The organism is Microvirga sp. CF3016 (assembly GCF_036314085.1).
Taxonomy (GTDB): Bacteria; Pseudomonadota; Alphaproteobacteria; order Rhizobiales; family Beijerinckiaceae; genus Microvirga.
Window position 1 is genome coordinate 271,223 of the sequence record NZ_JAYGGM010000001.1, and the last position, 113,537, is coordinate 384,759.

101 protein-coding genes and 1 other RNA gene (2 of these 102 running past the window's edge) are annotated in these 113,537 nt (G+C 63.7%); 65 read left to right on the plus strand and 37 right to left on the minus strand.

The window, feature by feature from the left end; all coding sequences use genetic code 11:
* A protein-coding gene (locus tag VB672_RS01460; protein WP_329782386.1) for an adenylate/guanylate cyclase domain-containing protein crosses the window boundary here: on the plus strand, positions 1 to 90 show its 3' portion. It extends 1,182 nt beyond the left edge of the window; 90 of the gene's 1,272 nt are visible here — the last part of the coding sequence; its start codon lies off the left edge, out of view; the stop codon is at positions 88 to 90.
* A 43-nt stretch (positions 91 to 133) separates the two neighbouring features.
* Here the strand turns inward: VB672_RS01460 and VB672_RS01465 are convergent, their stop codons facing one another.
* The 9 genes from VB672_RS01465 to VB672_RS01505 all read right to left on the minus strand — a co-directional run bounded on the left by VB672_RS01465 (position 134) and on the right by VB672_RS01505 (position 8,974).
* Positions 134 to 1,159 (minus strand): S1C family serine protease, encoded by a 1,026-nt coding sequence (locus tag VB672_RS01465; RefSeq protein ID WP_329782387.1) that lies wholly within the window; start codon positions 1,157 to 1,159, stop codon positions 134 to 136.
* Between the two features lie 68 nt (positions 1,160 to 1,227).
* Positions 1,228 to 1,719, minus strand: coding sequence for a helix-turn-helix transcriptional regulator (locus VB672_RS01470; protein WP_329782388.1), 492 nt, complete (start codon positions 1,717 to 1,719; stop codon positions 1,228 to 1,230).
* A gap of 84 nt (positions 1,720 to 1,803) precedes the next feature.
* Entirely contained in the window at positions 1,804 to 2,724 is a 921-nt protein-coding gene (locus VB672_RS01475) for a S1C family serine protease (RefSeq protein ID WP_329782389.1), read from the minus strand.
* A gap of 128 nt (positions 2,725 to 2,852) precedes the next feature.
* Positions 2,853 to 4,556, minus strand: a complete 1,704-nt coding sequence (locus VB672_RS01480) for an ABC transporter substrate-binding protein (protein ID WP_329782566.1) — start codon at positions 4,554 to 4,556, stop codon at positions 2,853 to 2,855.
* Positions 4,557 to 4,708: 152 nt separating this feature from the next.
* Entirely contained in the window at positions 4,709 to 4,990 is a 282-nt protein-coding gene (locus VB672_RS01485; RefSeq protein WP_329782390.1) for a DUF2160 domain-containing protein, read from the minus strand.
* 10 nt (positions 4,991 to 5,000) lie between these two features.
* Positions 5,001 to 5,777, minus strand: coding sequence for a carbohydrate ABC transporter permease (locus tag VB672_RS01490; RefSeq protein WP_329782567.1), 777 nt, complete (start codon positions 5,775 to 5,777; stop codon positions 5,001 to 5,003).
* A gap of 104 nt (positions 5,778 to 5,881) precedes the next feature.
* Positions 5,882 to 6,778: a carbohydrate ABC transporter permease gene (locus VB672_RS01495; RefSeq protein WP_329782391.1), complete on the minus strand. Its 897-nt coding sequence runs from the start codon at positions 6,776 to 6,778 to the stop codon at positions 5,882 to 5,884.
* Entirely contained in the window at positions 6,775 to 7,875 is a 1,101-nt protein-coding gene (locus VB672_RS01500; RefSeq protein ID WP_329782392.1) for an ABC transporter ATP-binding protein, read from the minus strand. Before VB672_RS01500 ends, VB672_RS01495 begins: the two co-directional genes overlap by 4 nt.
* 10 nt (positions 7,876 to 7,885) lie before the next feature.
* Positions 7,886 to 8,974: an ABC transporter ATP-binding protein gene (locus tag VB672_RS01505; RefSeq protein WP_329782393.1), complete on the minus strand. Its 1,089-nt coding sequence runs from the start codon at positions 8,972 to 8,974 to the stop codon at positions 7,886 to 7,888.
* A 412-nt stretch (positions 8,975 to 9,386) separates the two neighbouring features.
* Here VB672_RS01505 and VB672_RS01510 point away from each other — a divergent pair, with 412 nt between their 5' ends.
* Together VB672_RS01510 and VB672_RS01515 are read left to right on the plus strand one after the other, a co-directional pair.
* Positions 9,387 to 10,175, plus strand: a complete 789-nt coding sequence (locus VB672_RS01510) for an SDR family NAD(P)-dependent oxidoreductase (RefSeq protein WP_329782394.1) — start codon at positions 9,387 to 9,389, stop codon at positions 10,173 to 10,175.
* Positions 10,176 to 10,283: 108 nt separating this feature from the next.
* Entirely contained in the window at positions 10,284 to 11,672 is a 1,389-nt protein-coding gene (locus VB672_RS01515) for an FAD-binding oxidoreductase (RefSeq protein WP_329782395.1), read from the plus strand.
* A gap of 5 nt (positions 11,673 to 11,677) precedes the next feature.
* On the opposite strand, the gene VB672_RS01520 is transcribed toward VB672_RS01515, so the two are convergent.
* The gene (locus tag VB672_RS01520) at positions 11,678 to 12,250 is read right to left on the minus strand and encodes a peroxidase-related enzyme (RefSeq protein ID WP_329782396.1); all 573 of its coding nucleotides are present in this window, start codon (positions 12,248 to 12,250) and stop codon (positions 11,678 to 11,680) included.
* A gap of 125 nt (positions 12,251 to 12,375) precedes the next feature.
* Between VB672_RS01520 and VB672_RS01525 the strand changes: the two genes are divergently transcribed.
* The gene (locus VB672_RS01525) at positions 12,376 to 13,176 is read left to right on the plus strand and encodes an enoyl-CoA hydratase (protein WP_329782397.1); all 801 of its coding nucleotides are present in this window, start codon (positions 12,376 to 12,378) and stop codon (positions 13,174 to 13,176) included.
* Between the two features lie 11 nt (positions 13,177 to 13,187).
* Here the strand turns inward: VB672_RS01525 and VB672_RS01530 are convergent, their stop codons facing one another.
* From VB672_RS01530 to VB672_RS01540, 3 genes are all read right to left on the minus strand, one after another.
* Positions 13,188 to 14,828 (minus strand): acyl-CoA synthetase, encoded by a 1,641-nt coding sequence (locus VB672_RS01530; RefSeq protein WP_329782398.1) that lies wholly within the window; start codon positions 14,826 to 14,828, stop codon positions 13,188 to 13,190.
* An 88-nt stretch (positions 14,829 to 14,916) separates the two neighbouring features.
* Positions 14,917 to 15,582, minus strand: coding sequence for a bifunctional 4-hydroxy-2-oxoglutarate aldolase/2-dehydro-3-deoxy-phosphogluconate aldolase (gene eda / locus VB672_RS01535; protein ID WP_329782399.1), 666 nt, complete (start codon positions 15,580 to 15,582; stop codon positions 14,917 to 14,919).
* A 30-nt stretch (positions 15,583 to 15,612) separates the two neighbouring features.
* Positions 15,613 to 16,479, minus strand: a complete 867-nt coding sequence (locus VB672_RS01540; protein WP_329782400.1) for a sugar kinase — start codon at positions 16,477 to 16,479, stop codon at positions 15,613 to 15,615.
* Positions 16,480 to 16,913: 434 nt separating this feature from the next.
* On the opposite strand from VB672_RS01540, the gene VB672_RS01545 reads away from it, so the two are divergent.
* Together VB672_RS01545 and VB672_RS01550 are read left to right on the plus strand one after the other, a co-directional pair.
* On the plus strand, positions 16,914 to 17,384 hold the full coding sequence (locus VB672_RS01545) for an HU family DNA-binding protein (RefSeq protein ID WP_442931884.1): 471 nt from the start codon (positions 16,914 to 16,916) through the stop codon (positions 17,382 to 17,384).
* Positions 17,385 to 17,580: 196 nt separating this feature from the next.
* Positions 17,581 to 18,330 (plus strand): extensin-like domain-containing protein, encoded by a 750-nt coding sequence (locus VB672_RS01550; protein ID WP_329782401.1) that lies wholly within the window; start codon positions 17,581 to 17,583, stop codon positions 18,328 to 18,330.
* 40 nt (positions 18,331 to 18,370) lie between these two features.
* Here VB672_RS01550 and VB672_RS01555 read toward each other — a convergent pair whose 3' ends face one another.
* Positions 18,371 to 18,610, minus strand: a complete 240-nt coding sequence (locus VB672_RS01555) for a hypothetical protein (protein ID WP_262268130.1) — start codon at positions 18,608 to 18,610, stop codon at positions 18,371 to 18,373.
* A gap of 283 nt (positions 18,611 to 18,893) precedes the next feature.
* Here VB672_RS01555 and VB672_RS01560 point away from each other — a divergent pair, with 283 nt between their 5' ends.
* The gene (locus VB672_RS01560) at positions 18,894 to 19,706 is read left to right on the plus strand and encodes a DUF1194 domain-containing protein (protein ID WP_329782402.1); all 813 of its coding nucleotides are present in this window, start codon (positions 18,894 to 18,896) and stop codon (positions 19,704 to 19,706) included.
* 74 nt (positions 19,707 to 19,780) lie between these two features.
* On the opposite strand, the gene VB672_RS01565 is transcribed toward VB672_RS01560, so the two are convergent.
* Positions 19,781 to 20,989, minus strand: a complete 1,209-nt coding sequence (locus VB672_RS01565; RefSeq protein ID WP_442931896.1) for an extracellular catalytic domain type 1 short-chain-length polyhydroxyalkanoate depolymerase — start codon at positions 20,987 to 20,989, stop codon at positions 19,781 to 19,783.
* A 227-nt stretch (positions 20,990 to 21,216) separates the two neighbouring features.
* Here VB672_RS01565 and VB672_RS01570 point away from each other — a divergent pair, with 227 nt between their 5' ends.
* Genes VB672_RS01570 through VB672_RS01580 form a run of 3 tightly spaced genes read left to right on the plus strand, consistent with a single transcriptional unit; the run spans position 21,217 to position 22,248 of the window.
* Complete coding sequence (locus VB672_RS01570) at positions 21,217 to 21,453, plus strand: hypothetical protein (RefSeq protein ID WP_329782404.1); 237 nt, start codon at positions 21,217 to 21,219, stop codon at positions 21,451 to 21,453.
* A gap of 2 nt (positions 21,454 to 21,455) precedes the next feature.
* Complete coding sequence (locus tag VB672_RS01575) at positions 21,456 to 21,752, plus strand: hypothetical protein (RefSeq protein ID WP_329782405.1); 297 nt, start codon at positions 21,456 to 21,458, stop codon at positions 21,750 to 21,752.
* A 4-nt stretch (positions 21,753 to 21,756) separates the two neighbouring features.
* Positions 21,757 to 22,248, plus strand: a complete 492-nt coding sequence (locus VB672_RS01580; RefSeq protein WP_329782406.1) for a phage holin family protein — start codon at positions 21,757 to 21,759, stop codon at positions 22,246 to 22,248.
* Positions 22,249 to 22,320: 72 nt separating this feature from the next.
* Here VB672_RS01580 and VB672_RS01585 read toward each other — a convergent pair whose 3' ends face one another.
* Both VB672_RS01585 and VB672_RS01590 read right to left on the minus strand, forming a co-directional pair.
* Positions 22,321 to 24,141, minus strand: a complete 1,821-nt coding sequence (locus tag VB672_RS01585) for a DEAD/DEAH box helicase (protein WP_329782407.1) — start codon at positions 24,139 to 24,141, stop codon at positions 22,321 to 22,323.
* Positions 24,142 to 24,195: 54 nt separating this feature from the next.
* Complete coding sequence (locus VB672_RS01590; protein ID WP_329782408.1) at positions 24,196 to 24,513, minus strand: hypothetical protein; 318 nt, start codon at positions 24,511 to 24,513, stop codon at positions 24,196 to 24,198.
* Between the two features lie 159 nt (positions 24,514 to 24,672).
* On the opposite strand from VB672_RS01590, the gene VB672_RS01595 reads away from it, so the two are divergent.
* From VB672_RS01595 to VB672_RS01670, 16 genes are all read left to right on the plus strand, one after another.
* Complete coding sequence (locus VB672_RS01595) at positions 24,673 to 25,548, plus strand: hypothetical protein (protein WP_329782409.1); 876 nt, start codon at positions 24,673 to 24,675, stop codon at positions 25,546 to 25,548.
* Between the two features lie 77 nt (positions 25,549 to 25,625).
* The gene (locus VB672_RS01600; protein ID WP_329782410.1) at positions 25,626 to 26,870 is read left to right on the plus strand and encodes an extracellular solute-binding protein; all 1,245 of its coding nucleotides are present in this window, start codon (positions 25,626 to 25,628) and stop codon (positions 26,868 to 26,870) included.
* A gap of 62 nt (positions 26,871 to 26,932) precedes the next feature.
* On the plus strand, positions 26,933 to 27,865 hold the full coding sequence (locus tag VB672_RS01605; RefSeq protein ID WP_329782411.1) for a carbohydrate ABC transporter permease: 933 nt from the start codon (positions 26,933 to 26,935) through the stop codon (positions 27,863 to 27,865).
* Positions 27,862 to 28,716 carry a carbohydrate ABC transporter permease gene (locus VB672_RS01610; protein ID WP_329782412.1) on the plus strand — a complete coding sequence of 285 codons (855 nt, stop codon included), beginning with the start codon at positions 27,862 to 27,864 and terminating at the stop codon, positions 28,714 to 28,716. The genes VB672_RS01605 and VB672_RS01610 overlap by 4 nt, the downstream gene beginning before the upstream one ends.
* 9 nt (positions 28,717 to 28,725) lie before the next feature.
* The gene (locus VB672_RS01615; protein ID WP_329782413.1) at positions 28,726 to 29,397 is read left to right on the plus strand and encodes an N-acetylmannosamine-6-phosphate 2-epimerase; all 672 of its coding nucleotides are present in this window, start codon (positions 28,726 to 28,728) and stop codon (positions 29,395 to 29,397) included.
* 80 nt (positions 29,398 to 29,477) lie between these two features.
* Positions 29,478 to 30,446, plus strand: a complete 969-nt coding sequence (gene msrP / locus VB672_RS01620) for a protein-methionine-sulfoxide reductase catalytic subunit MsrP (protein WP_329782414.1) — start codon at positions 29,478 to 29,480, stop codon at positions 30,444 to 30,446.
* A complete protein-coding gene (msrQ, locus tag VB672_RS01625) occupies positions 30,446 to 31,090 on the plus strand; it encodes a protein-methionine-sulfoxide reductase heme-binding subunit MsrQ (protein ID WP_329782415.1) in 645 nt (214 codons plus the stop codon). The genes msrP and msrQ overlap by 1 nt, the downstream gene beginning before the upstream one ends.
* Positions 31,091 to 31,153: 63 nt before the next feature.
* Positions 31,154 to 31,954, plus strand: coding sequence for a molybdate ABC transporter substrate-binding protein (gene modA, locus VB672_RS01630; RefSeq protein ID WP_442931885.1), 801 nt, complete (start codon positions 31,154 to 31,156; stop codon positions 31,952 to 31,954).
* Positions 31,951 to 32,649 carry a molybdate ABC transporter permease subunit gene (modB, locus tag VB672_RS01635; RefSeq protein ID WP_329782416.1) on the plus strand — a complete coding sequence of 233 codons (699 nt, stop codon included), beginning with the start codon at positions 31,951 to 31,953 and terminating at the stop codon, positions 32,647 to 32,649. Before modA ends, modB begins: the two co-directional genes overlap by 4 nt.
* Positions 32,646 to 33,752: a molybdenum ABC transporter ATP-binding protein gene (gene modC / locus VB672_RS01640; protein WP_329782417.1), complete on the plus strand. Its 1,107-nt coding sequence runs from the start codon at positions 32,646 to 32,648 to the stop codon at positions 33,750 to 33,752. Before modB ends, modC begins: the two co-directional genes overlap by 4 nt.
* Positions 33,753 to 33,837: 85 nt before the next feature.
* Complete coding sequence (locus tag VB672_RS01645) at positions 33,838 to 35,103, plus strand: aminopeptidase (RefSeq protein ID WP_329782418.1); 1,266 nt, start codon at positions 33,838 to 33,840, stop codon at positions 35,101 to 35,103.
* Between the two features lie 169 nt (positions 35,104 to 35,272).
* On the plus strand, positions 35,273 to 37,153 hold the full coding sequence (locus VB672_RS01650; RefSeq protein ID WP_329782419.1) for an ABC transporter ATP-binding protein: 1,881 nt from the start codon (positions 35,273 to 35,275) through the stop codon (positions 37,151 to 37,153).
* A 29-nt stretch (positions 37,154 to 37,182) separates the two neighbouring features.
* Positions 37,183 to 38,709 carry an ABC transporter substrate-binding protein gene (locus VB672_RS01655; protein WP_329782420.1) on the plus strand — a complete coding sequence of 509 codons (1,527 nt, stop codon included), beginning with the start codon at positions 37,183 to 37,185 and terminating at the stop codon, positions 38,707 to 38,709.
* A 106-nt stretch (positions 38,710 to 38,815) separates the two neighbouring features.
* Complete coding sequence (locus VB672_RS01660) at positions 38,816 to 39,736, plus strand: ABC transporter permease (protein WP_329782421.1); 921 nt, start codon at positions 38,816 to 38,818, stop codon at positions 39,734 to 39,736.
* A gap of 5 nt (positions 39,737 to 39,741) precedes the next feature.
* Positions 39,742 to 40,599 carry an ABC transporter permease gene (locus VB672_RS01665; protein ID WP_329782422.1) on the plus strand — a complete coding sequence of 286 codons (858 nt, stop codon included), beginning with the start codon at positions 39,742 to 39,744 and terminating at the stop codon, positions 40,597 to 40,599.
* Positions 40,596 to 42,344, plus strand: coding sequence for a M14 family zinc carboxypeptidase (locus VB672_RS01670; protein WP_329782423.1), 1,749 nt, complete (start codon positions 40,596 to 40,598; stop codon positions 42,342 to 42,344). Before VB672_RS01665 ends, VB672_RS01670 begins: the two co-directional genes overlap by 4 nt.
* Here VB672_RS01670 and VB672_RS01675 read toward each other — a convergent pair.
* Complete coding sequence (locus VB672_RS01675; RefSeq protein ID WP_329782424.1) at positions 42,314 to 42,547, minus strand: hypothetical protein; 234 nt, start codon at positions 42,545 to 42,547, stop codon at positions 42,314 to 42,316. The genes VB672_RS01670 and VB672_RS01675 overlap by 31 nt on opposite strands.
* On the opposite strand from VB672_RS01675, the gene VB672_RS01680 reads away from it, so the two are divergent.
* From VB672_RS01680 to metH, 6 genes are all read left to right on the plus strand, one after another.
* The gene (locus VB672_RS01680) at positions 42,546 to 43,889 is read left to right on the plus strand and encodes an erythromycin esterase family protein (protein ID WP_329782425.1); all 1,344 of its coding nucleotides are present in this window, start codon (positions 42,546 to 42,548) and stop codon (positions 43,887 to 43,889) included. The two genes, VB672_RS01675 and VB672_RS01680, sit on opposite strands and share 2 nt — an antisense overlap.
* Positions 43,890 to 44,017: 128 nt before the next feature.
* A complete protein-coding gene (gene ettA, locus VB672_RS01685) occupies positions 44,018 to 45,670 on the plus strand; it encodes an energy-dependent translational throttle protein EttA (protein ID WP_329782426.1) in 1,653 nt (550 codons plus the stop codon).
* A gap of 161 nt (positions 45,671 to 45,831) precedes the next feature.
* Positions 45,832 to 47,310, plus strand: coding sequence for an AMP nucleosidase (locus tag VB672_RS01690; protein ID WP_329782427.1), 1,479 nt, complete (start codon positions 45,832 to 45,834; stop codon positions 47,308 to 47,310).
* Between the two features lie 1,252 nt (positions 47,311 to 48,562).
* Positions 48,563 to 49,576 (plus strand): ArsR/SmtB family transcription factor, encoded by a 1,014-nt coding sequence (locus VB672_RS01695; protein WP_329782428.1) that lies wholly within the window; start codon positions 48,563 to 48,565, stop codon positions 49,574 to 49,576.
* Positions 49,576 to 50,481 (plus strand): methylenetetrahydrofolate reductase [NAD(P)H], encoded by a 906-nt coding sequence (gene metF / locus VB672_RS01700; protein ID WP_329782429.1) that lies wholly within the window; start codon positions 49,576 to 49,578, stop codon positions 50,479 to 50,481. The genes VB672_RS01695 and metF overlap by 1 nt, the downstream gene beginning before the upstream one ends.
* Before the next feature lie 101 nt (positions 50,482 to 50,582).
* Complete coding sequence (metH, locus tag VB672_RS01705) at positions 50,583 to 54,338, plus strand: methionine synthase (protein ID WP_329782430.1); 3,756 nt, start codon at positions 50,583 to 50,585, stop codon at positions 54,336 to 54,338.
* 10 nt (positions 54,339 to 54,348) lie between these two features.
* Here the strand turns inward: metH and VB672_RS01710 are convergent, their stop codons facing one another.
* From VB672_RS01710 to VB672_RS01720, 3 genes are read right to left on the minus strand one after another with little or no spacing between them, the layout of a single operon-like run.
* Entirely contained in the window at positions 54,349 to 55,581 is a 1,233-nt protein-coding gene (locus VB672_RS01710) for an ABC transporter permease (RefSeq protein ID WP_329782431.1), read from the minus strand.
* Positions 55,578 to 56,300, minus strand: coding sequence for an ABC transporter ATP-binding protein (locus VB672_RS01715; RefSeq protein ID WP_329782432.1), 723 nt, complete (start codon positions 56,298 to 56,300; stop codon positions 55,578 to 55,580). Before VB672_RS01715 ends, VB672_RS01710 begins: the two co-directional genes overlap by 4 nt.
* A gap of 10 nt (positions 56,301 to 56,310) precedes the next feature.
* Entirely contained in the window at positions 56,311 to 57,750 is a 1,440-nt protein-coding gene (locus VB672_RS01720; protein ID WP_329782433.1) for an efflux RND transporter periplasmic adaptor subunit, read from the minus strand.
* 321 nt (positions 57,751 to 58,071) lie between these two features.
* Between VB672_RS01720 and VB672_RS01725 the strand changes: the two genes are divergently transcribed.
* Entirely contained in the window at positions 58,072 to 58,269 is a 198-nt protein-coding gene (locus tag VB672_RS01725; RefSeq protein ID WP_329782434.1) for a hypothetical protein, read from the plus strand.
* Between the two features lie 5 nt (positions 58,270 to 58,274).
* Here VB672_RS01725 and VB672_RS01730 read toward each other — a convergent pair whose 3' ends face one another.
* From VB672_RS01730 to VB672_RS01745, 4 genes are all read right to left on the minus strand, one after another.
* Positions 58,275 to 58,961: a hypothetical protein gene (locus VB672_RS01730; protein ID WP_329782435.1), complete on the minus strand. Its 687-nt coding sequence runs from the start codon at positions 58,959 to 58,961 to the stop codon at positions 58,275 to 58,277.
* A gap of 244 nt (positions 58,962 to 59,205) precedes the next feature.
* On the minus strand, positions 59,206 to 59,973 hold the full coding sequence (locus VB672_RS01735; protein WP_329782436.1) for an N-acetylmuramoyl-L-alanine amidase: 768 nt from the start codon (positions 59,971 to 59,973) through the stop codon (positions 59,206 to 59,208).
* A gap of 4 nt (positions 59,974 to 59,977) precedes the next feature.
* Positions 59,978 to 60,703: a TerB family tellurite resistance protein gene (locus tag VB672_RS01740; RefSeq protein WP_329782437.1), complete on the minus strand. Its 726-nt coding sequence runs from the start codon at positions 60,701 to 60,703 to the stop codon at positions 59,978 to 59,980.
* An 87-nt stretch (positions 60,704 to 60,790) separates the two neighbouring features.
* Positions 60,791 to 61,069 (minus strand): glycine zipper domain-containing protein, encoded by a 279-nt coding sequence (locus VB672_RS01745; protein ID WP_213561655.1) that lies wholly within the window; start codon positions 61,067 to 61,069, stop codon positions 60,791 to 60,793.
* A gap of 352 nt (positions 61,070 to 61,421) precedes the next feature.
* On the opposite strand from VB672_RS01745, the gene VB672_RS01750 reads away from it, so the two are divergent.
* The 21 genes from VB672_RS01750 to recN all read left to right on the plus strand — a co-directional run bounded on the left by VB672_RS01750 (position 61,422) and on the right by recN (position 86,071).
* On the plus strand, positions 61,422 to 62,162 hold the full coding sequence (locus tag VB672_RS01750) for a lytic transglycosylase domain-containing protein (RefSeq protein ID WP_329782438.1): 741 nt from the start codon (positions 61,422 to 61,424) through the stop codon (positions 62,160 to 62,162).
* A gap of 115 nt (positions 62,163 to 62,277) precedes the next feature.
* Positions 62,278 to 62,657, plus strand: an RNA gene (gene rnpB, locus VB672_RS01755) — RNase P RNA component class A.
* 311 nt (positions 62,658 to 62,968) lie between these two features.
* Entirely contained in the window at positions 62,969 to 63,466 is a 498-nt protein-coding gene (gene mraZ / locus VB672_RS01760; protein WP_329782439.1) for a division/cell wall cluster transcriptional repressor MraZ, read from the plus strand.
* The gene (gene rsmH, locus VB672_RS01765) at positions 63,463 to 64,512 is read left to right on the plus strand and encodes a 16S rRNA (cytosine(1402)-N(4))-methyltransferase RsmH (protein WP_329782440.1); all 1,050 of its coding nucleotides are present in this window, start codon (positions 63,463 to 63,465) and stop codon (positions 64,510 to 64,512) included. The genes mraZ and rsmH overlap by 4 nt, the downstream gene beginning before the upstream one ends.
* Positions 64,509 to 64,904: a cell division protein FtsL gene (ftsL, locus tag VB672_RS01770; RefSeq protein WP_329782441.1), complete on the plus strand. Its 396-nt coding sequence runs from the start codon at positions 64,509 to 64,511 to the stop codon at positions 64,902 to 64,904. The genes rsmH and ftsL overlap by 4 nt, the downstream gene beginning before the upstream one ends.
* A gap of 71 nt (positions 64,905 to 64,975) precedes the next feature.
* The gene (locus VB672_RS01775) at positions 64,976 to 66,790 is read left to right on the plus strand and encodes a peptidoglycan D,D-transpeptidase FtsI family protein (protein WP_442931886.1); all 1,815 of its coding nucleotides are present in this window, start codon (positions 64,976 to 64,978) and stop codon (positions 66,788 to 66,790) included.
* An 11-nt stretch (positions 66,791 to 66,801) separates the two neighbouring features.
* A complete protein-coding gene (locus tag VB672_RS01780) occupies positions 66,802 to 68,256 on the plus strand; it encodes a UDP-N-acetylmuramoyl-L-alanyl-D-glutamate--2,6-diaminopimelate ligase (protein WP_442931897.1) in 1,455 nt (484 codons plus the stop codon).
* Positions 68,253 to 69,686: a UDP-N-acetylmuramoylalanyl-D-glutamyl-2,6-diaminopimelate--D-alanyl-D-alanine ligase gene (locus tag VB672_RS01785; protein WP_329782443.1), complete on the plus strand. Its 1,434-nt coding sequence runs from the start codon at positions 68,253 to 68,255 to the stop codon at positions 69,684 to 69,686. Before VB672_RS01780 ends, VB672_RS01785 begins: the two co-directional genes overlap by 4 nt.
* A gap of 3 nt (positions 69,687 to 69,689) precedes the next feature.
* The gene (gene mraY / locus VB672_RS01790; protein ID WP_329782444.1) at positions 69,690 to 70,775 is read left to right on the plus strand and encodes a phospho-N-acetylmuramoyl-pentapeptide-transferase; all 1,086 of its coding nucleotides are present in this window, start codon (positions 69,690 to 69,692) and stop codon (positions 70,773 to 70,775) included.
* Positions 70,776 to 70,780: 5 nt separating this feature from the next.
* A complete protein-coding gene (murD, locus tag VB672_RS01795; RefSeq protein WP_329782445.1) occupies positions 70,781 to 72,172 on the plus strand; it encodes a UDP-N-acetylmuramoyl-L-alanine--D-glutamate ligase in 1,392 nt (463 codons plus the stop codon).
* A gap of 2 nt (positions 72,173 to 72,174) precedes the next feature.
* Positions 72,175 to 73,320: an FtsW/RodA/SpoVE family cell cycle protein gene (locus VB672_RS01800; protein WP_329782446.1), complete on the plus strand. Its 1,146-nt coding sequence runs from the start codon at positions 72,175 to 72,177 to the stop codon at positions 73,318 to 73,320.
* Entirely contained in the window at positions 73,317 to 74,435 is a 1,119-nt protein-coding gene (murG, locus tag VB672_RS01805; RefSeq protein ID WP_329782447.1) for an undecaprenyldiphospho-muramoylpentapeptide beta-N-acetylglucosaminyltransferase, read from the plus strand. The genes VB672_RS01800 and murG overlap by 4 nt, the downstream gene beginning before the upstream one ends.
* On the plus strand, positions 74,432 to 75,847 hold the full coding sequence (gene murC / locus VB672_RS01810; RefSeq protein WP_329782448.1) for a UDP-N-acetylmuramate--L-alanine ligase: 1,416 nt from the start codon (positions 74,432 to 74,434) through the stop codon (positions 75,845 to 75,847). Before murG ends, murC begins: the two co-directional genes overlap by 4 nt.
* Positions 75,847 to 76,800 carry a UDP-N-acetylmuramate dehydrogenase gene (murB, locus tag VB672_RS01815; protein WP_442931887.1) on the plus strand — a complete coding sequence of 318 codons (954 nt, stop codon included), beginning with the start codon at positions 75,847 to 75,849 and terminating at the stop codon, positions 76,798 to 76,800. The genes murC and murB overlap by 1 nt, the downstream gene beginning before the upstream one ends.
* 134 nt (positions 76,801 to 76,934) lie before the next feature.
* On the plus strand, positions 76,935 to 77,858 hold the full coding sequence (locus VB672_RS01820) for a D-alanine--D-alanine ligase (RefSeq protein WP_329782450.1): 924 nt from the start codon (positions 76,935 to 76,937) through the stop codon (positions 77,856 to 77,858).
* Positions 77,825 to 78,814 carry a cell division protein FtsQ/DivIB gene (locus VB672_RS01825; protein ID WP_329782451.1) on the plus strand — a complete coding sequence of 330 codons (990 nt, stop codon included), beginning with the start codon at positions 77,825 to 77,827 and terminating at the stop codon, positions 78,812 to 78,814. Before VB672_RS01820 ends, VB672_RS01825 begins: the two co-directional genes overlap by 34 nt.
* A complete protein-coding gene (gene ftsA, locus VB672_RS01830) occupies positions 78,811 to 80,133 on the plus strand; it encodes a cell division protein FtsA (RefSeq protein ID WP_329782452.1) in 1,323 nt (440 codons plus the stop codon). The genes VB672_RS01825 and ftsA overlap by 4 nt, the downstream gene beginning before the upstream one ends.
* A gap of 106 nt (positions 80,134 to 80,239) precedes the next feature.
* A complete protein-coding gene (gene ftsZ / locus VB672_RS01835) occupies positions 80,240 to 81,943 on the plus strand; it encodes a cell division protein FtsZ (RefSeq protein ID WP_329782453.1) in 1,704 nt (567 codons plus the stop codon).
* Between the two features lie 292 nt (positions 81,944 to 82,235).
* Positions 82,236 to 83,180: a UDP-3-O-acyl-N-acetylglucosamine deacetylase gene (gene lpxC / locus VB672_RS01840; protein WP_329782454.1), complete on the plus strand. Its 945-nt coding sequence runs from the start codon at positions 82,236 to 82,238 to the stop codon at positions 83,178 to 83,180.
* A 305-nt stretch (positions 83,181 to 83,485) separates the two neighbouring features.
* A complete protein-coding gene (locus VB672_RS01845) occupies positions 83,486 to 84,382 on the plus strand; it encodes an outer membrane protein assembly factor BamD (protein WP_329782455.1) in 897 nt (298 codons plus the stop codon).
* Positions 84,383 to 84,394: 12 nt separating this feature from the next.
* Positions 84,395 to 86,071 carry a DNA repair protein RecN gene (gene recN / locus VB672_RS01850; protein WP_329782456.1) on the plus strand — a complete coding sequence of 559 codons (1,677 nt, stop codon included), beginning with the start codon at positions 84,395 to 84,397 and terminating at the stop codon, positions 86,069 to 86,071.
* Between the two features lie 246 nt (positions 86,072 to 86,317).
* Here recN and VB672_RS01855 read toward each other — a convergent pair whose 3' ends face one another.
* The 4 genes from VB672_RS01855 to VB672_RS01870 all read right to left on the minus strand — a co-directional run bounded on the left by VB672_RS01855 (position 86,318) and on the right by VB672_RS01870 (position 88,949).
* Complete coding sequence (locus VB672_RS01855; protein ID WP_329782457.1) at positions 86,318 to 87,022, minus strand: DUF899 family protein; 705 nt, start codon at positions 87,020 to 87,022, stop codon at positions 86,318 to 86,320.
* A 51-nt stretch (positions 87,023 to 87,073) separates the two neighbouring features.
* Positions 87,074 to 87,727: a glutathione S-transferase family protein gene (locus VB672_RS01860; RefSeq protein WP_329782458.1), complete on the minus strand. Its 654-nt coding sequence runs from the start codon at positions 87,725 to 87,727 to the stop codon at positions 87,074 to 87,076.
* A gap of 17 nt (positions 87,728 to 87,744) precedes the next feature.
* A complete protein-coding gene (locus tag VB672_RS01865; protein WP_329782459.1) occupies positions 87,745 to 88,521 on the minus strand; it encodes a VOC family protein in 777 nt (258 codons plus the stop codon).
* Between the two features lie 74 nt (positions 88,522 to 88,595).
* Complete coding sequence (locus VB672_RS01870; protein ID WP_329782460.1) at positions 88,596 to 88,949, minus strand: DUF1428 domain-containing protein; 354 nt, start codon at positions 88,947 to 88,949, stop codon at positions 88,596 to 88,598.
* Positions 88,950 to 89,048: 99 nt separating this feature from the next.
* Here VB672_RS01870 and VB672_RS01875 point away from each other — a divergent pair, with 99 nt between their 5' ends.
* From VB672_RS01875 to VB672_RS01895, 5 genes are all read left to right on the plus strand, one after another.
* Positions 89,049 to 89,519: a MarR family winged helix-turn-helix transcriptional regulator gene (locus VB672_RS01875; protein ID WP_329782461.1), complete on the plus strand. Its 471-nt coding sequence runs from the start codon at positions 89,049 to 89,051 to the stop codon at positions 89,517 to 89,519.
* Positions 89,520 to 90,358: 839 nt separating this feature from the next.
* Positions 90,359 to 92,518, plus strand: coding sequence for an NAD-dependent DNA ligase LigA (gene ligA / locus VB672_RS01880; RefSeq protein ID WP_329782462.1), 2,160 nt, complete (start codon positions 90,359 to 90,361; stop codon positions 92,516 to 92,518).
* A gap of 46 nt (positions 92,519 to 92,564) precedes the next feature.
* Entirely contained in the window at positions 92,565 to 93,431 is an 867-nt protein-coding gene (locus VB672_RS01885) for a helix-turn-helix transcriptional regulator (protein WP_329782463.1), read from the plus strand.
* 66 nt (positions 93,432 to 93,497) lie between these two features.
* Complete coding sequence (locus tag VB672_RS01890) at positions 93,498 to 94,208, plus strand: AzlC family ABC transporter permease (RefSeq protein WP_329782464.1); 711 nt, start codon at positions 93,498 to 93,500, stop codon at positions 94,206 to 94,208.
* Positions 94,205 to 94,504 carry an AzlD family protein gene (locus VB672_RS01895; protein ID WP_329782465.1) on the plus strand — a complete coding sequence of 100 codons (300 nt, stop codon included), beginning with the start codon at positions 94,205 to 94,207 and terminating at the stop codon, positions 94,502 to 94,504. Before VB672_RS01890 ends, VB672_RS01895 begins: the two co-directional genes overlap by 4 nt.
* A 49-nt stretch (positions 94,505 to 94,553) precedes the next feature.
* Here VB672_RS01895 and VB672_RS01900 read toward each other — a convergent pair whose 3' ends face one another.
* A complete protein-coding gene (locus VB672_RS01900; protein WP_329782466.1) occupies positions 94,554 to 96,374 on the minus strand; it encodes an aminopeptidase P family protein in 1,821 nt (606 codons plus the stop codon).
* Positions 96,375 to 96,699: 325 nt separating this feature from the next.
* Between VB672_RS01900 and VB672_RS01905 the strand changes: the two genes are divergently transcribed.
* Complete coding sequence (locus tag VB672_RS01905) at positions 96,700 to 96,924, plus strand: hypothetical protein (RefSeq protein WP_329782467.1); 225 nt, start codon at positions 96,700 to 96,702, stop codon at positions 96,922 to 96,924.
* 108 nt (positions 96,925 to 97,032) lie between these two features.
* Here the strand turns inward: VB672_RS01905 and VB672_RS01910 are convergent, their stop codons facing one another.
* Positions 97,033 to 97,983: a 50S ribosomal protein L11 methyltransferase gene (locus VB672_RS01910; RefSeq protein ID WP_329782468.1), complete on the minus strand. Its 951-nt coding sequence runs from the start codon at positions 97,981 to 97,983 to the stop codon at positions 97,033 to 97,035.
* A gap of 156 nt (positions 97,984 to 98,139) precedes the next feature.
* On the opposite strand from VB672_RS01910, the gene VB672_RS01915 reads away from it, so the two are divergent.
* A complete protein-coding gene (locus VB672_RS01915) occupies positions 98,140 to 99,015 on the plus strand; it encodes an SDR family NAD(P)-dependent oxidoreductase (protein WP_329782469.1) in 876 nt (291 codons plus the stop codon).
* Between the two features lie 116 nt (positions 99,016 to 99,131).
* On the opposite strand, the gene VB672_RS01920 is transcribed toward VB672_RS01915, so the two are convergent.
* Entirely contained in the window at positions 99,132 to 100,406 is a 1,275-nt protein-coding gene (locus VB672_RS01920; protein WP_329782470.1) for a cyclopropane-fatty-acyl-phospholipid synthase family protein, read from the minus strand.
* A 203-nt stretch (positions 100,407 to 100,609) separates the two neighbouring features.
* Between VB672_RS01920 and VB672_RS01925 the strand changes: the two genes are divergently transcribed.
* Positions 100,610 to 101,491: a manganese catalase family protein gene (locus tag VB672_RS01925; protein WP_329782471.1), complete on the plus strand. Its 882-nt coding sequence runs from the start codon at positions 100,610 to 100,612 to the stop codon at positions 101,489 to 101,491.
* A 126-nt stretch (positions 101,492 to 101,617) separates the two neighbouring features.
* Here the strand turns inward: VB672_RS01925 and VB672_RS01930 are convergent, their stop codons facing one another.
* Together VB672_RS01930 and VB672_RS01935 are read right to left on the minus strand one after the other, a co-directional pair.
* Positions 101,618 to 103,984: an ATP-dependent helicase gene (locus tag VB672_RS01930; RefSeq protein ID WP_329782472.1), complete on the minus strand. Its 2,367-nt coding sequence runs from the start codon at positions 103,982 to 103,984 to the stop codon at positions 101,618 to 101,620.
* Positions 103,985 to 104,410: 426 nt separating this feature from the next.
* Entirely contained in the window at positions 104,411 to 104,953 is a 543-nt protein-coding gene (locus VB672_RS01935; RefSeq protein ID WP_329782473.1) for a thioesterase family protein, read from the minus strand.
* Positions 104,954 to 105,136: 183 nt separating this feature from the next.
* Between VB672_RS01935 and VB672_RS01940 the strand changes: the two genes are divergently transcribed.
* The 3 genes from VB672_RS01940 to VB672_RS01950 all read left to right on the plus strand — a co-directional run bounded on the left by VB672_RS01940 (position 105,137) and on the right by VB672_RS01950 (position 111,548).
* A complete protein-coding gene (locus VB672_RS01940) occupies positions 105,137 to 106,552 on the plus strand; it encodes an FAD-binding oxidoreductase (RefSeq protein ID WP_329782474.1) in 1,416 nt (471 codons plus the stop codon).
* A 99-nt stretch (positions 106,553 to 106,651) separates the two neighbouring features.
* Positions 106,652 to 110,224, plus strand: a complete 3,573-nt coding sequence (locus VB672_RS01945; RefSeq protein ID WP_329782475.1) for an AsmA family protein — start codon at positions 106,652 to 106,654, stop codon at positions 110,222 to 110,224.
* Between the two features lie 262 nt (positions 110,225 to 110,486).
* Positions 110,487 to 111,548 (plus strand): M10 family metallopeptidase C-terminal domain-containing protein, encoded by a 1,062-nt coding sequence (locus tag VB672_RS01950; protein WP_329782476.1) that lies wholly within the window; start codon positions 110,487 to 110,489, stop codon positions 111,546 to 111,548.
* 247 nt (positions 111,549 to 111,795) lie between these two features.
* Here VB672_RS01950 and VB672_RS01955 read toward each other — a convergent pair whose 3' ends face one another.
* The 3 genes in view from VB672_RS01955 to fumC are tightly spaced (at most 14 nt apart) and all read right to left on the minus strand, a layout consistent with a single transcriptional unit that may run on beyond the window.
* Positions 111,796 to 112,047 (minus strand): ribbon-helix-helix domain-containing protein, encoded by a 252-nt coding sequence (locus VB672_RS01955; protein ID WP_329782477.1) that lies wholly within the window; start codon positions 112,045 to 112,047, stop codon positions 111,796 to 111,798.
* Positions 112,048 to 112,236 (minus strand): DUF4169 family protein, encoded by a 189-nt coding sequence (locus VB672_RS01960; protein WP_329782478.1) that lies wholly within the window; start codon positions 112,234 to 112,236, stop codon positions 112,048 to 112,050.
* A gap of 14 nt (positions 112,237 to 112,250) precedes the next feature.
* Positions 112,251 to 113,537, minus strand: partial view of a class II fumarate hydratase gene (fumC, locus tag VB672_RS01965; protein WP_329782479.1) — the 3' portion only. 108 nt of this gene lie beyond the right edge of the window; the window shows 1,287 of its 1,395 coding nt (coding positions 109-1,395); its start codon lies off the right edge, out of view — the gene reads right to left on this strand; it ends in the stop codon at positions 112,251 to 112,253.

The following is a 113,537-nucleotide window of genomic DNA, read 5'->3' on the forward strand; positions in this document are numbered from 1 at the left end:
CCGCAGGAGCTGTTCACGCTCGATCCTTCAGGAATGGAGGAGGAGAACATCGACAGGCAGTCGAATGGTGAGACGAGATCTCATTGTTGAGACCTCGCACCATCAACCTCGACCGAGATTTCGCGCTCTGATCTCATTCGGCATGAGCGGTTCTCGTCTTACGCTCGACCGGCATGATCGTCGCGGTGCGCATCTCGCCATTCTTGAGAATCTTTAGCTCGACGAAGCGCCCGATCCACTCGCCGTTCAGCAGTCGCACAAGATCGTCAACGCCGCCCACTGGCTCGCCGTCGAGGGATAGGATGACGTCGCCCTGTTCAAGCTGCGCGTGATCCGCAGGACTGCCCGGTTCCACGGCCGCGATCACCACGCCGAATGTCCCGTTCAGGCCGGCGGCATAGCTGATTCGCCGCGGCAGGGGCACCGTCTGTCCCGCGATGCCGATCGAGGCCCGACGGACGCGCCCGTGACGAATCAGTTCCGACACGACGAAGCTCGCCGTATTGCTCGCGACGGCAAAGCAGATGCCCTGCGCGCCCATAATGACAGCGGTATTGATACCGATCACTTGGCCGGAAGTTGCGACCAATGGGCCGCCGGAGTTACCCGGGTTCAGGGCCGCATCCGTCTGGATCACATCGTCGATGAGCCGTCCCGACCTTGCCCTCAGGCTCCGCCCGAGAGCGGAAACCACACCCGCCGTGACGGTCGACTCGAATCCGAGCGGATTGCCAATGGCGATCGCGATCTGTCCGCGTTTCAGCCGCTTGGAATCGCCCAAAGTCGCGAAGGGAAGACGGTCGCCGCTGGCGCGCAGCAGGGCGAGGTCGGTGTCCGGATCGTCGCCGATCACCCGCGCCTCGATGGTGTGGCCGTCGGAGCCGGTAAGCTTTGCATCCCGTGCGCCCTGCATCACATGGCTGTTGGTGAGCAGGAGCCCGTCGGGCGAGATGATGACGCCGGATCCCATTCCGGCCGTACGACCCGAAACCTGCGGCTCGACCCGCACCACCGCAGAGCCGATGCGGTCCACGACGCCTGACACGGCATGGGAGTAGGAATCGAGCAGAGAATCGTTATCGGGAACAGCGGTGGGTCGCTGCGTGGGAGATGCAGAATTGTCGATATTGAGGAGAAAGGTTGGAGTGCGATCGAGCATGGAGCCCTCCAGAGATAACGCTATTTCACATCATGTAGTGATGGGTAATCCAGGAACCAAGAGCCACGTCACAGCAGGATAAGCCCGAGTCGGACGGCCTGTGCGACCGCATCCGTTCGTCCGGTGGCATCCAGTTTCGCCGCGATAGAGGCGACGTGGAATTTCGCGGTATGAAATGAGATCCCGAGCCGGCGCGCGATGAGCTTGTTCGAGGCACCTTCCGCGAGAAGGCGCAGAACTTCGAGCTCGCGCGCGGTGAGCATATTGTCTCGTGGCAGTTCGGATGAATCGGGCGAAGCGGGATCCCGGTCGGTTCCGCCAGCGCTGCGCGGCATGATAATAAAGCCTCGGATAACCGCCTCCATAGCCAGCAGAAGATCCGAGGCGGCGACATCGTGAGGAAGGATCCCGCTTGCTCCGGTCTTGAGTGCCTCGGGTCCGTTCAAGCCATCGCTCAAGATGATCGTTGGCGTTTTCCGGGAAAAGGGTGTGTGATCCGTGATCACGATATCGGGATTGTCCGGGTGCAGGGTATCGCTGCCAGCCTCTTTGGCCAGCATCGTGGCGATGCGGTCGAGCAGGCTCGCATCGCCGATGTGAAGAGCTACCTTGCGCAAGGTCTCAACCCAATCAGAACCCGTTTGCTATTGAGGTTTGGGGCGCTCCCAAATCTCAACGGCAAGAGTCATATGCTCACCCGCCCTTAGGATTCCTAGATCCACGGCTTGGCCCACGCTCTCCGGCCCAAGCAACCTGTAGACATAGCGCACCGAGGGAACGGCGTCGGCGTTCCAGCGGACGAGGATGTCGCCCTGGCGAATGTCGGCCTTCTGTCCCGGACCGTCCTGATCCACGCTGATCACAATCAAACCGCGTGGCTCCGCAAGTCCTGCCGCATCGGCTGCGGCCCTGTCGATGCGGACTGGCTGGAGACCAAGTCCCAAATAGCCGCGGGCGACACGGCCCTTCTCAAGGAGTTGTGGAGCCACTCGCTCGATGGTGTCCGATGGGATGACGAGAACGCGACCCCGGGGGCCCAGCACCGTCATACCCATGATTCGCCCGTTCGTATCGAGGGCGACGCCACCTTCCGACTGGAAATCGAGCCGGACATCCAGATGAATCCTGCGGTCAATCACGCCACCGCGCAAGCTCCTCCAGGGACCTGATGCAAGGGCCACGATGCCCAAGGCAGCGGTCAGACCCTCCAAATGCCGCCCTGCGGTAAAAACGAGATGGCCTGCGCGGAGGCTATCCGACGGACTGAACTCAAAGTCGGCCAGAGGCTGCTCCTCGATGCGGAGGAGGGCAATGTCCGTGCTCGGATCGCGGCCGACGAGACTGGCAGAGACTTGGCTCCCATCGGGGCGCGTGACCGTTACGTCTTCATCTGCCTCCACAGCCTCCTCCGCCGTGACGATGAGGCCGGGGCGCCAGAGAAAGCCGCTTGACGTTCCGCGCCTGCGGCCATGGATCGTCACGAGCCGTGGCGCGACTCCATCGAGGAGATCGGCACCAAGGTTCGAGACCGTCTCAAGAGAAAATCCGGCAGATGGATCTGGCATGACAAACCTCTTCGGTCATCGTCCAGGCGATTCTGCTGATAAACGTCCTTTGTCGATACTGACCGGGCGGCTAGGTGGCGCGCCGCCTCACATGAAAAGCCCCGCCTTGCGGGCGGGGCTAGGTTTCGTCAGCTGCGCTTCGGCGGAGAAGCGGGCCAGCTCTTGATGAGCGTGTCATAATCCACCGTCTCGCCCTTCGGCTTCTCGTTCGCCAGCTTGCGCTGGGGCGCGATCGTGCCGGCGGCTTCCGCCTTCTTGAACCATTCCTCGGCGGAGGTCTTGGGGTTCAGCTTCGGTCCGCACTCGCCCTGCACATTGGCGCGCTCGAGACGTCCGAGCACCTCGTCCTGGGCATTGGCCAGAGAAGTCATGGCTTCCTGCGGCGTCTTGGCGCCGGAGGCCGCATCACCGATGTTCTGCCACCAGAGCTGCGCGAGCTTCGGATAATCCGGCACGTTGTTGCCGGTCGGGGTCCATTGAACGCGGGCGGGCGAGCGGTAGAACTCGACGAGGCCGCCGAGCTTCGGCGCGCGATCCGTCATCGACTGATGCCAAATGTCGCTCTCGCGGATGAAAGTGAGGCCCACATGGCTCTTCTTTAGCGAGACCGTCTTGGAGGTGACGAACTGCGCATAGAGCCAAGCCGCTTTGCGGCGATCGACAGGCGTGGATTTCAGCAATGTCCACGAACCCGCGTCCTGATAGCCGAGTTTCATGCCGTCTTTCCAGTACGAGCCGTGGGGCGAGGGCGCCATGCGCCATTTCGGCGTGCCATCGGCATTCACCACGGGGAGTCCGGGCTTCACCATGTCGGCAGTGAAGGCCGTGTACCAGAAGATCTGCTGAGCGATATTGCCCTGCGCCGGCACCGGTCCGGACTCGGAGAAGTTCATGCCCTGTGCCTGAGGCGGAGCGTATTTTTTCATCCAGTCGAGATATTTGGTGATGGCGTAGACGGCCGCCGGACCGTTGGTGTCGCCGCCGCGTTCGACGGAGGAGCCGACCGGACGGCAGCCTTCCATTCGGATACCCCATTCGTCGACTGGCAGGCCGTTCGGGATACCCTTGTCGCCGTTGCCGGCCATGGAGAGCCAAGCGTCGGTGAAGCGCCATCCCAACGACGGATCCTTGCGGCCGTAATCCATGTGGCCGTAGACCTTGACGCCGTCGACTTCCTTCACGTCGTTGGTAAAGAACTCGGCGATGTCCTCATAGGCCGACCAGTTCACCGGCACGCCGAGATCGTAGCCGTACTTGGCCTTGAACTTTTCCTTGAGATCCGGGCGCTGGAACCAATCGTAGCGGAACCAGTACACGTTGGCGAATTGCTGGTCCGGCAGCTGGTACATCTTGCCGTCCGGCGCCGTGGTGAAGGACTTGCCGATGAAGTCGTTGATGTCGAGAGTCGGCGAGGTCACGTCCTTGCCTTCCCCCGCCATCCAGTCGTCCAGCGCTACGGCCTGCTTGTAGCGGAAATGGGTGCCGATGAGGTCGGAATCGTTGACCCAGGCATCGTAGATGTTGCGTCCCGATTGCATCTGCGTCTGGATCTTCTCCACCACGTCGCCTTCCTGGATCAGGTCGTGGGTGAGCTTAATGCCTGTGATTTCGGAGAAGGCCTTCGCAAGCGTCCGAGCCTCGTATTCATGGGTCGTGATGGTTTCGGAGACCACGTTGATCTCCTGGCCCACGAAAGGTTTGGCCGCGTTTACGAACCATTCCATCTCCTTCAACTGCTCGTCCTTGGAGAGGGTGGAGGGCTGAAATTCGCTGTCGATCCAGCGACGGGCTTCTTCCATCCCTGCGAGAGCAGCGCTCGTACCGAGCGCCATGGCGAGTACGCTTGTCGAGATGAACAGTTTCAAGTGCCGGTGAGATTGGGTGAGTTTCATTCGTTCCTCCCAGTTTATGCCCTGCCGGCTTATGCGCTGGTCTTGTTCTCTCCGGTCCGGGCAAACCGGAGAACTTTCTTGAGCCGCTCCCACTAGACGTAGCGAAACACGGCAGCTGCGTAGAGCAAGGAAAGGCCGGAAGCCCACCACATGTCCGGGCCGATGAAGCCCAGCCAGGCGAGGTGGATGAAGGCCGCACCAAGAAGCGAGATGAAGAGACGGTCGCCGCGCGTCGTCGGGATGCGCAGCACTCCGACCCGTTCCGTTTCGGGACGGTAGACCGCGAGCAACGTCATGATCAGCAGCACGCTCGCGATTCCGGCAAAGAACAATCCCGTCTGCCATGTCCAGGCCATCCATGCTAGATCAGGCATGCGCGCCTCCTTAGACTCGGCCCAGGGCGAAGCCCTTGGCGATGTAGTTGCGGACGAACCAGATCACGAGCGCGCCTGGCACGATGGTGAGCACGCCGGCGGCGGCGAGCAGGCCCCAATCCATGCCGGCAGCGGAGATGGTGCGCGTCATGGTGGCGGCGATCGGCTTGGTGTTGACTGAGGTCAGCGTGCGCGCCAGGAGCAACTCGACCCAGGAGAACATGAAACAGAAGAAGGCAGCGACGCCGATGCCGGAGGCGATCAGGGGCATGAAGATCTTTACGAAGAAACGGGGAAACGAATAGCCGTCGATGGCGGCGGTTTCGTCGATCTCCCGCGGTACGCCGGACATAAAGCCTTCCAAGATCCACACCGCCAGCGGCACGTTGAAGAGGCAGTGCGCTAGGGCGACTGCCCATGGTGTGTCGAAGAGGCCGATGGCCGAGTAAAGGTTGAAGAATGGCAGGGCGAAGACCGCCGGCGGAGCCATGCGGTTGGTGAGCAGCCAAAAGAACAGGTGTTTGTCGCCGAGAAACTTGTAACGGGAGAAGGCATAGGCTGCCGGAAGCGCAAAGGATATCGACAGCACCGTGTTGATGATCACGTAGGTCAGAGAGTTGATGTAGCCGGAATACCAGCTCTGGTCGGTGAAGATCCTGATGTAGTTGTCGAAAGTGATCTCCCGCGGCCAGAGCGTGAGCCCGGACGTGATCTCCATGTTCGTCTTCAGGCTCATGTTGAGGAGCCAGTAGATCGGCAGCATCAGGAACAGGAGGTAGAGCGCCATGACCACTACGCGCCCACTCACCCGAGGGCCCGACAGGGCGCGGTTTGCAGCCAGGGGTGCTGCAATGGGCTTAGTCTCGGATGCGCCGACTGCGATCGTTCCAGTCATGCTTCGACCCTCTCGCGCTCGGCATCCACGTTGATCATGACAGTATAAAAGACCCAGCAGATGGCAAGGATGATCAGGTTGTAGACCAGCGACATGGCGGCGGCCTTGCCGAGATCGAACTGGCCGAGTGCCAGCTTCACCAGATCGATCGACAGGAAAGTGGTGGCGTTGCCGGGGCCGCCGCCGGTGATCACGAAAGGTTCGGTATAGATCATGAAGGAATCCATGAAGCGCAGGAGCACGGCGATCAGCAGCACGCGCCTCATCTTCGGAAGCTGGATTGTGCGAAAGATTGCCCAGCGCGAGGCACCGTCGATGCGAGCGGCCTGATAATACGCATCTGGGATCGATTTCAGACCCGCATAGCAGAGGAGGGCCACGAGACTCGTCCAATGCCACACATCCATGACGATGAGCGTCACCCAGGCGTCGATGGAATCGTTCGTGTAATTGTAGTCGATGCCTAAGTGATTGACGATCCATCCGAGCAGGCCGATGTCGCTGCGGGCGAAGACCTGCCAGATCGTGCCGACCACGTTCCATGGAATAAGAAGCGGTAGCGCCATCAGGACGAGACAGAGTGCGACGGTCCAGCCCTCGCGCGGCATGGAGAGTGCTACGGCGATGCCGAGCGGAACCTCGATCAGGAGGATAATGGCCGAGAAGAGGAGAGTACGCCAAAGGGCGTCGAAGAAGCGCCCGCCGAGCTCGGTCGACGGATCGAGCAGTTCCTGGAACCAGCCGATCCCGTTCCAGAAGAACTGGTTATTGCCGAACGTGTCCTGGACCGAGTAGTTCACCACGGTCATGAGCGGCAGGACGGCCGAGAAGGCCACGATAGCGAAAACCGGCAGAACGAAGAACCAAGCCCTGTTGTTGACAGTCTTCGTCATGCCCCGTGCCCTCCGATCGGCTCGCCCGAGACGAGATGCCCGTTCGCATAAATATGGATGTGGCGTGGATCGAGCGTGAGCGCAGCCTCGCTTCCTTCGATGGAGATGCCCTCCGGAACACTGACGGCGAGAGGGCGTCCGCTCATCTCGACCCGGGCGATGCGGGCTCGGCCGATATCGTCAATGCGCCGGATCTGGACCGGCAGTCCCGTTCCGTTCGTTTGAAGCCGCGCGAATTCCGGCCGGATCCCGAGCTCGACCCGCTCCCCGTCCGACAAGGTGCGATAGATCCGCTGCAGGGCAATGGCCTGATTGCCAATCAAGGCGGTGGCGCCTTCCACCTTGCAGGGCAGGATGTTCATGCCCGGTGAGCCGATAAAATGTCCGACAAAGGTGTGCGCCGGACGCTCGAACAACTCGTCGGGAGTCCCCGTCTGCACCACGGCGCCATCGTGCATGACCACAACCTTGTCGGCGAAGGTGAGCGCCTCGGTCTGGTCGTGTGTGACGTAGATCATAGTGATGTCGAGCGCGCGGTGAATCTCCTTGAGGGTGGAGCGCAGCTGCCATTTCAGGTGCGGGTCGATCACGGTGAGCGGCTCGTCAAACAGGATCGCTGCCACATCAGGGCGCACCAAGCCGCGACCAAGGGAGATTTTCTGCTTCATGTCTGCCGTAAGGTTGCTGGCCTTGCGGTCGAGCACACGGGTGAGGTCGAGAAGCTGTGCGATCTCCTCAACTCGTTGGGCCGTCCTGTCGCGCGGCACATGCCGGTTCTTGAGCGGGAACGCCAGATTCTCCCGCACGCTCATCGTGTCGTAGACCACCGGGAATTGGAACACCTGGGCGATGTTGCGCGCCTCTGTCGGCAAATCTGTTACATCGAGATCGTTGAACAGGACGCGGCCGCGGGTAGGGCGGACCAAGCCGGAGATGATGTTGAGCAGGGTAGTTTTGCCGCATCCCGAGGGACCTAGCAGTGCATAGGCACCGCCCTGGCTCCACACATGGTTGATCTCCTTGAGCGCATAATCCTCCGCTGTTCGGGGATCGGGCTTGTAGGCATGGGCGAGATGGTCGAGGGTGATGCGGGCCATCCTTCTCTCCTCATGCGGCCCTTTGGGCAGGATCGGTGGCGGCGAGACGGCCTGCTTCATCGAACAGGAACAGGTGCCGGGGATCGATATAGGCCGTGACGGCTGATTTTGGCTCGAGTCGCCGCACCCCTGGGACCAGCGCCACGAGGCGGTGCTCGCTTGCATCGAGATGAACGTAACTCTCCGATCCTGTGATTTCGGAGACGGACACGACGGCCGAAATCGCGATCTCGCCCGCTCCCGGTGGTTCGAGGTTGAGGTGGTGGGCCCGGAAGCCTACGGTGTAATTACCATCTGGAACGGCCGCGAGAGGACCGGTCGCAGGAATTTCTCCGCCCGTGCTCAAAGTCGCGCTGCCGCCAGCTTTGCGAGCCATAAGGACGTTGAGGGGCGGGTCGGAAAAAACGCGGGCCGTAGTCAGATCATGGGGATGGCGATAGACCTGCGGCGTCGGCCCGAACTGGGTTACCCGGCCTTCGAACAAGGTCGCGGTGTTGCCGCCGAGGAGTAGAGCCTCTGACGGCTCCGTTGTCGCATAGACGAAGACCGCGCCCGAAGCTGCGAAGACCCGCGGCAGTTCCTCGCGCAATTCCTCGCGCAGCTTGTAATCGAGATTGGCCAATGGCTCGTCGAGCAGGACGAGATCCGCGCGCTTAACCAAGGCCCGCGCGATTGCGGTGCGCTGCTGCTGACCTCCAGAGAGATTCAGCGGCTTGCGGTCGAGATAAGGCTCAAGCTTCAGAAGCTTGGCAGCCTCGCGTACACGTGTTTCGATCTCGTTCTTCGGCAGACCGGACACACGCAGAGGTGAGGCGATGTTCTCGTAGACATTGAGCGAGGGATAGTTGATGAACTGTTGGTAGACCATAGCCACGCTGCGGCGCTGCACGGGCCAGCCCGTCACATCCTGGCCTTCAACGAGAACCCTGCCACTAGTCGGCGCATCGAGCCCGGCCATCAGCCGCATGAGCGTGGTCTTGCCGGCCAGCGTTGCCCCAAGCAGAACATTGAGGGAGCTGCGCTGCAGGGTCAGACGGACGTCGTCGATATGGACCGCTGCTCCGATCTTCTTCGAGACGCCTTCGAGAACGAGAGTCATCAGCACTTCCCTCAGCGTCGCGCAGGATCGGCGGCAGAAACAGGATACGTTGTGATGATCGTGGTGCCAGGTTTCGCCACGTTTCGAGCCGCGCCGTGCCCATATGCGCTACCACCCACCGCGACGCCGAACGTCGCCGATTCTTGCGGACCCAAGAGCGCTTCTCCCGGCTGCAGATCCATGGGGACCTGAGCTTTCTTATGTCGTTATAGTGAAGGTATATTGCCCCCAATGCGAAAGCAACTGCCTGGCATCGGCGCGAACTGGTCTTCGACTGGACTGAAACTGTGTGGCGCAGCTGGCCTCAGCACATTTTTGAACTGAAGTGCTCGTCGCGAGTTCAAGCACCACGGCCGGCTTCGCTTCACTTCACGGTGACCGGTTCTTTCCTTCGTACCGGCTGGAGAATGCCATGCCTGACATTGCTAAGACTCTTGCTATCGTGACCGGCGCTTCCACGGGCATCGGGTATGAACTTGCCAAACTCTGTGCTCAAAACGGCTACGATCTGCTAATCGCCGCCGATCAAGCAGCAATTCATGATGCGGCCAGGGATTTCCAAGCTCTTGGCGTGGAGGTCGAGGCCATCGAGGCCGACCTTGCCACGCTCGAGGGCGTGGACAAGCTCTATGCTGCGGTCAAGGGCAGGCCTGTCGGTGCGCTTCTGGCCAATGCCGGACACGGGTTGGGTCACGCTTTCCTGGATCAGGACTTTACGCAAGTGCGCCATGTGATCGACACCAACATCACCGGTACGCTCTATCTGATCCAGAAGGTCGGGCGCGACATGCGGGCCAGGAACGAAGGGCGCATCCTTATCACCGGGTCGATCGCCGGCTTCATGCCCGGCACCTTCCAGGCAGTCTATAATGGGACCAAGGCTTTCATCGACTCCTTCTCCTTCGCGCTTCGCAACGAATTGAAGGATACCGATGTGACGGTGACCTGCCTGATGCCCGGCGCCACCGAGACCGAGTTCTTCGAGCGCGCCGGCATGGAGGATACGCAAGTGGGCCAAGACAAGAAGGATGATCCCGCCTTCGTGGCGAAGGTCGGTTTTGACGCCATGATGAATGGCGAAGGTGACGTCGTGAGCGGCTGGAAGAATAAGCTCACGACGATCCTTGCCAATGTGACGCCAGCCGGCATGCTCGCTGAACAGCACCGCAAGATGGCCGAGCCCGGATCTGGCAAGCGCTGAGCGCAACCTTACTGCATTTCCTTGCGAGATCTCCCTTGCGAATGCCACGTTGACGATTGCTCCCTGATCGGTCAGGAGCGGTGGCTGAAACCGCGAGGGAATTTGCCGATGACCAAGCCGACGGATCTGCTGCAGCGCCTGACGGGCCTACTCGGTCCTTCGGCGGTGATCACCGAAGGCTCCGACCTCGAGCCTTATGCCGTCGACTGGCGCAAGCTCTTTCCGGGCCGGCCGGCTTGTGTCGTCCGCCCGGCTTCGACCGAGCAGGTGGCCCAGATCGCGCAGATCTGCCGCGAGGCGGACGCTGCCATTGTCCCGCAGGGCGGCAATACGGGACTGGCCGGCGGAGCGGTGCCGGATGTGTCCGGCACGCAGGTAGTCTTGTCCCTCAACCGCATGACGGCCATCCGTGATGTCGATCCAGTCGGCCTGACGATCGAGGCGGAGGCCGGGTGCATTCTCAAAGTGGCGCAGGATGCGGCGGCCGCCGCCGGGCGCCTGCTGCCGATCAGCCTCGCGGCCGAGGGCTCGGCGACCATCGGCGGAGTGGTTGCGGCCAATGCAGGTGGTGTGAACGTCCTGCGCTATGGGATGACCCGCAGCCTTGTGCTCGGCCTGGAAGTGGTTCTGCCGGACGGGACCATCGCCAATGGGCTGCGGAGGCTGCGCAAGGACAATGCGGGCTACGATTGGAAGCAGCTCTTCATCGGCAGCGAGGGCACGCTCGGGATCGTCACGGCCGCGGTCCTGAGGCTTCTGCCGCGGCCTAAACACTCGGTGACCGCCTTGCTCTCCGTGGCCGACCCGGCGGCAGCCCTGCGGCTTCTCGAACTGGCCCAGGATGAACTGGGTGATCAGATCTCGGCCTTTGAGCTGATCTCCGCCACTTCCATGAAGCTCGTCGCCCAGCATGCCGGCCTGAAGGCCCCCATCGCCGAGGGTGATTGGTTTGTGCTGATCGAGGCAGCCTCCAGCCTGGCCGGCCTGCGCGAGGCGGCCGAGGCGATGCTGGGCACGGCTTTTGAGCAGGAAACTGCGCTCGACGGTGTCATCGCCGAATCGGGCGCCCAGGCGGCCCAGCTCTGGGCCCTGCGAGAGCATGTGACGGAATCAGAGGCGCGGGAAGGCAAAAGCGTCAAGCATGACGTCTCCGTGCCGTTGACCGAGGTTCCGCGCTTCCTTATCGAGGCGGGGAAGGCGCTCGCCGCCGGCGCTCCGGGCACGCGCGTGAACGCCTTCGGGCATCTCGGGGATGGCAACATCCACTACAATGTGCTCGTCGAAGCGAGCCATGATGCAACGCTTGTGAACCGTATCGTGCATGACGTGGTGGCGACGTTCGGCGGCAGCATCTCGGCGGAGCACGGTATCGGTCAATACCGGGTCGGCGAGCTGGCCCGCTACCGTGCCCCAACCGAGATGGAACTCGCCCGTACCCTCAAGCGCGCGCTCGATCCCGACAACAGGCTCAATCCGGGCAAGGTGCTCCTGGCTTGAGGGCCTCAGCCGCGACCGAGCGTATAAAACTCGTCGTTCGGCCGCATGCTGGTGACGTTGGCAAGTCGGTTGGACATGGCAAAGAACGCCGCAATCGCTGCGATGTCCCATACGTCCTCGTCCGTAAAGCCGTGGGCGCCTAATGCGGCGATGTCCGCATCGCCGACGGAATAGGCCTCGAGTGCCACTTTCATGGCAAAGTCGAGCATCGCCTTCTGCCGGGGCGTGATGTCGGCCTTGCGATAGTTGACCGCAACCTGATCAGCGATCAGCGGGTTCTTGGCCCGGATCCGCAGGATGGCTCCGTGGGCAATGACGCAATACTGGCATTGGTTGGCGTTGCTCGTGGCCACCACGATCATCTCGCGCTCGGCTTTGGTGAGATTGCCGGGCTTGTCCATTAGGGCATCGTGGTAGGCGAAAAAGGCACGGAACTCGTCCGGGCGGCGAGCCAGGACCAGAAACACGTTCGGAACGAAGCCCGACTTCTCCTGAACCGCAAGGATGCGCGTTCGGATATCCTCGGGCAAGTCGGATATCTCGGGCACGGGAAAGCGGCTGATGGGCGGCTTGCTCACGAGGCACCTCTTCTTGTGGGACTCTAGAAGGGATGGCGTTCCTTAAAGGTCTTATTGCCAGATCAAGCTTATTCGGGTTGGATCCGGCAAACAATGTGGCTGGAAAGACCCGGAGGAGAATGCCCATGAGTGCCCAGCAGGCCGTTTCCGGTGAAGAGATACTGCTGCGCGCGGATCGGGATGGGGTGGTGACGCTCACCCTCAACCGCCCGGCTCAGTTCAATGCCCTATCCGAGGAGATGCTGACGGCACTGCAGGGCGCGTTGGACGATCTGACGGACGACGAGGAGGTTCGCTGCGTTGTCCTCGCCGCCTCGGGGAGGGCGTTCTGCGCAGGGCATGATCTCAAGCAGATGCGGGCCAATCCGCGTCAGGAGTATTATGAGGCGCTGTTCGCACAATGCAGCCAGGTCATGCAGGCGATCGTCAACCTGCCCGTTCCAGTGATCGCCCGAGTCCATGGCATGGCTACGGCCGCAGGGTGCCAGCTCGTCGCGTCCTGTGATCTGGCCGTTGCCGCCGAGAGCGCGACCTTCGCGGTGTCAGGCATCAATGTGGGGCTGTTCTGCTCCACGCCCGCCGTGGCGCTCTCCCGGAATATCTCTCCCAAGCGTGCCTTTGATATGTTAGTGACGGGACGTTTCATTTCATCTGCCGAAGCCCTGTCTTTTGGGCTCGTCAACCGGGTGGCGCCGGATGCGGAGCTTGACCGATCCGTCGCCGCGCTGACAGCCGATATCTGCGCAAAGAGCCCGGTGGCGATCCGCATGGGCAAGGCCATGTTCGGTCGGCAGCGCTCGATGGGCCTGGAGGAGGCATATGCCTTCGCCGGCGATGTCATGGCCTGCAACATGATGGCGGAGGATGCCGCCGAGGGCATCGATGCCTTCATCGAGAAGCGCAAGCCCGTGTGGAAAGGGCGATAATCGTCCTTTCCTCAGCCCGCTGCCTTGTAGGCCCTGGCCATTTCGCGCAACTGGAACTTCTGGATCTTGCCAGTGGAGGTTTTCGGAAGCTCAGTAAAGATGACAGTACGCGGGCATTTGTAGGACGCGAGCTGCTGCCGGCACCAGGCAATGATGTCCTCCGCCGGGACTGATTGATCGGGCTTCAGCTCGACGAACGCGCAGGGCGTTTCGCCCCATTTCTCGTCCGGCATCGCTACGACGGCCGCCGCCTGGATGGCTGGATGCTTATAGAGAGCATCCTCCACTTCGATGGAGGAAATGTTTTCGCCGCCGGATATGATGATGTCCTTGGAGCGATCCTTCAGCTGCACGTAGCCGTCCGGATATTTCACCCCAAGATCGCCGGAATGGAACCAGCCGCCCTCGAAGGCCTTGGCTGTGCCGGACGGATTCTTGAGATAACCCTTCATGACCACGTTGCCGCGGAACATGACCTCGCCGAGAGTCTGACCATCGGCCGGAACCGGTTCCAAGGTTTCCGGATCGAGCACGTCGAGCGCCTCCAGCACCGGATAGCGCACGCCCTGCCGAGCCTTCTTCGCCGCGTAACCGCCCGGATCGAGCGCATCCCATTCCTCGTGCCATTCATTGACCACGGCCGGACCATAGACCTCCGTGAGGCCGTAGAGATGCGTCACGTCGAAGCCAGCGGCCTTCATGGCTGCGAGCACTGCTTCCGGCGGCGGAGCGGCGGCCGTCATGAATTTGACCGTTTGGGGCAGGGGGCGCTTTTCGGCAGGTGGCGCATTGAGCAGGGTCGACATGACGATGGGCGCGCCGCAGAGATGCGTGACCTTGAGATCGGCAAGCGCGTCGTACATGGGCTTTGCCCGTACGGCACGCAGGCAAACATGGGTGCCCGCCACGATGGAGAGCGACCAGGGAAAGCACCAGCCGTTGCAGTGGAACATGGGGAGCGTCCAGAGATAGACCGGATGCTGTCCCATGCCGGCGGTCAGGATGTTGCCCATGGCGAGCAGATAGGCGCCGCGATGGTGATAGACCACGCCCTTCGGATCCCCGGTGGTGCCCGAGGTGTAGTTCAGGGTGATCGCATCCCATTCATCGTCCGGGGGGCTCCAGGCAAAGTTGGGATCGCCGGAGGCCAGGAATTCTTCATATTCCATGGATCCCAGGCGCTCGCCGGCACCCGTGAATTCCGGATCGTCGTAGTCGATGACGAGAGGCCTGGCGGAAGTCAGTTCGAGGGCCGTCCTGATGGTGGCCGAGAACTCCCGGTCGGTGATCAGCACCTTGGCTTCGCTATGCTCCAGGGAAAAGGCGATGATCTTGGCATCGAGGCGGGTGTTCAGCGTGTTGAGCACCGCGCCGGCCATGGGCACGCCATAATGGCATTCGAGCATGGCCGGCGTGTTGGGGAGCATGACCGAAACCGTGTCGCCGCGCCCGATGCCCCGCTGGGCGAGAGCGGAGGCGAGACGCCGGGACCGGGCATAAAAGTCGCGATAGCTGCGGTTCATGGCGCCGTGGACGAGCGCCAGGCGGTCGGGGTGGACATTGGCGGCCCGCTCCAGAAAGGACAGGGGCGTCAGCGGCTGAAAATTCGCCGGGTTCTTGTCGAGGTTCGTGTCGTAGATCGTCGAAGTCACTGTCTTTCCCTCCCCGGGCGATGAGTATCGCCAGGGGCAGCGGAGCTGACAACCCTACGAAATGTCAGCGGCCGGGTCGCCGACGCGATCAGTCCTTGACCGACATGACGGCGCGCTGCGCCTTCGCGGTGATCTCGCCCCAGGCCTGGGCACGGATGTCGGAAGTCGAGCACACCCACGATCCGCCGACGGCCACGACGTTCGACAGGGCGAGCCAATCACGGGCGTTCTTCTCGTCGATGCCGCCCGTCGGGCAAAAACGCGCCTGCGGGAATGGACCCGCGAGAGCCTTCAATGTCGGAATGCCGCCGGCTGCAACGGCTGGGAAGAATTTGACGGTCGGGAAGCCGTGGACGAGCGCCGCCATAAGTTCGGACGCAGTGGTAATGCCGGGAATGAACGGCATTTCGCTTCGGCTTGCGGCGTCGAGCAGATCGGGCGTTGCGCCGGGGCTCAGGGCATAGCGAGCGCCGAGCGACTGGGCGCGCTCCAGATCCTTTGGCGTTAGGACGGTCCCAATGCCGACGATGGCCTCGGGTACGTCCCGGATGATGGCCTCTGCGGATTCGACAGCGGCAGGCGTACGCAGGGTAATCTCCAGCAGCCGCAGACCGCCTGCAACGAGAGCCCGCGCGAGGGGAACCGCATCCTCCACACGGTCCAGAGTGATGACCGGAACGATAGGTCCGGCGCGGAGGATGTCCGCCAGCTTCTTGTTGCGGGTGCCGGCGAGATCCTTCTGATCTTGAGTCATGGGAGGAACTCCTTGGATGGTGATGGTCGATTACGGCATTGCGTCTCGCGGAATGATCGCGCCGCGATAACGCACGACCTGACCGGCGAGGCGATGCCCTGCGGCTGCGGCGGATTGGGGATCCTCACCGGACAGACGCGCATGGAGATAGGCCGCCGCGAAGCTGTCGCCTGCTGCAGTGGTGTCAACCACATCGTCCGCAGGCTTGCCCGGGACGACGATGTCCGCCCCTTGCGAAAGGACTCGGCATGTCAGGTCCGGGTGTTTGAGAACGATCTCGGCCCGGCCGGAACAGCCCAAGAGCTCCTCGACACCGCTCTTGCCGAACAGGAGGTCGAGGTCCTCCGTTGAGGCGAGGATGATATCGGCACAGGCGAAAGCCCGACCGAAGGCAGTCCGCGCGATTCCCGGATCGGGCCAGCCCCGCGGGCGGAAATTCGTGTCGAAAGCCACGCGCCGGCCCTTGGACCGCGCATCGTGGAGAACGTCGAACAGGCGGTCGCGTCCGTTATCGCCGTAGAGGGATAGAGAGATGCCCGAGAGATAGACCATATCGTAGGTGCCGATGGTTTTGATAATGCTCTCGGCCTCCGGCGCCTGGAACAGCAGGCGTGCGGCAGCGGTCTCTCGCCAGTAGGAGAAACGGCGTTCGCCCTTGGGATCCGTCTGGATGATGTAGAGCCCAGGGAGGCGTCCGGGCAGGCGCAGCACCTGTTGTGTCCCAACGCCTTCCTCGTTCCAAGCCGCAATCAGCTCATCGCTCCAGCTGTCGTCTCCGAGCGCGGTGATGTAATCGGTCCGAGTTCCAAGGCGGGCCAGATAAACGGCGGTATTGAATGTATCGCCGCCATAGCCGCGGGATAGCCGGTGGTCGGCCTCCTCCCGAAGCTCGATCATGCATTCTCCGATGCAGGCGACCCTTGTCATGCTTTCACCCTGGCGCTTCCCGAATATGGTGAGCTCAAGCTCTTTGTCGATCCAATAACGGCAATACTGCGATTTTGCGACAGGGAAAGTGACATTGGGTCATGCACGATCATTAGGTCCCTCAGCGTCGAAGGCCTTCGTGCCAGCATGGGATGATTCACGAAAAAGGGCCTTGCCAGCGGATTTTCTTTAAACTCTAGCTGCTTCACGCACCCCTCAGGAGATGGATACAGGGCGCGGATCAGGGGCGCTCGCAGCCAGCATTCGGGCCTTCTTCAACGAGAAATCGACAAGTAACCCTTACTATTGTGCGGAAATCTAGCTTTGCCATCTTTAATTCGCGGCTGAAAGCGTTATTGAGAATCTGCTGTCTTATGCATTCACCATCTACAAAGGAGTTTCTGATGGCCAAGACTGCAACCAAAGTTTCCAAGAAGGCCCCGGCCAAGAAGGCTGCGGCGCCCAAGGCTGCAGCAAAGGCATCGTCGAAGGCCGCCAAGGCGCCTGCAAAGGCTGCCGGCAAGGCTGCTGCGCCCAAGGCTTCGACGAAGAAAACGTCTGTGAAGAAGGTTGCGAAGGCTTCCTCCTCGGCGTCGTCGCCGATCCTGACGCTGCGCAACATCGCGGAGAAGCTCTCCGAGCTGCACGAGCTTCCCAAGCGCCAGGCCAACGAGATGTTGACCCAGGTCGTCGACATGATCGCCAAGAGCCTGAAGAAGGGCGACAAGATCCGCCTGACCGGTCTCGGCATCCTGCAGGTGCGCAAGCGCGCTGCCCGCATGGGCCGCAATCCTCAGACCGGCGAGCCGGTGAAGATCAAGGCATCCAAGAAGATCGCTTTCCGCGCTGCCAAGGACCTGAAGGAAGCCATCTGATTGTCCGGCCCATGCAGGCAGCGCTCGCGCTCCGCTTGAGCGAACAATTGTTCAAGACAAAGAGCAAGGCGGAGAACCCGCCTTGCTCTTTTTATTGGAGAATCGAATTTCCTTGCTGAGGCGAAGTCCTCCACGCCCGAGGCTGTTCCGCTCGTCCGCAATTGGCATGGGGGCAAACGAGCCCTAGAACAGGATTGTGCAGACCGATCAGCCCCAACAGCCGCGCCGCTCCAGGATCATCCCGGTCATCCTCGGGCGACTGGCTCTTTCGCTTCTGCTGGGTTTTGGGGTCTTGGCCGGCCTGATCTGGGGCGAGCTCGTTGCCATTCCCAACCGACTCAACCCGTTCACGCCTTTGCGCATCGCAGACGACATCAGCTGGCTGACCCGAATCAAGCTTTCCCGTCTCGAGCGCGACGGCGCGCAATGCCGTGCCGTTCTGGCTGATTCGTCCATCGTGCACAGATCCGTGCCGGACCGTCGCACGGAGCAGGGGTGCGGCCTGTCCGACGCGGTTGAAGTGTCGCGATCGTCGGTCGGCTTGAGCCGAGAGTTCACGGCGACCTGCTCACTCACGGTGGCATGGGCGCTGTTCGAGACGCACGTCCTGCGTCCGGCGGCCCGCCAACATTTCGGGCAGGATGTGGTACGGGTCCTGCATTTCGGCACGTATGCCTGCCGCAATGTCAATCATCGTGCGCAGGGCCGTCGCAGCGAGCACGCGACGGCAAATGCGATCGATATCGCAGACTTCGTCCTTGCGGATGGGAAGCACATCACAGTGAAGAGCGATTGGGCCGAGGGCAACGGTCGCCGGTCGGCTTTCCTGCGCACGCTCAGGAATGGAGCGTGCAATTTCTTTGATGTCGTGCTCAGCCCCGACTACAACGAGGCTCACCATGATCATTTCCATTTCGACATGGGCTCCTACCGGGCATGCCGGTGAGAGTGCCGTTCGATCCGGGTGGTTCGAGTGGAAACGAAGATCAGTTGAAGGCGTAGCTTGGAGACTCGCCCATCTCGGCGGCCCTGGCGGCAAGAAGCAGCGCTTGGCCGAGTTCCCGAGCATGCTCTGGTGTCATGGCGATGGGCATTTGGCGGCGGATGCCGCTCTCGTATTCCTCAGGTGTGGTTGCGAGTTCGATCACCATCATTGCGTCGCAGCCGTCGAGGGTGCCGACGGAGAAGCTGGTGAGAGCGCCGATCAGATCCATATCCGGTTTCATGGCTGTGCCCCTTGCGTAGCGTAAGAAATCATTACCCGAAACACCCATCCCCTGTCTGCTCTGCGTATAGAGAGTGGATTTTGTTACGTATTTTCGCGGACTTGAAGAGACGGGCGAAACAGAGGGACATTCGGCCCCTCTCGCGCCCGATCAGGGCCACTGATCGCAGACGGAACTCTGGCGTTTTTCGACCAAGCTTTCGCATCAAACGCCAGCCTGACGCGTTGACAGACAGCAATCTTGGCAGCGTTCGACGTATCGAGAGCCAGGAGCGGAGGTGGTCATGGCGAATAGGCTCCTGAGTACTCTCGCGTTTTTTCTCCTGGCCAGCGAGGTTCTGGCAGGCAGCCCCAGCGCTCCAGAGGCCCAGCTCGATGTTGCTCTTGTCGTCGCTGTCGATGTGTCGTCCTCCATGGAAAGCGACGAACAGGGTCTTCAGCGCCAAGGCTTCATCGAGGCCTTCCGCTCGTCGCTTGTCCATGAGGCGATCGAGAACGGCCCGCACGGCCGTGTCGCCGTGACCTATGTGGAATGGTCCGGCGTGAAAGACCAAAGGGTCATCGTGCCCTGGACGATCATCGACAGTCCCGAGAAGGCGGTGTCTTTTTCCAATCAGCTCGCCTATCAGCCACTTCGCCAGGCCGGCATGACATCGATCTCCGGCATCATCGACCACAGCCGCAGGCTCTTCGAGCAACTGGGCGGCGCCCCTGTCCGCCGCGTCGTCGACGTATCCGGCGACGGTCCCAACAATGATGGCCGCCATGTCACCTACGCGCGCGACGAAGCGGTCGCCAACGGGATCGTCATCAACGGTCTCCCAATCATGTTCAGGCGTGCCGCAGGCAGCACGGAACTGGACGACCTCGATCTCTATTTCAGGGAGTGCGTCATCGGCGGCGTCGGCTCTTTCGTGCTTCCCCTGCACGATCCCGAGCAATTCGCCATGGTGATCCGCACGAAAATCATGCGCGAAATCGCCGGGATCGGCGACAGCCGGCCTCTGATCATTCCGACCCAGCAAGGCAGCATGAACTGCATCACAGGCGAAAGACGCAAGCAGGAGGATCTGCTAAGCCAAGAGAGGAAGCCGTAAGCAGCGCGAATGGGAAACCAAGCGCCAAATAGCGCTTGGTTCATTGAAGTTCCAACGGCGCTGCGTAAGAGTACTTACTTCATGAGACCCGCCGCCCTGAGCGCCTTTGTGATCACCGCACCGATGTCGGGAGACGAGGAAGCCGATTGCCTGCCCGGCTGCCGCTCGCGAGCCGCAGCCTCAGGCTCCGATGCTTCGGCCGTATCTGCATGGGCATAAAGGGCTGGTGCTGAGACGTGCGGGGCAGATTTCGGCGCAGGATGGCTCCATGTCGTCCTTTCAGAAGGCTCCGTCAGCGCCCAGAAATGGGCGATCCGATAGCTCGATGAAATCCCCACATCGAGAAGGAAGGGACCGGGCGCTCCATAGCTGTTCTCATCGTTGCCGACGGCCAGGGGAGTCCCATGGGCCATGCCGGTGATGACGTATTCTTCGATGATCTCGTTTCCAGCTGCATCGGTCCAAGTACGCCGGGGATAGCCGTCTACGACGTCGCTGCGGCTCGAATCGACCCGAAGACCGTGGACGTTGGTCCACTGCTTGATGATCTCGCCCGCATTAATCGGCTTGACCGTCGCATCGGCACTGCCATGCCACACGGAGACTTTGGGCCAAGGTCCGACATGTGACGAGGCGTCTCGCACAAGGTCGCCCCATTCTTCGGCAGAGCGCGTTTGTCCCTGGAACATGCATTCAAAGGCTTCCGGGACGCTCGTCGCGCAGCGATAGGGAAGTCCTGCGATAATGGCACCGCCGGCGAAGACCTCCGGATAGGTTGCAAGCAGGGTCGAAGTCATCGCGCCGCCAGCCGAAAGGCCGGTGACGAAGATACGGCTGCGGTCCACCCCATGCTGCCGAACGGCATGTTCAACCATCTGGCGGATCGAGTGAGCCTCGCCGCGGTCGCGCTCGATATCGCCAAGCTGAAACCAGTTGAAGCAGCGCTTCGGGTTGTTGGATTCTTGCTGCTCTGGGTACAGCAGAACGAAACCGTAGCGGTCCGCCAGCGCTGACCAGCCCGAGCCGTGATCGTAGCCGGCTGCCGTCTGCGTGCATCCGTGCAGGACGACCACCAGAGCAGGAGCTGACGGAAGAGATTCCGGTACGTAAGTCAGCATTCGAAGGTTGCCGGGATTGGAGCCGAAGCTTGCGGCCTGCGTCAGTCGGCTTGGTCCTGAGGGAGCCTCGAACTTGGCGGACGCGGCGCTTGACGCCTCCATCACGGTTTCCCACTGGCGGCGGTAACGAGCCAATTGGCGAATCATCTGCCCTAAGCGTTGCATAGCGACTGGCCCTTTCGGGTAAGGAGTTGTGTCAAAACGTACGCTCCATATGGGGTCTATGTTGCATTGCACAATGGCCTTGGTGCATTGCGATATAAATAGCCCCCCTCGAACGCTCCATCGAGAAGCTTTGCCGTTCTTGATCGAGATCAATGCTGCATGGATTGCCCTGGCTGATCGTCTCTCATCCACCTGTCCGATGAAGCGCTCTTACAAGGATCAAGACCATGCCGGATTTCACCAGACTCGTCGAAGATCTCAAGCGGACCCGTGATGAGATCAGGCTCAAAATCCATCTGGGCTCGAAGGAGGTTCAGGATGAGTGGTCCGAGCTCGAAGGGCGCTGGATCGCCTTCGAGAGCAGGGCGGAACTCGACCGGAGCGCCCAAGACGTGAGCGACGCGGTGAAGATCCTGGCATCCGAGCTCACGGATGCCTTCAACCGGGTCCGGAAGGCGCTTTGATCATGCCGGGCGCTTCGAACCTCCAGACTGAGCTCGATGCGCTCAAGGCCGATCTTCGCATGACCGACGCCCCGGAGGCCTCGACCGCAGCAGAGCGGCTTCAGCCCAAGGGCAGAGATCCGGCTGCCAAGTCGATCGGCGCGAAGACCGAATATGAGGAGCATTTGCGTGAGTTGGGAAAGATCCTGTCAGACTACACGGGGAGCATCGAGGAGTTCGTGAAGGAGCATCAGCTGGCTTCAGTCCTGGCAGCGTTCGTGCTGGGCGTAGCGGCCGGGCGAGTGATGGGGAGAGCCTGAAGCCATGATGGACAATGCTGCCCGCAAACTTCGCATCCTCTGGCGTGCCGAGTCTCTGATCGCGGACATTCGCTTTCGGCAGATGATGACCCGCTCCTCCTTGCGGGGTCTCGCGGCCCTGTTTGGCGCTTTTGCGTTTCTGATGGGGAATCTCTCCCTCTTCTTCGCTCTTCAGCAGGCCTGGGGCTCGATCTGGGCGGCAGCTGTGATCGCGCTTGCCAATCTCCTTCTGGCCGTCGTGCTGCTGATTGTCGCCCAGCGGTCGAAGCCCGGGCGGGAGATGGAGCTGGCCTTGGAGGTGCGCAACGGTGCCCTGCAGGCCCTCGAGGCTGACGCGCAGGCTCTTCAGCAGCAGATCGCAGGGTTCCGTGACGAGGTGCGTGAGGTCAAGGAAGCCGTGGTCGGATTCGTGAGCCACCCGCTGGACTCCGTTCTTCCGGGTCTTCTTGTTCCGCTTGTCGGCGCGGTGATCAAGAGTTTGAAGAAGCCCGAATGATCCCTTTCACGGATTTTGGGCTTTGAAGGAACCCAGGCTGGGACATGGCCATGTCCCAGCCTGCTGCTTCGGTCAGGAGCGCTTGTCGGACGAGCGCTTTTTGTCCTTCGGATGCTTCTGATCGTTGGGACCCTTGCTGCCCTTCGGCTTCCCGTAGGAAGGAGGACTGCCTCTCTCCTTCGAGCCCTTGCCTTTCGGACGGTCCCAGGGCTTGCCGTCTCGGGACTTGCCCGGACCGGCATCCGACGGCTCGATGCGGATGTCCTCGTCGTTCGTCTTGCGCACGGCGGAGGCGAATTTCGGGGCATGCGACTTTACGATCTCGAACTTCGTCTCGCGGTCGAAGATCTTGATCGAGCCGATCTCCTTCTTCGTCACGTGGCCCAGGCGGCAGATGATCGGCAGCAGCCAGCGGGGATCGGCGTTGTTGCGGCGGCCGACGCTCATGCGGAACCACACCATGTCCTCGGACGACCGCTCGAAGCCGCCCTCCGATCCGCCGCGATCCCGGTCCTTGAAGCCGCGGGTGCGCTCCTCGCTCCGCTCGCGCTTGTCCTTGCGCTGGCGCGGCTCGCGGTCGGTGCCCGCATCGACGATCTCTTCCGGCGCCGGCAGGCGGGCACGGTGGAACTTGACCAAGGCGTTGGCGATCTCTTCGGCCGAGCGCTCGGCCAGAAGCGCGCGGGCCATACCGAGGTCCTCGTCCGTCGCCTCCTCGGCGAAAATCGGGTCCTGCATCAGCCGCTCGCGGTCGCGCAGGCGGATCTCGTCGGCCGAGGGGGCACCTGCCCAGGTCACGTCGACGCCAGCCATGTCGATCAACCGCTCGGCCTTGCGGCGGCGGGTGTAGGGCACGAGCATCACGCAAACGCCCTTGCGTCCCGCGCGACCCGTGCGGCCGCTGCGATGCAGAAGCGTCTCGTGGTCGTTCGGCAGGTCGAAGTGGATCACCAGCCCTAGATCCGGCAGGTCGATGCCGCGGGCCGCCACGTCGGTGGCGACGCACACGCGGGCGCGCCCGTCACGGAGCGATTGCAGGGCGTTGCTGCGCTCGTTCTGAGTCAGCTCGCCCGAGATCGCCACGGCCGCGAAGCCGCGTTCGATCAGGCTCGCATGCAGATGCCGCACCGCCTCGCGGGTGTGGCAGAACACCATGGCGCCACGGCTCTCGTAGAAGCGCAGCACGTTGACGACCGCGTGCTCGACTTCGTTGGGAGCGATCCTGAGTGCGCGGTACTCGATGTCGCCGTGCGGCTCGTTCTCGACCAGGGTGTCGATGCGATGGGCCTCACGTTGGTAGCGCCGCGCCAAGGTAACGATGTTCCTCGGCAGGGTCGCGGAGAACAGGAGGGTGCGGCGCTCCTCTGGGGTTGCATCCAGAATGAACTCCAGATCCTCGCGGAATCCGAGATCCAGCATCTCGTCGGCCTCGTCGAGCACCACGACGCGCATCTTCGAGGTGTCGAGGCGCCCGCGCTCCAGGTGGTCGCGCAGGCGGCCGGGCGTGCCGACCACGATATGGCAGCCATCGGCGAGAGCCCGCTGCTCGCGGCGCACATCCATGCCGCCGACGCAGGAGACGACCCGCGCCCCGGCCGGTCCGTAGAGCCAGATAAGCTCCCGGTTGACCTGAAGGGCGAGTTCGCGGGTCGGGGCGATGATCAGGGCCAATGGCTCGCGCGGCGCCTCGAAGCGCTCGGAAGCGCCGAGGAGAGTGGACGCCATGGCAAGTCCGTAGGCCACCGTCTTGCCGGATCCGGTCTGGGCGGAAACGAGGAGGTCACGATCAAGCGCGTCCGGCTGCAGCACGGCGGCCTGGACGGGGGTCGGGTCGTTGTAGCCTCGGTCGACGAGGGCGCGTTCGAGGCTGGGGTTGGTCTTGGGAAAAGGCATGGGAATAGGGCTGAACCGTGTCTGGGGAGCCTGTGAGGGCTCCGATAAGGATGATCAGCCGGAGGCAGCGGCGTCGTCAATTTCGTCGATGGACACCAGGAACACGACATCGATATCGAGGTCGTCGTCATAGTCTTCGTCGTCTTCGTCGACCTCGTCCTCTTCGTCCAGGGCCTCATAGAAGGCATCGATCTCGTGTTCCGATGCGGGCCGTGTCGTCAAGGCAGCTGAGCCGTCCCACAGGGAGCGGCCCTCGCTCTTAAACGACTTTAAGTCATCTTTAAAGCTCTCGCTGAGAAAGAGTTCACGGGCTTGTTCCTCATCCGCGTTCGTCACGGCAACCGCGTTGCCGGCTATCTCCAGGGTGACCATGGCTTTCCCTTCACCTCAGGGGTTCATCAAAGCACTAACGCCCAGGTGCGGGATTCGATCAAACCGATCCCGCGTAAGCCTTTTGAACCTTGGGAAGAGTGTTAAAAGCCTTTAAGACCAGTATAGACAGAACGCGACCAATATGAGACCAGTTAGCTCGTGAATGCGACTGGCACCATTTTCCGCTTCCGGCCTTTAGACCGGCTTTCTCTGCCAGGCTCCCGTGTCAATGAGGACGGGATCGGCCTGTGCGGGTCATTTGCCTGGGTGATCGACGGCGCGACGGGCTTGTCCGACGAGCAACTCACCTCCGGAGGCAGCGATGCCGCATGGCTCGCTGGGATGGTCGGTGACAGGCTGATGGACCTCGCGAGAGAAGGGAACGCCGGTTCGGTGCTGAGCCGCCTGGAGCCTGAGGTCCACGCCGCCTTCCATGAGGCCACGGGTCATATCCCGTCCATCGACGACCACCAGGCTCCCTCCGCCTGCCTAGGTCTGATCGAGGCCCGAACGAGGGAGGGTGGGCAGGTCGCAATCCAGGGCTGCTTCCTGGGTGACGTGATCGCCCTGGTGCCGACTGAACAAGGAATCGTCCGTTGGAGCGATGAGCGCGCCAAGCTTTTCGAGAGGAAGACGCTGGCGGCCCTCGGAGCTCAGGAGCATGCGCCGGGCTCCATCCCGGAACCCGTGAAACGCCAGATCCTGGAGAACCGTGCCAAGCTGAACCGGCCGGGTGGCTACTGGGTCGTGAACCCGATCCGTGCCTGGGCCGGGCACGAGTTGCGATTCGAGGCGCATGTGCCTCCGGGCGTGCCCATCGTACTGGCCACTGACGGCTTCATGCGGCTCGTGGATGTGTTCGGGGCCTACTCCGACAGAACCCTTCATGCCCGACTCGCTGCCGGCGAGGGAGGTGATCTGATGGAGGAATTGCGGGGCAGGGAGCGGGACGACCTCATGGCAGGCGCTTATCCGCGTGTTAAAACCCACGACGACGCGACGTTTCTCGTCATCGCAGCCGAGCCATATGGCTGAAGAAATTCCGCAGGGCGTGGCTGTATGTCCTGCCCCGCGGTGGGAGGACAAGGACTTCAACAATGAGGGAACCGACAATGAAACTGACCCGACGCATTCTGATGAGCGCTGCCGCCGGCTTCCTGCTCTCAGGCTCCGCCGCCATGGCTCAGACCGAGCTGACCTTCTGGAGCTGGCGCCAGGAAGACAAGGCCTTCTACCAGGACATCATCAAGAAGTTCCAGGCCAAGGAGCCGGGCATCACGGTGAAGTTCGAGACCTACGCGCCTGAGAATTACCAGACGATTCTCTCCACGGCACTCGCCGCCGGCCGCGGCCCGGATGTGATCCAGGTTCGCGCCTACGGCAATCTCGAGACGATCGCGACGCCCGGCTACCTGCTGGCACTCGACCGGCAGAACGTGCCGGAGCTGGCGAATTTCCCAGAGCCCGCGCTCGCGGCCGAGACCTTGCGCTCGGACGGCAAGGTCTATGCGGTTCCTTTCGCCATGCAGGCCCAGCTCGTCGTCTATAACAAGAAGATCTTCAAGGATAATGGCGTCAACCCGCCGAAGACTTGGGACGAGATGATGGCCCTGGCCCAGGCCCTGAAGGCCAAGAACATCAATCCGTTCTCCAACGGCACCGCTACGGCCTGGCAGAACGAGACCATCGTCGGCGGCCTGCTCTCGTCCATGCTCGGCAAGGAGTTCGAAGCAGACATCGTGTCCGGCAAGGCGAACTTTACCGATCCGCGCTTCGTCAACGCCCTCGCCAAGCTGAAGGACATCAGCCAGTACTTCGCGCCGAACTTCACCGGGGTGGACTATCCGTCCTCGCAGCAGCTCTTCGTGGCAGGCCGCGCGGCCATGTTCGCGGGCGGCTCCTATGAGGTGGCGAACTTCAAGAACCAGAATCCCACGCTCGACCTCGGCGTGTTCCCGGCCCCGGTCCTCAAGGCGGGCGATCAGGCGCTTATCGCCACCTATTACGATGGCGGCTATGCGGTGAACGCCAAAACGGAGAAGAAGGATGCTGCACTCAAGTTCGTGCGGTTCCTCGCCACGCCGGAATATGGCACCGCCTTCACGAACACGCTCAAGAACCTGTCGCCGATCAAAGGCATCAAGATCGAGGATCCGATCACGCAGGAGGTGGCGAAGCTCGCCGAGAACTCCATGTCCTACCTGATGCTCGTCCGCTTCCGCTACCAGGAGCCGAGCGGTTCCGTGCTCCTGCAGTCGAACGTGCAGAAGATGCTCGCCGGCCAGCAGACCCCCGAGCAGGCCGCTGCCGAGATCAACAAGGGCATCACGACCTATTACAAGCCGTTCCAGAAGTAAGACGCTGACGAAGGGGCGGCAGGCTCCATTGCCTGCCGCCCATCCTGAAGGCTTTTGATTTCATGCACGCCTCGCGCCAACAACCTCGAACGCTGAAGCACCGATTGTGGGTGGCGTTTCTCGTCGTTCCGCCCATCGTCTTCATGTCGCTGTTCGTGGTCTATCCGATCCTGTCGGCCTTCGCCTATGCCTTCTACGATTGGCAGGGGCTGGCACGTGGCGAGTTCGTCGGCTTGAAGAACTTCAAGGAAGTGCTGTTCGGCGCCACCATGGCGCCGGTGGTGTGGAACGCCTTCCTTCACAACGTCTACGCGCTGATTGCGCTGATGATTATCCAGAATGGCGGTGGGTTCTTCCTCGCCTGGCTCCTTTACAAGGAACCCTTCGGCTTCCGCTTTCATCGGGTAGCGATCTTTGTGCCGGTGGTGCTGTCGACCATCATCGTCGGTTTTCTCTGGAAGCTTTTCCTGAATCCGAATTTCGGCATCATCAATCAGGCGCTCTATTCGGTGGGGCTCGATTCCTGGGCCAAGCCGTGGCTCGGCGATTCCTCGACGGCGCTCGGTGCGCTCATCCTCGCCAATGCCTGGCACTTCGTCGGCTTTCCAGCGCTCGTCTATCTTGCCGGCATGCAGCGCATCCCGCTGGACGTCATCGAGGCGGCGCGGCTTGACGGCACCAACGAGTGGCAGCTTCTGAAGAACATTGTGTGGCCGCTGGTGGCGCCGAGCACCACCATCCTGTTCACGCTGCTCTTTATCGGCGCGTTCAACTGGTTCGAGATCCCTTACGTGATGGTGGGGCTCGACGGCTCGCCATTCGGCTCCACGGATGTGCTGGGCCTCGTCTTCTACCGTACGGCCTTCGGCAACCAGAGCGCTAGCATCCAGAATTTCGGCATGGGCTCGGCGCTCGCCACGCTCCTGTTCCTCTTCATCGTTGTCTTCGCGTCCATGCTGACCCTGTGGCTGCGCCGTCGGGAGATCCAGTTTTGACCGCCATCACGTCCGATACACCGGCAGCGCGCCAAACCATCCCCTTCGTCCTGCTCGCCCAGGTGATCCTGATCGCGAACTCCTTCATCATGCTCTATCCGGTCGTGGTGATGGTTTTGTCCGCCTTCAAGACGACGGGCGAGATCTTCGAGCATCCCTTCGCCTTGCCCGATTTCACGCAGGTCGGGAACTTCGCCAAGGTGCTCGGCGAAACCGCGATGCCGACCTACTTCGTCAACTCGATCCTCGTGACGGGCACCTCGATCATCCTGATCCTCGTGCTCGGCACCATGGCGGGTTACGCGGTGGCGCGCTACGAGTCGCGCACCAACACCTTCATCCTGCTGTTCTTTTTGGCAGGACTGATGCTGCCCTTGAAGCTTGCGGTGATCCCGCTGTTCATTCTGCTGCGGGATCTCGGCCTCCTCGATAGCCGCTGGAGCCTGATCGTCACTTATACGGCCATCGGCCTACCTTCGACGGTATTCATCATGGCGGGATTCCTGCGCACCCTGCCGGCGGAGCTCGAGGATGCGGCGCGCATCGACGGCGCCTCGGAGCCTCGCATCATGTGGTCGGTCATGCTGCCGCTGGCACGCCCGCCCATGGCGATCGCCGCCATTCAGAACGCGGTGCCGATCTGGAACGATTTCTTCTTCCCCCTGGTCTTTATTCAGACCGACGCGCGCAAAACCCTGCCGCAGGGGCTCACCACCTTCATGGGCGAGTACACCACCGATTGGGGCATGCTCTTTGCCGGCCTCACCATCGCGGCGGCTCCCATTACGCTCCTTTACATCGCCCTGTCGCGCCAGTTCATCCAGGGCATGACGGCTGGTGCGGTGAAGTAGGATCCCGAGATGCTGATTCCGAAGGGCGTTCTCGTCGTCTCCTGCCAGGCCCGTGCAGACAATCCGCTGCATGGGCCCATCTACATGTCTGCGATGGCGCGGGCTGCGGAGGCAGGCGGTGCCCGAGGGATCCGGGCCAACGGAGAAGCGGACGTGGCGGCGATCCGTGCCGTCACGGATCTCCCGATTATCGGAATCGCGAAAGTGTGGGACGACCGCTTCCCGGTCTACATCACGCCAAGTTTCGAGCAGGCCGCGCGGATCGCCCGAGCAGGCGCCGACATCATCGGCCTCGACGCCACGCCGCGCCCGCGCGATGGAGAGCCGGTCGACCGACTGATCGGGCGAATCCATGCCGAACTCGGCAGGGAGGTCTTCGCCGATATTTCCACGCTGGAGGAGGGCCGGGCGGCCCGTGCGGCAGGTGCCACCTACGTCGCGACCACGCTTTCCGGGTACACGAAGGAAACGGCCTCCCGTATATCCGAAGCGCCCGATCTGGAGCTTCTGTCGGCTCTCGCGGCTGAGCTTCCTATCCCTATCGTTGCGGAAGGTCGCTTCGATACACCGGATCTCGTCGCTGAGGCCTTTCGTCGTGGAGCCTATGCGGTGGTGGTGGGCACCGCAATTACGAATCCGCGGGAGATCACGCGGAAATTCGTTCGTGCCATCGAGTCTTAATGCCCCGGCGTGACCTGAAAAGTTAGCTTGTAACGGAAACGTGAGAGCACCTCTGGTGTTCTCGGGTGTACCCATTCACAATGGGTTCCCAACGAGGTGATGCCGTGCTGATCCGCCGCCCTGCCGATGTCCTGCCCTCCGAGATCACGCCCCGGGAGGTCTATTTCAACCGCCGTCAATGGATGGCCGGCGCCGCTGGGTTGGCCTTAGCGTCCGCTCTTCCGAAAGGCCTGGAAGCAGCACCTCTGTCGGCCGTCAAAAGCTCTTTCTCCACGGACGAGAAGAAGACGAGCCGCGAGGACGTCACGAGCTATAACAACTTCTACGAGTTCGGGACCGGCAAGGAGGATCCGGCGGCCAAGGCCGGCAGCCTGAAGACCTCCCCTTGGACCGTCAAGGTCGACGGCATGGTCGGCAAGCCGGCCGAGTTCGCCGTTGAGGATCTCATCAAGTCGTCGGCCCTGGAGGAGCGCACCTATCGCATGCGCTGCGTCGAAGGCTGGTCCATGGTCATTCCCTGGGTCGGCTTTCCGCTGGCCGACCTGATCAAGCGCGTGGAACCCCTGGGCAGCGCGAAATACGTCGCCTTTGAGACCGCCTACCGGCCGGAGGAGATGCCCGGCGTTCAATCCATATTCCCGGTGCTCGACTGGCCTTATGTGGAGGGGCTGCGTCTCGACGAGGCCATGAACCCGCTGACCATCCTGGCCGTAGGTCTCTATGGCGAAACCTTGCCGAACCAGAACGGCGCACCGATCCGCCTCGTGGTTCCTTGGAAATATGGCTTCAAGGGCATCAAGTCGATCACCCGGATCAGTTTCGTCGAGAAGCAGCCCGAGACATCCTGGAACAAGCAGGCGCCGAGTGAATACGGCTTTTATGCCAACGTGAACCCGAGCGTGGACCATCCGCGCTGGAGCCAGGCCACCGAGCGGCGCATCGGCGAGGGCGGCCTGTTCGTGAAGCGCCGTCCGACGCTCATGTTCAACGGCTATGCCGAGCAGGTGGCGAGCCTCTATACCGGCATGGATCTGCGGAAATTGTACTGATGGCGGGACGAGCCTCCGTTCAGGGCGAGAAGAAAGGTTTTGCCCTGCCTCAGGTGCCGAAGATCGCCGTCTATCTCGTCGGCTTCATCCCGGCGATTTGGCTGTTCTATGCCGGCATCACCGATCAGCTCGGGGCCGATCCGATGCGCTACTTGGAGCAGGGGCTCGGCCTCTGGGCCTTGCGCTTCCTGATCGCCACCCTGATGGTGACGCCCCTGCGCCAGCTCTTCAACGTCAACCTGCTCCGCTATCGTCGTGCTCTGGGGCTCCTCGCCTTCTATTACGCTGCCTTGCATCTCCTCACCTATCTCGTGCTCGACCAAGGGCTCGACATTGCGGCCATCGTGGCCGATATCGTGAAGCGGCCCTACATCACCATCGGCATGGCAACCTTCGTCATCCTCGTGCCGCTTGCCGTCACCTCGAACAATGCCGCGATCCGGCGCATGGGCGGGCAGGCCTGGGCGAAGCTGCATCGCCTCGTCTATGTGGCGGCTCTCGGCGCGGTGCTGCATTTCGTCCTTGTGGTGAAATCCTGGCCGCCCGAGCCGCTCGTCTATGCTGCCATTGTTGTTGTGCTGCTCGGCTATCGGCTAGTCCGTTCCATAGTGAAGAAGCCATCGGCAAGGCGGCGGCCGGCTTGAAGGCTTGGACAGCTTCGTTAGGATGCGCCCGACAGGGTAGGTCTCGTCGGAGGGACTGAAACGATGCATCCGGTACAAGCCTTGAAGACAGGACTGATAGGACTGTTTCTCGCGGGCATCATGCTGGCCAGCGGTGCGTCCGCTCAGACCCGAGACGTGGTGGTCTTCGCTGCCGCCAGCCTGAAGAACTCACTCGACGAAGCCAGTGCAGCCTGGATGCGCGAAACCGGAAAGCGGATCGTGGTGTCCTATGCGGCCAGCAATGCCCTGGCCAAGCAGATCGAAGCAGGCGCACCAGCCGATCTCTTCTTCTCGGCCGATCTCGATTGGATGGTCTACCTGTCCTCGAAAGGCATGATCAAACCCGAGACCCGGGCGAGCCTCCTCGGTAACTCTCTTGTGCTCGTGGCGCCGAAGGGTTCGACCGTGCAGATTGCGCTTCAGCCCGGCCTGGATCTCGCATCGTTTCTCGGCGGCGAACGTCTCGCGATGGGCCACGTCGGGTCGGTACCTGCCGGCAAGTACGGCAAGGCGGCCCTTGAGCATCTCGGCGCCTGGCAGGGCGTGAAGGAAAAAATTGCGCAGGCCGACAACGTACGTGCTGCGCTCCTCCTCGTGTCCCGGGGCGAAGCATCGCTCGGGATCGTCTATAAGACCGATGCCGTGGCGGATCCAGGCGTGGCGATCGTCGGGACATTTCCGGAAGCGAGCCACCCGCCCATCATTTACCCGGTTGCGCTCACCAAGGAGTCGAGCAATCCGGATGCAGCGTCGTTCCTGGCTTTTCTGCGCTCTGACAAAGCCAGACCCTCTTTCGAGAAGCAGGGCTTCGCGTTCATCGGAAAAGCGAGCTCGGGCTCGTGACGGACTGGCTTTCTCCCGAAGAATGGACGGCCGTACGCCTCAGCCTGAAGGTTGCCTTTGTCGCCATGACGGCCAGTCTCGTGCCGGGAATCGCCATAGCCTTTGCCCTGGAGCGTGGGCGCTTCTGGGGGCGGCAGGCGCTCGACGTCATCGTCCATCTGCCTCTTGTCCTGCCGCCCGTCGTCGTCGGCTGGTTCCTGCTCATCGGTTTCGGGCGACGCGGGCCTGTCGGATCATTTCTCGCCGAGCAGTTCGGGATCGTGCTTTCCTTCCGCTGGACGGGAGCGGCGCTCGCCTGCGCCATCATGGGGTTCCCGCTGCTGGTACGGGCGATCCGTCTGTCCATCGCATCGGTCGACCGCAGGCTCGAGGACGCTGCCGGCACCTTGGGCGCGCATCCGGCTTGGGTTTTTGCCGTTGTGACTCTGCCGCTGATCCTACCAGGCATCATTGCGGGCATGGTGCTGTCGTTTGCGAAGGCCATGGGCGAGTTCGGCGCGACGATCACCTTCGTGTCCAATATTCCCGGTGAGACGCAGACCATTCCGACGGCGATCTACGCATATACGCAGGTGCCTGGCGGTGACGGTGGTGCCATGCGGCTGACGCTTGTCTCCATCGCCATCTCCATCGCGGCGCTCTGGTGTTCCGAATGGCTGGCCCGGCGTGTCGGGCGACAGGTTCGCGCATCATGATCCTCGATGTCGACATCCGACATGAGCAGGGCGCCTTCGTTCTCGAGGCTTCTTTCCAATCGAATGGAAAGCTCACAGCGCTGTTTGGGCCCTCCGGCTCCGGCAAGACGACGATCGTGAATGCCATCGGCGGACTCGTTCGATTAGACCATGGCCGGATCCACGTGCAGGAGCAGGTGCTCGTCGATACGGAAAAGTACATCTTCGTGCCCAAGCATCGGCGGCGCATCGGATATGTGTTTCAGGAGGGACGTCTCTTCCCGCATCTCAACGTGCGGCAGAACCTGCTTTTCGGGCGGTGGTTTACGCCCAGGAGGGACAGGAAGACGCGCTTCGATGATGTCGTCGACCTTCTCGGCATCGGCCGTCTGCTTGAGCGACGGCCGTCCACATTATCAGGTGGCGAGAAGCAGCGGGTCGCCATCGGGCGGGCGCTTCTGGCCGATCCACGACTGCTGCTCATGGATGAGCCGCTGGCTTCCCTCGACGACGCACGTAAAGCTGAGATTTTTCCCTATATCGAGCGGCTGCGCGACGAGGGCCGAGTGCCTATCGTTCTCGTCAGCCATTCCGTAGCCGAAATAGCGAGACTTGCCACATTCGTCGTCCTCCTGTCCGAGGGACGTGTGACGGCGTCCGGCCCGGCTGCCGATGTCCTCCGACATCCCCACCTCTTCGTGCCGCCCGGCCTTGCGGAAGCCGGTGCCCTGATCGAGGCCCGGATCCTGCGCCATGAGGATTCCTTCGGCCTGACCGTTCTACAGGCCAAGGCAGGACCACTGACGGTCCCGCGCCTGATGCAGCCCATCGGGGCGGGCCTGCGCGTGCGTCTGCGGGCGCGAGACATCATGCTGTCCCTGCAAGAACCGGTCGGCATGAGCGCCTTGAATGTTCTGCCGGGACATATTTCCTCCATCGAGAGTGCTGAAGGGGCGAGCGTGGACGTGCAACTCGATTGCAGCGGCGACGCTCTCGTGGCGCGTGTGACTCGGAAATCGGTGGAAGAGCTTGGCCTGAAGCCGGGCTTGGCGATCTATGCCATCATCAAGAGCATTGCCTTCGATCCGGAAGCGCTCGGCGCGGTTAAGTCGCCGCATCCGTGAGATTTTCGCCCATCGAGGTTGCACCGGCGGCAGAGCCGTGTAGCCTCTCCAGCCATCCCCTTTTCAGTTTCGAGAGCCCAAGATCATGAACGAACAATTCCGGAACCCGGCCGAGGCCTCCTCCCATGCCAAGCTTCTCGATCGCTTGGCGGAAGTCGCCGTCCGGGTTGGGCTGGGGCTGAAGCCCGGACAGGAGCTGGTCGTGACTGCTCCCCTGGACGCCGTCGCCCTGGTGCGGCGCATCACGGAGCATGCCTACAGGGCCGGGGCCTCCCTCGTCACCACGATCTTCTCCGACGAGGAGAGCACGCTGATGCGCTTCCGCCACGGGCGTGACGAGGGTTTCGATACGGCGCCGGCCTGGCTTTATGAGGGCATGGCGGCCGCCTACAAGAATGGCGCGGCGCGGCTCGCCATCGTCGGCGAGGATCCCTCGCTCCTCGCCAAGGAAGATCCGGACAAGGTTTCACGCGCCAACCGGGCGCGCTCTAAGGCCTATATGCCGGCGCTCAACATGATCGCAGGCTTCGACATCAACTGGACCATCGTCTCGGCTGCGACGCCGGCTTGGGCCAAGACCGTATTCCCGGACGTTCCAGAGGACGTAGCCATCGCAAAGCTCTGGCAGGCGATCTTCTCGGCCTCCCGCGTCGACACGCCTGACCCGATCGCCGCCTGGGAGAAGCATAACGCGAACCTTCAAGCGCGCACCCGCATGCTGAACGAGAAGAACTACGCTGCATTGCATTTCCGAGGGCCCGGAACAGACCTGCATGTGGGCCTCGCGGACGGGCATGAATGGAATGGCGGCTCGACCGCGGCGAAGAACGGTATCGTCTGTAATGCCAACATCCCGACCGAGGAGGTTTTCACTACGCCGCACAAGGACCGGGTGGATGGCGTCGTGACCAGCACCAAGCCGCTTTCCTACAATGGTACCCTCATCCAGGACATCCAGGTTCGGTTCGAGGCCGGGCGCATCGTCGAGAGCAAGGCGCGCACCGGTGAGGCCGTGTTGAACAAGGTTCTCGATACCGATGAGGGCGCGCGCCGCCTCGGCGAGGTGGCCCTGGTGCCGTACTCCTCTCCGATCTCCCAGAGCGGGCTTCTCTTCTTCAACACCCTGTTCGACGAGAATGCCTCCAGTCACATCGCCCTTGGTCAAGCTTACAGCAAGTGCATCCGCAATGGCGGAACGATGAGCGAAGAGGAACTCGCCTCCCATGGTTCCAACAAGAGCCTAATCCATATCGACTGGATGATCGGCTCTGATCAGATCGATGTGGATGGGATCAGGCAGGACGGTCAGGCCGAGCCTCTCATGCGCGGCGGTGAATGGGTTGCGCAGTAACAAGGGACTGGCGCTTTTCGAGGTGCCGGATCTATGATCCCGGCGACGACCTGATCTGACGCAAACAGTGCTTGACGTGTCGGTCCCTTAGCTGTGATGGATGACAGGTATCATAGAGGTACTGACCTGACGTATGGTCGGGTCAGGGCACTCGTAAGAGCGTGGATGGATGTCGGACACTGCCAATCGTAGGTCTCAGGACCCAGCTCTCCTGTCGGTTCGCTCTCTGTCGGTGGAGTTCGGCACGGGGACCGGAGCCTTCAAAGCCGTCAAGGACGTGAGTTTCGATGTTCAACCGGGCCGGACCTTGGCGGTCGTCGGCGAGTCGGGATCGGGCAAATCCGTTACCTCCCTGGCGATCATGCGCCTGACCGACTATACGGGCGGACGCATCACTGGAGGGCAGGTGCTCTTCCGACCAGACAGGCACGAGGCCATCGATCTTGTCAAAGCCTCCAACAATCGGCTCCGGGAGATCCGCGGCAACGACATCGCCATGATCTTCCAGGAGCCGATGACGTCGCTCAATCCCGTCTTCACCGTCGGCAACCAGATTTCCGAGACCCTGATCCTGCACCAGGGCATGAACGGGCGCGATGCGCGCCTGCGGGCAAAGGAACTGCTGCAGAAGGTGCGTCTGCCCGATGCAGACAGGCTCCTCGACCGTTATCCTCACCAACTCTCCGGCGGCATGCGCCAGCGCGTGATGATCGCCATGGCGCTCGCCTGCAACCCGAAGCTCCTGATCGCCGACGAACCGACGACGGCGCTCGACGTGACGATCCAAGCCCAGATCCTCAACATCATTCGCGACCTGCAAGCCGAGATGGGTACCGCCGTCATCTTCATCACGCACGACATGGGCGTGGTGGCCGAGATGGCCGACGACGTGGTGGTGATGTGGAAGGGCGAGAAGGTCGAGCAGGCGCCGGTGCGCGACATCTTCGCCGCCCCCCAGCATCCTTACACCAAAGCCCTTCTCTCCGCCGTGCCGCGCTTGGGCAGCCTGAAAGGGCAGCCCTTGCCGAAGCGCACGCCCGTGATGGTGATGGATGGCGGCGTGGCCAAGGCTGTCGGCGATACGCACGAGCAGAACACGGCCGATTACACGAAGCCGATCCTGCAGGTGGACAAGCTCACCACGCGATTCGATGTGGGCAAGACCTTCTTCGGACGCGTCACCCATCGCGTCCATGCGGTCGAGGAGGTCAGCTTCGACATCTATCCCGGCGAGACGCTGGCGCTGGTGGGTGAATCCGGCAGCGGCAAGTCCACCATCGGGCGCACCTTGCAGCAGCTCGTGGAACCCACAGGCGGCACAGTGCGCTTCGACGGGCGCGATATGGCGGCCATGAGTCAGGGCGAGCGGCGGCGCCTGCGGCAGGAGATCCAGTACATTTTCCAGGATCCCTTCGCTTCGCTCGATCCGCGCCACACGGTGGGCTACAGCATCGCCGAGCCGATCATCGTTCATGGCCTGATCGCCGATCGCAAGGCACGCGAGCGGCGGGTTCACGAATTGCTGGAGCAGGTCGGTCTGCAGCCGCAGCATGCCAAGCGCTATCCGCACGAATTCTCGGGCGGCCAGCGCCAGCGCATCTGCATCGCACGCGCGCTGGCGAGCAATCCGAAACTCGTGATTGCGGATGAATCCGTGTCGGCTCTCGATGTGTCGATTCAGGCACAGATCGTTAATCTGCTCATGGAGCTGCAGGAGAAGAAGCGGCTGTCGTATCTCTTCATCACCCATGACATGGCCGTGGTGGAAAAGATCAGCCACCGTGTTGCGGTAATGTATCTCGGGCAGATTGTCGAGCTCGGGCCGCGCCAGGCGGTCTTCGAGAATCCGCAGCATTCTTATACCCGCAAGCTGTTATCAGCCGTACCGATCGCCGATCCGCAGCGTGAGCGGGCGAAGACGCGCATTGAGGGCGAAATCCCCAGTCCTGTGCGGCCGGTCGGGCAGGAGCCCGCCATTCATCGCATGCGCGAGGTCGAGCCGGGACATTGGGTGGCAATCGAAGCCAATCTGCTCCGCGGGGCTGCGTGAGATACGAACTTCCAGAGGGAGATAACACAATGAAATTATTGACCGCCATGAAAGCGCTCGGCCTGACGGCCGCCGTCGCTCTGACCCCATTAACCGCATCCGGCGCTCAAGCGGCCGGAACCTTGACCGCGGCTGTTGCCATCGATCCCGGCAGCTGGGATCCCATTGACACCTTCCTGGTCGATTGGTCGTCTGCCGCCAACAACATCTTCGACGGCCTGACCGCGCGCGGTGCGGATATGAAGCTGAAGCCCGGCCTTGCAACATCCTGGGAGTTCCTCGACAACAACAGCCGGATCCGCTTCAAGCTGCGCCAGAACGTGAAGTTTCATAACGGCGAGCCCTTCAATGCGGCAGCCGTGAAATTCACCTTCGACCGCCTGCTCGGCGAGGAAGGCAGGAAGGGACCGCAGCAGTCGAACTACAATACCATCGACCGTGTGGAGGTCATTGACGACCACACAGTCGATTTCGTCATGAAACAGCCGGATCCCGTGCTGTTGACGAAGCTTGCCGGCTACGGCGGAATGATCGTGCCGCCCAAGTACATTCAGGAAAAGGGCGACGCCCATTTCAACATGAACCCGGTCGGCACCGGACCGTTCAAGTTCGTGGAATACAGCCCGAAGGTCAGCCTCACGCTTGAAGCCTTTCCCGAGCATTGGGGCGGTGCGCCGAAGCTCGAAAAGGTGGTAACGCGCTTCATCTCGGAAGCGAACACGCAAGTGGCCGAACTCCAGTCCGGCCGTATCGAGGTCGCGACCCTCATCCCGTTCGGTCTTGCCCCGACGGTGGAGAAAAGCCCAAATTTGAGCCTCCTGAGCATCACCGGCCCCACAGTCGTCGCCCTGCGTCTCAACACCAGGGACGGCATCACGAAGGACGTGAATGTCCGCAAGGCGCTGATCATGGGAATCGACCGTGAGGCGATCATCAAGGCCGTGCTCCTCGGTCACGGCAAGCCGATCGCAAGCTTCCAGTCCGATCTGTCCTTCGGCTACGACCCGAGCCTGAAGCCTCTGCCCTTCGATCTCGCCAAGGCAAAGCAGATGCTGCAGCAGGCCAAGGTTCCGGCAGGCGCGCCGGTGCGGATCGACTTCCGCGGCAACGACGCGACCTTCCGCGAGGTGGCGCAGGCTGCGGCCGGCTTCCTTCAAGCCCTCGGCCTCAAGCCTTCCCTCCAGCCGCACGAGCCGCCGGTGCTGCTCAATGACATCATTCCGAACGGCAAGACCGGCGAAGCCTGGCACAATGCGTGGGGCGGATGGACCTTCGACTACGACAACACCGCTTACCTGATGTATCACTCAGGCGAGAAGTGGAACCCTTACGACAACGATCCCAAGCTGAACGCTCTTCTCGAGAAGCAGCGCACGATGTACGACGTGAAGGAGCGTGAGAAGGTCCTGCAGGAGATCGCGCGCTACGTGGCCGACCAAGCACTTGAGATCCCGCTCTACAATCAGAACACGCTCTACGGCGTGAACAAGCGGGTCAAGAATTTCGACGCTCCCGCCGATCGCCGCTTCCGGTTCACCGAAACGACCGTCGAGTGACAAGCGGCCCAGGACTTCGCCCTTCACGGTGAAGGTCCAGGCCGACGACAACAGAGCAGGCCCCGCGCAAGCGGGGCCGTTTTTCCAGGAGCAGGAAGGACCACCCATGGCGGGCTTCATCCTCAAACGATTGTTGCAGGCGGTCTTCGTGGTCCTCGCCGTGACGCTGATCGTCTCGTTTGCGATCAGATTGTCGGGCGACCCCGCGATCATGCTCATGGGTGGCGGCAACGTCACCGAGCAGGATCTGCAAAACATCCGCCGGGCGCTCGGGCTCGAACGGCCGTTCTACGTCCAGTATCTCGGCTTTCTCGAAGGCATGGTGACGGGCGATTTCGGCAGGAGCTTCATGGGCGGCACGCCTGTCTCCATGCTCATAGCCAATGCACTGCCGGCCACCCTTCTGCTGGCGTTTGCCTCGCTTCTGACTTCCATCGCTCTGTCCGTGCCTCTCGGCGTCTATGCCGCGGTGAACCGGGGGCGCTGGCCGGATCAGATGATCCGCATCCTGTCGCTTGTGGGCCTGTCCTTTCCGAATTTCTGGCTCGCCATCATGATGGTGCTGCTGTTCTCCATCGTGCTCGGCATCTTGCCGCCGAGCGGCATGGAGGGGCCGGAGAGCTTCGTCATGCCGGCGCTCACCATGGCGATCATTCTCACCGCCACGAATGTGCGACTTGTGCGCACCTCCATGCTGGAGACGCTCTCGCAGCAATACATCATGGTGGCGCGCTCGAAGGGCCTGCGCGACCGCGTGGTCCTCTACAAGCACGCCCTGCGCAACTCGGCCATTCCGCTTGTCACCTATATCGGCTTGCAGTTCGGCGGCCTCATCGGCGGCATCGTCATCATCGAGCGCGTGTTCAACTGGCCCGGCATGGGCACGCTCGCCTTCGACGCCATCTCGAACCGCGATTATCCAGTTCTCCAGGGTACCATTACGGTGCTCGCGCTCTTCATCGTGCTCATCAATCTTCTGGTCGATATTGCCTACGGGCTGATCGACCCGCGTATCCGGACGGAGTAGGGCCCATGGCTGCCGCTCAGGCTGTGTCATCAGCGCGCCGACATTTCAGGTCACTCGAACTCGTTCTCGGCATACTGCTCACCGGGGGAATGGGCCTGGCGGTTTTGTTCTCCGGGGTGCTGTTCCCCGATGGCGGCGAGAGCATGGATCTCATGGCCCGTCTCACGCCCCCGTTCCAGGATCTCGCCCATCCCCTCGGCACCGACCCCCTCGGCCGTGACGTCCTGGCGCGCGTGATCGTCGGCGGCAAGATCTCGCTCATGGTCGGCATTCTGTCCGTAATGGGAGCGGTCGTCGTCGGCACGATCGTCGGCCTCGTTGCCGGATACTACCGCGGCATCGCCGAAGTTCTGCTGATGCGCTTCGCCGATATTCAGCTGGCACTGCCCTTCATCCTGCTTGCCATCATGTTCCTTGCGATCCTCGGCACCGGTGTCGACAAGATCATCTTCTTCATGATCGTTGCCCAATGGGTGCAGTATGCGCGCCTCGTGCGCGGCTCGGTGCTGGCGCTTCGGGACCGGGAGTTCATCCTCTCGGCCCGCGCCATCGGTGTCGGCAACGGACGCATCATCTTCACCCACATCCTGCCCAACGTTCTGGGTCCCATTGTCATTCTGATGACCCTCAACGTGGCCAACAACATTCTTCTCGAAAGCAGCCTCACCTTCCTGGGTCTCGGTGTCGATCCGCTCATTCCGAGCTGGGGCGGCATGCTGGCCGACGGGCGCACCTATCTGCAGACGGCCTGGTGGGTCAGCGTGTTCCCGGGGCTTGCCATCATGTTCACCGTGCTCGGCCTGAACCTTCTGGGCGACTGGCTGCGCGACCTTCTCGATCCGACAGGACAGACCTCACGATGACGACATTGCTCGACGAGCGGATCCCACGCACCATCGATATCCTCCTGCGCGAATGGACCAAGAATGAGCACCGCGGTGTGATCCTCGATGCTTGGCTTTTCGAGGACGAGGCGACACGGCGCGCGGCGGAAGCCATATTGTCGGAGGCGGGTGTCCGGGCGCGGCTGCGCAGCGCCTACAAGCCGCTCGTCCATGCCTTTCTCGAAGAGATCGATACAGCCAATCTGAAGAGCGCCACCGTACGCTACCCAGTGCATGAGGAGGCGAATCGACTCCGCTTCCTCTCGGAAGCTTATCCCCTGGCGGCTCTGCTCGACGGAGTCGAGACCTGCTTTGAGCCTGGCGCCGCGGATCTGACATATTGGATCACGCTCGCGTATCATGACGGGCGCATAGTGGAACACGCGGTCTTCGCGCCGAACCGCCTGCGGCCCAATCATCTCGACGAAATCGATCTCAGCCCGACCGGCTGGCTGAAGGTGACCGGGCTTTCGGATGGAGCGCAGGACCGCGACGAGCCTCTGGAGACCGAGATCGAACAGGTCTTTGATAGGGTCATGGCAACCATCGCAGCCCATGTTTGGCCGGAAACGGAGCCCTATGCGGAGGTGCTCGCCATTGATGTCGTCATCGGCGGCATCGAGCGTCCGCTCGATTACGGCGACGAGGTCATGAGCACGCGCGAGGCGCTGCACGAGGACTTCTATTTTTCGCTGCTCGAGTTCTTCAAGCGCAAGTCGGGCCGTCCTGCCGAGGATCGGGGTGTGCAGCCGGGCCAGATCGTCCCGGACATCCGAGTCGGTAACGGCGATGCCCATGTGCGCGTGATCCTGCGCCCGTTCGGCCCGCTGCAGGATCCTATGAGGGCGGAGCAGAACATCGAGACGGCTGATGCCGCGCCGGGCCTTGCGCAGGTTCATCGTGAACTCGCGATGCTTCCCGGTGAAACCTTCGAGGGAATTTCCCGTGAGGGGCGTCCCGTGCGTGGGATCTATCGGGCAGGGTCGCGTCCGGCGGTGCTCGTCACCGGCGGGCAGCATGCCAACGAAACCTCGGCGCCAGTCGGGACGTTGCGAGCCGTGCGCCGCCTGCTGGCCAATCCGGATACCAACATCGCCTATATTCCAGTCGAGAATCCTGACGGCTATGCGTTGCATGGACGTCTATGCGAGGCCAATCCTCGCCACATGCACCATGCGGCACGTTATACCTCTCTCGGCAACGATCTCGAATATGGCCGCAGCGAGCCGCTTTACGAAATCGGAGCGCGCAATCAGGCCTTGGCCATGTCGGGCGCCCAGTTGCACCTGAACTTCCACGGCTATCCGGCCCATGAATGGACGAGGCCGTTCACGGGTTATCTGCCGCGCGGCTTCGAACTCTGGACGATCCCAAAGGGCTTCTTCCTGATCATGCGGCATCATCCCTCATGGGGCGGGACGGCAAGGACCTTGATCGAAGCCGTGACAACGGGCCTGTCGGCCGTACCGGGCCTTGCCGAGTTCAACCGCCGCCAGATCGAGATCTGCTCGATCCATTCCGGCGGGACGCCGTACGAGATCATCAACGATGTGCCTTGCCTGATCACTGCCGACGAACGCCATCCTTCGCCACTGACCCTCATCACGGAGTTCCCGGACGAGACGATCTATGGGGATGCCTATCGCTTCGCCCATACCGTGCAGATGGCAACCGCCATTGCCGCCGAGGAGGCCTACGCGTCCATCATGGCGAGGGTGGCGTAGCGCCTGGTGCGAGAGCGGTCGATCTTGGCCGCTCCGTGCAGAACGGAAGCTTCGGACGAAGAAGCAGGGTAGATCTCCCGATAAGGCGACGGGAGAACCTCCCGGCCGTCCCGTTTCCCACGATCGGCACCGTTCGTTCCCTGGAACAAGCCAAGTTCCGCCATCGTTCTCCGGCTGAACCGGTCCTGCGGAGCGAATGTCATGGCGCGATTGTCCTGGAAGCAGAACGAGAACGACGCCTCCATCAAGCAAGCGGTCGATCTTGTGCGTGAGCACGGGGAAAACCTGCCGCCGATCGCCGATGAACATGCCTTCGGCGCTATGTTCGACCGCTTTTCAGACGCCAAGGTGGTGCTCCTCGGCGAAGCCACCCATGGCACGTCGGAATTCTACCGTGCCCGTGCCGCGATCACGAAGCGCCTGATCGAACAGCACGGCTTTTCCATCGTCGCCGTCGAGGCCGACTGGCCGGACGCGGCGCGCATCGACGCTTATGTGCGCCACCGCCATGTTCCCGATGGCGATGACGCGGCCTTCGAGCGTTTCCCCACCTGGATGTGGCGCAACGAGGAGGTCTACGACTTCGTCAACTGGATGCGCGAGCACAACAGGGAGCGGCCGGAGGACGAGCGGGCCGAGTTCCGCGGCCTTGATGTCTACAGCCTGAACGCCTCGATCCGGTCCGTTCTCGATTATCTCGACAAGGTCGACCCGGAGGAGGCCAGGGAGGCGAGGGGGCGCTACGGCTGTCTCAGCCCCTGGCAGTCGGACCCGGCCCGGTACGGGCGGGCCGTCCTGACGGGGCAGAAGAAGCCCTGCGACGAGGCATTGCTGCGCCAGCTACACGATATCCTGGACAAGCGCATGGACTATCTCCAGGCCGATGGCGGCGAAGCCTTCTTCGACGCGGTGCAGAACGCCAAGATCGTCCATGCGGCCGAGCACTACTACCGAATCATGTACGAAGGCGCGACCGAATCCTGGAACCTGCGCGACCGGCACATGTTCGAGACCCTGCAGAGCCTGCTCGCCCGGCGCGACAACGCCAAGGCCGTCGTCTGGGCGCACAATTCCCACATCGGCAACGCCGGCGCCACTGCCATGGGCTGGCAGGGCGAGTTCAACGTCGGCGAGCTTTGCCGTAAGGCCTATCAGGGCGATGCCGTGCTGATCGGCTTCGGGACCGATCGGGGCACGGTGGCTGCGGCCGACGATTGGGACGAGCCCATGCAGGTCAAGTCCGTTCGGCCTGCACGGCCGGACAGCCATGAGCGGGTCTTCCGGGACACGGGCCTCGGCTGCTTCCTCACCGATTGGCGGGAGAACGGCCAAGCCGATCTGACGGAGGTTCTCTCACGGCCCCGCCTGGAACGGGCCATCGGCGTGGTCTACCGGCCGGACACGGAACTCTACAGCCATTACTTCGAGGCCGTTCTGGCCGAGCAGTTCGACGCCTTCATCTGGTTCGAGGAAACCAGGGCGGTGACGCCGCTCACCCATGCCCATGGGAAGGGGATGCCCGAGACCTACCCCTTTGGGCTGTGATGCCGATGCGATGCTCCGGCCCGCAAGAGGGAAAAAGCCCGGCGTCACTCCCCCGCCTTGCCCCAGTCGTCCGCCCCTGCTAACTGACGGCCAACTCCATTCACATCTCGATCAGCAGGGCTTTTCCCGTGTCCCGTCAGTTCATCTACCACATGCGTGGCCTCACCAAGACCTATTCGGGCGGCAAGAAGGTCTTGGACAATATCCACCTCTCCTTCTACCCGGATGCCAAGATCGGCGTGCTCGGCGTCAACGGCGCCGGTAAATCGACCCTTCTGCGCATCATGGCCGGGACCGATACGGATTGGACCGGCGAGGGCTGGGTCGCCGAGGGCGCTCGTGTCGGCTACCTGCCGCAGGAGCCCCAGCTCGACCCGTCGAAGAATGTCCGCGAGAACGTCATGGAGGGCGTGGCCGCCAAGAAGGCGATCCTCGACCGCTACAACGAGCTCGCCATGAACTATTCCGAGGAGACGGCGGACGAGATGACCCGCCTCCAGGACGAGATCGAGGCTAAGGGCCTGTGGGACCTCGACTCCCAGGTCGATCAGGCCATGGACGCCCTGCGTTGCCCGCCGGACGACTGGTCCGTGGACAAGCTTTCGGGCGGCGAGCGCCGCCGCGTGGCCCTGTGCAAGCTGCTCCTGGAGCAGCCGGAACTGTTGCTGCTGGACGAGCCGACCAACCACCTGGACGCCGAAACCACCGCCTGGCTGGAAGGCCACCTGCGCAGCTATCCGGGCGCGATCCTGATCGTCACCCACGACCGCTACTTCCTCGACAATGTGACGGGCTGGATCCTTGAGCTGGATCGTGGCCGCGGCATCCCTTACGAGGGCAACTACTCGTCCTGGCTCACGCAGAAGCAGAAGCGCCTGGAGCAGGAGGGCCGGGAGGACGAGGCGCACAAGCGCACCATTGAGCGCGAGCGCGAGTGGGTGTCGGCCTCGCCGAAGGCCCGCCAGGCCAAGTCGAAGGCTCGTATCCAGCGTTACGAGGAGCTTGTGGCCAAGGCCAACGAGAAGGGTCCGACAACCGCTCAGATCGTTATTCCGATTGCCGAGCGCCTGGGCAACAACGTCATCGAGTTCGACAACCTTAAGAAGGCCTTCGGCGACAAGCTCCTCATCGACGGGCTGTCCTTCAAGCTGCCGCCGGGCGGCATCGTGGGCGTCATCGGCCCGAACGGCGCCGGTAAGACGACCCTGTTCCGCATGATCACGGGCCAGGAGCAGCCGGACGAGGGCTCGATCAAGATCGGCGAGAGCGTGAAGCTCGGCTATGTCGACCAGAGCCGCGACTCGCTCGATGCCAACAAGACGCTGTATGAGGAAATCTCGGGTGGCAACGAGGTGCTCTATCTCGGCAAGCGCGAGATCAATGCCCGCGCCTATTGCGGCGCCTTCAACTTCAAGGGCTCCGACCAGCAGAAGAAGGTCGGCGTGCTCTCGGGCGGCGAACGCAACCGCGTTCACCTCGCCAAGATCCTGAAGTCGGGCTCCAATGTCCTGCTCCTCGACGAGCCGACCAACGACCTCGACGTGGACACCCTGCGGGCGCTCGAAGAAGCCCTGGAGGATTATGCCGGCTGCGCCGTGATCATCTCCCACGATCGCTGGTTCCTCGACCGCATCGCCACCCACATCCTGGCCTTCGAGGGCGATAGCCATGTGGAATGGTTCGAGGGCAACTTCGCCGACTACGAGGAGGACAAGAAACGCCGCCTCGGCATGGACTCCACGATCCCGCACCGGATCAAGTACAAGAAGTTCTCGCGGTAAAGCGCTGAGCCGGATGAGTATGAAAGGACGGAGGCGGTGCTTGGCACCCTCCGCCCTTTCATTGTGCCAGCGACCTCGGCCTGAAGTATCTCAACCCGGTTGGGTTCTGGGCCGAAACGGTGTATGACCCTTGAGGCACGAGACATAAGAAGAGAGTCCACGTGCCCGTCGATCACCTTTCCACCTTCCAATCCGTTGCCACGCCTGAAGAAGCCGTCGAGCGGCTTATTGCGCTCCATGACAGCGCCATCGAGGCGCAGCGCCAGGCGCTTGATCACTTCTTTTCCACCGGCACGCCGCCCACGCCCTTCGAACGATCCCGCTTCCGCTATCCGGAGCTGCGCCTCGATTATCGTTCAAGCGCCGTGCCGCCCATCAAGCAGCGCGCCTATGCCAAGTTCCAGGGGCCGGGCGTCTATGCCATCACGGTCACGCAGCCAGCCTTCTTCCGGGGCTATCTGCTGGAGCAGCTGAACTTCCTCGTCCGCGATTACGGCGCCACCATCGAGGTCGGCGTCAGCGACCAGGAAATTCCCTATCCTTATATCTTCGAGCGCGGCGACGAGCTGGGCCGGGGCGCCCATTCGGCGTCCGAACTCGCCCAGCATTTCCCGACACCGCTTCTCGCCAAGGTGGGCGACGAGATTGCCGACGGCACCTGGGTCTTCCATGAGAACGAGCCTCGGCCTCTGGCTCTTTTCGATGCGGCCCGGGTGGATTATTCGCTTCGCCGTCTCGTGCACTACACCGGCAGCGACTGGCGCTGCGTCCAGCCCTGGATCCTGCTCACCAACTATCACCGCTATGTGGATCAGTTCATCCGCTGGGCCGTGAAGGAATTGGCGAACGAGGAGGGGCCTTATACGAAACTCGTCCTGCCGGGCGGCATCACCATCGAGCGGGGACTGGATGAAGCCGTGGTCGAGGAGCTGATCGGCTCCTCACCCTGGCACCGGTTCCAGATGCCGGCCTATCACCTCATGCGCAAGGACGGGCAGGGTGTGACGCTCGTCAATATCGGCGTCGGCCCGTCGAACGCGAAGAACATCACCGATCACCTGGCGGTGCTGCGGCCCCATTGCTGGCTCATGGTCGGCCATTGCGGGGGCTTGCGCCAGTCGCAATCCATCGGCGATTACGTGCTCGCCCACGGTTATCTGCGGCGCGACCACATCCTCGACAGTGCCGTGCCGCCGGAAATCCCGATTCCGGCCCTGGCCGAAATCCAGGTTGCCCTGCAGGATGCAGCCGTGCAGGTCACGGGCGAAAAAGGCGAGGAGCTGAAGCGGCGCCTGCGCACCGGAACGGTCGTGACCTACGACGATCGGAACTGGGAGCTGCGCTGGAGCCAGGAGCGGCGCCAGATCAACCTGTCCCGCGCCATCGCGGTGGACATGGAAAGCGGCACCATCGCGGCTCAGGGTTACCGGTTGCGAGTCCCCTACGGCACGCTGCTCTGCGTCTCGGACAAGCCGCTGCACGGAGAGATCAAGCTGCCGGGCGCGGCCAATGCCTTTTACGAGCGGGCGGTGAGCGAGCACCTGATGATCGGCTTGGCGGCGCTCGACATCCTGAAAGGCCAGCGGTCCTCCCTCCATTCCCGCAAGCTGCGCAGCTTCGATGAGCCGCCGTTCCGGTAGGGTGAGGCTCTGTCCGTATAGGCGGCAGGATAGGATTCCCGCTGGACCCCAAGGTCATTCCGGCCCAGTGCCGGTGATCGCACCTGGTGACGCGGCGCTCTTTCCTGCCTCTCTCGGCTGTCATCACCGGGCTTGTCCCGGTGATCCCGATGATGTGAGGCGCAACGCTTCTCCGATCGGTATGGCCGGGACGAGTCCGGCCATGACGTCGAGGGTGTCACGACGGCTGGGAGGCATGGCGCGGGCGGGTTGCTGTGCGATGTCAAAGAGCCAGCACCTTGGGGCCCGGAGCCGTGAGGCTCCGAGCCGAAAGGTGATCGAGGGTGGCGCGAGTGGCGGCCCGGCTCGATGGCTATGGGAAGATGGAAGAGCCGGACGGCGCCTCGCGCACGGCTTCTTTAGGCGGACAGGAGCGGCAGGCTCAGGCGACCGCCGCAGGCGTGGTCCGTCTCGTGCAACGGGGGCCTGCGACCGGTCCCGACCACCCACCGGGCATCCTGGGCCTCCTGTCGGGGCGGCGTGCGAGACCGCCCCACAGGACCGTGCCTGCTCCCACGCTGCGACGCCTCGAGCGCGCCCCTCACAGAAGCAGATCTAGGCAACTCTCTAACGCATATGCAACATAGTGTCAAGAACAAAGAGCGAACATTGTCCACATCCTCGACATCATCACCTCCTCGGACTTGATCCGGGGACCGTGCCGGTGATCCCGATACGAAAAGCACGGTGCTCCAAACGATCGGGATGGCCGGGACTGATCCCCGGATCACGTCCGGAGACGGCCATGACGGGGCGGGTGTCAGGGCCGCTGATCCCAGCCGGACTAGCATCCCGCTTGCCTGAAGCCGGATGGCCGGGACAAGTCCGGCCATGACGTCGAGGGGCTGGAGCCAATGAACCCGATGGATCGACGGGACGCGCGCCACCGGTTGCGAGGGCCGGGACCGATCCCCGACCGGGACAAGCCCGGCCATGACGGCGGAGGGCGTAGAGAGGCGTTGATCCCCATGCGAAGGCCGCCACATTCCACACGAGCCCGCCCACTTCGGCGATCAGGCTGGGCACGTCCCGACGTAGCATTTGCCGATCCTGCCGAGCCGAAATGATGGAAGGAATTCAAGCCGCACAGTTGCTCACGACTCCTCTCCAGAGGGCGCGTCATTTCCAGTAGGTGCTCCAAGCGTCAAGCCTCCTTGCTCTCTTTCGAAAATACATATAAATATATCTTTATATGTAAGAGCGAGATTTGGCCGTGCCGGACACTCCATCTCCATCACTGGACCTGACTTTGGACGTCCTGCGGGCAGCGGCCGAGGAAACGCGCCTGCGGATCCTGGCTCTGCTGACGGAAGGAGAGCTCTCCGTTTCCGACCTCACGGACATCCTCGGCCAGTCTCAGCCGCGCATCTCCCGCCATCTCAAGCTTCTCGTCGAGGCCGGCCTTGTGGAGCGGCACCGGGAAGGAGCCTGGGCCTTCTTCCGGCTCACCGACCGGGGTGTGGCCCTGCGCATCATCCGCCCGACCCTGGAAAGTCTCGACCGGTCCGACCCGCAGCTGCTGGAGGACCGCACCCGTCTTGAGGCCGTGCGCGCCCAGCGCTCCCAGGCGGCGCAGGCCTTCTTCTCACGGCTCGCGCCTGACTGGGATCGGATCCGGTCCCTCCATGCGCCCGAAGCGGTAGTTGAGGCGGCGGTTCTCGATGCTCTGGGGCCGGCCAGGATCCGCGATCTCGTCGATCTCGGCACTGGCACCGGCCGCATGCTGCAATTGCTGGCGCCGCGGGCCAGCCGCACGGTTGGTCTAGACGCCAGCCATGCCATGCTGTCCGTGGCCCGCGCCAATCTCGAAAGGGCCGGCTTGAGAGGCATCGAGCTGCGCCAGGGCGACATCTATGCGCCCCCATTTCCGCGCAACACCTTCGACCTCGTCATCATCCATCAGGTTCTGCACTACCTCGACGATCCGGCTCGGGCGATTCGCGAGGCCGCTCGCCTCGTGGCGCCGGGAGGTCGGATCCTCGTGGTCGACTTTGCGCCTCACAATCTCGAGTTCCTCCGCGAGGCCCAGGCCCATCGCCGTCTCGGCTTTGCGCCTGCCCAGGTTGCCAGTTGGCTCGACGAAGCCGGGCTCGACTGCACCCTAAATCGTGAGATCGCTCCGCCGAAGACGGGCGACGAGCAATTGACAGTATCCCTTTGGCTTGGCCAGGATCGCCGTGTGGTGACGGATTGGCCCTTGAGTGAACCCGACAGAGAGGTCGCCTGATGTCACCGCTCACCCTTCGTCCGAGCCGGCAGATTTCCTGCCCGATCAAGGTCTCCTTTGAGTTCTTCCCGCCGAAGACGCCTGAAATGGAGACGACGCTCTGGGCTTCGATCCAGCGTCTGGCTCCGCTCAATCCGCAATTCGTGTCCGTGACCTATGGCGCCGGCGGCTCCACCCGCGAGCGCACCCATGCAACGGTCTCCCGGCTCGTGCAGGAAACCCACCTCAGGCCGGCCGCGCATCTCACCTGCGTGGCGGCGACGAAGGAAGAGGTGAATGATGTCGTGCGTTCCTATTGGGACGCGGGCGTGCGCCACATCGTGGCCCTGCGCGGCGATCCGGCTTCCGGTATCGGCACGGCCTATGAGCCACATGCCGGTGGCTACCAGCAGACCTGCGATCTCGTGGCCGGCATCAAAGAGATCGGCGATTTCGAGGTTTCCGTGTCGGCCTATCCGGAGAAGCATCCCGAAGCCGCGTCGCTCGATGCCGATATCGACGTGCTGAAGGCGAAGGTCGATTGCGGTGCGGACCGCGCCATCACCCAGTTCTTCTTCGACAACGATCACTACTTCCGCTATCTCGACCGTGTCCGCGCGCGGGGCATCGACATTCCGATCGTCCCTGGCATCGTGCCGGTGCAGAACTTCAAGCAGACGGCGAACTTCGCATCGAAGACCGGCGCGAGCGTGCCCGAATGGCTTGCGGCCCGCTTCGAGGGCCTCGAAAACGATGTGGAGACCCGCAAGCTCGTGGCCGCCGCCGTAGCCGCCGAGCAGGTGATCGATCTCGTCGATCGCGGCGTGAACGAGTTCCACTTCTACACCATGAACCGCGCCGATCTGGTCTATGCCATCTGCCATCTGCTCGGCCTGCGCGATCAGAGCGTGAAAGCGGCCGCTTGAGCTTTCCGATGCCCGGCTCTGCCGGGCATTCACGTTGACACCTTTGAAGGAGCATCGTCGGTCGGCGAGATATCGGCCGCGATGATACGAGAACCGAACGAATGACCGCGTATATTCCCTCCCCGGCCAATGGCGCCGACGTGATCAAGGCCCTCCGTGACGCCGCCTCCAAGCGGATCCTCGTGCTCGACGGCGCGATGGGCACGGAGCTGCAGCGCTCGCGCTTCTCGGAGGAGGACTTCCGCGGGGAGCGGTTCAAGGACTGGAAGCAGGACGTCAAGGGCAACAACGACCTCCTTATCCTCACGCAGCCCGATACGGTCCGCAACGTGCACCTGGACTACTTCCGTGCGGGTGCGGACATCGTCGAGACGAACACCTTTTCCGGCACCTCCATCGCCCAGGCCGATTACGGCATGGAGGAGATCGTCTACGACCTGAACTTCGAGGGCTCGCGGCTGGCGCGTGAGGCTGCGATCATCGCCGAGAAGGAAGATGGTCGCCGCCGCTTCGTCGCCGGGGCCATCGGACCGACGAACCGCACGCTCTCGATTTCGCCGGACGTGAACAATCCCGGCTATCGCGCGGTGACCTTCGATCAGGTGCGCGAGGCCTACGCCGAGCAGGTGAGGGGACTGATCGACGGCGGTGCCGAGATCATCCTGATCGAGACGATCTTCGACACGCTCAATGCCAAGGCTGCCATCGTGGCCACGCATCACGTCTTCGCCGAGAAGGGCGTGAAGCTCCCGATCATGATCTCGGGCACGATCACCGACCTCTCCGGCCGCACGCTGTCGGGACAGACGCCGACGGCGTTCTGGCACTCGGTGCGCCACGCGGAGCCGTTCTCCATCGGCCTCAACTGCGCGCTCGGCGCGCGGGAGATGCGCGCGCATATCCAGGAAATCGGCAAGGTTGCCGACACGCTGGTCTGCGCCTATCCGAATGCCGGTCTACCCAACGAGTTCGGCCTCTACGACGAGCGCCCCGAGGCGACGGCCACGATGCTGGCGGAATTCGCCGATGCTGGTCTCGTCAACGTGGTCGGCGGCTGCTGCGGTACCACGCCCGATCATATCCGCGCGATCGCGGAAGCCGTTGCCGGCAAGGCGCCTCGCTCGGTGCCGAAGGTGCAGCCGCTCATGCGCCTGTCGGGCCTCGAACCCTTCGTCCTCACCTCCGACATCGCTTTCGTGAATGTGGGCGAGCGCACGAACGTCACGGGTTCCGCCAAGTTCCGCAAGCTAATTACCAACGGCGATTATGCGGCTGCTCTCGACGTGGCACGCGATCAGGTGGCGAACGGCGCGCAGATCATCGATATCAACATGGACGAAGGCCTGCTCGATTCCGAGAAGGCCATGGTGGAGTTCCTTAATCTCGTCGCGGCCGAGCCCGATATCGCGCGCGTGCCGGTGATGGTTGATTCCTCCAAGTTCCACGTGATTGAGGCCGGCCTCAAGTGCATCCAAGGCAAGGCTATCGTGAACTCCATCTCCATGAAGGAGGGCGAGGCCGCCTTCATCGAGCAGGCGAAGATCTGTCGCTCCTACGGGGCTGCCGTCGTCGTCATGGCCTTCGACGAGAAGGGTCAGGCGGATACGCTGGAGCGCAAGATCGAAATCTGCACCCGCGCCTACAAGATCCTCACCGAACAGGTCGGCTTCCCGCCGGAGGACATCATCTTCGATCCGAACGTGTTCGCGGTCGCGACAGGGATCGAGGAGCACAACGGCTACGGCGTCGATTTCATCGAGGCGACACGGATCATCCGCGAGACCCTGCCGCATGCGCATATCTCGGGTGGCGTGTCGAACCTGTCCTTCTCGTTTCGCGGCAACGAACCGGTGCGCGAGGCCATGCATTCCGTGTTCCTGTTCCATGCCATCAAGGTCGGCATGGACATGGGCATCGTGAATGCCGGTCAGCTTGCCGTCTATGACGAGATCGACCCGGAGCTGCGCGAGCTGTGCGAGGACGTGGTGCTCAATCGCCGTCCCGACGCGACCGAGCGCCTGCTGGAGGCCGCGCCACGCTTCAAGGGCGACGGCTCGGGCGCCGTGAAGGCGGCCGATCTCGAATGGCGTTCCTGGCCGGTTGCGAAGCGCATCGAGCATGCGCTCGTCAACGGCATCACCGAGTTCATCGAGCACGATACCGAGGAGGCGCGCCAGGCGGCCGAGCGGCCGCTGCACGTGATCGAAGGCCCGCTCATGGCCGGCATGAACGTGGTCGGCGATCTCTTCGGCGCCGGCAAGATGTTCCTGCCGCAGGTGGTGAAGTCAGCCCGCGTGATGAAGCAGGCCGTGGCTTATCTCATGCCGTTCATGGAGGCGGAGAAGGAAGCCACCGGCGTCACCGAGCGCTCGGCCGCCGGCAAGGTGCTGATGGCGACGGTGAAGGGCGACGTGCACGACATCGGCAAGAACATCGTCGGCGTCGTTCTCGCCTGCAACAACTACGAGGTCCTCGACCTCGGCGTCATGGTGCCGGCCCAGAAGATCCTCGAGACGGCCCGCAGGGAGAAGGTGGACGTGATCGGCCTGTCCGGCCTCATCACGCCGTCCCTCGACGAGATGGTGCATGTGGCAAGCGAGATGGAGCGCGAAGGCTTCGACATTCCGCTGCTCATCGGCGGAGCGACCACGAGCCGAGTGCACACGGCGGTGAAGATCCACCCGAACTACAACAAGGGCCAAGCCGTCTATGTGACCGATGCGAGCCGTGCGGTCGGCGTCGTGTCCTCGCTGCTGTCGCCCGAGATGAAGGACGGCTATGTAGAGACGCTGCGTTCCGAATACCGCAAGGTGGCGGACGCCCATGCCCGTTCGGAGGCCGACAAGCAGCGCCTATCCATCGAGAAGGCGCGTGCCAACAAGCTGTCCCTCGACTGGTCGTCGTATCAGCCGCCGAAGCCCACCTTCACCGGCGCGCGCGTGTTCCGCAGCTACGATGTGGGCGAACTCGTTCCCTATATCGACTGGACGCCATTCTTCCAGACCTGGGAGCTGAAGGGCCGCTTCCCGGCGATCCTCGAAGACGAGAAGCAGGGCGAAGCCGCCCGGCAGCTCTGGGAGGACGCGCAGGCGATGCTCAAGCAGCTCGTGGATGAGCGCTGGTTCAATCCCAAGGCGGTGATCGGCTTCTGGCCGGCCAACGCGGTGGGCGACGACATCCGCCTCTACACGGGCGAGAGCCGGATGGAGCCGCTCGCGACCTTCTACGGCCTGCGCCAGCAGCTCTCGAAGCGCGACGGCAAGCCCAACATCTGCCTGTCCGATTTCGTCGCCCCGGTCGAGAGCGGAAAGCCCGATTGGATCGGCGCCTTCGTGGTCACCTCCGGCATCGAGGAGGTGCGCATCGCGGAGCGCTTCGAGCGTGCCAACGACGATTATCGCTCAATCCTGGTGAAGGCGCTTGCCGACCGTCTGGCGGAGGCCTTCGCCGAGCGCATGCACGAGCGCGTGCGCAAGGAGTTCTGGGGCTATGCAGCCGATGAGACCCTCACGAACGAGGGACTGATCAGCGAGGAGTACCAGGGCATCCGTCCGGCACCCGGTTACCCGGCGCAGCCCGATCACACGGAGAAGGCCGCCCTGTTCCGACTTCTCGGGGCCGAGCGCAGCATCGGCGTGACGCTCACCGAGTCCTACGCCATGTGGCCGGGCTCGTCCGTCTCGGGTCTCTACCTGTCGCACCCGGAGGCGTATTACTTCGGCGTCGCCAAGGTCGAGCGCGATCAGGTGGAGGATTATGCGGCACGCAAGGACATGAGTGTCGCAGAGGTCGAGCGCTGGCTCGCCCCGATCCTCAACTACGACCCGGCACGCTATCGCGTGATGGCGGCGGAGTAGGTGCTGTCCGTCACTCCCGCCGCAGCGCCTCGATCGGGTCGAGCTTGGCTGCGCGTTGAGCCGGGTAGAATCCGAAGAAGATGCCGACGAGCGCCGAGAACCCGACAGCCATGATGATCGCGTTCGTCGACACGAGCGAGGGCCAGCCGGCGAGCTGCGCCACGAGATAGGCGGCGCCGGCGCCAAGGCCGATGCCGAGGGCTCCACCGATGGTGGACAGTGTCGTCGCCTCGATCAGGAATTGGCTCAGGATGTCGCGTGGGCGCGCGCCCACGGCGAGTCGCAGGCCGATCTCGCGGGTGCGCTCGGTGACGGAAACCAGCATGATGTTCATGATGCCGATGCCGCCGACGAGCAGCGACACGGCGGCTACGGCCGCGAGCAGCATGGACAAGGTGTTGGCGGAGGCCGATGCGGTGTTGGCGATCTCCGTCAGGTTGCGGATCGAGAAATCGTCCTCCTGCTCGCCATTGATGCGGTGCCGCTGGCGCAGCAATTCCGTCATGCTCTCGATGCCGGGCTCGATGTCGCTTTCGTTGGCGAACTTCACGAAGATCGATCCGACGGATCCGTCCTTGGCGTAGTTGCGCCCGATCACCCGGCGTCGTCCTGCATCGAGCGGCACGAAGACCACATCGTCCTGATCCTGTCCGAAGGCCGATTGGCCTTTCGGCGCCATGACGCCGATGACGCGGAAGGGCACGTTGCGCACGCGCACGATCTGACCGATGGGATCGTCCTCGCCGAAGAGGTTGCGGGCGACCGTCTGGCCGAGAAGGATCACGATGTCGCCGCGGCGGATTTCCTCCGGGTCGAACGTGCGGCCGGTGGCAACGTCCCACTCGCGGGCGGAGAACCAGTCGAGATCGATGCCGTAGATGCGCGTGCCCCAGTTGCTGCCGCCGGCCACGACCTGTGCGCCGCCCTGCACGAAGGGCGCTGCCGCGACCACGCCGTCGACCTCGCGCCGGATCGCCCGCGCGTCGTCGTCCGTGAGCGACGAAGCAGCGCCTGCGCCGAGGCGCGCGCCGCCCTGGGTGACATTTCCGGGCGTGACGATCGCGAGGTTCGCGCCGAGCGAGCGGATCTGCTGGTCGACGAGATTGCGGGCGCCCGAGCCGATCGCCACCATGGCGATGACCGCCGCCACGCCGATGACGATGCCGAGCATGGTCAGAAGGCTGCGCAGGGCATTGGCCATGATCGCCGACAAGGCGGAGCGGATGGCTTCGATCAACCTCATTCGGCCGCCTCCCGTGCGAAAGTGCGTGCATCGACCGGGGTTTGGCGATGATCGTCGATCACGCGGCCGTCCCGGAAACGGACGAGGCGGTGGGCATGGCGCCCCACCTCCGCATCGTGCGTGACGAGCACGATCGTCACACCTTCGCGATTGAGCTCCTGGAACAGGGCCAGGATCTCGTTTGCCGTGCGGCTGTCGAGGGCGCCGGTGGGCTCGTCGGCGAGCAGGATGCTCGGAGTGTTGACGAGGGCCCGCGCGATGGCGACACGCTGCTGCTGTCCGCCGGACAACTGCATCGGCCGGTGATGAGCCCGTTCGGCGAGGCCCACACGGCCGAGCGCCTGCAGGGCCCGCTCCCGGCGCGTCCTGCGGTCGTAGCCCGCATAGACCATGGGCAGCTCCACGTTGCCGAGGGCATCGACCCGAGGCAGGAGGTTGAACTGCTGGAACACGAAGCCGATCTCGCGGTTGCGCAGGCGCGCCAGGCCGTCCGCGTTGAGGCCTTCGACGGCGGTATCCGCCAGCCGGTAATGACCGGTCGTGGGCCTGTCGAGGCAGCCGATGAGGTTCATGAAGGTTGACTTGCCCGAGCCGGACGGACCCATCACGGCGACGAAATCGCCCTTCTCGATGTCGAGCGACACCGCGTCGAGCGCCACGACGCGACCTGCATCGAGATCATAGACCCGTCTGAGATCCCGTGTTTCGATGAGCGCCACATTCTGCCCCTTAGAACATGCGCGGGGGACGCGGGCGGCGGCTCGGGGTCGAGCCGTTCGCATCCTCCGCCGCGTCGGCGCGCTGGGCTCCGATGATGATCGCAGCGCCTTCCTGCACATCGCCGCGGACGATTTCGGTATAGGCTCCATCCGTCGGGCCGAGCCGCACGTTCACGGCCTGCGGGCTGCCGTCCTGCCCGACCCGGTAGATGCGTCCGCGCGCACCTTCGTCCGGCTGCCCCTCTGCGTCCCGGCTGCGCGCGCGCCGCCGCGGCGGCTGATCATTCTGCGCAACGGATCTCGGCTCGGGCGACACGGCAGCGACGGCCGGCCGGAAGCGCAGGGCCGCGTTCGGGATGCGCAGCACGTCCTCGCGTTCGTCGGTGACGATGTGGAGATTGGCCGTCATGCCGGGCAGGAGCGCCTGATCCTGATTTTTCACGCCGATGACGGCCGTGTAGGTGACCACGTTCTGCACCGTCTGCGCGGAGAGGCGCACCATGCGCACGCTGCCCTCGAAGGTGCGGTTCGGGTAAGCGTTGACCGTGAACGTCACCTTCTGTCCATCCTTGAGGCGGCCCACATCCGCCTCGTCGATATTGGCGTAGATATCGATCTCCCGCAGGTCCTGCGCGATGGTGAACAGGGTCGGGGCGGAGAGCGAGGCGGCGACGGTCTGGCCGAGTTCGATGTCGCGCTTGACCACGACACCGTCCACCGGAGACTTGATTTCCGTACGGGCGAGATCGATCTCGATGTCCCGCAATTTCGCCTGCCGCTGCAGGATGATCGCCTCGGCGGATTTCACCCCCGCCTCGGCCAGGGCGAGGTCTGCCTTGAGACCCTCGGTCTCCGCCCTGTTCGAGGCGATCTGCGCGTCCGCCGAAACGAGATTGGCCTTCTGGATGTCGACCTGGGTTCCTGCCTGCTCCAAGGCCGTCTGGGTTCCCACCGCACGGGTGGTCAGTTCCTTCTGCCGGTCGAGGGTGCGCTGCGCTTCCGCGAGCTGGGCCTGGGTCCGGTCACGCTGAGCGGCGAGATCGTTCGACTGCGCCTCCGACCGTTGCAGGGCGGACCGCGCCTTGTCGATCTGCGCACGCTTGGTGTCGAGATCGGCCCTCGCCTGGGCGAGATCCGCCAGGGCCGCATCGCGACGCGACTTGATCTGCTCGGCGTAGAGGCGGGCCACCACCTGGCCTTGCCTCACGGGCGTGTTGTAATCGGCGAGGATTTCGACCACCTGGCCGGAGAGCTGAGATCCGACGAGAACCGTCGTGACGGGGTTGAGCGTGCCCGTTGCGCGCACGCTCGCCGTGATCGGCCCGCGATCCACCACGCCGAGGCGATAGGCCTGATCGGACGCGTTGCCGCCTGTGGGCTTCCACAGCACGAAGCCGGCGGTCCCTGCCACAAGGAAGATGCCGATCACCCACAGCCAGACGCGACGCACCGGAGAACCCTCTGCAAGACATGGAAAGTCATGAGGGCCGATTGTGGCCGATTTCTTGGGACGTTACGAGTTAACTCTTTGAGAGGATGCAACAATATTTTTGCTTTTATTCACAGTCACTTAGGCGGCTGTACCAAATTTTAGGGCGCACATAGGGCGCATTTTTCTAACTATTTGGTAACACTCCGCTTTTTTGAGTCTGCTGAGTCAATTAGACGGATCGTGTCCCTGCGGCAGCAGGCTTCGACATATAACAAAGGTATCCTGCAGGTCTGCTTCACCGTGTTTCGCAGGAGGATGTCGTGAGGCCATGATCGCCTTATGACGCGCTACTACATCCTCAAATCCATACCGATCGAAGGACCGGCCAACGGCGACCAGCTCTCGACCTTTGACAAGCTGAGGGGCATCCTCGAAGAGCGCTTGCGGACGGCTCTGGACCAGCGCGCGAGAGAGAGGGCTGAGCTCGAATTGAAGGAGTTTCTGAAAGGACGGCGCAAGAACCGGCCTGACCCGTAATGGGGTCAGATCGACCGGATCATCTTCGCGAAGACATCTTCTTTCTGGTAGCCTGTAATGAAGTTAAAACCGGAGAACAGCTCCCACAGGAAACCGGAGAGCGGCTTGATCTCGTCATAACCCAGCTCGGTTCTCTGGACTGAGTGAATGGCCCAAGATAGCCGCTTCAAGAATTCAAACGCCTCATCGGCCGGGATGTCCGTCGCGCCAAGCGCGAAGTTGACTTCCTCACGTAAAATCTCGACCGCCCGCAGGATGTCGTTCAGGCCGGTTTCGTCCAGACCATTCAGGAACATGTCCCATCGGTCCTGTGTCGGTAGCGGCCTTCCTTTGAAGTATGACCTGAATGACTTCTGATCGAGCAATTCATCTGCCAGTTCTGGGTCGATCATGCCATTGACGACACCAAGCATCACATACAGACAGTCCTTCTTGAATCTCTTGAACTGACGTTCGAGGCTGCGCCGCACGCGACGGCGTTTTGCATTCTCCGGCACGCGAACCAGCAGCAGATAGAACAGGACGCTGACCAAGCCGCCCATGCCGATGTCATAAAGCGCTTTGTAGATCGCCTTCGCGTGCCAAGTCGTTTCGGGAAGGGCGTCGCCGAAGATGGCGACGCGAGCTGCCGGGTCTTCATTGCCGAAGATAACGAAACAGAAAAATAGGATCGTGAGCAGCGTCAGGCTCACGTCTATCACTCGTTTGGACATTGGTGATGATTCCCCCTGCCCAAACTATAGCCGACCGAGTCAAGTAGGCTTAACCCTCGCGACCCGGCCCAAATTTCAGGGCGCACATAGGGCGCAAAATTCCGGGTAAATGCGGGTTCTGGCGGGTACTGGATGCAGGCTATTTGGCCGCTAAGTTGTTGAAATCGTGTAAGACAGGGTAGTGGCGGGTACTACCGGTACAGGTACGCGGAAAAACTCTTTGTCATGCGGCACTCTGCGGCCGTGCGGCGATCAGGTTGCGCAGGGTCATGATCGTGGAGGCGTCCGCCACCCCGTCGACGCGCTCGGGCCGGAAGTGACGCTGGAAAGCGGCGACCACCTTTTCCGTATCTTCGTCGAAGACGCCGTTGATCCTCACCCCATAGCCGTACATGGCGAGCATCGCCTGCAGGGCTTCGATGGGCATGCCTTGGTCGCCGCGGGAGAAGAAGCGTCCGTCGCTCGTGGCCGAGGGGGCGACCCAATGGCCGACGCCGGCCTCGTGCAGGCGCTGCCAGGGAAAAAGCTCCCCCGGGTCGACCTTGCGGCCGGGAGCGACGTCGGAATGGCCGAGCACCCGCGTCGCCGGGATGCGCCAGCGGGCGACGATGTCCTTGACCAAAGACGCAACGCTTTCGATCTGTGCATCCGGGAAAGGCGGCAGGCCGCCCGGATGGCCCGGATTGGCGATCTCGATGCCGATGGAGCAGGAATTGATGTCGCTCTCGCCGTCCCAGTAGGACAAGCCCGCATGCCAGGCCCGGCGCATCTCCGGCACGAGCTGGAGAACGCGGCCGTCGCCGAACACGAAATAGTGGGCGGAGACCTGCGACACCGGATTGCACAGCCACTGCAGGGCTTCGCCCTCGTCCGGCATGCCCGTGTAGTGGAGAACGACCATGCTCGGGCTCTGGCCGTCCTTGCGCTCCCCATGGTTGGGCGACGGAAACACCTTGCTGGCGACCGGGCTTTCCGGGGTCAGAGCACTCATGCGGTCACCTGAGATTGCGCTCGGCGGCGATGCGCTCCCAGGCGGCATTGATGGCGGCCACGCGCTCGGTTGCAATCTTCACGGCTTCGGGCGGCAGGCCGCGGGCGATCTCGCGGTCAGGATGGTTTTCGGCCACGAGCCTGCGGTAGTGCCGCTTGAGCTCCTCGTCGCTCATGCTCCGGTCGGCCTTGAGGATGAGATAAGGATCGTCCGGGCGCCTGACGTGGCGGGCGGCGATGCGCTCGAAATCCTTCTCCGAGAAGGCGAAGATCGTCGCCACATCCTTCAGGTAGACGTATTCCGCCTCATGGATCGCCTCGTCCGCCTTGGCGATATGGAACAGGCCGTCGAGCACGTCCTCGAGAAGGGCAGGCTCTTCCTTGAACTCATCGCCGATCTGGCGGGCGTAGGCCTCGAACCCGTCGGAGGTCTGCATGGCGAGGTTGAACAGGCGTTCCACCTTGTCGTGCTCGCTTTCCGGCACGTCCACGATCTGCTCGAAGGCTCTGACCTCGACATCGACCACGACGCCGTCGGCCTTGGCCATCTTGGCCGCGAGCGCGACAAGGCCCATGGTGAACAGCACGTCGCGCGGAGGCTTCCCGAAGGGAGCGCCCTCGCGGTCTATGAGAACGTGACCGGCCACACCGCCCAGGAGAGCACCGATTGGACCCCCCAAGGCGAGCCCGATGCCGGCACCACCGAGCTTACCCCAAATCGTCTGAATCATCGTGCGACTAGTCGTACGCTCAAGTGCGGGCAAAAGGAAAGGGGCCGGGAATGCCCCGACCCCTCAAATCCGTCTTCGGACGTGTGATCAGCGGCAGTACACGTTGCCGTAGACGTCCTGATAGGTGCCGTACGGGCAGGCCGGGCGAGCCGGAGCCGTCGAGGCGCCGACGATCGCGCCACCGGCCGCACCGATGGCCGCACCCGCCAGAGCGCCGCTGCCACGACCCGTGGCTGCACCGCCAATGGCCGCACCAGCAAGGCCGCCGATCGCAGCGCCGCCGACTGCGCGCTCGCCGGGGGTGTTGCAGGCTGCCATCGAGAGAGTGAGGGCACCGGCGGCAATGGCTGTCATGATCTTCTTCATGGAGGCTTCCCTGTTGTTGAGCGGGCGGTAGGCTGCCCATTCCTGTTTAGCTTGACCTTACGCTGTCGCCAACTCCCGGGCAGGGAAAGAGTTCCTCGCCATTCCGGATAAGGTGTCGAAAAATTTTCGACCCCGCTCGAGGCTAGAATCAGGATCGCAAAGCCAGACCCTGCCAAGGAAACATGGTCAAGCTTGAACGTATTCTGAACAAACATGCGGCTTAAGGTGCCACATCTTTGCCTTATTTCGCCGTCACCGACCGCGCCTTCCGATCTATGCCGGCTGGAGTTTCGGTTTGACTTGGCGACATCTGCTCAGAACCCTTGCAATTGTATGTCTCGGAGCCACGGCGTTGGTTCTGGCGGCAGAGGCTCGAGCCGAAGGAGGGAATGCCGACAACGTCATTTCTCCAGACAAAGCCGAGGAGTTCCTGAGCGCTGCGGCCGCCGAGGCTGCGGCCGTCGCAGACGAAGAGACGGCTGAGGCCGCCGACAGCCAAAAGCCAGCGAAGACCGCCAATGCCTCCGATGGGAAGAGGCTGAAGGGCGATGCCGTTGCGGTGAAGGCCGACAAGGCTCAAGGGGGCAAGTCCCAGGCCAAGCAGCCAAAGGAAGCCGCCGCTCAGCCGGGGGATGAGGAGGCCGGGAATCAGACTGCATCGCTTCCTGCGGCACCTGTCGATGCCAAGCTGAGGCTCCGGTCGACGGACGCCGTTCGTAGCACTGCTCTCAAGCCGCTCATCGCCCGTTACGCGTCCGAAAGCGGCGTGCCCTTTGAACTTGCCGATGCGGTCGTTCGGCTCGAGAGCCGCTACAATGCGGGGGCGCGCAACGGTCCGAACATGGGCCTCACGCAGATCAATTTCCGCACCGCGCAGGCGCTCGGCTATCAGGGTCCGGCTGCAGGTCTGCTCGACGCGGAAACCAATCTCCGCTACGGGCTGAAATACCTCGCCAAGGCTTACAATCTTGCCGGCGGCGATACCTGCGGCACGATCCTGCGGTATCAGTTCGGTCACCGCACGCAAACCATGACGGCCGCTTCGCGCGCCTATTGCGCCAAAGTGAAGGTAATTGCGGCTGCGGCCAACTAAAACATCGGTTGCTTGCGCTCTTACACGTCGTTCCACTCGAAAATCGGAGCCGCCTTTCCTCGGAGGCGTACTATACCCTTGACGGGGAGGGGCGTTTGGCACCACATCCCCACCGTCAGCCGGCCGGGCGGCCGCTTCGAGTTCGCTCGGGGAGGAAAGTCCGGGCTCCATGGAAGCAAGGTGCCGGATAACGTCCGGCGGGGGAAACCCCAGGGAAAGTGCCACAGAGAGCAGACCGCCCCGTATACGGGGTAAGGGTGAAAGGGTGCGGTAAGAGCGCACCGCGGACGCAGCAATGCGGACGGCAAGGTAAACCCCACCAGGAGCAAAACCGAATAGGGACGACAGGCGTTCGCGCCAGGCCTGCTTCCAGGCTGGTCGTCCGGGTTGGTTGCTTGAGGCGGTCAGCAATGATCGTCCCAGAGGAATGGTCGCCACGTCCGAAGTCTTAGACTTTGGGCCCTACAGAACCCGGCTTACAGGCCGGCTGACCCCATCTATCCACAGGCCTGAATTTTGTAAGAAAGCGGAGCAAACCGTTGCTCCGCTTACGATTCATTAACCGTAAATGCGTCTCATGTGGGATGCATGCCGCGACGCATGCCTCCCATCTCCGTTCCGTTGACGCCCATATTGTCCCATGTTATCCCAAACCATCCCGTCGACGGTGTCTCCTGAAGGGGGCGTCAAGCACTCAAGAAATGCTGGCGTTCTGCTTCGGGAAGTAGCGTCACCACCGGCTGCGGGTGGCAGATTCTCAAGATCTGCCGGGGGGCTGACAATCAGGAGCGTGCGAGCTGCGGCCAATGAACCGCTTCGTGTCCAATTTCACCAACAAGTTGGATTCGAAGGGTCGCGTCTCGATCCCCGCATCCTTCCGGGCCGTGTTGGCCAGGGACGGATTCGAGGGGCTCTACGTTCATCCGGCGCTGGACGCGCAGGCCTTGGACGCAGGCGGCAACGTGCTTCTGAACGAGATCGATGCGTTCTTGTCGACGCTGTCGCCCTATTCGGACGAGCGGGATCAGCTGTCGACGGCGTTGTTCGGGACAAGCGAGATTCTGAAGGTCGATCCGGAGGGGCGTGTCATCCTGACGGATACGGTAAAAGTGCATGCCGGGATTGGCGATACGGTGACGTTCGTCGGACTCGGTCACAAGTTCCAGATTTGGGAGCCCGAGCGTTTCCGTGCGCACTTGGAGGAGGCGCGCACGAAGGTCCGAGACCTGAAGAAAGCGTTGGGAAGCCGAGTTGCGGAGCCAAGGTTAGTGCAGAACACCTCACCAGGAGGACGGGAACGATGATGGGACGCGGCGACGGCCCAGGAGCCGGAGCCGCTGGCGGACCGTCCCGTCACGTTCCTGTTCTCCTGGAGGAGGTTGGCACAGCGCTCGACGTGAAGCGCGGCGGCGCGTTCATCGATGGCACATTCGGCGCTGGCGGCTATACCCGCGCCATTCTCGACGGACATTCCCAGAACAAGGTTGTCGCCATCGACCGCGATCCCGATGCGATCGCAGGCGGAGCGCCGCTCGCGGCCAAGTACAAGAAGCGGCTGATGCTCGTTCCCGGGCGCTTCGGCGACCTCGACGAGATTGCACGATCCCAGGGTTTCGAGAGCGTCGACGGCGTCGTGCTCGACATCGGCGTGTCGTCCATGCAGCTCGATCAGGCCGAGCGCGGCTTCTCGTTTCGCAACGAGGGCCCCCTCGACATGCGCATGGAGCAGAGCGGTCCGAGCGCGGCCGATCTCGTCAACGAATCCTCCGAGGCCGAGCTCGCCGACATCTTCTATCATTACGGCGAGGAGCGCCGCGCCCGTGCGGTTGCCCGCGCCATCATCGAGATGCGCCGCCGCCAGCCCTTCGAGACCACGCGTCAGCTGGCCGATCTCGTGGCCTCGCTGATCCGGCAGGAGCCGAGCGGTATTCATCCGGCCACGCGCGTGTTTCAGGGCCTGCGGATCGCCGTCAACGACGAGCTCGGCGAGCTGGTGCGCGCCTTGCACGCAGCCGAGCGCATTCTGAAGCCCGGTGGCCGCCTTGTGGTCGTCACGTTCCATTCGCTTGAGGACCGCATCGCGAAGCAGTTCTTCGCGGCCCGCACCGGGCGCGCGGCCGCCGGCTCGCGCCATCTGCCGAGCGCTGCCGCGCCCGAGCCGACTTTCGACGCGATCACGAGAGGTCCCGTAGGACCGAGCGAGCAGGAAATGGCGCGCAATCCGCGGGCCCGCTCGGCCAAACTTCGAGCCGGTGCGCGGACCAGCACGCCGCCACAGGAACCTTTGAGCGCCATCACCATGCTGGCCGAATTGCCACAGACGGCTGAAAAACGGGGAGGGCGCCGATGATCCGGCTGCTCCACATCATCGCGATCTCTGCTCTTATCGCATCGGCAGGCTACGCCTATTCGATCAAGTACGACACGCTCTATTATGCCGAGCAGGTGGCGAAGCTGAAATCCAAGGTGCAGCGCGAGCGCGAGGCCATCGCGGTGCTGCAGGCCGAGTGGCAATATCTCGACCGTCCCGATCGTCTTCAGGAAGCGGCCGACAAGCATCTCGATCTCCAGCCGTTGAAGATCCAGCAGCTGGCGCGGCTATCCGACCTGCCGACGCGGCCTTCGCGCGAGGACGAGATCGGCCGCAAGCTCGAAGCGCTCGGGCTTCTCGAGCCCACATCGACGCCGAAGGACAAGAATTCGGTCGCCCGCACCCCGACGACCCAAACTCCGAAACGGTGAGCCGCGTGTTGAAAGAGCCTCAAACCGAGTGGCAGGGTAAGAGCCTCCACACTGGAGCATCGGATCCGGAGGTGGACACCACCTTTCAGACGGATCCGGCGCCTGTTCCTTTGAGCGGCGCACCATGGGGTGCGGAAAGCGGCGGCCCCATTCCCGCACCGCGCGCCAGGCGCAGCGTGCTCGGCCACGCCCGCGAGCTGTTTCGCCTGCGCCACGACAAGAGCACGTCGCGTGTGGGTCTTGCGGCCGCCTGCTTCGTCGGTCTGTTCAGCCTCATCGGCGGTCGCCTGATTTATCTTGCGGTCACGAGCGAGAGCACGAGCGAAGTGCGCCGCGCGGCATCGTCCGAGATTTCCGCCGCCCGGCCCGACATCGTCGATCGCAACGGCGAGATTCTTGCTACCGACGTTAAGATGGTGTCCGTCTTCGCTGAGCCGCGCAACATCGTCGACAAGGACGAGGCAGTCGAATTGCTGACCGCCGTGCTGCCCGACCTCGACGCCACGGATCTGCGCAACAAGCTCAGCACCAAGAAGGGCTTCGTCTGGGTCAAGCGCGAGATCACGCCGCGCCAGCAGGCGGAAGTGCATCGCCTCGGCATTCCCGGCATCGGATTCCTGCCTGAGAACAAGCGCGTCTATCCGAACGCGGAAGCCGCCGCTCACGTCCTCGGTTTCGCCAACGTGGACAATGTCGGCATCGCGGGCATCGAGAAATACATCGACAGCATGGGCCTGCAGGACCTTAACGGCGCAGGCTTCAACATCTCCGCGGCCGATCTCAAGCCGATCCAGCTGTCCCTTGATCTGCGCGTGCAGCACGCGCTTCGCGACGAGCTTGCCAAGGGCATGGCGAAGTTCAAGGCCAAGGCGACCGCAGGCACGATCCTGGACGTGAATACTGGCGAGATCATCGCTCTCGTATCTCTTCCGGACTATGATCCCAACAATCCGGTCGATGCGCTCGACAAGGATCGGATCAACCGCATCAATGTCGGCGTGTTCGAGATGGGCTCGACCTTCAAGGCCCTGACGGTTGCGATGGCGCTCGATTCCGGCAAGTACAACATCAACTCCACCTTCGACGCGCGTTCGGGCCTGCGCTATGGACGCTTCACGATCGGCGATTACCATCCGACGCGGCGCGTCCTGACCACGCCGGAGGTGTTCGTGCATTCCTCCAACATCGGCACGGCGCGCATGGCGCTCGGCATCGGGGTCGAAGGCCACAAGGCCTTCCTGCGCAAGATGGGACAGCTCTCGCGCCTCGAGACGGAACTGCCGGAAAACGCTTTGCCGATCGTTCCGCCGCGCTGGGGCGAACTCAACACCATGACCATCGCCTTCGGCCACGGCCTCGCGGTCGCGCCATTGCAGGCGCTCATGGCCGTCGGCGCACTGGTCAATGGCGGCGTCATGATCAAGCCGACCTTCTTGAAGCGCACCGAAACCGAAGCGCGGCAGAACGCCTTGCAGGTATTGAAGCCCGAAACGAGCGAGGCCATGCGCTATGTGATGCGCCTCAACGCCTCGACGCCGGAAGGCTCGGCGGGCTCCGCCTCCATCGCGGGCTTCTTCGTGGGCGGCAAGACCGGCACTGCCGAGAAGGTGATCAACGGCCGCTATGCCAAGAACAAGAACTTCACCACCTTCACGGCGGTTGTGCCGGCCGACAAGCCGAAATACGTGTTCCTCACCATCATGGACGAGCCGCAGGCGGTCGAAGGCACCTATGGCTTCTCGACGGCAGGCTGGAACGCGGGCCCCGTGACCGGCAACGTCATCGAGCGCGTGGCGCCGCTGCTCGGCGTACCGCCACGGTTCGAGCCGCCACCGCAGCCGTTCCCGCTGATGTCGCGCCTCGGCGCCTGGGGTAGCAACCGATGAGCGCACGCAGTATGCATCTCGGCGAACTTCTCGATCTCACACAGGGGCATGAACATGCCCCTCTTGCCGTATCGAAGATTGCGTCCGACAGCCGCAAGGTCGAGCAGGGCACCGTGTTCTTCGCCGTGCCCGGCACGAAGGTGGACGGCATGAGCTTCGTGCCGCAGGCCGCTGCCGCAGGCGCGGTCGCGATCGTCGGTGAGGCGGCGCGTCCTTCGGACCTGCCGGGGCATGTGGCTTACGTCCAGGCGAGCGACGTGCGCCGCACCTTGGCGCTCGCGGCGGCGCGGTTCTATCCGAAGCAGCCGGAGAAGGTCGTCGCCGTCACGGGAACGAGCGGCAAGAGCTCGGTGGCCGACTTCACGCGCCAGCTCTTCGCCCATCTGGGATACAAATCCGCCAGCGTCGGCACGCTCGGAATCATCACGTCCGACGGCGCGGCCTACGGCTCTCTTACGACACCGGACCCGATCTCCCTGCACGAAAGCTTCGACCGCCTGGCGAATGACGGCGTTACGCGGCTTGCGATGGAGGCTTCCTCGCACGGCATCGATCAGCGCCGCCTCGACGGCGTGCGCCTACAGGCGGCAGGCTTCACCAATCTCGGCCGCGATCACCTCGACTATCACGCCACGACCGAGGCCTATGCCAAGGCGAAGATGCGCCTGTTCGACACGCTCCTGCCGGACGATGCGCCTGCCATCATCAACGCGGACGGCCCCTATGCGGACGTGTTCCTGCACGGCGTGCGCGCTCGCGGCCTGACGCTCTTCACCACCGGCAGCATGGGCGAGACCCTTCGCCTCGTCGAAGCGCGCGCGGAGGGCTTCACGCAGGCTCTCACCGTGGAGGCCTTTGGGAAAACCATCCGGACGACCCTGCCGCTCCTCGGGGCGTTCCAGGTCGAGAATGCGCTCGTCGCTGCAGGCCTCGTGCTCGCAGTCGAAGGCGAGGGCAGGGCGGAAGACGTGCTGGAGGGATTCAGGTCTCTCAAGGGCGTGTCCGGTCGCCTGGAGCAGGTGGGCGAGATCGATGGCGCCATCTGCATCGTCGATTACGCGCACAAGCCCGATGCGCTGGCCCACGTGCTCGATGCTCTGCGCCCCTTCGTGAAGGGACGCCTGGTCTGCGTCGTCGGCTGCGGCGGCGACCGGGATCGGGGCAAGCGTCCGCTCATGGGACGGATCGCCTCCGACAAGGCGGATGTCGTCATCGTCACGGACGATAATCCTCGCTCGGAGGATCCGGCCGCGATCCGCGCCGAGGTCATGAAGGGCGCGCCCGGCGCCCGCGAAATCGGGGACCGTGCCGAGGCGATCCGCACGGCCGTGAAGGAGCTTCGGGAGGGCGATATTCTCGTCGTGGCCGGTAAAGGCCATGAAACGGGCCAAATCATCGGCGACCGGACCCTGCCGTTCTCGGACCACGACGAGGTCCGGGCGGCCATTGCGGAGAGGCAGGGATGAATTCGCCCCTTTGGACAAGAGACGAGATCGCGGCTGCGACCGGCGCACGCACCGGCACCGGCTTTGTGCAAGCGACAGGGGCGTCCATCGACACGCGCACCCTGGAGCCTGGTGATCTCTACTTCGCCATCAAGGGCGACGTGCACGACGGCCACGATTTCGTCCCGGCGGCCCTCGAGAAGGGCGCGGCGGCGGCCGTCGTGTCCGAGGAAAAGGCTCCCGCCTTTGCAGGCTCCGACAGGCTCATCGTGGTGCCGGACGTCCTCGAGGCCATGCGTCAGATGGGCCGCGCGGCCCGCGCACGCACGAATGCGAGGATCGTTGCCATCACCGGATCCGTCGGCAAGACCGGCACCAAGGAGGCGATGCGGCTCGCGCTCTCCCGCCAGGGCGCGATCCATGCGTCGGTCGCCTCCTACAACAATCATTGGGGCGTGCCGCTCACGCTTGCCCGCATGCCGCGGAAGACGGACTTCGGGGTGTTCGAGATCGGCATGAACCATGCCCACGAGATCCTGCCGCTCACCGGCATGGTCCGTCCGCATGTGGCCGTGATCACCACCGTCGAGCCGGTGCACATCGAATTCTTTCCATCGCTCTGGGGCATTGCGGATGCCAAGGGTGAAATCTTTTCCGGCCTCGAGCCTGGCGGCACCGCGGTGATCAACCGCGACAACGCTTATTTCGAGCGCATGCGCGCCCATGCCTCTGCCTCTGCGGCCGGCCGTGTGATCACCTTCGGCGAGCACGAGGGGGCGGATGTCCGCGCTCACCGCATCATCGTGAAGCCTGATCACTCGATCGTGGACGCAACGATCTTCGGTCAGCCCATAACCTACCGGATCGGCACGGCAGGCCGACACATCGCGCTCAATTCTCTGAGCGTGCTCGCGGCCGCCCATGCGCTCGGTGCGGATTTGGCGCTGACGGCGCTTTCCTTCGCCGAGCTGAAGCCGCCGGTTGGGCGCGGCGAGCGGACCATGCTCGCCATCGGCGACAGCGAGGCTCTGCTGATCGACGAGAGCTACAATGCCAATCCGGCTTCGATGCGTGCGGCGCTCGCCAATCTCGGGGCCGTCGAACTCGGCCGAGGCGCGCGGCGCATCGCCGTTCTGGGTGATATGAAGGAGCTGGGCGAGACGGGGCCTCGCCTGCACGAGGAACTGGCGGAGGCAATCGAGGCGAACAGGATCGACCTGCTGTTTGCGGCCGGCCCACTAATGCAGAATCTCGTCGACGCCATGCCGAAGGCCAAGGTCGCGGCCCATGCGCCGACCTCCGCCGACCTGGTCGATGCGGTCTTGGCCGCTGTGCGCCCCGGCGATGCCGTCATGGTCAAGGGTTCGCTCAGCATGAAGATGGCCCTGGTTGTCAAAACCTTGAAAGAACGTTACGGCGCGGGCCCGATGGGCCACGCGCTGAAAGGATGATCGATGTTAACCTGGTTGGCTGAGCTCAGCCCCTATTTCAGCCCCCTCAATATCTTCCGCTACATCACGTTCCGCACCGGGGGCGCGACGGCAACCGCCTTGCTGATCGTCTTCCTGTTCGGCCCGTGGATGATCTCGCTCCTGCGCCTGCGCCAGGGCAAGGGGCAGCCGATCCGTGAGGATGGGCCGCAATCCCACCTTCTGACCAAGCGCGGCACGCCCACCATGGGCGGCCTGATGATCCTGGCCGGCGTGCTGATCTCGACCCTGCTTTGGGCGAACCTCGAAAACCACTACGTCTGGGTGGTGCTGTTCGTCACCGTGGGCTTCGGCGCCATCGGGTTCTACGACGATTATCTGAAGGTTACGAAGCAATCGCACAAAGGCTTTTCCGGCCGCTCGCGCCTCGCCATCGAGGCGCTGATCGCGGCGATCGCCTGCATCGCGATTTCCTACATGGCGACGCCGGGCCTGGCCAACAAACTGGCGCTGCCGTTCTCGAAGGACCTAATCTTCAATCTCGGCTGGTTCTACATCGTCTTCGCCGGCTTCGTGATCGTCGGTGCCGGCAATGCGGTGAACATCACCGACGGCCTCGACGGATTGGCCATCGTGCCGGTGATGATCGCGGCCGGTACTTTCGGCTTCATCGCCTATCTGTCCGGCAACGCGGTATTCTCCAATTACCTGCAGATCCATTTCGTCCCCGGCACCGGCGAACTCGCGGTGATCTGCGGCGCGCTCATCGGCGCGGGCCTCGGCTTCCTCTGGTTCAACGCCCCGCCGGCCCAGATCTTCATGGGCGACACGGGTTCGCTCGCCCTCGGCGGCCTGCTCGGCACCATTGCGGTGGCGGCCAAGCACGAGTTCGTCCTCGCCATCGTGGGCGGTCTCTTCGTGCTCGAGATCATGTCCGTGATCATCCAGGTCACGTCGTTCAAGCTCACGGGCAAGCGCGTGTTCAAGATGGCGCCGATCCATCACCATTTCGAGCAGCTGGGCTGGACCGAGCCGCAGGTTGTGATCCGCTTCTGGATCATCGCCGTCGTGCTGGCGCTCACCGGCCTCGCCACCCTCAAGCTGCGGTAAGGCGCATGACACCCGTTACCTCCTTCGCAGGCAGAACGGTCGCGCTCTTCGGCCTCGGCGGCTCGGGGCTGGCGACGGCGCTCGCCCTGAAGGCGGGCGGGGCGCATGTCATCGCCTGCGACGACAATCCGGCGAAGATGGCGGAGGCCGGCGCCAAGGGAGTTGAAACGGGCGACCTGCGCAAGGCTGACTGGTCTAGGTTCTCGTCCTTCATCCTCTCGCCGGGCGTTCCGCTGACTCATCCCGAGCCGCACTGGTCGGCGAAGCTGGCGAAAGAGGCCGGCGTCGAGATCATCGGCGACATCGAGCTCTTCTGTCGCGAGCGGGCGAAAATCGCCCCGAACGCACCGTTCGTCGCCATCACCGGCACCAACGGCAAATCGACCACCACGGCCCTCATCGCCCATATCCTGCGCGCGGCGGGCCGCGACGTGCAGATGGGCGGCAATATCGGCACGGCAATCCTGTCGCTGGAGCCGCCCGCCGACGACCGGATCCATGTGATCGAATGCTCGTCGTTCCAGATCGATCTCGCACCCTCGCTCGCACCCACCATCGGCGTACATCTCAACCTCTCGCCCGATCACATCGATCGGCACGGGACGATGGAGCTCTATGCTGCGATCAAGGAACGGCTGGTGATGAAGGCCGGCCTTGCGGTCGTCGGCGTTGATGATTCCATGAGCCGTGCAATCGCCGACGCCTGCGAGGCAAAGGGCGTGAACGTTGCCCGCATCTCGGTCGAGCCAATCAGTGGAAAAGGCGTCTTTGTGGACGGCGAGACGCTCGTCGGAGTGACGGCATCGGATGCCGCCCCTGTGGCCAACCTGTCCGGTATCGGCTCCCTGCGCGGCGCCCACAATGCGCAGAACGCCGCTGCGGCCGTCGCGGTCGCCCTGGCCCTGAACGTTTCGCCGGATGAGATCCGCTCCGGCCTTCATACCTTCCCCGGTTTGCCGCATCGCATGGAGGAGGTCGGCCGCATCGGCGATGCTCTCTTCATCAACGATTCGAAGGCCACCAATGCGGATTCCACCGAAAAGGCGCTGAAATCCTTCGACGACATTTACTGGATCCTTGGCGGCAAGGCGAAGGAGGGCGGAATCGAGCCGCTCACGTCTTACTTCCCGAAGATCCGCAAGGCCTATCTCATCGGTGCCGCCGCGGATGAGTTTGCAAAGACGCTCGGATCCGGCGTTGCACATGTCCCTTGCGGCACGCTCGACAAGGCCGTGGCCCAGGCAGCAGCGGATGCTCAGGCATCGGGCGGCTCCGCCGTCGTCCTGCTGTCGCCGGCCTGCGCCTCCTACGATCAATTTCCAAATTACGAAGTGCGCGGAAACCATTTCCGCGATCTGGTCCGGGCATTACCCGGCATCGAAGCCAAGGGGGCTTGAAGATGGTGTCACGCGCGGAACGCTCGGCCTTCGGCGATTGGTGGTGGACGGTCGACCGCCTGCTGCTTGCGGGTCTCGCCATCCTCATGCTGGCCGGCCTCGTCTTCCTCATGGCTGGCGGCCCGCCCGTGGCGGAGCGTCTTGGGCTCTCCACATTCCACTTCGTGAACCGGCAGGTGATGTTTCTCGTCCCGGCGCTTGCCATTATGATCCCGGTCTCGTTCCTGTCCCTTCGTCATATCCGGCGTCTGGCGCTGCTGGTCTATGCGGTCGGCATGGTGCTGATCCTGCTGGCGTTCCAATATGGCCCCGAGATCAAGGGTGCCCACCGCTGGATCATGATCGGCCCGCTCGGCCTGCAGCCGTCGGAATTCGTGAAGCCCGCCTTCGTGGTACTCTCCGCCTGGGCCTTCTCGGAAGGCGCACGGCGCAAGGACGTGCCGGGCACGCTGCTGGCCTTTCTCCTTCTGCCGGCCACCATCGTTCCGCTCATCCTCCAGCCCGATTTCGGCCAGACCATGCTCGTCACCATCGTGTGGTGCGGCCTGTTCTTCATCGCCGGCCTGCACTGGTTCTGGGTCATGGGCCTCGGCGGCGCGGGCCTCGTGGGCATCGTGGCGGCCTATGAGTTCCTGCCGCACGTGCGCGCCCGCATCGAGCGCTTCCTCGACAAGGAATCCGGCGACACCTTCCAGGTGGACACGGCCATGGAATCGTTCTCCCGCGGCGGATGGCTCGGACGCGGTCCGGGCGAGGGCACGGTCAAGCGCATCCTGCCCGACGCCCATACCGACTTCATCTTCGCCGTGACGGCGGAAGAGTTCGGCATCGTCGTGTGCATCGCGCTGCTCGTGGTCTTCGCCTTCATCGTGCTGCGCGGTCTCATGCTCGCCCGCCGCAGCGAGGACACGTTCTGCCGCCTTGCCGCCACCGGCCTCATCTTCATGTTCGGCCTGCAGGCCTGCATCAACATGATGGTGAACGTGCATCTCATGCCGGCCAAGGGCATGACGCTGCCCTTCATCTCCTATGGCGGCTCCTCGCTCTTGTCGCTCGCGCTCGGCATGGGCTTCCTCATCGCGCTCACGCGCCGCCGGCCCCGCGCGGAGCTGATGGACAACTTCAATCAGGATTGGCCACGCGGATGAGCAATCCTCTCATCCTCCTGACCGCCGGCGGGACCGGCGGTCATCTTTTTCCGGCCGAGGCGCTGGCGAATGCCCTGAAGGCGTCCGGTGCGACAGTGGCGCTTGCCACCGACAAGCGCGCTAACGCCTATGCGGGCTCGTTTCCAGCCGACGAGATCGTGGAGATCCCCTCGGCGACGCCCTCCGGACGCTCCGTGCCGCAGATGGCGAAAGCGGCGCTGCTCCTGGGGCAGGGGACTCTGAAGGCTGCATCCCTCATCCGTCGGATGAAGCCCGCCGTCGTCGTGGGCTTCGGCGGCTATCCCACCGTCCCTCCGGTGCTCGCCGGGTCGTTCCTCAAGGTGCCGACGGTGATCCACGAGGCGAACGGCGTCATGGGCCGCGCCAACCGGCTGCTGGCCCGCCGCGCCACCGTGATCGCCACGGGCTTCGCCGACATCAAGGGCATTCCGGCGAATGTGCCGGGCAAAATCATCCACACGGGCAATCCGATCCGGCCCGCGGTGCTGGAAGCGGCGAAACAGCCCTATGCGGACCTCGAGCCCCATGGGAAGCTTCGTCTTCTCGTGGTGGGCGGCAGCCAGGGCGCGCGGGTGATGAGCGACGTGGTGCCTCCGGCTATCGAACTCCTGCCGCCGGACCTGCGCTCGCGTCTCGTGATCACCCAGCAGGCGAGGGGCGAGGACCTGGAGCGGGTTCGCGAGCATTACCGGAAACTCCCTGTGGAATTTGAGGCCGAGCCCTTCTTCAAGGACCTGCCGCACCGGCTGGCACAGGCCCATCTCGTGGTCTCCCGCTCCGGCGCCTCGACCGTGGCCGAACTGGCCGTCATCGGACGCCCGTCGATCCTCGTGCCCCTGCCGGGCTCCCTCGATCAGGACCAGGCGGCCAATGCCAAAACGCTGGGAGATCTGGGCGCTGCCATCGTTTGTCCGCAATCGGACTTCACCCCTGAGCGGCTGGCAAACGAAATCCGGCTCATTTTTCAAGAGCCTGACCGCTTGACCAAAGCCGCCGCCGCTGCACATAGCGCCAGCATCACGGATGCGGCGGAGCGTCTGGCGCAAGTCGTTCTCACCCTCGTTCAGTCGAACAATAACGGAAAAACCTCATGAAACTGCCGCCGAAGCTTGGTCCCATTCACTTCATCGGCATCGGCGGAATCGGCATGTCGGGCATCGCCGAGGTCATGCACAACCTGGGCTACACGGTGCAGGGCTCGGACGCCGCCGACAACTACAACGTGAAGCGCTTGAACGATAAGGGCATCAAGACGTTCATCGGCCACAAGGCCGAGAACGTGGAGGATGCTGAGATCGTCGTGGTCTCGACCGCGATCAAGCGGGACAACCCGGAACTGATCGTCGCCCGCGAGAAGCGCCTGCCCGTGGTGCGCCGGGCCGAGATGCTCGCCGAGCTCATGCGGTTCAAGTCCTGCGTGGCCATCGCGGGCACCCACGGCAAGACCACCACGACCTCGCTCGTCGCGACGCTGCTGGACGCCGGCGGGCTGGATCCGACCGTCATCAACGGCGGCATCATCAATGCCTACGGCACCAACGCCCGCATGGGCGACGGGCAGTGGATGGTGGTGGAGGCGGACGAGTCCGACGGCACGTTCCTGAAGCTTCCGGCGGACGTCGCCATCGTGACCAACATCGACGCCGAACATCTCGACCATTTCGGCACGTTCGACGCGATCAAGGAAGCCTTCCATTCCTTCATCAATTCGATTCCCTTCTACGGCTTTGCCGTGATGTGCATCGACCATCCGACCGTGCAGGATCTTGTGGGCCGCATCGAGGATCGCCGCATCATCACCTATGGCGAGAACCCGCAAGCCGACGTGCGCCTGATGGACGTGGACTCCCGCGGCGGCCAGAATCGCTTCCGCGTGATGATCCGCGACCGCCGTCCCGGCTTCCGTCTCGAGCTGGAAGACCTCGTTCTGCCGATGCCCGGCGCGCACAATGCCCTCAACGCCACGGCGGCCATCGCGGTCGCGCACGAACTCGGCGTCACGCCGGATGCGATCCGCAAGGCGCTCGCAGGCTTCGGTGGCGTGAAGCGGCGCTTCACCCGCACGGGCGATTGGAACGGCGTCACCGTGTTCGACGATTACGGCCACCATCCCATCGAGATCGCCGCCGTGCTGAAAGCCGCCCGCGCTTCCACCGACGGTCAGGTCATCGCCGTGGTGCAGCCGCACCGCTACACGCGTCTGTCGGCTCTCTTCGATCAGTTCTGCACCTGCTTCAACGACGCGGACGCGGTCATCGTCGCGCCGGTCTATGCGGCGGGCGAACAGCCGATCCCGGGCGCGGACCGCGACAGTCTCGTGTCGGGCCTCAAGGCCCGCGGCCACCGCAACGTGATGGCGCTCGAACGAACGGAAGACCTCGCAGGCCTCGTGAAGGGTATCGCGAGGCCCGGCGATTACGTGATCTGCCTGGGCGCCGGCAACATCACCCAATGGGCCTATGCCCTGCCGGGCGAACTCGAGGCGCTGGGCGAGAAGGCGGCGTGATGTTTGCCGATATCGTTCCCGATCTCAAAGCCCGCATGCCCGAACTGCGCGGCAAGCTGGAGGCGAACGCGCCGACGGCGCCTCTGTCGTGGTTCCGCACGGGTGGCCCTGCCCAGGTGCTGTTCACGCCGGTCGACACGGACGATCTCGCCTATTTCCTGCAGCATCTCGACCGAAGCGTGCCGGTTCTCGTCGTCGGCCTCGGCTCCAACCTGCTCATCCGCGACGGCGGATGGGAGGGGGTGATCGTTCGCTTCGGCAAAGGCTTCGCCGAAGTGTCGATCGAGCCTGGACTGCGCGTGCGCGCCGGCGCCGGCGCTCCAGACGTGAAGGTGGCGCGCGCGGCGGCGGAAGCCGGCATTGCCGGCCTTTCCTTCCTGCGCGGAATTCCCGGGGCCATCGGCGGGGCGTTGCGGATGAACGGCGGCGCCTATGGCGGCGAGACGAAGGACGTGCTCGTCGAAGCCAAGGGCGTCACCCGCACCGGCGAGGCGGTGAGCTTCACCAATGCCCAGATGGGCTTTGCCTATCGCCATTCGGGCGTGCCGGACGACGTGATCTTCACCGAGGCCCTATTCGAGGGGCGCCCCGGCAACCCGGACGAGATCCTGGCGGAGATGAACGCCATCACCGAGGCGCGGTCCTCGACCCAGCCGGTCAACACCCGCACGGGCGGCTCCACCTTCAAGAACCCTCCGGGCCGGAAGGCCTGGGAACTGGTCGACGCCGCCGGCTGCCGCGGGCTTCGCATCGGCGATGCCCAGGTTTCCGAGATGCACTGCAACTTCCTCATCAACCATGGCTCCGCCACCGCGGCCGAGATCGAGGGTCTGGGCGAAGAGGTGCGCCGCCGGGTCCTCGAGAATTCGGGCGTGGAGCTCGAATGGGAAATCAAGCGGGTCGGGATCGCTAGCGCATCGTCCGGGAAAGTGGATCCGGTTTTCCGCGCCTAACGCTGCGCCAGCTGAGAGAAGGAGCATCGGAATGGATCCCAAAAGTGCAAGTCCACTTTTGGGTCCGATGCTCTAAGGCCTGATTCGAATCACTTACATCCCGGTGTCGCCGGGGCGCATGACGGGAGAGACCCATGGCGAAGCACGTTGCCATCCTCTATGGCGGCTGGTCCGCGGAGCGGGAAGTGAGCCTGGCGTCAGGCAAGGCCTGCTGCAAGGCGCTCGAAGAGCAGGGCTACAAAGTCACACCCATCGATGTGCAGCCCGACATCGCCACCGTGCTCCAGGCCGTCGCGCCGGACGTGGTGTTCAACGCCCTCCACGGGCGGGTGGGCGAGGACGGAACCATCCAGGGTCTGCTCGAGGTCTTAAGGATTCCCTACACCCATTCCGGAATCCTCGCCTCTGCGCTCGCCATGCAGAAGGACAAGGCCAAAATCGTCATGGCAGCCGCCGGCGTGCCGGTGCCCATGGGTAAGGTCGTTAACCGTTTGGAGGCGGCCAAAAGCCACGTCCTGCCAGCGCCCTACGTGATCAAACCGGTCAACGAGGGCTCGTCCGTGGGCGTCATCATCGTCCGCGAGGACCGCTCGCATCCGCCGCAGGAGCTGACCCGCGAGGATTGGGCGTTCGGCGAGCAAGTCCTTGTGGAATCATATGTTGCGGGCCGCGAACTCACCTGCGCGGTGATGGGCGACCGGGCGCTGGGCGTCATCGACATCCAGCCCGCCACCGGGGTCTTCTACGATTACGATGCGAAATATGTGAAGGGGGGCTCCATTCACGTCCTCCCGGCAGAAATTAAACCGAATATTTACCAAAAGGTCCAAGAGTTGGCGTTAACGGCGCATCAAGCGCTCGGCTGTCGGGGAATCAGCCGCGCCGACTTGCGGTACGACGACACTCCTGGGGGAACCGGGGAGCTCGTCGTTCTTGAGGTCAACACGCAACCCGGCATGACCGAGACGAGCTTGGTGCCAGAACTGGCAGCCCACGCGGGCTATTCGTTTGGCGAGCTTGTGCAATGGATGGTGGAGGACGCTACCTGCAACCGATGACGGCCTATCCGGCCGGATTCGCCGTTGCGCGCCCTGCCTCCGCAGGGCGGGGAGCAGGGGCCTCCCCCTTCAAGAAGCCCACCCGAATCAAAAAGCTTTTCGGCTCTTCTCGCAGCGTGCGCCGGCGTCATGCCGGGGCGCCGCTCGAACAGCGCCTTCCGCGCTTTCTCGGAACCGGGCTGGCGCTCGGCTTTTTCGGCGCCGTCGTGGGATTCGGACTCTGGCAGGGCGGTCACATCGACGGCTTCATCCGTGAATATGGCGAGCCGCATCACGCTCTTGCCCGCGCGGTCGGTCTCGGACTCGATCAGGTGACGATCTCCGGCATCTCGCAGATGGGCGAGAACGAGGTTCTTGCCGCGGCGGGCATCAATGCCAAGCAGTCGCTGGCCTTCCTCGACGTGAACGATCTGCGCGAGCGCCTGGAGCGCGTTCCGATGATCAAGTCGGCCACCGTTCGCAAGCTCTATCCGAACGAGATCGTCATCACGCTGACCGAGCGCGAGGCGCACGGGATCTGGCAGAACAACGGCGAATTGTTCGTGATCGCTGCCGACGGCACGGTGATCGACCTGATGCAGGACGAGCGCTACCTCGATCTGCCCTTCGTGGTGGGCGAGGGCGCCAATACCCGCAGCAAGGAATATCTCGCGCTGATCGAGGCCGCAGGCCCGCTCAAGAACCGGATTCGCGCCGGCACTCTCGTGGCCGGGCGACGCTGGACGCTCAAGATGGACAACGGCATGGACGTGCGCCTGCCGGAGCTCAAGGCCGCCGACGCGCTGGCCCGGCTCGTGAAGCTCGAGAACGAGCAGAAGATTCTGGAAAAGGACGTTTTGGCGATCGATCTGCGCATGGCGGATCGCGTCGTCGTCCGCTTGACGGAAGAGGCAGCCCTGGCCCGCGCCGAGGCGCTCAAGAAAAAACCAATGCGCGGCAAGGGGGTCGATACATGAGTCTCTCGGGTCACGGTTTGACACCTCGCTTGAAGCCGCTTTCCGCGCGCAAGAGCGCCATCCTCTCGGTCCTGGACGTGGGCACGAGCAAGGTCGTCTGCGTCGTGGCGGAACTGAAGCCGGCCGACGAGGTCGAAGCGCTGCGCAGCCGCACCCATGTGGCGCGCATCCTCGGCATCGGCCATCAGCGCTCCGTCGGGCTCAAAGGCGGCGTGGTCGTCGATCTCGAAGCGGCCGAAAGCGCGATCCGGCAGGCGGTTCATGCCGCCGAACGGATGGCGAAGGTCGAGATCCAGTCGGTGATCGTCAACCTCACCGGCGGGCGACTCGCCTCGGAGCATTTCGAAGCGCATATCCCCGTGCGCGGCGCGGTCAGCTCCGGCGACGTCCATCGCGTTCTGGATGCGGCATCGAGCTACGATCTCCGTCGTGGCAGGACCGTTCTTCACGCTCTGCCCACCGGCTTCTCCCTCGACCAGCAGCACCACATCGTCGATCCCGCTGGCATGATCGGCGAGCGTCTCGGCGCGGATCTGCACGTGGTCACGTCCGAAGCGGCGGCTGCGCGCAACCTGATGCTCGCGGTAGAGCGCTGCCATCTCGGCGTCGAGGCGGTCATCGCAACGCCTTACGCGGCCGGTCTCTCGGCCCTCGTCGACGACGAGGCCGACATGGGATGCGCCGTGGTCGACATGGGCGGCGGCACCACGAGCGTGGGGATCTTCTCCAACGGGCATCTGGTGCACACCGATGCCATCGCGGTCGGCGGTCATCACGTGACCATGGATATCGCGCGCGGTCTCACGACCCGCGTGTCCGCAGCCGAACGTCTCAAGACTCTGTACGGCTCCGCCATCACATCGAGCGCGGATGACCGGGACATGATCGCGGTGCCGCAGGTCGATGAGGACGAACGGGACGTTCCGAATCATCTGCCGAAGTCGCACCTCGTTCGCATCATCAAGCCGCGGGTCGAGGAAGTTCTCGAACTCGTGCGCGACCGGTTGAAAGGTGCGGGCTTTGCGGCCCAGGCCGGACGGCGGGTCGTGCTGACGGGCGGCGCGAGCCAGCTCGTCGGGCTGCCGGAAACGGCGCGCCGCATCTTGCAGGGCCAGGTTCGTGTCGGGCGTCCGCTCGGCATCAAGGGCCTGCCTGAGGCGGCAAAGGGCCCCGCCTTTTCGGCGGTGGTCGGCCTCCTGGTTTATCCGCAGGTGGCACACATCGAGTATTTCGAGCCGCGTTCCAGCGGCTTGTTTCAGAGTACGGGAACCGACGGCTACTTCTCGCGAGTGGGCCGGTGGATTCGCGAGAGTTTTTAAAACGAGTAACGCGTTGGCGCGGCGGGCCATCGTGAAGAGTTCAAGTCAACAAGGGTCAGCGTCCGCCAAACGCTCATCGGTATAAAGGCCAGAAGAGGCACAGGTCATGGCTATCAATCAGCAAGCTCCGGACATCCGGGAACTCAGGCCGCACATCACGGTTTTCGGCGTCGGCGGTGCCGGCGGGAACGCCGTGAACAACATGATTGAATCGGGTCTCGAGGGCGTCGAGTTCGTGGTGTCGAACACTGACGCGCAGGCTCTGGCCTCCTCCAAGGCACAGCGCGTGGTCCAGATGGGCATTCAGGTCACCGAGGGCCTCGGCGCCGGCTCGCAGCCGGAAGTCGGCCGCGCGGCGGCCGAAGAGGTGATCGACGAGATCCGCGACCAGCTCGCAGGCTCGCACATGGTGTTCATCACCGCCGGAATGGGCGGCGGCACTGGCACCGGCGCTGCTCCGGTCGTCGCCCGCGCGGCCCGCGAACTCGGTATACTGACTGTTGGCGTCGTCACGAAGCCGTTCCAGTTCGAAGGCGTGCGTCGCATGCGTTTGGCGGAAGCCGGCATCAACGAGCTGCAGCAGGCGGTCGACACGCTCATCGTGATCCCGAACCAGAACCTGTTCCGCGTGGCTACCGAGAAGACGACCTTCGCGGACGCCTTCGCCATGGCCGACCAGGTGCTCTACTCGGGCGTCGCCTGCATCACCGACCTGATGGTGAAGGAAGGCCTCATCAACCTCGACTTCGCCGACGTGCGCTCCGTCATGCGCGGCATGGGCAAGGCCATGATGGGCACGGGCGAGGCTTCCGGCGAGAAGCGCGCCATCCGCGCGGCCGAGGCAGCCATCGCGAACCCGCTCCTCGACGACGTGTCGATGAAGGGCGCGCGCGGCCTGCTCATCTCGATCACCGGCGGCAACGATCTCACCCTCTACGAGCTCGACGAGGCGGCGACCCGCATCCGCGAGGAAGTGGACCAGGATGCCAACATCATCCTCGGCGCGACCTTCGACGAAAGCCTGGAAGGCATCATCCGCGTCTCCGTCGTGGCGACCGGCATCGATCATGCCATCCTGGAGAACGGCGGCGACCTGACGGCCACCGAGCAGCGGATCTCCGAAGTGGCCGAGCGCCTGCGCGCCGAGGCTCGGGCCCGTGCCACGACTACTCAGCCTGCGCCGACCTTTCGCTCCGCCGCCCAAGCCGAATCGGTGAAGGCGGCTCCGATCCTGACGCAGAGCGCTTCCGCTCTGGCCCCGGCCCCCGTCATGGCTCAGGCTCCCGTCGCGGCCATCCAGCCGGTCGAGCCCGCGCCGCAGCCCGTGATTCGGGACGACGTGGTCCTCACGCCGGCTCAGCCCCGGCAGGCCGTGGCCTACGAGGCGCCGGCACCTCAGGCACCGGTCTACGAGGAGCCGGTGGAGCAGGGCGCCTTCATCCCGCCGCAGGCGGAGCGTGCCATGCGTCCGGCCCGGATGCCGCGGATCGACGAACTGCCGATGCCGGCGCAGAACCAGATCCGCGCCAGCCGCGGCGAGGAGCCTGCCCACGAGCACAAGCCGTCGCTGATCCAGCGCCTCGCGACCATCGGCTTCGGCCGCCGCGAGGAGCCTCAGCACGCTCCCGCCGAGCCGCGCCAGGAAGCGCCGCGCCAGCCCATGTCCTCGGTCCACGCCGAGTACGCCCGCCGGCCCGCGCCGCCCCAGGCCCAGCGTCCTCAGCAGGCCCCGCTGGCTCCGGCTCCCCGGGCTCACTCGGAAGACGACCAGTTGGAGATTCCCGCCTTCCTGCGGCGTCAGGCCAACTGATTTGACCTGACGGCTCTGTAAGGGTTGTTACAAATGGGCCTCCAGCCGCACGTGGCTGGGGGCCTTAATTATTAAAAATCTATTAATTTCAATGGGTTGGGAGTTATCCCAATTGTAACACAAAGTAAGAAAGCGTGATTTGGCCTAGCCTGACAGCGGGACTAAGGTGCCCACACATCAAAGGGGCAGCGCTAATGAGAAGCCTGCCGGTCGGAAGCCACAACGCAGCAAATGCAGCTTCCCCGGCAAACAGGCTCAGTTTGGCGACAAGGGTAGTTGAGGTTCAGGAATAATGAAGCAAAGCCAGCAAACCACGCTTCGCGCCGCCGTGACCCTCGTTGGAACCGGAGTCCATTCCGGGGATGAAGTGAAGATGATCCTTCATCCGGCTGAAGTGAACCATGGCATTGCTTTCCTGCGCACCGGCCTGCCGGGCGGCCTGGACCGATTGATCGACGCTCGGCATCTGGCGGTGACCGCCACCGAGCTTTGCACGGTGATCGGCGACCGCGACACAGGCGCGGTCGCCACCATCGAACACCTCATGGCGGCTCTGTCCGGCCTCGGCATCGACAACGTCCTTGTCGAGATCGACGGGCCGGAGGTTCCGATTCTCGACGGCAGCTCGGCTCCCTTCATCGATGCGGTCGACCAGGTCGGCATCGCCGTTCAGGGCGCCACCCGCCGCTATCTCAAGGTGCTCAAGCCGGTCCGCGTCACGCAGGGCAAGGCCTTTGCCGAGCTTCTTCCCAACGACCGTGCCTTCCGCTTGGACGTGGAGATCGATTTTCCCACCCCGGTGATCGGTCGCCAGCGCAAGGTCGTCGACCTGTCACCCTCCGTCTTCCGCCGGGAGATCTCCCGCGCCCGCACCTTCGGCTTCATGCGCGACGTGGAGAAGCTCTGGAGCGCCGGCTTCGCGCTCGGGGCCTCTCTGGAGAACACGGTCGCCATCGGCGACGACGGCATCATGAATCCCGAGGGCCTGCGCTACGCGGACGAGTTCGTCCGCCACAAGCTGCTCGACGCGGTCGGCGACCTGTCCCTCGCGGGCCTGCCGCTGCTCGGCACCTACCGCTCCTATTGCGGCGGCCACCGCATGAATTTCTCGGTGCTCGAGGCCCTGTTCTCGAACCGCTCCAACTACGCGATCGTGGACGCCGTTCCGCGCCGCGAGACGGCCTATGCCGAACTCGGCAGCGTGGCGGCTTCGGTTCTCGCCCCCGAGATGCATTAAGGCGCCTTCGGGCAGCCCTGTATCTGATCTCCAGGCGACGAGCGCCCATTGGCCGCATGATTTCATGCAGGCTTTCTTAATTCCTGTTGGGTAAACCTAAGCATCGGATCCAACAGTGGATTTGCACTTGTGGGCCCGTCCGATGCTCCCAACCTTGGCTGGCGCATCATCCGGAGCGGAGAACCGGATCCACTTTTCCGCACGATGCGCTCACGTATGGGCTTGGCTCTGCCCCTATGCTTGGGCTAAAGAACGCTCGGTGCATCGTTAAAACATCGGGCACGGTTTTTGGAGGACCGCGAGGCATGTCGTTCGCGAAGGCTTATGCAGGTATGAAAGGCGCGTCCGCCCGCGCACTGATCCTTGGCGTCTGCGCCTTGGGGCTCGCGGGCTGCGAATCCCTTTCGTCGCTCAACCCGTTCGACAAGAGCGAGACCTACAAGCCCGAAATCGTGGCGAATGCCCCGGCGGAGGAGATCTACAACGATGGTCTCGCCCGGGTGCAGAAGGGCGACTTCGACGGCGCGGTGAAGAAGTTCAGCAGCCTCGACAAGCAGTACCCCTATTCCGAGTGGTCCCGCAAAGGACTGATCATGGAGGCCTACGCCAATTACGAGGGCGGCTTCTATGAGGAATCCATCACGGCGTCCAAGCGCTATCTTCAGAGCTATCCGAACACCTCGGACGCGGCCTATGCCCAGTACCTGATGGCATCGTCCTATTACGACCAGATCCCGGACATCACCCGCGACCAGGAGAAGTCCGAGCGGGCCATCCTGGCCCTGCAGGAGCTGATCCAGCGCTATCCCAGTTCCGAATACGTGGCCGATGCCCGCAAGAAGCTCCAGGTCGCCAGCGACCAGCTCGCCGGCAAGGAGCTGGAAGTCGGCCGCTTCTATCTGCAGAAGCGCAATTATGCGGGCGCCATCAACCGCTTCCGCACCGTGGTTTCGCGCTACCAGACGACCCGCCACGTGGAAGAGGCCCTCGAGCGCCTCACCGAGGCCTACATGGCCATGGGCATCGTCAGCGAGGCGCAGACCGCCGCCGCCGTTCTCGGCCACAACTTCCCTGACAGTCCCTGGTACAAGGACGCCCACGCTCTGCTGACCAAGGGCGGCGTCGAGCCGCGCGAGGATTCCCAGTCCTGGATCAGCAAGGCCTTCCGCGGCGTTCCCCAGGTCGGTCAGCGCACGGGCTAAGCCTCACCCTCCATGCTCATCCAGCTGGCGATTCGCGATATCGTCCTCATCGACAGGCTTGAGCTTCACTTCCATGAGGGGCTGAGTGTCCTCACGGGTGAGACCGGCGCTGGCAAATCCATCCTTCTCGATGCCTTCGCCCTGGCCCTCGGTGGCCGCGGCGACGGCAGCCTCGTGCGCCACGGCGAGAACCAGGGCCAGGTCACGGCCGTCTTCGACTGCCCTCTCGACCATCCGGCCCGCCGCATCGCGGCGGATGCCGACATCGACGTGGACGGCGATCTCATCCTGCGCCGGGTGCAGGTGGCGGACGGGCGCACCCGCGCCTTCGTGAACGACCAGCCCGTGAGCGTCCAGGTGCTCAAGGCCATCGGCGCGACCCTGGTCGAGATCCACGGCCAGCACGACGACCGCGCTCTGGTCGATCCGGCCACGCACCGCGCGATCCTCGATGCCTTCGGCGGGTTGTCGGCTGAAATTCAGACCGTGACCGAGGCCTCGCGGCGTGTGCGGGAGGCGCGGCATGCCCTGCACGAGCACCGCAGCCGCATCGAGAAGGCCCGCAAGGAGGCCGATTTCCTGCGCCATGCGGTCGAGGAGCTGACGACGCTCAACCCGCAGGCGGGCGAGGAGGAGTCGCTTGCCGAGCGCCGCGTGATCATGATGCAGTCGGAGAAGGTCGCCCAGGATCTCAACGAGGCCTATGAGGTGGTCGCGGGCAACACGTCTCCCGTCAACGAATTGTCCGCTGCCGTGCGCAAGCTGGAACGCCGCGGCGCTCAGGCACCGGCGCTCGTAGAACCCAGCGTCAAGGCGCTCGATGCGGCGCTCGTCGCCATCGACGAGGCGCGGGCGGCTCTCGAGGAGGCGATTCGCGCCACCGAGTACGATCCGCGCGAACTGGAGCAGACGGAGGAACGCCTCTTCGCCCTGCGTGCCGCCGCGCGCAAGTACGATGTTCCGGCAGACGAGCTCGCCGCCCTGCGCACCCGCTTCGAGGAGGACGTTGCCGCCATCGACGCGGGCGAGGAGCAGCTCGCCGGCCTGGAGAGGTCCCTGAAGGAGGCCGATGCAGCCTATGTAAAGGCCGCCAAGGCGCTGTCCTCGGGCCGGAAGAAGGCCGCGCAGGCGCTGGACGCCGCCGTCCAGGCCGAGCTGCCGCCCCTCAAGCTGGAGCGGGCCCGGTTCATCACCGACATCCAGATCGACGAGACCAGCCGTGATCCGAGCGGCTTCGAGCGGGTGGAGTTCTGGGCCCAGACCAATCCCGGCACCAGGCCGGGCCCCCTGATGAGAGTGGCCTCGGGTGGCGAGCTGTCCCGCTTCATGTTGGCCCTGAAAGTGGTGCTGGCGGACAAGGGCTCGGCCCCGACCCTGGTCTTCGACGAAATCGACACCGGCGTCGGCGGCGCGGTGGCGGATGCCATCGGCCAGCGCCTCGCCCGCCTGGCGCGCAGGGTTCAGGTCATGGCCGTCACCCATGCGCCCCAGGTCGCCGCCAAGGCCGGCAGCCATTTCCTGATCGCCAAGGAGGGTGTGCGCGGAGCCGAGGACCGGGTCGCCACCCGCGTGATTCCGCTCGAAGCCACGCCCCGCCGGGAGGAGATCGCCCGCATGCTCGCCGGCGCGACCATCACCGAGGAAGCCCGCGCGGCCGCTGCGCGGTTGCTGGAAGCTGCGGCGCACTGACGGCACCATCGCGGCGGCCTGATCGATCCACCCTTCACGTCATCACCGGCCTCGTGCCGGTGATCTCGAGCGGAAAAGCGCAACGCCTCAGGGGATCGGGATGGCCGGCACAAGGCCGGCCATGACATCGGAGAGTGTCATCCCCGGCGGACGCAGGCCGGGAAGGGGGACTCACCGAGACCTGCACTGCCATGGATTCCCTTCCCCTCCGCCGCGGCCGAGAATGACATCCATGGCCAGCCCTCATCATGTCCCGTAATCCAGCTTCGGATACCAGTCCGTGCCGCGCCCCTCGGGCGTCATGTCGAGCACGTTCCACAGGGGCGCGAGATCCGGGGCTCCGCGCGGATCCTGGCCGGGATCGGCGGAATCTCCCGTCATCTCGCCGCTCCAGAAATGGCGGATGGTTCCGTCTCGGCGAGTGAAGACGTTGAGGCTCGGAACCTCGCTCCCGTCCGGCAGCACCCCGTGGTAATCGCGGGAATAGGTGCCGTTGAGGTCGGAATAGAGCTTCAGGTTCGTCCAGCCGCGCTCCTTCTTCCAGGCGATGAGCCGCTCGATCGGCGAGCGCGCGACGACGGCGAGCGCCATGCGCTGCTCGATGTCGGCCGCATTGCCTTCGAGCCCGCCGAGCAGGTTGGTGCACATGGGGCAGGGGCGCTCGCGCTGCGGCCCGAACATGTAGCTGTAGACGGCAAGCGTCTGCTTGTCGCCGAAGAGGTCGGCGAAGCTCATCGGGCCGTCCTCGCCCTGGAAGCGGTAGTCGCCGGTCACCTCGCCGCCGGGCGGCAGGGCGCGGCGCTGGGCCGCCACGCGCTCCAGATGGCGGCGCAGCTCGATCTCTTCCGCCAGCAGGGCGGTGCGCGCGGCGCGGTACTCGGCGCTCTCGTTTGGAAAGCGTACGGCTGAGCGGCGTGCGAGCTCTGCGGCGGGAACAAGCGTGTCGGGCATGAGATGCTCCGTGGTGAGGTTCGTGATCGGGATTCGTTCGCGTGATCCGGATCAGGCTGCCGGCGCGTTCTCCCGGAAAGGCTGCAGCTGGGCCTCCAGGGCACGCTTGAAGGCCGGCCGCTCCGTGCACCGGCGGACATAGGCACCCAGATTGGCATAACGCTCCAGAAGCCCCGTCTCGACGAGTTCGCGCAGGACCATGGCCATCATCAGGTCGCCGGCGGTGAAGCGGTCCTCGAGATACTCCCGCTCCCCGAGCCAGACGCTGAGGGCGGCGAGGCGCTTGCACAGCATGGCCTCGGCCTGCGGGCGGCGCTCCTCCGTCCATGCCTCGCCGGCATGGAAGACGTCGAGCTGAACCAGGTTCTGCACATGTGGCTCGACCGAGTTCAGGGCGGCGATCACCCAGGTCATCACCCGGGCGCGGCCCGCCTCGTCCGCCGGTGCGAGCGCCTCGGACCGCATCGCGATATGCAGCACGATCGCACCGGATTCGAAGATCTCCACCGCGTCGTCCCTGTAGGCAGGGACTTGGCCGAAAGGCTGCCATTCTCGATAGTCGCTGGAGGCCTGGATCTTGGGGTCTATCAGGGTCGCCTCATAGGGAAGACCGGCTTCCTCGAGGGCCCAGCGCACGCGAAGATCGCGGACATAGCCTTGCGCGAAGGGCGGAACCCATTTGAAGGCCGAAACATGGATGTTCATGGCATTGCCTCCTGACGTCAGGACCTGCGCGGGCCGACGAGGCCGAACAGAGCTCCCTGCGGATCGCTGGCGACGATGATGAAGACGCCGCCCGGCACTTCGGCGGGGCCGTAATGGATTGCGCCGCCGTTGCCGGACACGGCCTTTGCCGCGACGTCGATGTCCTCGACGCCGAAGTAGAAGGTCCAGGCCGGCGGCGGCCCGTCGGGCGTGCGCTTCATCACGGCCCCGATGGTCCGGCCGCCATGATCGATGAACTGGTAGTCGCCCATCTCGCCCATGGGCATGGCGTCGCCCTTCGTCCAGCCGAAGCGTGCGGTATAGAAGGCAAGCGCCGCCGCTGGATCCGTGGTGGAGAGCTCGTTCCAGTTGCAATGGCCGGACTGGTTCTGGTCGAACGCCGTGCTCGTGCCGTCCACGGCGCCGCGCATCACGTAGAACGTGACGCCCTGCGGGTCGGCGAGCATGGCGAAACGGCCGACGCCGGGAATGTCCGTCGGCGGCATGTGCTGGGTGCCGCCGTCCCGGACGATATCGCGAGCCGTCGCATCGACGTCCTCGACGGCCACATAGCCGAGCCAGGTCGGGCGCATGCCTGCCTGCTCGGCACCGGCCGGAAGGGGCATGAGCCCGCCGATATCCGTGCCGCGGATCGCGAAGATCCGATAGCCCCGGTCGGAACCCTCCGCAGGTCGCTCCTGCCATCCCACGACCCCGCCGTAGAAACGCGCGGCGGCGTCGGGATCGCTGGTCAGGAGTTCATACCAGATGAAGTCGCCGTGTTGATTGGCCATGTCGCATCTCTCTGCGCAGTTGTTGGAGCATCGTGTTGAGCCCGGAAGGGGCCATTCTTTCTGGGCCCGAGGCTCTAGGCGTCGACGATCGGCATGAAGCCGCCGAAGATCATGCGCTTGCCGTCGAAGGGCATCTGCTCGCCCATGGACTGCATGCGCGGATCGGTCATGATCTTCTGATTGGCGGCGTCCCGGACCTCCTTGGAGGGATATTCGATCCAGCTGAACACCACGACCTCGTCGTCCTTGGCCTGCACGGAGCGGCGGAAATCCGTGAGCTTGCCGTCCGGCACGTCGTCGCCCCAGCATTCCACCATGCGGGTGGCGCCGAACTCCTTGAACAAGGGCGCGGCCTCGGCCGCGTGCTTGCGGTATTCTTCCTTCTTGTCCGCCGGCACGGCGAGCACGAAGCCATCGACATATTTCATCGCGTATCTCCCTTGAATCTTCTGGAATCAGAGCTGGGCCTGGCGGCGTTCAGGGCCTGTTCTCCTTGACAAATACGTTGATATCAACATAATTCGCTCATGTCAAACTCTCAGGACATCTCCTTCGAGACCACCCACCTGATCCGCGACGCCTGCTTGTGCCTGCACGTCCAGCGCGCCGCCCGCACCCTGTCGCGCCAGTTCGACGAGGCCCTGCGACCCGTCGGGCTGACCTCCGGGCAGTTCTCGCTGCTGAATGCGCTCAACCGTTCCGTACCTCCGTCCATCGCCCCGGTGGCGCAGCTTCTGGCTATGGACCGCACCACCTTGACCGCCGCCCTGAAACCGCTCGAGCGCAACGGCCTCGTGGCTGTCGCCAAGGATCCTGACGATCGCCGCAACCGCCTCCTGCGCCTCACCGACAAGGGCAGGAAGGTTCTGACCTCGGCGGTGCCGATCTGGCGCTCCCTCCACGCTGCCGTAGAGGCGGGGATGTCGGAGGTTGCGCCGGATGATCTGCGCGGCGCGTTGAAGGGGCTGTCCCAGTCGAAGCCTGGGACTTCGATCTGAGCCTGGAACTCCACGGACGAGAACCGTGCGTGCAGACGAGTTCCCTTGCCTTTTCACCAAGCTCCGGTCGGGGGGCAGCATCGTCCCAGCCCTAACAAGCGCTGCGTCAAGGCCGCCTCCGGACGTGATCCGGGGATCAGTCCCGGCCATCTCGATTGGGAGGGTGGTGCACCTCACCGCATCGGGATCACCGGCACAGGGCCGGTGATGACGTGGGAGGGTGTGGTGAGGGTGCAGCAGGCTGTGAGGCTGTGATGCGGCCGTGATGTTATGTTCTCACTTTGTTCTTGACACGGTGTTACACCTGAGCTATACCCTTGTGCAGATCGGTTCCTGCGAGGGGCGCGCTCGCGAGGCGTCGCAGTGACGGGAGCCGGCACGGTCCTGCGGCAGGCCTCGCACGCCTGGGAGCGCAGGAGGCCGACCTTGGGTGTCGTCCCAGCTGGTCCGCCTGAAAAGAACCGTGCGCGAGGCGCCGTCCGGCTCTTCCATCTCACACCATCATCATCGAGCCGGGCCGCCTCTCGCGCCACCCTCGATCTCCTGAAAGGCTCGCAGCGCAAGCTGCGGGCCCCAAGGTGCTGGATCTTTGACATCACGCAGTAGCAGAAGGGCTGCAGCAGCCCGCCCGCGCCAGGGCCGGCCATGACGAGGCAGGACTCAGGCCCGCTGCCCCCGATGGGAGCAACACCGCGGCTCACAGCATCGAGATCGCCGGGACGAGCCCGACGCCGATGGCGGGGCGAAGAATGCCAGAATTCCGTGCACCGTCCGCATCCGCCCCTGGAGACTCCGCCGCAGAGCGCTATGGTTCAAGCACCCTCAACCACGATTCGACTATGCCCCCACGCAGCTCCTCCTCCCCAAAGCCTGTCGACCACCTGACGCCCAACGCGGCGCGGATCGAGCACGAGGCGCTCGGCGCCGAGATCAAGGAGCACGACAGGCGCTATTACGAGGAGGACGCGCCGAGCGTCTCGGATGCCGAATACGACGCCCTGCGCAAGCGCTACGAGGCCCTGGAGGATCAGTTCCCGGAGCTGAAGACGCCCGAGAGCCTGACCCAGAAGGTCGGATCCAAGGTGTCGGAAAAATTCGGCAAGATCCGGCACCGGGTGCCGATGCTGTCACTCGCCAACGGCTTCGCCGACGAGGAGGTTGAGGAATTCGTCGAGCGCATCCGCCGCTTCCTGCAATGGAAGGCCGATGCGCCGCTCGCCTTCACGGCGGAGCCGAAGATCGACGGTCTTTCCTTGAGCCTGCGCTACGAGAACGGCAGGCTCGTGTCCGCCGCTACCCGCGGCGACGGCGCAGTGGGCGAGGACGTGACGAACAACGCCCGCACAGTGGGCGACATTCCCCATCGGCTGAAAGGTTCGGACGTTCCCGACATCTTCGAGGTGCGCGGCGAAGTCTATCTCTCGCACGAGGATTTCGCCGCCATCAATGCGCGCCAGGAGGCAGCGGGCAAAGCGCTCTTCGCCAATCCGCGCAACGCGGCGGCGGGCAGCCTGCGCCAGCTTGATGCATCGATCACCGCGTCGCGTCCCTTGCGCTTCTTCGCCTATGCCTGGGGCGAGGTGAGCACCATGCCGGCGACGACGCAACACGGCATGATGGAGTGCTTCCGGAGCTTCGGCCTCAAGGTCAATCCGCTCACGCGCCGCTGCACGAGCATCGCCGAAATGCTGGAGCACTACCACGCCATCGAGACCGATCGCGCCAATCTCGGCTACGACATCGACGGCGTGGTCTACAAGGTCGACGAGTTGGGCCTGCAGCAGCGCCTCGGCTTCGTCTCGCGCTCCCCGCGCTGGGCGCTGGCGCACAAGTTCCCGGCGCAGAAGGCCGTGACGGTGCTCGAAGGCATCGAGATCAATGTGGGCCGCACGGGTTCGCTCAACCCCATCGCGCGCCTGAAGCCCGTCACCGTCGGCGGCGTCGTCGTGTCCAACGCGACCCTGCACAACGAGGATTACATCAAGGGCATCGGCGGCAACGGCGAGAAGATCCGCAACGGTGTCGACATCCGCATCGGCGATACGGTCGTCATCAACCGTGCCGGCGACGTAATCCCGAAAGTGCTCGACGTGGTGCTGGAGAAGCGCCCGGCCGACGCGAAGCCTTACGAGTTCCCGACCACATGCCCGGCCTGCGGCAGTCATGCGGTGCGCGAGGTCAATCCGCGCACCGGCAAGGAGGATGCGGTGCGCCGCTGCACCGGCGGCCTCATCTGTCCGGCGCAGGCCCGCGAGCGCCTGAAGCATTTCGTCTCGCGCAATGCCTTCGACATCGAGGGCATGGGCGAGCAGCGCATCGACGAGTTCTACGAGGAAGGCCTCGTCCAGCGCCCGCAGGACATCTTCACCCTGCAGGCCCGCAATGCGCGCAGTCTCAAGCGCCTGGAAAACCGGGAGGGCTGGGGCGAGACGAGCGCGAAGAACCTGTTCGCGGCCATCGAGGCGCGCCGCTCGATCGCGCTCAATCGCTTCATCTTCGCCCTCGGCATCCCGCATATCGGCGAGACCTCGGCCCGGCTGCTCGCGCGCCATTTCGGCACCTTCGAGCACCTGCGCGAGACCGCGAAGGCCGCGGCCGATCCCGCATCGGAGGCGCATGCGGAACTCACCGCCATTGGGGGCATCGGGCCGGTGGTGGCGGAGGCCGTCGTCGAGTTTTTCAAGGAGCAGCACAACGAAGAGATGCTCGATGCGCTCCTTGGCGAGGTGACGGTGGAGCCCATGGAGGCGCCGGCTTCCGCAAATTCTCCCGTGGCGGGCAAGACCGTGGTGTTCACCGGCTCGCTCGAGCAGATGACCCGCGAGGAGGCCAAGGCCATGGCCGAGCGGCTTGGCGCCAAGGTGGCGGGCTCCGTGTCCAAGAAGACGGACATCGTGGTGGCCGGCCCCGGGGCGGGCTCCAAGCTCGCCAAAGCGGCCGAGCTCGGACTCCAGGTGATGGACGAGGACGGCTGGTTTGCCCTCGTCGGGCGGGGATGAGACTTCTGTCCAAGACTTGGGCGCTCCGATGTGGCAAGGTGGCCCCATGACGGTGATCACCCCCGAGGTCTCGCTCGACCCGGAACTGGTCGGAGCGGGTGACGTGACGCATTTCTGGCGAGTGCCGCGCTACCGCGACCTCGATTGCCTGCGCGCGACCTTCCGCCGTCACGCCTATGCCCGGCATAGCCACGACACCTATGCCATCGCGGCGGTCCTGGCGGGCTGCGAGACCTTCTTTCATCGCGGCGCGCAGCATTACGCTCCGGCAGGCTCCGTGGCCGTCGTCTGCCCGGACGAGATCCATGACGGCGAGCCCTATGGCGGCGGCTTCGAGTACCGCACGTTCTACCCATCGGCCGAGCTGATGCAGGAAATCGCCGAGGAGGTGGCCGGGCGGCCGCTCTCCCGCGCGCCCTGGTTCCCGCATTCGGTCATCGACGATCCGGAGCTTTTCCAGGCCCAGGTCCGGCTTCATGCCTGCCTCTGCCAGGATGAGACCTGGACCTCCGAGATGGAGCAGGACACCCGGCTCATCGATTTCCTGAGCCGCCTGATCGCCCGCTGGGCCGATCTTGATGCCCTGCCGACCCTGCGCTACGGCTCGAAGGGCATCCTGCGGGTGCGGGATTATCTCGACACCCACATGAGCGAGGAGGCGGATCTGGCCGATCTCGCCACCATGGCGGGGCTCTCCCGCAGCCATTTCATCCGCGCCTTCGCCAAGGAGACCGGTCTGACACCCCATGCCTACCTACTCGACCGACGCTTTCGCGCAGCCACGAAGCTCTTGAGCCAGGGGCAGGCTCCAGGCGACGTGGCGGCCGCCTGCGGGTTCTTCGACCAAAGCCACCTCAACCGCGTCTTCAAGGCCCGCATGGGCGTGACGCCCGGCGCCTATCGGGCCGCCTGAGACGGCACTTTCATCCAAGACGCTTCCTCATCGAACGCGCATAAGGTGCGGAAAACAGGCATGGCCATGGATCAAGCAAACCCTTTCACCGTCGACTACCCCCGCGAGATTCGGGCGGGCCTGCGCGACATCGCTCCCGTGGTCGTGGCAGCCATTCCCATCAGCCTGCTCTTCGGCGCGGTGGCGGCCGCGAAAGGGCTGACCCCCTTGGAGGTTACGGTGATGTCGGCCCTCGTCTTCGCCGGCGGGGCGCAGTTCGCCGCCATCGAGACCTGGATTCATCCCGCGCCCATCCTGACGCTCGCCTTCGCGACGCTGCTGATCAACGTGCGCCACGTGCTGATGGGGGCGTCTTTGTCGCCCAAGGTGCGGATGTCGCGGGTCCAAATGTTCCTGTCGTTCTTCTTCCTGACCGACGAGGCCTGGGCCCTGTCCGAGCGCCGCGCCCTGGAACGGCCGGTCACTTTCGCCTACTGGGCCGCCATGGGTGCAGTCCTGTGGCTGAATTGGACCTTCTTCTCGAGTCTCGGGGCGGTCCTCGGCTCCCTCCTCGGCGATCCGGAGCGCATCGGGGCGGATTTCGCCTTCACGGCCCTGTTCATCGGCCTCGTTGCAGGCTTCGGACGGAGCCGGGTAACGCTCGTCACGGTGGCGGTCAGCGCCGGCGTCGCGGCTCTCGTGCACCACTTCGTCGGCGCCCCCTGGCATGTGGCCTCCGGCGCGCTCGCCGGCATTGCCGCCGCCTATCTCGCTGCCCCCAAGGAGGCGCGTCCATGAGCCTCGACACGACAACCCTGCTCGCCGTCCTGGCCATGGCGGTGGTGACCTATCTCACCCGAATCGCAGGCCTGTTCGTGGCCGACCGCCTCGTGCTGACGGGTCGCGCCAAGGCCGCCTTCGACGCCATTCCGCCGGCGGTGCTGGTCGCCGTGATCGCTCCGACCGCGCTCACCAGCGGATGGGCGGAGGCCGTGGCGACTGCCATCACGGCGGCGGCCGCATTGCGGCTCCCGCTGCTTGGAACAGTCGCGGTCGGCGTGGTGTCCGTCGTGGTGCTGCGGAACCTGTTCTAAAGCATCGATCTCAAAAGTGGACTTGCACTTTTGGGATCCACCCGATGCTCTAGCCGATCGGCCGCGTCGCGTTCTCCAGCCAAGCCCGGGTCTCGGCATCGAGCTTCGGTCCGATCTTCTCACGCACGGCGGCGTGGTAGGCGTTGAGCCAGGCGATCTCGTCGGCGCTCATGATGGCGGGCTCGACGAGGCGCAGGTCGATGGGTGTGAAGGTCAACGTCTCGAAGCCCATCATCTCGCGGTCGCCGCCGGGAATCGTGCGGGGCTCCACGAGGATAAGATTTTCAATGCGGATGCCGTAGGCGCCCGGCTTGTAGAAGCCCGGCTCGTTCGACAGCATCATGCCCACTTCCAGGGGCGTGTGCCCGGTCTTGGCGATGCGTTGCGGGCCCTCGTGCACGGACAGATAGCTGCCGATGCCGTGGCCCGTTCCGTGATCGAAGTCGAGGCCTGCCTCCCATAGCGGCTTGCGAGCGAAGGCGTCGATCTGCGCGCCTGTCGTCCCCTTCGGAAATACGGCCTGTGCGATGGCGATATGGCCTTTGAGGACGCGGGTGAAGCGGTCCTTCATCTCGGCTGTCGGTTCGCCCACGATGATCGTGCGGGTGATGTCCGTGGTGCCGTCCTCGTACTGCGCGCCGGAATCGATCAGAAAGATCTGATCGAGTTCGAGCGTGCGGTTGCTCGACGTCGTGACGCGATAATGAGGCAGCGCGGCATTGGGGCCGGCGCCCGAGATGCTCGGAAAGGAGACGTTCTTCAAGGCGCCCGTCTCGATGCGAAAAGCCTCGAGGGCTTCGACGGCATCGATTTCCGTCAGCTTGCCCGAGGGAGCCTCCCGGTCGAGCCAGGCCAGGAAGCGCGCCAACGCGACGCCGTCGCGCAGATGGGCCGCATGGGAGCCGGCGATCTCGGCCTCGTTCTTGACCGCTTTCATGAGAGCGATCGGATCGGCTCCCACATCGACCGTGCCGCCGGCCGCCTCGATGCATCGGACCAGGGCGACCGCGCCGGTGGCGGAATCGATGCGGATCTTGCCGCCCGTCTGGCCGAGCGCATCGAGGGCGCTCTGGAAGGTGCCCATGGGAGCGAACTCGGCGAGGTCGCCAACGGCGTCCCCCGCTTCGTTCGTCACCTTCGCCGGGTCGAAGAACAGGCTCGCGCGGCCTTCTTTCGGGAGGATGGCATAGCCGAGGGGCAGGGGCGTATGGCCCACATCGCCGCCGCGGAGATTGAATGCCCAGGCGAGGTTGTGCGGATCGGAGATGACCAGCGCGTCGATCTTCGCCTCCGCCATCTTGCTGCGGATGCGCTCCAGTTTGGCAGGCGCGGTCTCGCCTGCATAGTCAAGCGGATGGGGCCGCACGGGAGCCTGCGGCGGAGCCGGGCGGTCGATCCAGATCACGTCCACCAGATTGATGTCGACAGGGGCAAGCTTGCCGCCAGCCCGGCCGACTGCCTGCTCAAGCTTTTTTAGGCCCTCGCTCGTGTGGAGCCAGGGATCGTAGGCCAGGATGCCACCCGGCGGGAGATGGGCGGCAATCCAGTCCTCGGGGGTGGAATCGGCCAACTGAACTGGCGCGATGACGGAGGTGTCGACCTGCTCGGCCGCTTGGACCGTGTAACGCCCGTCCACCACGAGAGCTGCCTTGTCCTGCAGGATCACGGCGGTACCGGCGGAACCTGTGAAGCCTGTGAGCCAGGCCAGACGCTCCGCGCTCTTCGGCACGTACTCTCCCTGGTGCTCGTCGGCGCGGGGGACGATGAAGCCGTCGAAGCCGCGTCGGGTCATCTCAATGCGCAGTTTGGCGATGTGTTGAGGGCCTTGAGCAGGGGAGGTCGTATCGTCAAAGAACTGGAACTGAGCCATGGAAAGCAGCACCGATCGGTCGGACATGAGGAGGGCGACACGCTAGAGCATCGGACCTAATGGGGAAACCATTTTTGGGTTCAATCCGGTGGGCGAGGCGGTTGCCAGGAGAGTTGGCAGAGCATGCCTCGGTCCACAGCAGAACGCCTTTGAATTATGCGCCGAGTGCCTGTTGCCCAATCTTTTGCGACGTCGCCCTGCGTCGGGTGCATGACGCGCATGTGATCCTGTGACTTCAACTAAAGTCTGACCGAGCTTATCTTTCTGACAACGATAACAGAGGAACGCTGAAGGGTCTCAGCACCAATCTGTTGGAGATGAGCCCATGATCACAGCTGTTTTTTCGAATTTCCTCGTCGGGACTGCCGAGAAGCCGTCCAGACTTGCACAAGTCGCGACGCGGATCGCCGATGCGCTCATCGCAAGCCGGGCGAGAAGCGCCGCCCAGGAATTGCGCCGTCACGAGGCGTTCATCCAGGACCTGAGCCGCCGACAGGATCATTCAGCCCTGTTCCTCGACCAGACCGACCTGTTGCCCACCAAGATCTGACCAACATTTTTTGAAGCGAGACGATACCATGATCATCATCACCGCCATGAAGGCCATCCGCGAAGTCTGGATTGAGACCCTCAAGCTTCGCCGCGAACTCGCCAAGCGTTACCCGGGTGTTCTGGCTGAGTAATCCAACCGCAGGCGGGGCAGTGGACGAGCATTGCCCCGCTTCAAGACCAGCGCTGCCCAGCCGTCGAGATCGTAGCGGCGCTGCAGATACCAGCCCTGATGGGCATAAGCCGATAGAACGCCGGGGACGTCTCGGGCAAGCAACCCCGAGAGAATGATCGTTCCGTCCCGGCTCGCTACGCGCCCCAGGGACGGCGCCAGCATCCGCAGGGGCTTTGCCAAGATATTAGCGAAGACTAGATCAAAATGGCCTGCGCGGTCGGCCTCTGCATGACAGATACCGGGGCCCACATAAAGCTTCATGAACGCTCCGATCCCGTTCAGCCGCGCATTCTCGCGGGCCACACGCACGGCTTCCGGATCGATATCGCCGGCCACGACCGGCTTCTTCAGAATCTTCGCCGCCGCAAAGGCCAGAATGCCCGTGCCGGTACCGACATCGAGCACATGGCGAGGCGTGCGCGTCTTCAACTCATCCACGAAAGCAAGCAGGCAGCCCTTGGTGGTGCCGTGATGGCCCGTGCCGAAGGCAAGGCCCGCCTCGATCTCGATGGCGACGTCGCTCGGGCGGCGCTCATGGCGATCATGCGAGCCATGCACGAAGATGCGGCCGGCCCGGACGGGCTTTAGACCCTCCAAGGAAGCTTTCACCCAGTCCTTCTGCTCGAGGGGAAGGAAGACGCCCTTGTCCGCTTCCGCGCCGACGATCGGGCGCAGCAGAGCCCGGATCGCTTCTTCATCGGGCTGATGCGCGAAATACGCTTCGAGCATCCACGGTCCTCCATCCTCTGTCTCGAAGGAGGCGACGGCTGTCTCGGCCGGATCGAAGATCTCGCCGATCATGTCGGTCATGGCGCGTGCCGAGCGCTCATCCGTGGTGATGCGGAAAACGTGGGTGGGGCGGTTGGGGTGCAGACCTTCAAGCATGAAAGTCGCCTTAGCACCCCTTGCAACGCAGGTCACCTGTCCGTGAGACCGGGTTTCCCCTGGAACCGTCAGGACAGCGTTCCGTTGTGCCCTCACCGGATGTCGGCCGCGGCCTGCGGCTGACGGCTGCGCTTGTTCCCTTTCCAGGAGATCCCCATGCCCGGACGTCTTTTCGACAAGGTTGCCATCGTGACGGGTGCCGGCACCGGCATCGGCGAAGCGATTGCGCTCAAGTTTGCCCAAGAAGGTGCGCGCCTTCTCCTTGTCGGGTTGCCGGATGATCCGGTCGAGGACGTGGCCCGCACGATCAACGGAGCGGGCGGGTTTGCTGAAATCTATCTCGGCGACATTGCCGAAGAGCGTCATGCCCAAGCAGCCGTCGAGGCCTGTGTGAGTGCCTACGGACGCATCGACATCCTCATCAACAATGCGGGCGTGTTCCTGGCTGTTGCGGAAACGCAGGATTATCCTATCGACAAGTTCGACGAGACCTTCCGCTCGAATGTGCGCTCGGTCTTCCTGATGACCAAGTTCGCCTTGCCGCATTTGCAGGAAACGCACGGCAACATCATCGCCACAGGATCGGAGGCCGGCATGCTCGGACATCCGAAGAACACTCCTTATGGCGGGACGAAGGCTTTCATTCATTCCTTCATCCGCGGCGTGGCGGCGGAGCAGGTGCCCTATGGCGTGCGGGCCAACTGCGTCTGCCCTGGTCCGATCGACACCGCCTGGACGCACAAATCCACGGGGCCGATGGATGCGGAACTCGCGACGATGATCACGCAGGCTACGCCCATGGGCCGGCGCGGAACACCGGAAGAGGTCGCGAATGTGTTCTGCTTCCTGGCTTCCGACGAGGCGAGTTTCGTCACCGGCGCGCTCTACACGGTGGATGGCGGCATCACGATCTCGAAAGGACCTGTCGGTGCCAAAGCCTCCTCGCACTTCAAGAAGCAGCCGCAGGGCAAGCTGCCGACCCGTCATTCCCATGACGGTTTGAAGAACAAGGATTACGAGACTCTGACCTAAGTCGCGCGCTGGATTCAGTCATGACATCGCATTTCGAAACGGGCTTATCCCGTCGTCTTTTCCTGCGCGGCACAGGAGGCGGTAGGCGCCGTTTCGCGGCCTCCGCACTATGACCTTCACCCAGCCTGCAGCACCTTTTCCGCAGGTTCGAGCACCTGAAGCTTCTCGGCTTCCTTGGCCTTGTAGGCACGCTGCGTGTCCGTGATGTAGTCGCGCACGATGGGCGCGGCATCGCGTTTGCGCGCCAATTGCATATGGAAGACGAGCTGGCTTCCTGTCGTGAACATGGTCTCGGCGCTGATGAGATAGAACTCGAACATCCGGCAGAAGCGCTCATCGTACATGGCGGCGATCTTCTCGCGGTTGGCCTCGAAACGCCGATGCCAATGGTTGAGCGTCTTGGCATAGTGAAGGCGCAGGAACTCGAGATCGGTCACCCATAACTGGTTCTGCTCAACGACGGGAAACACCTCCGACAGGGCAGGCGAGTAGGCGCCCGGGAAGATGTACTTCCGGAGCCACGGGCTCGCGGTTCCGGGTGGGCTCATCTTGCCGATGGAGTGCAGCACCATGAGACCGTCATCGTCGAGCAGAGCATTGATCTTGGCGAAGAACTCGCCGTAATGGTGCACCCCCACATGCTCGAACATGCCCACCGACACGATGCGATCGAACTTCCTTTCCACCTTGCGGTAATCGAGCAGTTCGAAGCGGACGCGGTCCGAGAGACCGGCGCGCCGCGCCTTCTCGTTGGAGAGCTCGTATTGCTCCTTCGACAGGGTGACGCCCGTGACATCCACGTCTTCCATTGCGGCGAGATAGAGCGCGAGATCGCCCCAGCCGCTGCCGATGTCGAGGATCTTCGAGCCGGGCTTGAGCTGCAGCTTCGAGGCGATGAGACGAAGCTTGTTCTGCTGCGCCTCTTCGAGCGTGTCGTCGTCGTTGATGAAATAGGCGCAGGAATACTGCATGCCCTTGTCGAGGAAGAGCTTGTAGAAGTCGTTCCCGAGATCGTAGTGGTGCGCCACGTTCTGCTGCGCCTTGCCCACCGGGTTCGCCTGCTGAAACCGCTTCACGGTACGCGAAATGCGCTTGAGCGTACTCTGCAGCGGGTAGTTGGCCAGGGTGGAGCGGTTCATCGAGAAGAGATTCAGGAAATCTCGCAAGTTCGAGCCGTCCTCGAAACTCATGCGTCCGTCCATATAGGCCTCGCCCGCATGCAGCTCCGGATTAAGGAAGAGCTTGTGGTAGAGGGAGCGATCCGTGAGCCGCATGGTGACGCTCGGCCCGGGCTTGTCCCCGCCGAACACATGCACGGCGCCCTCCGCGTCGATCACCTTCAGCGTGCCTGCGCGAATAAACGACTTCAGCATATGGGACAGCGGGAACATCGGCGCCTCTTCGGTTGCTCGGTCGGGGCGGATGGTTCCACAGTTGCAGGCAGGTGGCTAGAGGGAAAACCTCTACATCAGAACTAGTCTAAAGTACAGGAAAGACAGCCTATTCGGGGAACAACGACCAGTCGCTCCGGTTGGAAGGCTAGCTCTCGTGGGGCCGAGAGTTGCCATGCAATCCATCGCACAGGAGCAGCCGAATGTTCTTCCGTCAGAAGCAGATGGCGTATCACGCCAAGCCTGATAAACCCGATCCGCTTTTTGCCAAAATGCTTCAGGAGCCCCTCGGCGGCCAATGGGGCGAGATCAGCGTGATGATGACCTACTTGTTCCAGGGTTGGAACTGCCGCGGTCCGCAGAAGTACAAGGACATGATCATGGACATCGGCACCGAGGAAATCGGCCATGTCGAGATGCTCGCCACCATGATCGCACGCCTGCTCGAGACCTCACCTATCGAGCAGCAGGAGGATATGGCGAAGAACTCGGTGGTTGGCGCCGTGATGGGTGGTGCCCGCGTCGAGGACGCCATCGTGGCCGGCATGAATGCTCAGCACTACATCGTGGCCGGTCTTGGTGCTCGTCCGAGTGACAGTGTAGGCAATCCCTGGACCTCGGCCTACACCATCGCGAGCGGCAATCTGCTGGCCGACTTCCGCTTCAACGTGACGGCCGAGAGCCAGGGGCGCCTTCAGGTTGCCCGCCTGTACAACATGACGAATGACACCGGTGTACGGGACATGCTCTCGTTCCTGATCGCACGCGATACCATGCACCAGAACCAATGGCTGGCGGCCATCCGTGAGCTGGAGGAGGACGGCCTCGATATGACCCCGGTTCCGGCCAACTTCCCGCAGGAGCTGGAGAAGGGCGAAGTCGCCTATCAGTTCCTCAACCACTCGGAAGGCATGGAAAGCCAGCAGGGACGCTGGGCGCAAGGGCCCGCGCCGGACGGGAAGGGAACCTTTACTTACGTCGATCGCCCGCCGGCCTACACAGAAGACGAAGGCCAGCTCAATCCTGTCGACCCGCGCACCTACGGCACGCCACCCGCGCCGGTGCCGCCGATTGCGGCGGAGTGATCGTCGCGAGCTCCGAACTCGACATCTGTCATGGCCGGGCTTGTCCCAGCCATGTCACTCTGGATGGGTACGGTACTGGGTCTCCGATCGGGATCACGGGCGCAAGGCAGGCGATGGCAAACTCTTCTAGCTCAGTGCTTCCACAAAGCTGTCCAGCACCATCTTGCGCCCCGCCTTATCGAACTCGACCGTGAGCTTGTTGCCGTCCACAGCTTCGATGGTGCCGGGGCCGAATTTGGTGTGCAGGACGCGTCCGCCCACGGCAAAGCCCGAGCCGCCGGTGGATTTCGCCACCAGCTCGCCTTCGATCAGCATCGGCCCGCGCCTGTCGCCTGACTTACGGGCCGAGTAGCCGCCGTCCTCCGTCGAGGTGCGGTGGGCCTGGGCGCGCTGCCAGCCGGGTGTCTGATAGGACGAGCCGCTGAAAGGCTGCATGCGATCGAAGCGCGAGCCGCCGCCATAGGAGAAGTTCGCGGGAGCCTCGACGATCTCAACGTTGGTCTCGGGCAGGTCGTCGATGAAACGGCTCGGGACGGTCGAATTCCATAGGCCATGGATGCGCCTGTTGGACGCGAAGTAGATCTTCGCACGCCGCCGGGCGCGGGTGAGGCCCACATGGGCCAAGCGGCGCTCTTCCTCGAGACCCGCGCGGCCGCTCTCGTCGAGGGCACGCTGGTTCGGGAACAGGCCTTCCTCCCAGCCCGGCAGGAACACGGTGTCGAATTCCAGGCCCTTGGCAGCGTGAAGCGTCATCAGGCTCACCCGCTCGGCCGTGTCGCTCTCGTTGGCTTCCATCACCAGAGAGACGTGTTCGAGGAAGCTTTGCAGATCCGGGAATTCCTCCATGGAGCGCACGAGCTCCTTCAGGTTCTCCAGACGTCCCGCGGCATCCGCCGATTTGTCCTTCTGCCACATGTCGGTGTAGCCGGATTCCTCCAGTACCGTCTGGGCGACTTCGGACTGCGTCATGGTCTCGGAGAGTTTCGACCAGCGGCCGAAGGAGATCAGGAGGTCGCGCAGGGTCGCGCGCGGCTTGGGCTTCAGCTCGTCGGTCTCGACGATGAAGCGCGCGGCCTCCATGAGCGGCACGCGGGCGGCGCGGGCGTGGTTGTGCAGCACCTGGATCGTCGCATCGCCCAGGCCCCGTTTCGGCGTATTCACGATGCGCTCGAAGGCGAGGTCGTCCGCAGGCTGGTTGACGACGCGCAGATAAGCGAGCGCGTCCCGGATTTCCGCGCGCTCGTAGAAGCGCGGGCCGCCGATGACGCGATAGGGCACGCCGAGCGTCACGAGCCGGTCTTCGATCTCGCGCATCTGGGCGGAGATGCGCACCAGGATGGCGATTTCCGAGAGCGGGTGCTTCTTCGCATGGAACGCCTCGATTTCCTCGCCGATGAGGCGTGCCTCGTCCTCGGAGTCCCAGGCGCCGGTGATCGTCACCTTCTCGCCCGGCTCATCTTCCGTGCGCAAGGTCTTGCCGAGCCGGCCCTGGTTCTTGGCGATGAGTCCGGACGCGGCCGAGAGGATGTGGCCGGTGGAGCGGTAATTGCGCTCCAGACGGATCACGGTGGCGCCGGGAAAGTCGTGCTCGAAGCGCAGGATGTTGTCGACCTCGGCGCCGCGCCAGCCGTAGATCGACTGGTCGTCGTCGCCGACGCAGCATAGGTTCTTGCGCGCCTGAGCCAGGAGCCTGAGCCAGAGATACTGGGCGACGTTGGTATCCTGGTACTCGTCCACCAGCATGTAGCGGAACCGGTTCTGGTACTGCTCCAGGATATCCGGGTGCTCGCGCCACAGGCGCAGGCATTCGAGCAGGAGGTCGCCGAAATCGACGGCGTTGAGAACTTTCAGGCGCTCCTGATAGGCGTGGTAGAGCCGTCCGCCTTTGCCGTTGGCAAAGGCACCGGCCTCGCCCGCCGGGACCTGGTCGGGGCCGAGACCCCGGTTCTTCCAGCCGTCGATATGGGCTGCAAGCTGGCGCGCGGGCCAGCGCTTCTCATCGATACCCTCCGCCTCGATCACCTGCTTCATCAGGCGCAACTGGTCGTCGGTGCCGAGGATGGTGAAGTCGGAACGCAGGCCGACGAGCTCCGCGTGACGACGCAGGATCTTGGTGCCGATGGAGTGGAAGGTGCCGAGCCATTGCATCCCCTCGGCCACCGGACCGATGACCGACGTGATGCGCTCGCGCATCTCCCGCGCGGCCTTGTTGGTGAAGGTCACAGCGAGAATCTGGGACGGATAGGCCTTGCCGGTGGCGATCAGGTGCGCGATCCGGGTGGTGAGCACGCGGGTCTTGCCGGTGCCGGCGCCCGCCAGCACGAGAACCGGGCCCTCCGTGGCCTCGACGGCGGCACGCTGCTCCGGGTTCAAGCCGTTGAGATAGGGGGATTGCGGCGCAACCGCCGCACGGGCGCGGGCGCTCAGCGAGCCGGACGCCGGCTCATGGGCAAGGCCGTCCTGCGGATCGGGTCGGTGGTCAGACTGATTCATCGGCGGGACCATGGATCAAAAGGCGAACGGCGTCGAGCCCGAAGTCCTGTCGATCCTGCCGCAGGCTCGAACTTCCGGGCCTCAATCTCATTGTCGACAAGGGTTCTCATTGCCATATGGGTATGGCAGGCCCAAAGAGGAATGTCCCATGCACTTCATGGTGGCCCTTGCCATCGTCTCAAGCCTTGTTCTGCCCTTGGCGGTCCCGGCCGAGGCCCAGACGCGCTTGCCGCGCACCAGCCCGGCGGAACGGAATTCAAACGAGATCAATCGGCGGATCCGGCAGGATCAGGAAATCCTGGGCGTCGAACAGGATATTCGAAGCGAAAGCAACCGAATCCGACAGAATATCGAGCGGGATCGACTATTCGCGCCCCGGTCGCTCCCTCCAGTTCCGCGAGCAGGCTGCCGTCGAGGATCGGTTTGCTAGTGTCGCGTGCCTGAGGCTGATAACGCGTCGTGAATTTCGGCTTTGTACGGGATGCCGATGGTGCGGCCTAAGGCCGGCGGTCTGCTCAACCGGGCGTGGGTGGTCCTCATCACGGCGAGATTGGCGGCAATGTCGTCCGGGAAGGGGCAGACCTTCCGGGTTTCCATGTCCACGTGAAGGGACAGCCCCTCCATCGACGCCGCCACCCAGCCCTCGGTGGCATGGCGGATTTCCAGGTAATAGTGGATGCGCTTTTCGTCGAAATCGACGAGCTGGAGTGTGACGCGCACCCGGTCGTGCATCTTCAATTCGCGCTTGTAGACGGTATGAACCTCGGCCGCGAAAAAGGAAGCCTTGCGCTTTTCCAGGTAATCATGGCCCAGGCCGACGAGGCTGAAGCCTTCTTCGACGGCTCGGTCGAAGAGAACGTGGTAATAGGCCATGTTCATGTGGCCGTTATAGTCGATCCAGGCGGGTTCGACCCGCATCGTGGAGGACACGAAGGGCGCAAAAAAGAAGACCGGCGTCCGCTTTTCCATGGTCAGTTTCGTCCCTCAACGCGGCTCAGACGTGCATTCCTTTCCCAGTGATACAGGAATGTTAGCACATTCAAACGGCTTGTGCATGAGGGGTGCGGCATCTTTCTCATCCGGAGTGTTGCCTTCGCAACGGTTCTGGTAGCTATGGGTGGAATGAGCATCACAACCGGATCTGAAGCTTCCATGAATGCCCCCCAAGCGACCGTCCGCCAGAAAGCCACGGACGCCTCCGTCGCTACCCTATCGTCTGCCCTGACCCTGCGTTTCGCCGACCGGGTCGCGACCTCGGCTGCCGTGCGCGAACAGCATGGGCATACCCTGACCTGGGTGAAGAACCAGCCGCCGGACATCGTGGTCTATCCGCGGACGACGGAGGAGGTGTCGGAGATCGTCAAACTCTGCGCCGCGCACGAGGTTCCGGTCATCCCCTACGGCACTGGCACGTCTCTGGAAGGACATATCAATGCTCCCTATGGCGGAGTTTCCATTGATCTCAGCCTGATGAAGCGCATCATCGCCGTCCATGACGAGGACCTGGACTGCGTGGTCGAGGCGGGCGTCACCCGCAAGGAGCTGAACGAGTACCTGCGGGACAAGGGCTTGTTCTTCCCCATCGATCCAGGCGCGGACGCCTCCATCGGCGGCATGGTCGCAACCCGCGCCTCCGGCACCAACGCGGTCCGATACGGGACCATGAAGGACGCGGTGTTGGCGCTCACCGCCGTGCTGCCCAACGGCGAGATCGTGAAGACGGCAAGCCGCGCCAAGAAGAGCTCGGCGGGCTACGACCTGACCCGCCTCCTCATCGGCTCGGAGGGAACGCTCGGCATCGTCACGGAGATCACCCTGAAGCTCCATGGCATCCCGGAGGCGATCTCCGCCGGCATCTGCCCGTTCCCGTCCGTGAAGGCGGCCTGCGACGCGGTGATCATGACGATCCAGACCGGCATCCCGGTAGCGCGCATCGAATTGCTCGACGAGGTCCAGGTGAGGGCGGTCAACCTCCATTCCAAGCTCACGCTGCCCGAGAGCCCGCTGCTGCTCCTGGAGTTCCACGGCTCCGAGGCTGGCGTGCAGGAGCAGGCCGAGCGCTTCGGCGAGATCGCGGCCGAGTTCAGCGGCGGCCCATTCGAATGGGCCACGAAGCCGGAGGAGCGCTCGCGCCTCTGGCAGGCCCGGCACGATGCCTATTGGGCGGCCAAGGGCCTGCGGCCCGGCGCTCAGTCGGTGGCGACCGACGTCTGCGTGCCGATCTCCCGCTTGGCCGAATGCGTCGACGCCACCAAGCAGGACATTCTTGAGAGCGGCCTGATCGCCCCCATCGTAGGCCATGTGGGCGACGGCAATTTCCACGTTCAGCCCCTCGTGAATACCGAGGATCCGGCGGAGATCGAGGCCTGCGAAGCCTTCGTCGACCGACTCGTGCGGCGGGCCTTGGCCATGGAGGGAACCTGCACGGGCGAGCACGGGGTGGGGCAGAAGAAGATGAAATACCTGGAAGTGGAGCATGGGCCGGCAGCCCTTGACCTCATGCGCGTCTTGAAACAGGCGATCGATCCTCACAACATCATGAACCCAGGCAAGATCGTTGTGCTTTGACAGGGGAGCACTTTCACGGTGGAACACCTGGAACAGCGCTCCCGGTCCTCGGGGTCATGAGGTAAGGACGTGTCACTGTAACGGAGAAAAGGCAGCCTCTTGCGCGATATCCTGACGATCATCGCATCCATCGTCATCCTGATCCTGGCGATTGCCGTAGCGGCGCCTCCCTTCGTCAACTGGGAGGCCCATCGCGACACGATCGACCGGATGATTGCGCGCGCATCCGGCACGGAGGCAAAGACCGAGGGCGATATCGGCATCCGGCTTCTGCCCGCGCCCAGGGTGATCCTCGGCCGCTTGAGGCTCGGCGGCAAGACGCCTGATTCCCCAGTTTTGACAGCCGACGGCGTTCGGGCCGAGGTGGCCCTGACGCCTCTGCTCCGAGGAGAGGTGCGGTTCACGGAAACGCGCGTGGGCCGGGCCGACATCCGGATCCCGGTTGCCGGGGACGGCGAATGGCGCCTGCCGCCGGATCTGGTGTCGGGCAGCGGCCGCGGCCGCGAATGGGCGATCGAGAATCTCACGGTTGCCCAGCTTCTCGTCACGACGCAGAGTGCGAGCACGGGGCGCACCAACCAGGCCTTTGCCGAGAACGTTTCCATCGAAGGCCAGAGGCTGATCGGGCCGTGGCGGCTTGAGGGAACGACCGCGGGCGTGCCCTTTCGCTTGGTGACAGGCGAGTTGGCCGAGGACAAGAGCATCCAGGTCAAGCTCTCGGGCGGAGGCGATAACTATCCGCGCTTCGATCTCGATGCCCGGCTGGGGCTGAACGAAGGAAGCGGCGAGGCCACGACCCCGCAAGTCTCCGGCAAGGCCAAGGTTCTGTTCGGCCCTCCGGCACAGATCGCAGCCGCTGGCATCCCCATTCCCATCGCGGTCGAGACCGAATTCAAGACCGTGCCGGGTGCCGTCGAACTCAACCCGGTCAGTGTGGAGGCAGGCGAGGGCGGCGCGAGCCTGCGCATGACCGGGGAGGGCCGGATCGGTCTCAACGACCCGCGCATCTCCCTGAAGCTCGAAGGCCGTCGGCTCGATGCCGACAGCTTCATCCTGTCCGGGAACGGACAGGACTTTAAGAGCCGCCTGCAGGGATGGTCCCTCCCGCTAATCCGGGTGCCGATCGATCTCGACCTCAAGATCGACAGCATCGGCCTTGGCCAGGAGGATCTGTCGAATGCGGTCTTGCGCCTGTCGCTCGATACGGGCCGGGCGACGCTGGACCGGATCGAGTTCAACGCTCCGGGCGAGACGCGTGTGGCGCTCGAGGGGCAGCTTGGCCTGACCACCCGCGGAGGCATCAACGGCAAGGTGGCATTGGCCTCCAACGCGTCCGACCGCCTGGCGCGCTATCTCGCCCGCATCGGCCTCAACTCGCCCCTGCTCAGAGTGCTCGACGGGCGCCCGGTCGAGGCCTCTTCCGAAATCGCCTTCTCGAACCCAGTCCTGTCCTTCAACCGTCTGCGCCTGAAGACCGGCGAGTCCATCCTGACCGGGAATGCCCGCTACACCGCGCCGGAGGCCAGCGAGCGCGGCAAGCTGGAGGCTCAGGTGGCGATCCAGGGCCTGAACCTCGATGACCTGCCACAGGTGTCGAGCGTGTTTCAGGCGACTGAGAACCTCGATGTCGGCTTCATCCTGGACGCGCGCGGGGTCAGCGCCGGGAAGAGCCCTCCCACCGGCCGGATCTCGGCCCGCATCCTCTCCGACGGGCCGGCGCTTCTGGTCGAGACCCTCGACATCGTCGATCTCGCCGGCGCCAATGCCCGGGTGCGTGGACGCATCGCCCCTGACGGCGCGGGGCAGATCACCGGCAAGGTCACCGCTCAGCGCGCCAATCCCCTGGTCGATCTGTTGGGGAGCGTGTGGATCGGCGGAATTTCCAAGCTCGTCCCTTACTTCGTCCGCGAAGGCGCGCTCGAACTCGACGTCACGTCGGAGCGCGTCACACCGGCTCCCGGTTCGACCGAGCTGCGATTGCGCACGACAGCAAAGGGGCGCGTGGCCGGAGGGCCGTTCGAAGGCCAAGTCGAGTCGGTGGACGGGCGGACCGAGAGCCTCACCATCGCGTTGTCTGCCGACAATACGGGGCGCTGGGTCAACCGGGCAAATATGGCCGGATTGAACCGGCCCTCGAGGATCGATCTTCGGGGCGCCCGCGTCGGGTCCGGATTGTTCAACGTCACCCTCGCGGGCGACCTTGCCGGCGTCAAAGTGACGACGACGCGCCCCTTCGCCCTGAGCGAGGCGGACGACGTGGTGGATAGCGGCGAGGTCGAAGTCGCGACGCCGGACATCACGCCCTTCCTGCTTCTCCTAGGAGACGGGGCGGGCGTTGCTCCTCCGGTGCCCGTGAACGGGCGCGTGACCCTGGGCCGGGAGCGGGGGGCGACCTTGCTCACCCTCAACGGCAAGGTCTCGAACGACAGCGTGCAGGCGCGCCTTGTCGCGGTGTCCCGTTCGGACATCAGCGGCGAGGTCTCCCTCGGTCGGCTCTCCCTGCCGTGGCTCGTGGCGAGTCTATCGCTCAACGTGCCGGGAGATCAAAGCGCCACGGCCATCTGGTCGACGGCTCGCTTCGGGCAGAGCGGACGCCTCGTCACCGGCGGGCAGGTCACATTCCGGGTCGGCGCTCTCGAATTGGGGCGGGGCCTCCAGGCCAGCCGCGCCTCCTTCGTCGTCGGCGCGCAATCGGACGGCATCTCCATCCGCAATCTCGATGCCACCATCGGGTCGGGGCGGATCACGGGCTCGGCCACCATCACACGGCAGGAAGGAACTGCGACCATCGTGGGTGAGGGCGCCCTGGAGAAGGTGCCCCTGTGGGCGCTGACCGGATCCTCGCCGTTCGAGGCCGTTCTGTCCGGTCCGCTCCGGTTCGGGGCGGCGGGCACAAGCCTGTCCGAACTCGTGACCAATCTCGGCGGCGCCGGCGACTGGCAGGTCACCAATCTTCGCCTTCCGGCGGCCGATCCGTCCGTGTTCGACAGGGCTCTCAAGCGCGCGCTCGCCGAGAACGATCCCCTGGCAGAGGGCAAGACGGAAACGCTTCTTGGGATCGAGCTTGGCCGTGGCCCCTTCAACGCGGCGCCCGTCAGGACCTCGGCCGCGCTCGTCGGCGGGCTGTTGCGGCTCTCGCCCTTCGTGGCCGAGAGCGGACCGGCCACTTGGCAGGGCGCGGTCACCTACGACCTGAAGACCCTGCAGCTCGATGCGCGCGGGGCGCTCTCCGCCAAGGCATCGCCACCCGAATGGGTCGGCGCGCCGCCCTCGATGGGCCTGAATTGGCAGGGTTCCCTGTCGGCTCCCGTTCGCCAGATCGATGCGGGTCCGTTCCGAAACGGGCTCGCCGCCATCGTGCTCAAGCGCGAACTGGAGAAGATCGAAGCCTTCGAGCGTGCCGCGGCCGAGCGCCAGCGCCAGATCGACGCGCAGCGCGAGGCGGAGCGGCAGAGAGCCAAAGCGGCCGAGGAGGAGGCGCTCCGCCAAGCTCGCGCCCGGGCGGAAGCCGAGCGTGCGCGCCGAGAGGCGGAGCGGCTGCAATCGGAGCAGCAGAACCAGCCGGAGGAAGAGCCCGAGGCAACCCCGTCGCCGACCTCGGTGCCGCCCCTGAACCCGCCGGTCCGGATCGGTCCGCCGCCATCGGTCTTTGGAGCGCCGCCGACGCGGTAGAACATCTGGCGCGAAGCCCCGATTGCAGCCGTACCTCCTCAGAGGGATCGCTTAAAAAAGTGGTAGGTCTTAAGTAGTGCCTCAACGGATGAGTAGTAAGAAATAATTACGAATAAAACACTATCGAATATTTATTGATGCTCGATGTTTAGGAGAGCATTTATTGTCGGGCGTCTGCAAATTTATTGGTCGTGCGACATCATTCGGCGGATGCGGTGTTTCTGTTCATTTCGATATTCTCGCAGGACAGGAGGATCATCCCATGGCCTATCTCGTCGGAGACTTCGGAAACAACATTCTCCCCCCATCGGGCACTGTAATTGACGGCGAACCGGAGAATTTCCTGTTCGGGGATACTGACGGGACCTTGTTCCCGCCCGAGGTGGGAGGGAACGACACCCTTACGGGAGGGGCTTTCTCCAGCTTCAACTACCTCTTCGGCGACGCCGACGTCATAAAGAATGGTGCCGCGGGCGGCGACGATTTCCTGACGGGCGGCGTAAATGCGACGTCCAATGAGCTCTACGGGGATGCCGATCTCATGAAGAACGGCGCGGAGGGTGGCGACGACAGTCTGACAGGTGGGGCCAACTCGTTCGGAAATCTTCTCTATGGCGACGCCAAGACCATGAGGAACCGCTCCGAAGGCGGCGACGATACTCTCACAGGCGGAGCAAGCTCCGACTTCAACGATCTCTACGGCGATGCCCAGGTCATGAATTCATCCAGCGGCGGAAGCGACGATCTCACAGGATCCTCGAACGCCAACGCGAATGGTCTGCACGGCGATGCCTATGAGATGATCTCATCCCGTGGCGGGGATGATAGTCTCACTGGTGGGGATGCGTCCCTGACGAACGCTCTCTGGGGAGATGCCAGCATCATGCGGAAGGGGTCGCGGGGCGGCGATGATACCCTGACAGGTGGGGCGGATTCTCAACGAAACGACCTCTACGGCGATGCCGAGACCACGAGTAGCGGCTCCAAGGGCGGAGACGACCGTCTCATCAGCGGCGCAGATGCAGAAGATCATATGTGGGGCGACTTCAGGACTTCGGATGGCACAGTACGGGGCGGCAACGATACGTTCGTCTTCGGTCCCAGCAACAACAAGGACCACATCCACGATTTCAAGCAAGGTCGGGACACTATCGAACTGCGGGAGATCGAAAATGTCTCCTCCTTCGCCGACCTCGACATTGAGTCGGTCGATGCGGATCAGGACGGGTCCCTGGACAGCATCGTTCGTTTCGATGACAGCAACAGCATAACGGTCTACAACGTGGCAGCCCTGACACGATGTGACTTCGAGATCGTCGTCTGAGGCAAGCGCTACCAAGACGAAGCCGGCCCGCTTGTCCGCCTTGCCCTGATCCCATTAATGATCGGGCGGGAGTTCGACCTCCGTCGTCATCGCCGGCCTTGTGCCGGTGATGACGATCCGAAATGCGCGGCACTTCACTTGATCGGGATGGTCGTGACAAGTCTGACCATGACATTCGGGCCTTGTTCACGGAAGGATGGGACTCTGGGAAACATCCCGGCTGTAAAGGATTGCCGGCAGCCTGTGCCTAAAGCGCTCCGGTGCCGATCGAAGACGGCATGCCCAACCGATGCTGCAAATCCGTGAGCACGAAGACCCGGATCGCGGAGGAGAGGTTCTGCTCACCCCGTTCCGCATCGATGCGGCCGATCAGCGCCTGGACGGACATCCTGTCCCGTTCCGCAATCTCACGCAGGCCCTCCCAGAAGGGCTCTTCAAGGGAGATGCTCGTCCGGTGGCCGGCGATGGAGACGGAGCGCTTGACGATGCCGATGCTCATTCACGGCTTCTCGCTGTCGTCGCGCATGTGCGAGTCGAGGCGGCTCTTCGCCAGTTCCTGCTCGGCTTTCGTCAGGTTCTTCTCAACCTTCGTGCGGCCGAACGCGATGCGGTTCGCGTCGGCGCGGGCCTGTTTCTCGGCCCGCGCCTTTTGCTTGCGCGCCTGGCGCAGATTGATGATCTCAGCCATGGCGCCAGTGTAGCTTATTCGCCCGGCTGCAGCATCGTCTCGGGGCGCACGACGGCGTGGAAGTGGTCTTCCGCGACGCCGGCTTTGAGAGCCTCTTCCTTGAGCGTCGTGCCGTTCTTGTGGGCCGACTTGGCGATGGCAGCCGCCTTGTCGTAGCCGATGGACGGAGCCAGCGCCGTCACCAGCATCAGCGATCGCTGCATCAGCTCGCTGAGACGCTCCCGGTTCGGCTCGATGCCGACGACGCAGTTGTCGGTGAAGCTGATCGCGCCGTCGGCGATGAGACGGATCGACTGCAGCACCGCGTTCACGATCACCGGTTTGAACACATTGAGCTCGAAATGGCCCTGGCTGCCCGCGAAGGTCACGGTCGTCTGGTTGCCGGCCACCTGGCAGCACAGCATCGTCATGGCCTCGGCCTGAGTCGGGTTCACCTTGCCGGGCATGATGGACGAGCCGGGCTCGTTCTCGGGCAGGGAGATCTCGCCGATGCCCGAGCGCGGGCCGGAACCCATCAGGCGGATGTCGTTGGCGATCTTGAACAGGCCGGCCGCGAGGCTCGCCAGCGCGCCGTGCGTATAGACGAGCGCGTCGTTGGACGCGAGAGCCTCGAATTTGTTGCTGGCCGAGGTGAAGGGAAGCGCCGTGAGCTCGACCACCTTCGAGGCGAAGCGATCGGCGAATTCCGGATGGGCGTTCAGGCCTGTGCCGACGGCGGTGCCGCCCTGAGCGAGGGCATAGATGCCGGGAAGCGTCTGCTCGATGCGGGCGATGCCGAGCTGTACCTGGGCGGCATAGCCGGAGAACTCCTGGCCCAGCGTGACCGGGGTCGCGTCCTGCAGGTGGGTGCGGCCGATCTTCACGATGTCCTTGAAGGCCTCGGCCTTCTCATTCAGCGCCTTGTGCAGGTGCTTCAGGGCGGGGATCAGCCGGTCATGGACCTCGCGGGCGACCGCGATGTGCATGGCGGTCGGGAACGAGTCGTTCGACGACTGGCCCATGTTCACGTGGTCGTTGGGATGAACCGGCTTCTTGCTGCCGCGCTCGCCGCCGAGACGCTCGATGGCGAGGTTCGACAGGACCTCATTCATGTTCATGTTGGACTGGGTGCCCGAGCCCGTCTGATAGACCACGAGCGGGAATTCGTCGTCGTACTTGCCCTGCACCACGTCGGCGGCCGCCGCCGCGATGGCATCGGCCAGACGCGGCTCCAGCTTGCCCAGATCCTTGTTCACGAGCGCGGAGGCCTGCTTTACGATGGCCAGCGCATGGACCAGGGGAAGGGGCATCCGGTCCGTCCC

What these genes read in the sequence shown, in the direction of transcription:
- VB672_RS01860 (WP_329782458.1), bottom strand. Translation starts at nt 87,727, where the DNA reads ATGAACATCCATGTTTCGGCCTTCAAATGGGTTCCGCCCTTCGCGCAA.
- VB672_RS01505 (WP_329782393.1), bottom strand. Translation starts at nt 8,974, where the DNA reads ATGACTCTCGTTCTCGAAGGCGTCTCGAAGAAGATCGGAGCAGCGGTC.
- modC (WP_329782417.1), top strand. Translation starts at nt 32,646, where the DNA reads ATGATCCTCGATGTCGACATCCGACATGAGCAGGGCGCCTTCGTTCTC.
- metH (WP_329782430.1), top strand. Translation starts at nt 50,583, where the DNA reads ATGACCGCGTATATTCCCTCCCCGGCCAATGGCGCCGACGTGATCAAG.
- murB (WP_442931887.1), top strand. Translation starts at nt 75,847, where the DNA reads ATGTTTGCCGATATCGTTCCCGATCTCAAAGCCCGCATGCCCGAACTG.
- VB672_RS01590 (WP_329782408.1), bottom strand. Translation starts at nt 24,513, where the DNA reads ATGGTCACCCTGGAGATAGCCGGCAACGCGGTTGCCGTGACGAACGCG.
- murD (WP_329782445.1), top strand. Translation starts at nt 70,781, where the DNA reads ATGACACCCGTTACCTCCTTCGCAGGCAGAACGGTCGCGCTCTTCGGC.
- VB672_RS01580 (WP_329782406.1), top strand. Translation starts at nt 21,757, where the DNA reads ATGATGGACAATGCTGCCCGCAAACTTCGCATCCTCTGGCGTGCCGAG.
- VB672_RS01540 (WP_329782400.1), bottom strand. Translation starts at nt 16,479, where the DNA reads ATGATCGAGCTTCGGGAGGAGGCCGACCACCGGCTATCCCGCGGCTAT.
- VB672_RS01480 (WP_329782566.1), bottom strand. Translation starts at nt 4,556, where the DNA reads ATGGCGCTCGGTACGAGCGCTGCTCTCGCAGGGATGGAAGAAGCCCGT.
- VB672_RS01825 (WP_329782451.1), top strand. Translation starts at nt 77,825, where the DNA reads ATGGATGGTGGAGGACGCTACCTGCAACCGATGACGGCCTATCCGGCC.
- VB672_RS01800 (WP_329782446.1), top strand. Translation starts at nt 72,175, where the DNA reads ATGGTGTCACGCGCGGAACGCTCGGCCTTCGGCGATTGGTGGTGGACG.
- recN (WP_329782456.1), top strand. Translation starts at nt 84,395, where the DNA reads ATGCTCATCCAGCTGGCGATTCGCGATATCGTCCTCATCGACAGGCTT.
- VB672_RS01650 (WP_329782419.1), top strand. Translation starts at nt 35,273, where the DNA reads ATGTCGGACACTGCCAATCGTAGGTCTCAGGACCCAGCTCTCCTGTCG.
- VB672_RS01935 (WP_329782473.1), bottom strand. Translation starts at nt 104,953, where the DNA reads ATGGAAAAGCGGACGCCGGTCTTCTTTTTTGCGCCCTTCGTGTCCTCC.
- VB672_RS01845 (WP_329782455.1), top strand. Translation starts at nt 83,486, where the DNA reads ATGTCGTTCGCGAAGGCTTATGCAGGTATGAAAGGCGCGTCCGCCCGC.
- msrP (WP_329782414.1), top strand. Translation starts at nt 29,478, where the DNA reads ATGGGTTCCCAACGAGGTGATGCCGTGCTGATCCGCCGCCCTGCCGAT.
- VB672_RS01915 (WP_329782469.1), top strand. Translation starts at nt 98,140, where the DNA reads ATGCCCGGACGTCTTTTCGACAAGGTTGCCATCGTGACGGGTGCCGGC.
- VB672_RS01490 (WP_329782567.1), bottom strand. Translation starts at nt 5,777, where the DNA reads ATGGCGCTCTACCTCCTGTTCCTGATGCTGCCGATCTACTGGCTCCTC.
- VB672_RS01905 (WP_329782467.1), top strand. Translation starts at nt 96,700, where the DNA reads ATGATCACAGCTGTTTTTTCGAATTTCCTCGTCGGGACTGCCGAGAAG.
- VB672_RS01955 (WP_329782477.1), bottom strand. Translation starts at nt 112,047, where the DNA reads ATGAGCATCGGCATCGTCAAGCGCTCCGTCTCCATCGCCGGCCACCGG.
- VB672_RS01780 (WP_442931897.1), top strand. Translation starts at nt 66,802, where the DNA reads ATGCATCTCGGCGAACTTCTCGATCTCACACAGGGGCATGAACATGCC.
- mraZ (WP_329782439.1), top strand. Translation starts at nt 62,969, where the DNA reads ATGAACCGCTTCGTGTCCAATTTCACCAACAAGTTGGATTCGAAGGGT.
- VB672_RS01470 (WP_329782388.1), bottom strand. Translation starts at nt 1,719, where the DNA reads ATGCTGGCCAAAGAGGCTGGCAGCGATACCCTGCACCCGGACAATCCC.
- metF (WP_329782429.1), top strand. Translation starts at nt 49,576, where the DNA reads ATGTCACCGCTCACCCTTCGTCCGAGCCGGCAGATTTCCTGCCCGATC.
- VB672_RS01570 (WP_329782404.1), top strand. Translation starts at nt 21,217, where the DNA reads ATGCCGGATTTCACCAGACTCGTCGAAGATCTCAAGCGGACCCGTGAT.
- msrQ (WP_329782415.1), top strand. Translation starts at nt 30,446, where the DNA reads ATGGCGGGACGAGCCTCCGTTCAGGGCGAGAAGAAAGGTTTTGCCCTG.
- murC (WP_329782448.1), top strand. Translation starts at nt 74,432, where the DNA reads ATGAAACTGCCGCCGAAGCTTGGTCCCATTCACTTCATCGGCATCGGC.
- VB672_RS01670 (WP_329782423.1), top strand. Translation starts at nt 40,596, where the DNA reads ATGACGACATTGCTCGACGAGCGGATCCCACGCACCATCGATATCCTC.
- VB672_RS01675 (WP_329782424.1), bottom strand. Translation starts at nt 42,547, where the DNA reads ATGACATTCGCTCCGCAGGACCGGTTCAGCCGGAGAACGATGGCGGAA.
- VB672_RS01925 (WP_329782471.1), top strand. Translation starts at nt 100,610, where the DNA reads ATGTTCTTCCGTCAGAAGCAGATGGCGTATCACGCCAAGCCTGATAAA.
- VB672_RS01870 (WP_329782460.1), bottom strand. Translation starts at nt 88,949, where the DNA reads ATGAAATATGTCGATGGCTTCGTGCTCGCCGTGCCGGCGGACAAGAAG.
- VB672_RS01585 (WP_329782407.1), bottom strand. Translation starts at nt 24,141, where the DNA reads ATGCCTTTTCCCAAGACCAACCCCAGCCTCGAACGCGCCCTCGTCGAC.
- VB672_RS01600 (WP_329782410.1), top strand. Translation starts at nt 25,626, where the DNA reads ATGAAACTGACCCGACGCATTCTGATGAGCGCTGCCGCCGGCTTCCTG.
- VB672_RS01735 (WP_329782436.1), bottom strand. Translation starts at nt 59,973, where the DNA reads ATGAGTGCTCTGACCCCGGAAAGCCCGGTCGCCAGCAAGGTGTTTCCG.
- VB672_RS01545 (WP_442931884.1), top strand. Translation starts at nt 16,914, where the DNA reads ATGGCCAAGACTGCAACCAAAGTTTCCAAGAAGGCCCCGGCCAAGAAG.
- VB672_RS01575 (WP_329782405.1), top strand. Translation starts at nt 21,456, where the DNA reads ATGCCGGGCGCTTCGAACCTCCAGACTGAGCTCGATGCGCTCAAGGCC.
- VB672_RS01940 (WP_329782474.1), top strand. Translation starts at nt 105,137, where the DNA reads ATGAATGCCCCCCAAGCGACCGTCCGCCAGAAAGCCACGGACGCCTCC.
- VB672_RS01525 (WP_329782397.1), top strand. Translation starts at nt 12,376, where the DNA reads ATGAGTGCCCAGCAGGCCGTTTCCGGTGAAGAGATACTGCTGCGCGCG.
- VB672_RS01895 (WP_329782465.1), top strand. Translation starts at nt 94,205, where the DNA reads ATGAGCCTCGACACGACAACCCTGCTCGCCGTCCTGGCCATGGCGGTG.
- VB672_RS01890 (WP_329782464.1), top strand. Translation starts at nt 93,498, where the DNA reads ATGGATCAAGCAAACCCTTTCACCGTCGACTACCCCCGCGAGATTCGG.
- VB672_RS01555 (WP_262268130.1), bottom strand. Translation starts at nt 18,610, where the DNA reads ATGAAACCGGATATGGATCTGATCGGCGCTCTCACCAGCTTCTCCGTC.
- VB672_RS01565 (WP_442931896.1), bottom strand. Translation starts at nt 20,989, where the DNA reads ATGCAACGCTTAGGGCAGATGATTCGCCAATTGGCTCGTTACCGCCGC.
- rsmH (WP_329782440.1), top strand. Translation starts at nt 63,463, where the DNA reads ATGATGGGACGCGGCGACGGCCCAGGAGCCGGAGCCGCTGGCGGACCG.
- murG (WP_329782447.1), top strand. Translation starts at nt 73,317, where the DNA reads ATGAGCAATCCTCTCATCCTCCTGACCGCCGGCGGGACCGGCGGTCAT.
- mraY (WP_329782444.1), top strand. Translation starts at nt 69,690, where the DNA reads ATGTTAACCTGGTTGGCTGAGCTCAGCCCCTATTTCAGCCCCCTCAAT.
- VB672_RS01680 (WP_329782425.1), top strand. Translation starts at nt 42,546, where the DNA reads ATGGCGCGATTGTCCTGGAAGCAGAACGAGAACGACGCCTCCATCAAG.
- VB672_RS01725 (WP_329782434.1), top strand. Translation starts at nt 58,072, where the DNA reads ATGACGCGCTACTACATCCTCAAATCCATACCGATCGAAGGACCGGCC.
- VB672_RS01900 (WP_329782466.1), bottom strand. Translation starts at nt 96,374, where the DNA reads ATGGCTCAGTTCCAGTTCTTTGACGATACGACCTCCCCTGCTCAAGGC.
- VB672_RS01745 (WP_213561655.1), bottom strand. Translation starts at nt 61,069, where the DNA reads ATGAAGAAGATCATGACAGCCATTGCCGCCGGTGCCCTCACTCTCTCG.
- VB672_RS01465 (WP_329782387.1), bottom strand. Translation starts at nt 1,159, where the DNA reads ATGCTCGATCGCACTCCAACCTTTCTCCTCAATATCGACAATTCTGCA.
- ftsL (WP_329782441.1), top strand. Translation starts at nt 64,509, where the DNA reads ATGATCCGGCTGCTCCACATCATCGCGATCTCTGCTCTTATCGCATCG.
- VB672_RS01960 (WP_329782478.1), bottom strand. Translation starts at nt 112,236, where the DNA reads ATGGCTGAGATCATCAATCTGCGCCAGGCGCGCAAGCAAAAGGCGCGG.
- VB672_RS01820 (WP_329782450.1), top strand. Translation starts at nt 76,935, where the DNA reads ATGGCGAAGCACGTTGCCATCCTCTATGGCGGCTGGTCCGCGGAGCGG.
- VB672_RS01515 (WP_329782395.1), top strand. Translation starts at nt 10,284, where the DNA reads ATGACCAAGCCGACGGATCTGCTGCAGCGCCTGACGGGCCTACTCGGT.
- VB672_RS01660 (WP_329782421.1), top strand. Translation starts at nt 38,816, where the DNA reads ATGGCGGGCTTCATCCTCAAACGATTGTTGCAGGCGGTCTTCGTGGTC.
- VB672_RS01500 (WP_329782392.1), bottom strand. Translation starts at nt 7,875, where the DNA reads ATGGCCCGCATCACCCTCGACCATCTCGCCCATGCCTACAAGCCCGAT.
- VB672_RS01560 (WP_329782402.1), top strand. Translation starts at nt 18,894, where the DNA reads ATGGCGAATAGGCTCCTGAGTACTCTCGCGTTTTTTCTCCTGGCCAGC.
- VB672_RS01655 (WP_329782420.1), top strand. Translation starts at nt 37,183, where the DNA reads ATGAAATTATTGACCGCCATGAAAGCGCTCGGCCTGACGGCCGCCGTC.
- VB672_RS01855 (WP_329782457.1), bottom strand. Translation starts at nt 87,022, where the DNA reads ATGCCCGACACGCTTGTTCCCGCCGCAGAGCTCGCACGCCGCTCAGCC.
- VB672_RS01885 (WP_329782463.1), top strand. Translation starts at nt 92,565, where the DNA reads ATGACGGTGATCACCCCCGAGGTCTCGCTCGACCCGGAACTGGTCGGA.
- eda (WP_329782399.1), bottom strand. Translation starts at nt 15,582, where the DNA reads ATGACTCAAGATCAGAAGGATCTCGCCGGCACCCGCAACAAGAAGCTG.
- VB672_RS01875 (WP_329782461.1), top strand. Translation starts at nt 89,049, where the DNA reads ATGTCAAACTCTCAGGACATCTCCTTCGAGACCACCCACCTGATCCGC.
- lpxC (WP_329782454.1), top strand. Translation starts at nt 82,236, where the DNA reads ATGAAGCAAAGCCAGCAAACCACGCTTCGCGCCGCCGTGACCCTCGTT.
- VB672_RS01605 (WP_329782411.1), top strand. Translation starts at nt 26,933, where the DNA reads ATGCACGCCTCGCGCCAACAACCTCGAACGCTGAAGCACCGATTGTGG.
- VB672_RS01665 (WP_329782422.1), top strand. Translation starts at nt 39,742, where the DNA reads ATGGCTGCCGCTCAGGCTGTGTCATCAGCGCGCCGACATTTCAGGTCA.
- modA (WP_442931885.1), top strand. Translation starts at nt 31,154, where the DNA reads ATGCATCCGGTACAAGCCTTGAAGACAGGACTGATAGGACTGTTTCTC.
- VB672_RS01920 (WP_329782470.1), bottom strand. Translation starts at nt 100,406, where the DNA reads ATGTTCCCGCTGTCCCATATGCTGAAGTCGTTTATTCGCGCAGGCACG.
- VB672_RS01910 (WP_329782468.1), bottom strand. Translation starts at nt 97,983, where the DNA reads ATGCTTGAAGGTCTGCACCCCAACCGCCCCACCCACGTTTTCCGCATC.
- VB672_RS01740 (WP_329782437.1), bottom strand. Translation starts at nt 60,703, where the DNA reads ATGATTCAGACGATTTGGGGTAAGCTCGGTGGTGCCGGCATCGGGCTC.
- VB672_RS01615 (WP_329782413.1), top strand. Translation starts at nt 28,726, where the DNA reads ATGCTGATTCCGAAGGGCGTTCTCGTCGTCTCCTGCCAGGCCCGTGCA.
- ftsZ (WP_329782453.1), top strand. Translation starts at nt 80,240, where the DNA reads ATGGCTATCAATCAGCAAGCTCCGGACATCCGGGAACTCAGGCCGCAC.
- ligA (WP_329782462.1), top strand. Translation starts at nt 90,359, where the DNA reads ATGCCCCCACGCAGCTCCTCCTCCCCAAAGCCTGTCGACCACCTGACG.
- VB672_RS01865 (WP_329782459.1), bottom strand. Translation starts at nt 88,521, where the DNA reads ATGGCCAATCAACACGGCGACTTCATCTGGTATGAACTCCTGACCAGC.
- VB672_RS01645 (WP_329782418.1), top strand. Translation starts at nt 33,838, where the DNA reads ATGAACGAACAATTCCGGAACCCGGCCGAGGCCTCCTCCCATGCCAAG.
- VB672_RS01950 (WP_329782476.1), top strand. Translation starts at nt 110,487, where the DNA reads ATGGCCTATCTCGTCGGAGACTTCGGAAACAACATTCTCCCCCCATCG.
- VB672_RS01495 (WP_329782391.1), bottom strand. Translation starts at nt 6,778, where the DNA reads ATGACGAAGACTGTCAACAACAGGGCTTGGTTCTTCGTTCTGCCGGTT.
- VB672_RS01710 (WP_329782431.1), bottom strand. Translation starts at nt 55,581, where the DNA reads ATGAGGTTGATCGAAGCCATCCGCTCCGCCTTGTCGGCGATCATGGCC.
- VB672_RS01510 (WP_329782394.1), top strand. Translation starts at nt 9,387, where the DNA reads ATGCCTGACATTGCTAAGACTCTTGCTATCGTGACCGGCGCTTCCACG.
- ftsA (WP_329782452.1), top strand. Translation starts at nt 78,811, where the DNA reads ATGAGTCTCTCGGGTCACGGTTTGACACCTCGCTTGAAGCCGCTTTCC.
- VB672_RS01785 (WP_329782443.1), top strand. Translation starts at nt 68,253, where the DNA reads ATGAATTCGCCCCTTTGGACAAGAGACGAGATCGCGGCTGCGACCGGC.
- VB672_RS01485 (WP_329782390.1), bottom strand. Translation starts at nt 4,990, where the DNA reads ATGCCTGATCTAGCATGGATGGCCTGGACATGGCAGACGGGATTGTTC.
- VB672_RS01930 (WP_329782472.1), bottom strand. Translation starts at nt 103,984, where the DNA reads ATGAATCAGTCTGACCACCGACCCGATCCGCAGGACGGCCTTGCCCAT.
- VB672_RS01475 (WP_329782389.1), bottom strand. Translation starts at nt 2,724, where the DNA reads ATGCCAGATCCATCTGCCGGATTTTCTCTTGAGACGGTCTCGAACCTT.